General features: G+C 42.6%; 117 protein-coding genes, 1 other RNA gene, 2 pseudogenes and 2 riboswitches (1 of these 122 running past the window's edge). Of the genes and pseudogenes, 35 read left to right on the forward strand and 85 right to left on the reverse strand.

Going from position 1 to position 115,343, the window contains the following annotated elements; all coding sequences use genetic code 11:
* Nucleotides 1-93: 93 nt before the first annotated feature.
* Together AR334_RS29030 and AR334_RS17430 are read right to left on the reverse strand one after the other, a co-directional pair.
* Nucleotides 94-1,466, reverse strand: a pseudogene (locus AR334_RS29030) (IS1182 family transposase); the annotation flags it as partial.
* A 204-nt stretch (nt 1,467-1,670) separates the two neighbouring features.
* Complete coding sequence (locus AR334_RS17430; protein ID WP_066314231.1) at nt 1,671-2,888, reverse strand: NAD(P)/FAD-dependent oxidoreductase; 1,218 nt, start codon at nt 2,886-2,888, stop codon at nt 1,671-1,673.
* A 429-nt stretch (nt 2,889-3,317) separates the two neighbouring features.
* On the opposite strand from AR334_RS17430, the gene AR334_RS17435 reads away from it, so the two are divergent.
* On the forward strand, nt 3,318-4,313 hold the full coding sequence (locus AR334_RS17435; RefSeq protein ID WP_066314233.1) for an NAD(P)/FAD-dependent oxidoreductase: 996 nt from the start codon (nt 3,318-3,320) through the stop codon (nt 4,311-4,313).
* 56 nt (nt 4,314-4,369) lie between these two features.
* Here the strand turns inward: AR334_RS17435 and AR334_RS17440 are convergent, their stop codons facing one another.
* A complete protein-coding gene (locus tag AR334_RS17440; RefSeq protein ID WP_066314236.1) occupies nt 4,370-5,437 on the reverse strand; it encodes an NAD(P)/FAD-dependent oxidoreductase in 1,068 nt (355 codons plus the stop codon).
* Nucleotides 5,438-5,669: 232 nt separating this feature from the next.
* On the opposite strand from AR334_RS17440, the gene AR334_RS17445 reads away from it, so the two are divergent.
* Both AR334_RS17445 and AR334_RS17450 read left to right on the forward strand, forming a co-directional pair.
* A complete protein-coding gene (locus AR334_RS17445) occupies nt 5,670-5,909 on the forward strand; it encodes a YuzB family protein (protein WP_066314238.1) in 240 nt (79 codons plus the stop codon).
* Nucleotides 5,910-6,048: 139 nt separating this feature from the next.
* Entirely contained in the window at nt 6,049-6,414 is a 366-nt protein-coding gene (locus AR334_RS17450) for an iron-sulfur cluster assembly accessory protein (RefSeq protein ID WP_066314240.1), read from the forward strand.
* A 43-nt stretch (nt 6,415-6,457) separates the two neighbouring features.
* Here AR334_RS17450 and AR334_RS17455 read toward each other — a convergent pair whose 3' ends face one another.
* On the reverse strand, nt 6,458-6,784 hold the full coding sequence (locus AR334_RS17455) for a YuzD family protein (protein WP_066314244.1): 327 nt from the start codon (nt 6,782-6,784) through the stop codon (nt 6,458-6,460).
* Between the two features lie 123 nt (nt 6,785-6,907).
* Here AR334_RS17455 and AR334_RS17460 point away from each other — a divergent pair.
* Nucleotides 6,908-7,169: pseudogene (locus AR334_RS17460) on the forward strand (NifU family protein).
* Between the two features lie 208 nt (nt 7,170-7,377).
* On the opposite strand, the gene AR334_RS17465 reads toward AR334_RS17460, so the two are convergent.
* Both AR334_RS17465 and yutH read right to left on the reverse strand, forming a co-directional pair.
* Nucleotides 7,378-8,367, reverse strand: a complete 990-nt coding sequence (locus AR334_RS17465; RefSeq protein WP_066314249.1) for a D-glycerate dehydrogenase — start codon at nt 8,365-8,367, stop codon at nt 7,378-7,380.
* Between the two features lie 51 nt (nt 8,368-8,418).
* Nucleotides 8,419-9,426, reverse strand: coding sequence for a spore coat putative kinase YutH (gene yutH, locus AR334_RS17470; protein ID WP_066314250.1), 1,008 nt, complete (start codon nt 9,424-9,426; stop codon nt 8,419-8,421).
* Between the two features lie 181 nt (nt 9,427-9,607).
* Here yutH and AR334_RS17475 point away from each other — a divergent pair, with 181 nt between their 5' ends.
* Entirely contained in the window at nt 9,608-10,108 is a 501-nt protein-coding gene (locus tag AR334_RS17475; RefSeq protein WP_066314252.1) for a phosphatidylglycerophosphatase A, read from the forward strand.
* Nucleotides 10,109-10,141: 33 nt separating this feature from the next.
* On the opposite strand, the gene AR334_RS17480 is transcribed toward AR334_RS17475, so the two are convergent.
* The 3 genes from AR334_RS17480 to AR334_RS17490 are packed head-to-tail and all read right to left on the reverse strand — an operon-like array spanning nt 10,142 to nt 12,732.
* Nucleotides 10,142-10,906 carry a TIGR01457 family HAD-type hydrolase gene (locus AR334_RS17480; RefSeq protein ID WP_066314254.1) on the reverse strand — a complete coding sequence of 255 codons (765 nt, stop codon included), beginning with the start codon at nt 10,904-10,906 and terminating at the stop codon, nt 10,142-10,144.
* Between the two features lie 57 nt (nt 10,907-10,963).
* A complete protein-coding gene (locus AR334_RS17485; protein ID WP_066314256.1) occupies nt 10,964-11,401 on the reverse strand; it encodes a DUF86 domain-containing protein in 438 nt (145 codons plus the stop codon).
* Nucleotides 11,402-11,430: 29 nt separating this feature from the next.
* Complete coding sequence (locus tag AR334_RS17490) at nt 11,431-12,732, reverse strand: EAL domain-containing protein (protein ID WP_066314258.1); 1,302 nt, start codon at nt 12,730-12,732, stop codon at nt 11,431-11,433.
* Between the two features lie 181 nt (nt 12,733-12,913).
* On the opposite strand from AR334_RS17490, the gene AR334_RS17495 reads away from it, so the two are divergent.
* Nucleotides 12,914-13,180 carry a DUF3055 domain-containing protein gene (locus AR334_RS17495; RefSeq protein WP_066314261.1) on the forward strand — a complete coding sequence of 89 codons (267 nt, stop codon included), beginning with the start codon at nt 12,914-12,916 and terminating at the stop codon, nt 13,178-13,180.
* Nucleotides 13,181-13,237: 57 nt separating this feature from the next.
* Nucleotides 13,238-13,531, forward strand: coding sequence for a cytosolic protein (locus tag AR334_RS17500; protein WP_066314265.1), 294 nt, complete (start codon nt 13,238-13,240; stop codon nt 13,529-13,531).
* Between the two features lie 27 nt (nt 13,532-13,558).
* On the opposite strand, the gene AR334_RS17505 is transcribed toward AR334_RS17500, so the two are convergent.
* On the reverse strand, nt 13,559-13,834 hold the full coding sequence (locus AR334_RS17505; RefSeq protein WP_066314267.1) for a YutD family protein: 276 nt from the start codon (nt 13,832-13,834) through the stop codon (nt 13,559-13,561).
* A 117-nt stretch (nt 13,835-13,951) separates the two neighbouring features.
* Between AR334_RS17505 and AR334_RS17510 the strand changes: the two genes are divergently transcribed.
* Entirely contained in the window at nt 13,952-14,593 is a 642-nt protein-coding gene (locus AR334_RS17510; protein WP_066314270.1) for a YhcN/YlaJ family sporulation lipoprotein, read from the forward strand.
* 47 nt (nt 14,594-14,640) lie between these two features.
* On the opposite strand, the gene lipA is transcribed toward AR334_RS17510, so the two are convergent.
* Nucleotides 14,641-15,579: a lipoyl synthase gene (gene lipA, locus AR334_RS17515; RefSeq protein WP_301337171.1), complete on the reverse strand. Its 939-nt coding sequence runs from the start codon at nt 15,577-15,579 to the stop codon at nt 14,641-14,643.
* A gap of 309 nt (nt 15,580-15,888) precedes the next feature.
* Here lipA and AR334_RS17520 point away from each other — a divergent pair, with 309 nt between their 5' ends.
* Nucleotides 15,889-16,866: a M23 family metallopeptidase gene (locus AR334_RS17520; RefSeq protein ID WP_066315355.1), complete on the forward strand. Its 978-nt coding sequence runs from the start codon at nt 15,889-15,891 to the stop codon at nt 16,864-16,866.
* Nucleotides 16,867-16,893: 27 nt separating this feature from the next.
* Here AR334_RS17520 and yunB read toward each other — a convergent pair whose 3' ends face one another.
* The 15 genes from yunB to AR334_RS17595 all read right to left on the reverse strand — a co-directional run bounded on the left by yunB (nt 16,894) and on the right by AR334_RS17595 (nt 32,452).
* Entirely contained in the window at nt 16,894-17,685 is a 792-nt protein-coding gene (gene yunB, locus AR334_RS17525) for a sporulation protein YunB (RefSeq protein WP_066314277.1), read from the reverse strand.
* 107 nt (nt 17,686-17,792) lie between these two features.
* Nucleotides 17,793-18,095: a YunC family protein gene (locus AR334_RS17530; RefSeq protein WP_066314279.1), complete on the reverse strand. Its 303-nt coding sequence runs from the start codon at nt 18,093-18,095 to the stop codon at nt 17,793-17,795.
* Nucleotides 18,096-18,160: 65 nt separating this feature from the next.
* Nucleotides 18,161-19,513 (reverse strand): bifunctional UDP-sugar hydrolase/5'-nucleotidase, encoded by a 1,353-nt coding sequence (locus AR334_RS17535; RefSeq protein WP_066314281.1) that lies wholly within the window; start codon nt 19,511-19,513, stop codon nt 18,161-18,163.
* A 45-nt stretch (nt 19,514-19,558) separates the two neighbouring features.
* On the reverse strand, nt 19,559-20,404 hold the full coding sequence (locus tag AR334_RS17540; protein WP_066314283.1) for a DUF72 domain-containing protein: 846 nt from the start codon (nt 20,402-20,404) through the stop codon (nt 19,559-19,561).
* A 118-nt stretch (nt 20,405-20,522) separates the two neighbouring features.
* The gene (gene sufB / locus AR334_RS17545) at nt 20,523-21,920 is read right to left on the reverse strand and encodes a Fe-S cluster assembly protein SufB (RefSeq protein WP_066314287.1); all 1,398 of its coding nucleotides are present in this window, start codon (nt 21,918-21,920) and stop codon (nt 20,523-20,525) included.
* A gap of 72 nt (nt 21,921-21,992) precedes the next feature.
* Nucleotides 21,993-22,433, reverse strand: coding sequence for a Fe-S cluster assembly sulfur transfer protein SufU (gene sufU / locus AR334_RS17550; protein WP_066314289.1), 441 nt, complete (start codon nt 22,431-22,433; stop codon nt 21,993-21,995).
* Complete coding sequence (locus AR334_RS17555; protein WP_066314291.1) at nt 22,423-23,652, reverse strand: cysteine desulfurase; 1,230 nt, start codon at nt 23,650-23,652, stop codon at nt 22,423-22,425. The genes sufU and AR334_RS17555 overlap by 11 nt, the downstream gene beginning before the upstream one ends.
* Nucleotides 23,652-24,953 carry a Fe-S cluster assembly protein SufD gene (gene sufD, locus AR334_RS17560; RefSeq protein ID WP_066314293.1) on the reverse strand — a complete coding sequence of 434 codons (1,302 nt, stop codon included), beginning with the start codon at nt 24,951-24,953 and terminating at the stop codon, nt 23,652-23,654. The genes AR334_RS17555 and sufD overlap by 1 nt, the downstream gene beginning before the upstream one ends.
* Before the next feature lie 22 nt (nt 24,954-24,975).
* Entirely contained in the window at nt 24,976-25,761 is a 786-nt protein-coding gene (sufC, locus tag AR334_RS17565) for a Fe-S cluster assembly ATPase SufC (protein WP_066314295.1), read from the reverse strand.
* 369 nt (nt 25,762-26,130) lie between these two features.
* A complete protein-coding gene (locus tag AR334_RS17570; protein ID WP_066314297.1) occupies nt 26,131-26,961 on the reverse strand; it encodes a MetQ/NlpA family ABC transporter substrate-binding protein in 831 nt (276 codons plus the stop codon).
* 15 nt (nt 26,962-26,976) lie between these two features.
* On the reverse strand, nt 26,977-27,642 hold the full coding sequence (locus tag AR334_RS17575) for a methionine ABC transporter permease (RefSeq protein WP_066314299.1): 666 nt from the start codon (nt 27,640-27,642) through the stop codon (nt 26,977-26,979).
* Nucleotides 27,635-28,660 (reverse strand): methionine ABC transporter ATP-binding protein, encoded by a 1,026-nt coding sequence (locus tag AR334_RS17580; protein ID WP_066314303.1) that lies wholly within the window; start codon nt 28,658-28,660, stop codon nt 27,635-27,637. Before AR334_RS17580 ends, AR334_RS17575 begins: the two co-directional genes overlap by 8 nt.
* 120 nt (nt 28,661-28,780) lie before the next feature.
* Nucleotides 28,781-28,892: riboswitch (SAM riboswitch) on the reverse strand.
* A 142-nt stretch (nt 28,893-29,034) separates the two neighbouring features.
* Nucleotides 29,035-30,348, reverse strand: coding sequence for an O-acetylhomoserine aminocarboxypropyltransferase/cysteine synthase family protein (locus AR334_RS17585; RefSeq protein ID WP_066314309.1), 1,314 nt, complete (start codon nt 30,346-30,348; stop codon nt 29,035-29,037).
* A gap of 61 nt (nt 30,349-30,409) precedes the next feature.
* Nucleotides 30,410-30,512: riboswitch (SAM riboswitch) on the reverse strand.
* A 200-nt stretch (nt 30,513-30,712) separates the two neighbouring features.
* Nucleotides 30,713-31,063: a hypothetical protein gene (locus tag AR334_RS17590; RefSeq protein WP_172799250.1), complete on the reverse strand. Its 351-nt coding sequence runs from the start codon at nt 31,061-31,063 to the stop codon at nt 30,713-30,715.
* Between the two features lie 126 nt (nt 31,064-31,189).
* A complete protein-coding gene (locus AR334_RS17595; protein ID WP_066314311.1) occupies nt 31,190-32,452 on the reverse strand; it encodes an MFS transporter in 1,263 nt (420 codons plus the stop codon).
* 316 nt (nt 32,453-32,768) lie between these two features.
* On the opposite strand from AR334_RS17595, the gene AR334_RS17600 reads away from it, so the two are divergent.
* Complete coding sequence (locus tag AR334_RS17600; protein ID WP_066314314.1) at nt 32,769-33,674, forward strand: nuclease-related domain-containing protein; 906 nt, start codon at nt 32,769-32,771, stop codon at nt 33,672-33,674.
* Between the two features lie 683 nt (nt 33,675-34,357).
* On the opposite strand, the gene AR334_RS17605 is transcribed toward AR334_RS17600, so the two are convergent.
* From AR334_RS17605 to AR334_RS17640, 8 genes are all read right to left on the reverse strand, one after another.
* Nucleotides 34,358-34,666, reverse strand: coding sequence for a thioredoxin family protein (locus tag AR334_RS17605; RefSeq protein WP_066314316.1), 309 nt, complete (start codon nt 34,664-34,666; stop codon nt 34,358-34,360).
* 155 nt (nt 34,667-34,821) lie between these two features.
* Nucleotides 34,822-35,184, reverse strand: a complete 363-nt coding sequence (locus tag AR334_RS17610; RefSeq protein WP_066314318.1) for a toprim domain-containing protein — start codon at nt 35,182-35,184, stop codon at nt 34,822-34,824.
* A 143-nt stretch (nt 35,185-35,327) separates the two neighbouring features.
* On the reverse strand, nt 35,328-35,564 hold the full coding sequence (locus AR334_RS17615) for a YusG family protein (protein WP_066314320.1): 237 nt from the start codon (nt 35,562-35,564) through the stop codon (nt 35,328-35,330).
* Nucleotides 35,565-35,709: 145 nt separating this feature from the next.
* Nucleotides 35,710-36,093, reverse strand: a complete 384-nt coding sequence (gcvH, locus tag AR334_RS17620; protein WP_066314323.1) for a glycine cleavage system protein GcvH — start codon at nt 36,091-36,093, stop codon at nt 35,710-35,712.
* Between the two features lie 71 nt (nt 36,094-36,164).
* The gene (locus AR334_RS17625; RefSeq protein WP_066315358.1) at nt 36,165-36,524 is read right to left on the reverse strand and encodes an arsenate reductase family protein; all 360 of its coding nucleotides are present in this window, start codon (nt 36,522-36,524) and stop codon (nt 36,165-36,167) included.
* A 167-nt stretch (nt 36,525-36,691) separates the two neighbouring features.
* Nucleotides 36,692-38,473, reverse strand: coding sequence for an acyl-CoA dehydrogenase family protein (locus AR334_RS17630; RefSeq protein ID WP_066314324.1), 1,782 nt, complete (start codon nt 38,471-38,473; stop codon nt 36,692-36,694).
* A 66-nt stretch (nt 38,474-38,539) separates the two neighbouring features.
* Nucleotides 38,540-39,715: an acetyl-CoA C-acetyltransferase gene (locus tag AR334_RS17635; protein WP_066314326.1), complete on the reverse strand. Its 1,176-nt coding sequence runs from the start codon at nt 39,713-39,715 to the stop codon at nt 38,540-38,542.
* Between the two features lie 69 nt (nt 39,716-39,784).
* On the reverse strand, nt 39,785-42,172 hold the full coding sequence (locus tag AR334_RS17640; RefSeq protein WP_066315362.1) for a 3-hydroxyacyl-CoA dehydrogenase/enoyl-CoA hydratase family protein: 2,388 nt from the start codon (nt 42,170-42,172) through the stop codon (nt 39,785-39,787).
* Nucleotides 42,173-42,390: 218 nt separating this feature from the next.
* Between AR334_RS17640 and AR334_RS29035 the strand changes: the two genes are divergently transcribed.
* The gene (locus AR334_RS29035; RefSeq protein WP_082692999.1) at nt 42,391-42,522 is read left to right on the forward strand and encodes a YuzL family protein; all 132 of its coding nucleotides are present in this window, start codon (nt 42,391-42,393) and stop codon (nt 42,520-42,522) included.
* A 51-nt stretch (nt 42,523-42,573) separates the two neighbouring features.
* On the opposite strand, the gene AR334_RS17645 is transcribed toward AR334_RS29035, so the two are convergent.
* The 5 genes from AR334_RS17645 to AR334_RS17665 are packed head-to-tail and all read right to left on the reverse strand — an operon-like array spanning nt 42,574 to nt 46,509.
* Nucleotides 42,574-42,825, reverse strand: a complete 252-nt coding sequence (locus AR334_RS17645) for a DUF2573 family protein (protein WP_066314327.1) — start codon at nt 42,823-42,825, stop codon at nt 42,574-42,576.
* Complete coding sequence (gene fhuF / locus AR334_RS17650; protein WP_066314329.1) at nt 42,785-43,585, reverse strand: siderophore-iron reductase FhuF; 801 nt, start codon at nt 43,583-43,585, stop codon at nt 42,785-42,787. Before fhuF ends, AR334_RS17645 begins: the two co-directional genes overlap by 41 nt.
* A complete protein-coding gene (locus AR334_RS17655) occupies nt 43,578-44,399 on the reverse strand; it encodes an ABC transporter ATP-binding protein (RefSeq protein ID WP_066314331.1) in 822 nt (273 codons plus the stop codon). The genes fhuF and AR334_RS17655 overlap by 8 nt, the downstream gene beginning before the upstream one ends.
* A gap of 53 nt (nt 44,400-44,452) precedes the next feature.
* Nucleotides 44,453-45,508 (reverse strand): iron ABC transporter permease, encoded by a 1,056-nt coding sequence (locus tag AR334_RS17660; RefSeq protein ID WP_066314332.1) that lies wholly within the window; start codon nt 45,506-45,508, stop codon nt 44,453-44,455.
* Nucleotides 45,505-46,509, reverse strand: coding sequence for an iron ABC transporter permease (locus tag AR334_RS17665; protein WP_066314333.1), 1,005 nt, complete (start codon nt 46,507-46,509; stop codon nt 45,505-45,507). The genes AR334_RS17660 and AR334_RS17665 overlap by 4 nt, the downstream gene beginning before the upstream one ends.
* 284 nt (nt 46,510-46,793) lie before the next feature.
* Here AR334_RS17665 and AR334_RS17670 point away from each other — a divergent pair, with 284 nt between their 5' ends.
* The gene (locus AR334_RS17670; RefSeq protein WP_066314336.1) at nt 46,794-47,783 is read left to right on the forward strand and encodes an ABC transporter substrate-binding protein; all 990 of its coding nucleotides are present in this window, start codon (nt 46,794-46,796) and stop codon (nt 47,781-47,783) included.
* Nucleotides 47,784-48,017: 234 nt separating this feature from the next.
* Here the strand turns inward: AR334_RS17670 and rodA are convergent, their stop codons facing one another.
* Entirely contained in the window at nt 48,018-49,190 is a 1,173-nt protein-coding gene (gene rodA, locus AR334_RS17675) for a rod shape-determining protein RodA (RefSeq protein ID WP_066314337.1), read from the reverse strand.
* Between the two features lie 135 nt (nt 49,191-49,325).
* Nucleotides 49,326-50,084, reverse strand: coding sequence for a DUF4931 domain-containing protein (locus AR334_RS17680; RefSeq protein WP_066314338.1), 759 nt, complete (start codon nt 50,082-50,084; stop codon nt 49,326-49,328).
* 198 nt (nt 50,085-50,282) lie between these two features.
* On the opposite strand from AR334_RS17680, the gene AR334_RS17685 reads away from it, so the two are divergent.
* Nucleotides 50,283-51,065 carry an undecaprenyl-diphosphate phosphatase gene (locus AR334_RS17685; RefSeq protein WP_066314339.1) on the forward strand — a complete coding sequence of 261 codons (783 nt, stop codon included), beginning with the start codon at nt 50,283-50,285 and terminating at the stop codon, nt 51,063-51,065.
* A gap of 168 nt (nt 51,066-51,233) precedes the next feature.
* Here AR334_RS17685 and AR334_RS17690 read toward each other — a convergent pair whose 3' ends face one another.
* Nucleotides 51,234-51,896 (reverse strand): FMN-dependent NADH-azoreductase, encoded by a 663-nt coding sequence (locus AR334_RS17690; RefSeq protein WP_066314342.1) that lies wholly within the window; start codon nt 51,894-51,896, stop codon nt 51,234-51,236.
* A 266-nt stretch (nt 51,897-52,162) separates the two neighbouring features.
* Between AR334_RS17690 and AR334_RS17695 the strand changes: the two genes are divergently transcribed.
* The 5 genes from AR334_RS17695 (at nt 52,163) to AR334_RS17715 (ending at nt 56,352) form a co-directional block, all read left to right on the forward strand.
* Nucleotides 52,163-53,107: a helix-turn-helix transcriptional regulator gene (locus AR334_RS17695; protein WP_066314345.1), complete on the forward strand. Its 945-nt coding sequence runs from the start codon at nt 52,163-52,165 to the stop codon at nt 53,105-53,107.
* Nucleotides 53,104-53,973, forward strand: a complete 870-nt coding sequence (locus tag AR334_RS17700; protein WP_066314347.1) for a substrate-binding domain-containing protein — start codon at nt 53,104-53,106, stop codon at nt 53,971-53,973. The genes AR334_RS17695 and AR334_RS17700 overlap by 4 nt, the downstream gene beginning before the upstream one ends.
* 71 nt (nt 53,974-54,044) lie before the next feature.
* Nucleotides 54,045-54,743: an ABC transporter permease gene (locus AR334_RS17705; protein WP_066314349.1), complete on the forward strand. Its 699-nt coding sequence runs from the start codon at nt 54,045-54,047 to the stop codon at nt 54,741-54,743.
* A complete protein-coding gene (locus AR334_RS17710; RefSeq protein WP_066314350.1) occupies nt 54,740-55,486 on the forward strand; it encodes an ABC transporter ATP-binding protein in 747 nt (248 codons plus the stop codon). The genes AR334_RS17705 and AR334_RS17710 overlap by 4 nt, the downstream gene beginning before the upstream one ends.
* A gap of 104 nt (nt 55,487-55,590) precedes the next feature.
* The gene (locus tag AR334_RS17715) at nt 55,591-56,352 is read left to right on the forward strand and encodes a (S)-benzoin forming benzil reductase (RefSeq protein ID WP_066315366.1); all 762 of its coding nucleotides are present in this window, start codon (nt 55,591-55,593) and stop codon (nt 56,350-56,352) included.
* A 533-nt stretch (nt 56,353-56,885) separates the two neighbouring features.
* Here the strand turns inward: AR334_RS17715 and AR334_RS17720 are convergent.
* The 11 genes from AR334_RS17720 to nadE all read right to left on the reverse strand — a co-directional run bounded on the left by AR334_RS17720 (nt 56,886) and on the right by nadE (nt 69,102).
* Nucleotides 56,886-58,259, reverse strand: coding sequence for an ATP-binding protein (locus tag AR334_RS17720; RefSeq protein WP_066314351.1), 1,374 nt, complete (start codon nt 58,257-58,259; stop codon nt 56,886-56,888).
* The gene (locus AR334_RS17725; protein WP_066314353.1) at nt 58,237-58,947 is read right to left on the reverse strand and encodes a response regulator transcription factor; all 711 of its coding nucleotides are present in this window, start codon (nt 58,945-58,947) and stop codon (nt 58,237-58,239) included. Before AR334_RS17725 ends, AR334_RS17720 begins: the two co-directional genes overlap by 23 nt.
* Before the next feature lie 578 nt (nt 58,948-59,525).
* Nucleotides 59,526-61,043, reverse strand: a complete 1,518-nt coding sequence (locus AR334_RS17730; protein ID WP_066314354.1) for a flotillin family protein — start codon at nt 61,041-61,043, stop codon at nt 59,526-59,528.
* A 66-nt stretch (nt 61,044-61,109) separates the two neighbouring features.
* Complete coding sequence (locus tag AR334_RS17735) at nt 61,110-61,646, reverse strand: NfeD family protein (RefSeq protein WP_066314359.1); 537 nt, start codon at nt 61,644-61,646, stop codon at nt 61,110-61,112.
* A 334-nt stretch (nt 61,647-61,980) separates the two neighbouring features.
* The gene (locus AR334_RS17740; protein WP_066314363.1) at nt 61,981-62,715 is read right to left on the reverse strand and encodes an amino acid ABC transporter ATP-binding protein; all 735 of its coding nucleotides are present in this window, start codon (nt 62,713-62,715) and stop codon (nt 61,981-61,983) included.
* Nucleotides 62,716-62,759: 44 nt separating this feature from the next.
* Nucleotides 62,760-63,455, reverse strand: a complete 696-nt coding sequence (locus AR334_RS17745) for an amino acid ABC transporter permease (protein ID WP_066314365.1) — start codon at nt 63,453-63,455, stop codon at nt 62,760-62,762.
* The gene (locus tag AR334_RS17750; protein ID WP_066314367.1) at nt 63,442-64,275 is read right to left on the reverse strand and encodes an amino acid ABC transporter substrate-binding protein; all 834 of its coding nucleotides are present in this window, start codon (nt 64,273-64,275) and stop codon (nt 63,442-63,444) included. Before AR334_RS17750 ends, AR334_RS17745 begins: the two co-directional genes overlap by 14 nt.
* A gap of 143 nt (nt 64,276-64,418) precedes the next feature.
* Nucleotides 64,419-65,843 (reverse strand): amino acid permease, encoded by a 1,425-nt coding sequence (locus AR334_RS17755; protein ID WP_066314368.1) that lies wholly within the window; start codon nt 65,841-65,843, stop codon nt 64,419-64,421.
* 148 nt (nt 65,844-65,991) lie between these two features.
* The gene (locus tag AR334_RS17760; RefSeq protein ID WP_082693000.1) at nt 65,992-67,188 is read right to left on the reverse strand and encodes an MASE3 domain-containing protein; all 1,197 of its coding nucleotides are present in this window, start codon (nt 67,186-67,188) and stop codon (nt 65,992-65,994) included.
* 107 nt (nt 67,189-67,295) lie between these two features.
* Nucleotides 67,296-67,814 (reverse strand): hypothetical protein, encoded by a 519-nt coding sequence (locus AR334_RS17765; RefSeq protein ID WP_066314373.1) that lies wholly within the window; start codon nt 67,812-67,814, stop codon nt 67,296-67,298.
* Nucleotides 67,815-68,280: 466 nt separating this feature from the next.
* Nucleotides 68,281-69,102 (reverse strand): ammonia-dependent NAD(+) synthetase, encoded by an 822-nt coding sequence (nadE, locus tag AR334_RS17770; RefSeq protein WP_066314376.1) that lies wholly within the window; start codon nt 69,100-69,102, stop codon nt 68,281-68,283.
* Between the two features lie 106 nt (nt 69,103-69,208).
* Here nadE and AR334_RS17775 point away from each other — a divergent pair, with 106 nt between their 5' ends.
* Entirely contained in the window at nt 69,209-69,721 is a 513-nt protein-coding gene (locus AR334_RS17775; protein ID WP_066314378.1) for an acyl-CoA thioesterase, read from the forward strand.
* A gap of 51 nt (nt 69,722-69,772) precedes the next feature.
* Here the strand turns inward: AR334_RS17775 and AR334_RS17780 are convergent, their stop codons facing one another.
* The 7 genes from AR334_RS17780 to AR334_RS17810 form a co-directional block, all read right to left on the reverse strand.
* A complete protein-coding gene (locus AR334_RS17780) occupies nt 69,773-70,774 on the reverse strand; it encodes a DUF3231 family protein (RefSeq protein WP_066314384.1) in 1,002 nt (333 codons plus the stop codon).
* Between the two features lie 72 nt (nt 70,775-70,846).
* Nucleotides 70,847-71,830: a cation diffusion facilitator family transporter gene (locus AR334_RS17785; RefSeq protein WP_066314386.1), complete on the reverse strand. Its 984-nt coding sequence runs from the start codon at nt 71,828-71,830 to the stop codon at nt 70,847-70,849.
* Nucleotides 71,831-72,215: 385 nt separating this feature from the next.
* Nucleotides 72,216-72,872 (reverse strand): class D sortase, encoded by a 657-nt coding sequence (locus AR334_RS17790; RefSeq protein WP_066314391.1) that lies wholly within the window; start codon nt 72,870-72,872, stop codon nt 72,216-72,218.
* A 30-nt stretch (nt 72,873-72,902) separates the two neighbouring features.
* Complete coding sequence (locus tag AR334_RS29550; protein ID WP_066314393.1) at nt 72,903-73,649, reverse strand: hypothetical protein; 747 nt, start codon at nt 73,647-73,649, stop codon at nt 72,903-72,905.
* A gap of 333 nt (nt 73,650-73,982) precedes the next feature.
* On the reverse strand, nt 73,983-74,216 hold the full coding sequence (locus tag AR334_RS17800; RefSeq protein WP_066314395.1) for a group-specific protein: 234 nt from the start codon (nt 74,214-74,216) through the stop codon (nt 73,983-73,985).
* Between the two features lie 78 nt (nt 74,217-74,294).
* Nucleotides 74,295-75,296, reverse strand: a complete 1,002-nt coding sequence (locus tag AR334_RS17805; protein ID WP_066315368.1) for an AI-2E family transporter — start codon at nt 75,294-75,296, stop codon at nt 74,295-74,297.
* A 104-nt stretch (nt 75,297-75,400) separates the two neighbouring features.
* Nucleotides 75,401-76,366 carry a polysaccharide deacetylase family protein gene (locus AR334_RS17810; RefSeq protein ID WP_066314399.1) on the reverse strand — a complete coding sequence of 322 codons (966 nt, stop codon included), beginning with the start codon at nt 76,364-76,366 and terminating at the stop codon, nt 75,401-75,403.
* A 303-nt stretch (nt 76,367-76,669) separates the two neighbouring features.
* Between AR334_RS17810 and AR334_RS17815 the strand changes: the two genes are divergently transcribed.
* On the forward strand, nt 76,670-76,891 hold the full coding sequence (locus tag AR334_RS17815; RefSeq protein WP_066314401.1) for a hypothetical protein: 222 nt from the start codon (nt 76,670-76,672) through the stop codon (nt 76,889-76,891).
* 79 nt (nt 76,892-76,970) lie between these two features.
* Entirely contained in the window at nt 76,971-77,600 is a 630-nt protein-coding gene (locus tag AR334_RS17820; RefSeq protein ID WP_066314404.1) for a DUF2085 domain-containing protein, read from the forward strand.
* Between the two features lie 9 nt (nt 77,601-77,609).
* Here the strand turns inward: AR334_RS17820 and AR334_RS17825 are convergent, their stop codons facing one another.
* The 12 genes from AR334_RS17825 to AR334_RS29560 form a co-directional block, all read right to left on the reverse strand.
* Nucleotides 77,610-77,948 carry a helix-turn-helix domain-containing protein gene (locus AR334_RS17825; RefSeq protein ID WP_066314407.1) on the reverse strand — a complete coding sequence of 113 codons (339 nt, stop codon included), beginning with the start codon at nt 77,946-77,948 and terminating at the stop codon, nt 77,610-77,612.
* A gap of 75 nt (nt 77,949-78,023) precedes the next feature.
* Nucleotides 78,024-78,953: a type II secretion system F family protein gene (locus tag AR334_RS17830; protein ID WP_066314409.1), complete on the reverse strand. Its 930-nt coding sequence runs from the start codon at nt 78,951-78,953 to the stop codon at nt 78,024-78,026.
* 3 nt (nt 78,954-78,956) lie between these two features.
* Entirely contained in the window at nt 78,957-79,916 is a 960-nt protein-coding gene (locus AR334_RS17835) for a type II secretion system F family protein (RefSeq protein WP_066314412.1), read from the reverse strand.
* Between the two features lie 2 nt (nt 79,917-79,918).
* Nucleotides 79,919-81,262, reverse strand: coding sequence for a CpaF family protein (locus AR334_RS17840; protein WP_066314417.1), 1,344 nt, complete (start codon nt 81,260-81,262; stop codon nt 79,919-79,921).
* A gap of 13 nt (nt 81,263-81,275) precedes the next feature.
* On the reverse strand, nt 81,276-82,460 hold the full coding sequence (locus AR334_RS17845; protein WP_066314419.1) for an AAA family ATPase: 1,185 nt from the start codon (nt 82,458-82,460) through the stop codon (nt 81,276-81,278).
* Nucleotides 82,457-83,083, reverse strand: coding sequence for a Flp pilus assembly protein CpaB (gene cpaB, locus AR334_RS17850; protein ID WP_066314422.1), 627 nt, complete (start codon nt 83,081-83,083; stop codon nt 82,457-82,459). The genes AR334_RS17845 and cpaB overlap by 4 nt, the downstream gene beginning before the upstream one ends.
* A 29-nt stretch (nt 83,084-83,112) precedes the next feature.
* The gene (locus AR334_RS17855) at nt 83,113-84,057 is read right to left on the reverse strand and encodes a TadE/TadG family type IV pilus assembly protein (protein ID WP_066314425.1); all 945 of its coding nucleotides are present in this window, start codon (nt 84,055-84,057) and stop codon (nt 83,113-83,115) included.
* On the reverse strand, nt 84,058-84,432 hold the full coding sequence (locus AR334_RS17860) for a TadE/TadG family type IV pilus assembly protein (RefSeq protein ID WP_066314429.1): 375 nt from the start codon (nt 84,430-84,432) through the stop codon (nt 84,058-84,060).
* Complete coding sequence (locus AR334_RS17865) at nt 84,432-84,941, reverse strand: prepilin peptidase (protein WP_253701314.1); 510 nt, start codon at nt 84,939-84,941, stop codon at nt 84,432-84,434. Before AR334_RS17865 ends, AR334_RS17860 begins: the two co-directional genes overlap by 1 nt.
* A 108-nt stretch (nt 84,942-85,049) precedes the next feature.
* Nucleotides 85,050-85,220 (reverse strand): Flp family type IVb pilin, encoded by a 171-nt coding sequence (locus AR334_RS17870; protein ID WP_066314430.1) that lies wholly within the window; start codon nt 85,218-85,220, stop codon nt 85,050-85,052.
* A gap of 36 nt (nt 85,221-85,256) precedes the next feature.
* Nucleotides 85,257-85,427, reverse strand: coding sequence for a Flp family type IVb pilin (locus tag AR334_RS30170; protein WP_216638031.1), 171 nt, complete (start codon nt 85,425-85,427; stop codon nt 85,257-85,259).
* A gap of 36 nt (nt 85,428-85,463) precedes the next feature.
* Nucleotides 85,464-85,634, reverse strand: a complete 171-nt coding sequence (locus tag AR334_RS29560) for a Flp family type IVb pilin (RefSeq protein WP_156431307.1) — start codon at nt 85,632-85,634, stop codon at nt 85,464-85,466.
* 300 nt (nt 85,635-85,934) lie between these two features.
* On the opposite strand from AR334_RS29560, the gene AR334_RS17875 reads away from it, so the two are divergent.
* From AR334_RS17875 to arcC, 13 genes are all read left to right on the forward strand, one after another.
* Entirely contained in the window at nt 85,935-86,267 is a 333-nt protein-coding gene (locus tag AR334_RS17875) for a DUF192 domain-containing protein (RefSeq protein ID WP_066314432.1), read from the forward strand.
* A gap of 59 nt (nt 86,268-86,326) precedes the next feature.
* The gene (locus AR334_RS17880) at nt 86,327-88,924 is read left to right on the forward strand and encodes a YfhO family protein (RefSeq protein WP_066314437.1); all 2,598 of its coding nucleotides are present in this window, start codon (nt 86,327-86,329) and stop codon (nt 88,922-88,924) included.
* Entirely contained in the window at nt 88,902-89,888 is a 987-nt protein-coding gene (locus AR334_RS17885; RefSeq protein ID WP_066314438.1) for a glycosyltransferase family 2 protein, read from the forward strand. The genes AR334_RS17880 and AR334_RS17885 overlap by 23 nt, the downstream gene beginning before the upstream one ends.
* Nucleotides 89,875-90,285 carry a GtrA family protein gene (locus tag AR334_RS30780; RefSeq protein ID WP_066314439.1) on the forward strand — a complete coding sequence of 137 codons (411 nt, stop codon included), beginning with the start codon at nt 89,875-89,877 and terminating at the stop codon, nt 90,283-90,285. Before AR334_RS17885 ends, AR334_RS30780 begins: the two co-directional genes overlap by 14 nt.
* A 197-nt stretch (nt 90,286-90,482) precedes the next feature.
* A complete protein-coding gene (locus tag AR334_RS17895) occupies nt 90,483-91,796 on the forward strand; it encodes a glycosyltransferase family 87 protein (RefSeq protein WP_066314448.1) in 1,314 nt (437 codons plus the stop codon).
* Between the two features lie 854 nt (nt 91,797-92,650).
* Entirely contained in the window at nt 92,651-93,103 is a 453-nt protein-coding gene (locus AR334_RS17900) for an arginine repressor (RefSeq protein WP_066314450.1), read from the forward strand.
* 27 nt (nt 93,104-93,130) lie between these two features.
* Nucleotides 93,131-93,823, forward strand: coding sequence for a Crp/Fnr family transcriptional regulator (locus AR334_RS17905; protein ID WP_066314454.1), 693 nt, complete (start codon nt 93,131-93,133; stop codon nt 93,821-93,823).
* A 427-nt stretch (nt 93,824-94,250) separates the two neighbouring features.
* The gene (arcA, locus tag AR334_RS17910) at nt 94,251-95,489 is read left to right on the forward strand and encodes an arginine deiminase (protein ID WP_066315375.1); all 1,239 of its coding nucleotides are present in this window, start codon (nt 94,251-94,253) and stop codon (nt 95,487-95,489) included.
* A 74-nt stretch (nt 95,490-95,563) separates the two neighbouring features.
* Nucleotides 95,564-96,574 carry an ornithine carbamoyltransferase gene (gene argF / locus AR334_RS17915; RefSeq protein ID WP_066314457.1) on the forward strand — a complete coding sequence of 337 codons (1,011 nt, stop codon included), beginning with the start codon at nt 95,564-95,566 and terminating at the stop codon, nt 96,572-96,574.
* A 68-nt stretch (nt 96,575-96,642) separates the two neighbouring features.
* Nucleotides 96,643-96,825, forward strand: a complete 183-nt coding sequence (locus AR334_RS17920; protein WP_172799241.1) for a hypothetical protein — start codon at nt 96,643-96,645, stop codon at nt 96,823-96,825.
* 156 nt (nt 96,826-96,981) lie between these two features.
* A complete protein-coding gene (locus tag AR334_RS17925; RefSeq protein WP_066314465.1) occupies nt 96,982-98,346 on the forward strand; it encodes a M20 family metallopeptidase in 1,365 nt (454 codons plus the stop codon).
* A gap of 69 nt (nt 98,347-98,415) precedes the next feature.
* Nucleotides 98,416-99,906, forward strand: a complete 1,491-nt coding sequence (locus AR334_RS17930; RefSeq protein WP_066314468.1) for a YfcC family protein — start codon at nt 98,416-98,418, stop codon at nt 99,904-99,906.
* A gap of 61 nt (nt 99,907-99,967) precedes the next feature.
* On the forward strand, nt 99,968-100,930 hold the full coding sequence (arcC, locus tag AR334_RS17935; RefSeq protein ID WP_066314472.1) for a carbamate kinase: 963 nt from the start codon (nt 99,968-99,970) through the stop codon (nt 100,928-100,930).
* A gap of 268 nt (nt 100,931-101,198) precedes the next feature.
* Here the strand turns inward: arcC and AR334_RS17940 are convergent, their stop codons facing one another.
* From AR334_RS17940 to AR334_RS17960, 5 genes are all read right to left on the reverse strand, one after another.
* The gene (locus AR334_RS17940) at nt 101,199-101,801 is read right to left on the reverse strand and encodes an undecaprenyl-diphosphatase (protein WP_066315377.1); all 603 of its coding nucleotides are present in this window, start codon (nt 101,799-101,801) and stop codon (nt 101,199-101,201) included.
* A gap of 36 nt (nt 101,802-101,837) precedes the next feature.
* Nucleotides 101,838-103,286 (reverse strand): serine hydrolase, encoded by a 1,449-nt coding sequence (locus tag AR334_RS17945; RefSeq protein ID WP_066314473.1) that lies wholly within the window; start codon nt 103,284-103,286, stop codon nt 101,838-101,840.
* Nucleotides 103,287-103,419: 133 nt separating this feature from the next.
* A complete protein-coding gene (locus AR334_RS17950; protein WP_066314474.1) occupies nt 103,420-103,971 on the reverse strand; it encodes a GNAT family N-acetyltransferase in 552 nt (183 codons plus the stop codon).
* A 68-nt stretch (nt 103,972-104,039) separates the two neighbouring features.
* Entirely contained in the window at nt 104,040-104,675 is a 636-nt protein-coding gene (locus AR334_RS17955; RefSeq protein ID WP_066314476.1) for a response regulator transcription factor, read from the reverse strand.
* On the reverse strand, nt 104,644-105,864 hold the full coding sequence (locus tag AR334_RS17960; RefSeq protein WP_066314478.1) for a sensor histidine kinase: 1,221 nt from the start codon (nt 105,862-105,864) through the stop codon (nt 104,644-104,646). Before AR334_RS17960 ends, AR334_RS17955 begins: the two co-directional genes overlap by 32 nt.
* Before the next feature lie 357 nt (nt 105,865-106,221).
* On the opposite strand from AR334_RS17960, the gene AR334_RS17965 reads away from it, so the two are divergent.
* Complete coding sequence (locus AR334_RS17965) at nt 106,222-106,926, forward strand: spore coat protein (protein ID WP_082693020.1); 705 nt, start codon at nt 106,222-106,224, stop codon at nt 106,924-106,926.
* Nucleotides 106,927-107,310: 384 nt separating this feature from the next.
* Here AR334_RS17965 and ssrA read toward each other — a convergent pair.
* The 8 genes from ssrA to gpmI form a co-directional block, all read right to left on the reverse strand.
* Nucleotides 107,311-107,646, reverse strand: a transfer-messenger RNA (tmRNA) gene (gene ssrA, locus AR334_RS17970).
* A gap of 181 nt (nt 107,647-107,827) precedes the next feature.
* The gene (gene smpB / locus AR334_RS17975) at nt 107,828-108,295 is read right to left on the reverse strand and encodes an SsrA-binding protein SmpB (protein WP_066314480.1); all 468 of its coding nucleotides are present in this window, start codon (nt 108,293-108,295) and stop codon (nt 107,828-107,830) included.
* 431 nt (nt 108,296-108,726) lie between these two features.
* Nucleotides 108,727-111,111 (reverse strand): ribonuclease R, encoded by a 2,385-nt coding sequence (gene rnr, locus AR334_RS17985; protein ID WP_066314485.1) that lies wholly within the window; start codon nt 111,109-111,111, stop codon nt 108,727-108,729.
* A gap of 53 nt (nt 111,112-111,164) precedes the next feature.
* A complete protein-coding gene (locus tag AR334_RS17990; RefSeq protein ID WP_066314487.1) occupies nt 111,165-111,911 on the reverse strand; it encodes a carboxylesterase in 747 nt (248 codons plus the stop codon).
* A gap of 222 nt (nt 111,912-112,133) precedes the next feature.
* A complete protein-coding gene (secG, locus tag AR334_RS17995) occupies nt 112,134-112,367 on the reverse strand; it encodes a preprotein translocase subunit SecG (RefSeq protein ID WP_066314488.1) in 234 nt (77 codons plus the stop codon).
* A 111-nt stretch (nt 112,368-112,478) separates the two neighbouring features.
* Nucleotides 112,479-113,027 (reverse strand): DUF6241 domain-containing protein, encoded by a 549-nt coding sequence (locus tag AR334_RS18000; protein WP_066314493.1) that lies wholly within the window; start codon nt 113,025-113,027, stop codon nt 112,479-112,481.
* A gap of 131 nt (nt 113,028-113,158) precedes the next feature.
* A complete protein-coding gene (eno, locus tag AR334_RS18005) occupies nt 113,159-114,457 on the reverse strand; it encodes a phosphopyruvate hydratase (protein WP_066314495.1) in 1,299 nt (432 codons plus the stop codon).
* A gap of 30 nt (nt 114,458-114,487) precedes the next feature.
* Nucleotides 114,488-115,343, reverse strand: the 3' portion of a protein-coding gene (gene gpmI, locus AR334_RS18010; protein WP_066314497.1) for a 2,3-bisphosphoglycerate-independent phosphoglycerate mutase. 677 nt of this gene lie beyond the right edge of the window; 856 of the gene's 1,533 nt are visible here — the last part of the coding sequence; its start codon lies beyond the right edge, outside the window — the gene reads right to left on this strand; its stop codon occupies nt 114,488-114,490.

Below are 115,343 nucleotides of genomic sequence, written 5' to 3' on the forward strand. Positions count from 1 at the left end.
TCAGATTGTTGAGAAACCTAACTCTACGGCTTAGAAATGAAAACCTTTTTTCAATTCTTGAAGATTTCTTTTAATAAAATATATTATGCAGTCAAATAGCCCTCCATCTATCCCTTTTTTCTTTAGATGGAGGGCTATTTTTTTCATATTTTGACATGCTGCCGTAAGGTAAGCCTGCTCCTGGACACACTTCACCCCTCGCATTCGGGCATATCGAAAACCATGTAACTCTTTTGAATCCGCAAAGCTCCGTTCAATGGTATAGCACCTTTTTCTGTAGAGCTCTTTTCCGGTTTTTGTTCGTTTATTGGCTCTGGCGATATCCTTATATGGTTCCCAAATATGATGGGTTATTTCTCTTTGTTTTTTATTCGAAGACATACACTTTTCCCGGAGTGGGCAGACAGCACAGTCATTTTTGTCGGATTTATAATGACGGTATCCTTCTCTGTCGGTTGTTACATATGATAATTTACATCCCATTGGGCATGCGAAAGCATCCAATTCACTTACATAGTGAAATTTTCGTTTAGGAATAACCAATTTTTGATTGCCAAAACGTCGATATCCCATGACCATATAGATCTTCTCTTCATGTAATTTCTTACAAATATAGCCGGTAAAGTAGCCGGAATCCAGTGCCACCGCCTCTACCGGAAGATTAAATTTTTCCTTTTGATATTTTAGGCGTTCCCAATATACTTCACTATCTGACTGGTTCCCGGCAGTAATAAACGTGTCAGTGATGATGTTATATTTGGCATCAACTGTTCGATGATCTAAGAAGAAAAAACCTCTTGGTTTACCTTCTCGCATTAAAAAGCCACTTTCGGGATCTGTTGTGCTGACCCGTGTCAGGGAAACCTTTTCCTTCTGACTCTCCTTACGTGGCTTTAACGCTTTTTTTCATGTTCTATACGGTCCTCCTGGACCGCTTCTTCTAATTCTTCGATATACACTTTCGGTCTTTCCTCTTTAACTTTCCGTATGAATTTGTTTTTATTGGCATTGGCTTTAACATGAGTGGAATCAGTCATTAAAATACGACCGCTTACCATACGATGTCCAGTGGCTTGTTTAACGATTTCATCAAAGATTTCTTCGAAGATAGTGGAGTTTATGAATCGAGTTCTTCGGTTGAAGCTGATAGTGGAGTGGTCAGGCACTTTGTCATTCATAGACAGCCCTAAAAACCAGCGGTAGGCGGCATTAACTCTAATTTCTTGTTCAAGCTGTCGTTCCGAACGAATACCATAAAAATATCCAATGAACATCATTTTAAATAAATTTATTGGCGGAATCGAAGGTCTGCCGTTATCCGAGCAGTAATAAGGGGTAATCTTTTCCTCAATAAATGAAAAATCAATTGTTTCTTCAATAGTCCTTAAAAAGTGATCTTTAGGGACAATTTCATCCACAGAAGTAGTGACTTGATCATTACGGTGGTTAATAACTTTACCTATCATAGCCAATCCCTCCCATCTCCATCATAAATCCAAATTAAGGAAATGGCAAAAAATAACCGTTGAGAAGAGACTTTCTCAACGGCCTGNAATCCCTCCCATCTCCATCATAAATCCAAATTAAGGAAATGGCAAAAAATAACCGTTGAGAAGAGACTTTCTCAACGGCCTGTAAAAAGGACAGGCAAAAACCTGTCCTTTCTTCCATTAAAATACATTAAACTTTCCTTTTTTCAATACGAGACCGGCTCCGCCAATCATGAATAAAGAGCGGTTATCCACGACTTTTTTCATGAAGGATGCACTGGTTCCGGTTAATTTCTTGCCGAAGACAACCCCAATCGCATCATGTTCACCTAACGAACAAACAGTCCCTTTATTATCGAACTTAAATTCTTCAAGATCTTGTTTGTTACGGATCAAGGCTGCAAGATTACGGGCTGTTAGTTCTCCTTGCTGCATGGCAATTTGTGCAGTTGGCGGGTATGGACGATTGATTTCTTCATTGATTACCAAAGAGCTGTCGCCAATAATAAATACATCCTCATAGCCCGGCGCACGAAGATCTGGTTGCACTTTTACGCGTCCGCGCATCGCCTCAAAGCCTGATCTTTCAATGACGGAGTTCCCGCGGACACCCGCAGCCCAGACAACTGTACCTGCCTTGATTTCATAAGGCTCTTCCTCGCCTTTGGCAACGAAAATTCCATCTGGAGTACATTCTTTGATGGCAGTTCCAATCCTAAACTCGACGCCTTTTCTTTCTAATTGTGAAACAGCGTAATCGACCAATTCCTGATCGAACCCCGGAAGAACGGTTGGTGCTGCCTCCACACAGATAATTTTTACTTTATGGAAATCCACATCATATTCATGGCATAATTCTGGAATCCGGTTTGTCAGTTCGCCAAGAAACTCAACTCCTGTAAATCCGGCACCGCCGACAACAATCGTCAAACGGTTATCATTCTTTTCTTCTTCCGTGCTGTACGTTGCAAATTGGTATTCAATATGCTCACGCAATAACCGTGAAGAGTTGACATTGACAATTCCGAACGCATATTCCTTTAACCCTTTAATGCCGAAGGTTTCCGGCTCGCCTCCTAAAGCAATGACAAGATAATCATAATCTAGCTCACCATTATCCAAGATAACCTTTTTGTTTTCCTTGTCAATTTGTTCAACACTCGCTTGAACAAAGTCAACCTTGCTGCGGTCAATGACATCCCGTATATCATAACGGACTTTGTCATGGTGCAGCGTACCCGCTGATGCTTCGTGCAGCCAAGTAGTTTCGTAATGATAATCGTGTTTATTAACTAGAACGATATCGGCTTCGTTCACGCCAAGATGTTTTTGTAAACGAACAGTTGTCATCAATCCGCCGTATCCAGCACCGAGAATAACAATTTTTGGCTTTCTCATCTAGATCACTTCCACCCTTTTTATTTTTTCTATTTCTTTTATCTTCCTCAGCTTTGATGATTATTATTTTTTATGAAACAAAAAAGTATGTGATATAATTCACGAACGAAGATAAAAAATAGCAGCTAAATCGGAAAGTTGATTTGCCTTCCAACATCGCCGTGCATTTTGTGAAAAAATAAACATAAATTGTGCTATTTTTGTCACAAAATCTTAACAATATATCCACAATACATATTATGCTACTTCCTCCGGAATATCAAGCAATTTAACCAATATATTTACCAAAAATATCATGTTAATTATTTCAAGTTTAAAATTTATGGTTATTCATTGAAGGACTTGTTTTTTCCAGAAAAATGTGAGGATTTTCATATTTTGTGATATTATAGTGAATGGAGTTGTTACTACAAGTTGGGGGGGTACGGTGTGCAAGAGCCAAAAGTTTATGACATTACCATCATCGGCGGAGGTCCCGTCGGTTTATTTACCGCCTTTTATGGAGGAATGAGACAAGCGTCAGTGAAAATAATTGAAAGCTTGCCTCAGTTGGGCGGCCAATTATCAGCACTTTATCCGGAAAAATATATTTATGATGTAGCCGGGTTTCCAAAAGTCCGTGCACAGGAATTAATCAATAATTTAAAAGAACAAATGGCGAAATTCGAACCGATCGTTGCTTTGGAGCAATCTGTTGAAAAAGTGGAAAAGCAGGAAGATGGCACATTTAAGCTTACCACCAATAAAGAAGTTCATTTTACCAAAACTGTTATTATTACAGCCGGGAACGGTGCATTCCAGCCTCGCCGTTTAGAACTTGAAAGCGCTGTCCAATACGAAAGAAAAAATTTATACTACTTCATTGATGAACTCAATCAATTTGCCGGTCAAAAAGTAGTTGTATTCGGTGGCGGAGATTCTGCCGTTGACTGGGCATTAATGCTTGAGCCAATTGCCGAGCAGGTTACCATTGTTCACCGCCGTGACAAATTCCGTGCTCATGAACATAGTGTCGAAAATCTGTTTAATTCCAAGGTTAATGTGAAAACACCGTATGTTCCAGCTGAATTGATTGGCGATGAAAACGGAATTAAGCAAGTTGTCATTGCTTCCGTAAATGGGGAAGAAAAAGTAACAATCGACGTTGATGCCGTCATTTGTAACTATGGTTTCGTTTCATCCCTTGGACCAATTAAAGAATGGGAACTTGAAATCGAAAAGAACTCGATTAAAGTTAACTCCAAAATGGAAACGAATATACCGGGAATTTATGCTGCCGGTGACATTTGTACCTATGAAGGCAAAGTAAAACTAATCGCCTGCGGTTTCGGCGAAGCGCCAACTGCTGTTAACAATGCAAAAGCTTTCATGGATCCAAAAGCGAAAATCCAACCGTTACATAGTTCATCTATGTTTGACAAGTAATTTAGTAGGTAAGATAAAAGGCGTCCCTCAAGCGAGACGCCTCTTTATTTGTGTTATTAACCATTATGAAATTTATACATCCACAGCACACCGGATTTGATGAGACGTGCGACTCGACCCGTAACCGGCAGATCTGCCACCATGGCAAATCCATGCTTTTTCCCAAGCGAACCGAGCACACCTTTTAACTTGATCTGCGGGAAGGCTTCCGGCAGTTTTTCGCCGGCCCACCGTTTCTTCAGCACCTCGACAATTTGAACCGCTTGCCCTTCTGCCAGTTGGGCGCTTGGGGCATGCGGTAGGCTCGCGCAGTCACCGACGACAAAGATATTTTCATCATGCGGCAAGTGGTGATGCGGTGTTAGCAGCAGCCTGCCCGAATGATCCTTTTCCCCTTCCATCTCTCGGACAAGCTTATTCGCTTGAATCCCTGCAGTCCAGACAATTACATCACAATAAATCGGTTGGTCATGATTATATAGAGTATTTTCTTCCACCCTGGTGATATTAGCATTATTAATGACTTTGACATTATGACTGTTAAACCATTCTTCCACATACTTGCTTAAGCGATCCGGGAAAGCAGAAAGGATATGCTTGCCGCGGTCAAATAATTTTACCTGCAGATCCCCCCGGCTTTCGCTTAATTCACTGGCTAGTTCCACACCGCTGAGTCCAGCCCCAACAATGCCGACAACCGATCCCGGCGGAAGATTATTCAATGCGGAGTAGGTGGCTCGGGAATTTGCGATACTCTGAATGCTGTAAGTAAATTGGTCGGCACCAGGCACCCCATGGTATTTATCCTCACAGCCCAAGCCGATAACAAGGTCATCATAAACAATCGGTTCTTTGTCTTTTAGCAGTACCTTTTTTGCATTTGTGTCAACCCCGATTATTTCCCCGTACTGAAACTGAACCCGTGGATGCTCAGGGAACGCGACCCTGACTTCTATGTCAGAAATCGTTCCTGCGGCAAGTGCATAAAACTCCGTTTTCAAACAATGATAGGGAACCCGGTCCACAAGTGTAATCGTTACGTCCTCAGGCAAGTCATTGGGCAGAAGTTCGCTCATTATTTTCATCCCGCCATATCCACCGCCGAGAATCACTAGATTTTTCATGCTAATTATCCCCTTTGAAAAACAATTCTTGGTATGTATTCTTGTTTAAAATTGAAAATATTGTTGATAAATTTATAGTTGTCCAGTTTTTTCACGCAAATTAGAGTATATCGAAAATATGTCAAAATAACAACATATATACCCGTGCACTTGACAGAACTGCCAGAAACATGGTAATTGACGAAGCTATCCAAAAGGAGTAGGATAAGTAAATAGTGGAGAGGTGAGAGCAATGATTCAGCCGATCATAGAATTTTGTGTCAGCAATCTTGCCAATGGCGGACAAGCAGCACTTGAAAAATTAGAAAGAGATCCTAATTTGGATATTATTGAATATGGATGTCTCGGCTATTGCGGTAAATGCGCAACCACTCTTTATGCTCTAGTCAACGGTGAGGTTGTCACCGGAAAAACTGCAGATGAACTGGTCGAAAATATTTATCAGTATTTGGAAGAGAATCCAATGTTCTAAATTAAAAGGGAGCGTTTGCCGCTCCCTTTTCGAACTATATGGCATATCCTATTCATAAAAGTCGAATAGGTTGAGTAGTTTCAAACATGTGTTTATACTAATGATAAAAGCCTCAAATTTTTGAAGGAGGGGATTTCTCATGAGCCAGGATTTCGTAATTTTAACAGAAGCGGCCTCGTTGCAAATTAAAGATATGATGAAGCACAATGAAGAAGAAGGTGCGTTCTTGCGCGTCAGCGTAAAGGGCGGCGGCTGTAGCGGCCTGTCATATGGAATGGGCTTCGACCATGAAGTAGGCAAGGATGACCACCAGTTCGAGCAGTTTGGCATTAAAGTTCTTGTCGATAAAGAAAGTGCACCAATTTTAAATGGCACTAAAATTGATTATAAGCAATCGATGATGGGCGGCGGATTTACGATTGATAATCCGAATGCGATTGCTTCTTGCGGCTGTGGATCTTCGTTCAGAACCGCAACAGCGACAGGTACTCCTGAGGAATGTTAAGCAAAAAATAGACTGAGCCCGATTTAAAGGGTCAGTCTATTTTTTATGCTCCTGTATATCCATATTTCTCAAGCTCGCTATAAATTGTTTTTAGCCGCGGGTTTCCTTCGCCTACCACCTTATCCTTAATGACGACGACCGGATAAAACATATCTTCATCGATCACACGTTTGGCAAACTCCGATTTCTCGGTCTCTTCCGGGGGCAGGAAAATATCAACATAGGTCATTTTAAACGGCTGATCGGGAAACTTTCTGGCGATGGCCGCTTCCAGCCACTCAAAAGTTTCTTTGGATGATGGCAAATTCACGCAGCTCGGGCATAATTGCTCGGCGCCGTATAGGACAATTTCCACTTCGGTAAATTCCATAGCTACCATTCCTTACTGTTTTCTTTTATTTTATACTATCCAAATGATAAAAACGATGAAAATGCTTTTTGTGCGTTTCCCCAAATTCTGATAATGGATTTTTACTATTGACCTCAGTATAATATAAGTAGGAAAGGAGTCGATCATTATGTCAGAACAAGTAATGTTTGAACAAGTACAGGAAGTATTAGATAAATTACGTCCGTTTCTTCTTCGCGATGGCGGAGATTGCGAATTAGTCGATGTGGAGGACGGAATTGTAAAACTTCGTTTGCTGGGTGCTTGCGGTTCTTGCCCAAGCTCGACCATCACACTAAAAGCAGGTATCGAACGCGCGCTATTGGAAGAAGTTCCTGGCGTCGTTGAAGTAGAGCAGGTTTTTTAATAACATCATAGGAAAAGCGATTGCTGGATGAAGAAGCAATCGCTTTTTTGTGGGGTTGAGCATAATTGTGGTTTAAGTATAGCCAATTGTCGTTCGGCATTGCTCAATTGTTGTTAAACTGCTTCCAATTGTCGTTCAGCCTTGCTCAATTGTCGTTAAACTGCTTCCAATTGTCGTTCAGCCTTGCTCAATTGTCACACAGCTCAAATTAGGACCTCACCCTTGTCAACCATTCTCTATTGACAAGCGTTTTCGGTGCCCTTCCCTCCAAAATCGCTTCAATGTTCTCGGCACACAGCTGCATCATGTCTGTTCTGGCATCGAGGGTGGCGCTACCGATATGCGGTAAGGCAACGACATTCGGAAGCGTAAGAAGCGGATGATCCGCCCTAATCGGCTCTCTTTCAAACACATCCAGGCCGGCACCGGCGATCTCCACCGCCATTAATGCCTCATATAATGCCGTTTCGTCAACAACCGCTCCTCTTGCTGCATTAACGAAAATCGCTGACGATTTCATTTTTCGAAAAACTTCACGGGAAAACATTCCCCTGGTCTCCGGAGTCAAAGGCGTCAAGCAGACAACATAATCGGACTTAGAAAGGAGTTCATCAAATGAAACATACACCGCTCCCAACTTCTCTTCCGCCTCGGGCTTTCTCGTTCGGTTGTAGTAAAGAATGTTCATGTCAAAGCCAGTAGCCCGTTTAGCGACTGTTTCGCCAATTTTTCCCATTCCCACAATCCCAATTGTTTTATGATGGACATCTTTGCCAGCCAGGAATAATGGGCTCCAGTTTTGCCAGTTTCCCTGTTTAACCAGCTCCGCCGCCTCAACAATCCGCCGGGCCGCAGTCATAAGCAAGCCAAAAGTCAGATCCGCCGTCGCATCCGTCAAAACGTCGGGCGTATTGCAAATTGCAATCCCCTTCCTAGTAGCCGCGGCCACATCGACATTGTCATAACCAACCGCCATATTGGCGATGACCTTCAAGTTTTTCCCTGCCGTTAAAAGTTCCTCATCAATTGCCTCAGTCAACATCGTAAACAGCGCATCCGCCTTGGCCGCTTCCTCCAGCAGCACATCACGGGGAACAGAAATGGCTTCGTGTTCCCACATATGCACTTCGAATTTTTCAAGTAGTGGTTTAATCGCTTCCTCTGGTAGTTTCCTTGTTATAAAAACATATGGTTTCATTGCCGCATCCCTTTCCTCAACCTGTTTCCTCGCCTTTTAGTTTAACATAAATCATATAAACAGCCATTCAAGCTGCGGAAGGTTTACCTGATTGATCGGCGCTCCAGAAATTTGAAAGAAGCCGGCTAGAAAACGTTCATACTCCGGTGATTGGCGCAATATTTTGGCTAGTTGCTCCTCCAAAAGCTTCTTTTCTTGCTCGGAACGGGTAATGTAGTAATTTTCCACACATTCGAAATAATGGAGCGGGAAAATCAGGCGGGCATACAATAGCCGCCAGGAAAAAGGCGATAACGGAACAACGCTTTGATACTCATCGAAAAATTGCTTTACCTCAACGTCATAGGTCTGGTTATTGCGAAAATACCGTTCCCTCGTCCATTCGGCCAAATCACGGCTCGGGTGGTCGAAAACCCAATCAAATGGATTTTTGAAATAGCGGCTGCCCCAAGTCACCTTCGTAAACCTTTCGTGGCAAACGGTCCCGCTGTCGGTTTCGAGCGGCGAATCATCGATTTCCGTATCGACCAAATACTGAATCGCATTCTCTGTTAACCCCATGTAATAAGGAAATGAATCGACAAACATTTTTTCAAACTCATCCTCCGGCGTTTGAAACAGAAGACGGTTCCACTCCCGTTCCATTTGCTCCAGCCGCTTTTCCCAGATTCCCTTCCATTGGCCGATCCGGCTTGACCGCTGAATTTGAAATGGCACTCTTCTGCCGCGCTCATGAAACTTTGCCAGTTTTCTGCCGATCTTTGTTTTTCGCTGTTGCTGTTCCAGCTGCCGATTGGCAAGAACACAATATTTATTTTGATCCCAGGTGGCGATGTACGAACCATCCTTCGTCGGCAAAAACATCGGGACACTCTGGTCTCCGAATTTCCTTAAATGCTCGGCAATGCTGCCCAATTCTTGAATATCGGCTTCTTCACGATTGCGGATTGCCGCAATTAGGTAAAGCCAGCCATTGCCTCTCAGCGCATCAAACTGGTCAATTTTCAGCTGTTCCTCGGCCTTGACCCCGTAGTGAGTCTCAAGCAGTTTCTGCAGCATTTTTTCACCCCATTTCCTACCTTCTTCTAAGACATTTATATGTATCGATGCCTTAAAACTTGTTGTCTTCTGCTTTATAAAAAAGTAAGACATTTTATTTGATTGTCTTAAAGAAATTTGCATATCATAAGCTAATGGAGTATATATATAGAAAAATTTACAGAAAAAGGTGATCCGAGGAATGGCAGCTGACAAAAAGATTAATCACGTAGAGGATAAAGCACGCAAATGGTTGAAAGAAAGAGGCGTTGAAGTACAGGACATCGCCGATTTAGTTTTCTATTTGCAGGAAAAATACCACGAAAATTTAAAAATGGAAGATTGCATCGCAAACGTAGAAAAAGTACTTTCAAAACGCGAGGTGCAAAATGCGATTATCACGGGCATCCAGTTAGACATTCTTGCAGAGAAGGGTATGCTTGAGGAGCCGCTTCAATCGATCATTGCCACCGACGAAAGCCTTTATGGAGTCGATGAAATCCTCGCCTTCTCAATTGTGAATGTGTACGGTTCAATCGGTTTCACGAACTACGGCTACATCGATAAACAAAAACCAGGAATATTGGCTCATTTAAATGATAAATCTACCGGCGAGTGCCATACGTTCTTAGATGACATTGTCGGCGCGATTGCCGCTGCGGCCTCAAGCAGATTAGCGCACCGGGCAGCGAATGTTGAATAAGTTATTAAAAAGGATGGCGATATGCCATCCTTTTTATGGTTCCCAATGATCCAAAGTGTCAACTGTATGAGTTGGCTGTTGTTCGTAACCCTTCAACAGTTCTTTCGTTGTGACTCCGGTATGAACCAACAATGTATCCAAGCCGGCATTCATGCCCGCAAGTATGTCGGTATCGTAATAATCACCAACCATCAATGTATCTTCTTTGGCTGTTCCCAACACCTTTAAAGCCTGTTCCATGATGATGGATTCTGGTTTTCCAATAAAGATAGGCTTAGTTTGTGTGGAAACGGCAATGACAGATGTCAAAGATCCATTCCCCGGCAGAAGCCCGCGCTCGGTCGGAATGGCTATGTCGCCATTAGTCGAGATAAATGTTGCCCCATTGCGGACGGCAAGGCAGGCCACGGCCAATTTTTCATAACTGATTTCCCGGTCTATTCCGACAACAACAAAATCGGCATCTTCCCCGGCGAACTGGAACCCTTTTTCCTCCAGCGACGTTCTAATTCCCTCTTCCCCAATCACATAGACTGTGCCACCGGGGTTTAACTCATATATGTAATTTGCTGTTGCCTGGCTTGTCGTAAACACAAGCTCCTCGGAAGCCGGAATGTCAAAGTCGAGTAGTTTTTTGGCAACCTGGGCCGGCGTCCGGGATGAATTGTTGGTCACAAACAAGTATGGAATCCCTTTTTCTTTTAACTTTTTGACAAAATCGGAAGCAGCCTCAATCCGCTCTGTGCCTCGATACATCGTCCCATCCAAATCAATTAAATACCCATTATATTTTTTCAAAAAAAATCACCTCTAAAAATAGCTTCTCCCATAAAAGAAAAAGACCGTTCGGCGGTCTTAATTTTTAAATGCGGATACCGGTCCTAATTCGTTTGTCAAATAATCACGGACATTTGACGCGAAAAGGTCCAAGGCCGGTAAATGCTTGGATAATTGTCGGATTAGTTCCGAATGATCAATTTCTGTGTAAAATTGAACAAGCATTTTGCGAAAACCAATCAAGGTTTTCAAGCTACTGCCAGTTTCTGCACTGATGACTTTTTCGTCCATTAAAATGTCAATAATATCTTCATAGCTCCCCGGGTCACGCATAATAAATCCGTCAATCATGGAATTGCCAACATCCAATACGGACTCCAACATCATCTGCGCCACCCGCTCCAAAGCGGCCTTTTCTAGCGGTGTAGACCATTCCTTGACCTCCGAGAAAAGCTTAGTCTGCGTTTCCAAATACACTAATGTAGTTTCAATTTTTTCCCGGTCAACAAAATACATGTACTCCACTTCCTTCATCATCATCAATTCTACGTTGCCATGTCCCTCATCAATACCGTTGGCGGAGCGTAAAAATTGCCTTGGGCGAGGTCAACCTTATTGCGGGTCAGGACTGAGGCTTCCTCCTCACTTTCGATTCCTTCGGCAACAACGAGGGAACCTGCTTCCCTAGCCACCAGCAATAACCCCTTAAGCATGGATTCCTTTAAAGAATTTTTATCGATATTTGAAATAAGGGATCGGTCAATTTTGATGATATCAGGCATAATCTCACTAATCGTACTCAAATTGGAATATCCAGCACCTGTATCATCAATTGCAATTCGGAACCCCATTAATCGTAACATTTTTATATTATAAATGAAATCTTTGAGCCCTTCGATTGAATCATTTTCCGTAACTTCAATGATGATCTGTGTCGGCAAAATGGTGCGAACGCGCTGGAGCAGATTTTTTACATCCCTGGTGAAGCGAATGTTTCCAAGTGTGATCGGAGTAAAATTAATAAAGACATCATCACGGCATTTGGCTGCCTTTATTTGTTCCAACGCTTTTTCAAGGACAATCATTTCTAGTTCATAGAGTGTCCCAGTCTGTCTGGCAACGGAAAATAACGGCAAGGGACTCTCCAAAGCCGTTCCTTTTGGACCGCGGGTCAGCATTTCCCACGCCCGGATTTCATTTGTAGCAACATCAATAATCGGCTGTGCCAGCAGCTTGATATTCTTTTGGGAAATAATATTATTGATTGTATAAAACATGCTGTCATATTTGGCGGCAAGTCTTTTTTCGGCCATGGCAATCGCCTGCCGCTGCGCTTTTTCAATCGATTCCTGAATAGAGTAATGCTTTTTGTCAACAAACATATAACCTGTTTCAAACTGAAGCTGAATCGATTGGTAAAGCTTATGCAGCCTTTTTTCCACCGGGTTTGTCAGGTTCTTCATGATTCGGTCCATTTCGGATATGTAATGGCAATCATGATCCACCTGAACAACTAAGGTAAGTCCATCCCCATAATAATCATGAAGGGAGATAATATCCTGTTCATCCAGTTCTTCTAATACAACTTCCCGAAATGCCTTCTTAATCTGCCTTTGCAAATGACGATGCTGGTTCTCCCCGAGCTGTTCGGCCAACTCGGCAACATTTTGCAGATTAAACACAATAACGGCCACTTCATGCCCCGTTTGAAAAGCGGTGACGACTCCCTCTAATACTGGATTTCGCAGCACGAATTTAGGTGGATAAAATCGTAATGAAGAAAGAGGCAATAGAAGCTTTCCCCATTGCATTATTTCTTTCACTTTGTCGATGGAGCGGCGGATCATAAATTTCCCTCTTCTAGCTTCAGACATCATAGTTAGTTATATTGTAACATATTTTTACATTATTCTATTTTTTTTACAGGTTTTTTTCAGACTATGTTGGGAAAATCCTCAAAGCTTCCCATCCTCGAGATTATTTTGATATGATAGAAGGTGTTCAATAGGACTGATAAAGGAGACTGTTATGGTAGATCGTTTTTTCTTATATGATGATATGGAAAATACAAGGACAAGGTTTGTCAGCTTTGTGGGTGAAAACCAGCGCTATGATTTAGCCATCATGAAGTCCGACAGGCATTATGGCAAGTCGCTTGTTTTAAATATGCAGGGGAACCGTTTTGCGATTATTGGCCAGGATGACTTGCAGGAAGAGGGCTATTTGGAGTATGCCTTTCAACTGAATGAAGAAGAAGCAGAGGAACTGAAATCTTTTCTGATTGAAATTATTTAAAGTAAGCTCATGTTTTTCGCCCCTTTAGAAATACTATGGAACAAAGGAGTGAGCGACATGGCTGAAAAGGATGCTGAGAAATACGGTGATTTCTCGAATGTGGAAAAACAGCGGAATTATCTGACTGCCGAAGAATTCCCCGACGGGCCGTTTGGGTCGCTAATCAGGCAAAATGAACCCGTTGAATTAAAAAGCACCCCTTGGAAGGAAGGTCAGCGCCGCTACAGCAGCTTTAATTACGAATTTAAATCGCTGCACCAAGATCTGCCTCGGCAAGTGCCAGGCGCCCATCCGCCGCATGATAATAAATCAACCGATCAACAGGCACCGTATAATAATAATGAAACGTAAAAAACGAAGGAGCATTTGCCCTTCGTTTTATTTTTTTACCTTTTTCAATACAAAATAAGCACAGCCAAAATTACAGTATTCATAAAGGTATTCGCTTAATGTACTGATTTTTGTATCAAAGGTTGCTTTTTGGTTTTGGTCATCAAAGAAGCCTTTCAGGCGAAGCTGGCCGTATCCCCAATCACCGACAATGTAGTCATATCTGGACAGAATATCGCTATACCTGGCTTTCAGCGCATCCTCGTTAAAGCCGTCGCGAAATTCCTGCACCAGTTCGTAATGTAAATTATTGATCGTTACCATACCTTGTCACCTCTTTTTTGCCAGCGGTTCTAAACTCCATTATAACCGATTCACCATGAATTACTAAGAAAAAAAACATCTCGTATGGAAATTCTAATAAAAGGAGGTGTTTTCACATTGAAAAAGCTAGTTGTAATCGCGGGACTGTGTACACTGACAGCGCTCGCTGGCTGCCAAAAGGACACGGCGAACCGCGATGTCTATGAAGAAAGCGGCAATACCATTAATGTTAATAATAAACGCCACGAGCTTTATCGGGAGGGAGCAACCAAGGATGTTCGCAACGTCAGTACCTCCTATGGGTTTGTCCGTCATCAGAAAAGCCCTTTGATGAACGACAACACCGCCAATGACACTTATTCAGCACTTGACCGCGAACAGGTAGCTAACGTTATCAGCAAGTTAAGTGTCAATATTCCACATGTCAATGATGTTGCGACCCTTGTTACCGACCAGGAAGTATTGGTGGCCTATGATACCAATTCAAAGGATCGCAAAATGACAGCCGATCAGGTAAAAAGAACCGCCATGTCTGTCGTCCCAAGATTTTACCATGTGTATGTCAGCGACAATGAGGCCTTAATGCAAGATGTTGAAAATTTAGCAAGCTTTGATTCAAACAATAGAAAAGCGCGCGACTCGGTCAATCAGGTAATAAAACAAATGAAAAAATCGCCGCAGGGCAACCGGATGAACGACAGTGAGGACGAAAATGGCCTTACACCGGATGATTCGGACCGGACAATGACAAATCGATAATAAAAAGGAGTTCTGACCCGAGTTATGGGCCGAACTCCTTTATTTCTTTATGCTTCCTGGGCGTTTTGTGTTTGCTCTCCAAGCATCTGTTTATGCTTTGCTGCTGCATTGACTTGCTCATCGGCGTGGTATGAAGAACGAACCAGCGGACCTGCTTCACAGTGACTGAAGCCTTTGCTGAGGGCAATCTCCCGCAGTTCATTAAATTCAGCAGGGCTGTAATATTTTTCAACCTTTAAATGACCTTTGGTTGGCTGCAGGTACTGGCCAATCGTCATGATATCTACATTGTTCGCGCGCAAGTCGTCCATAACCTCGATAATTTCTTCCTTTGTCTCCCCAAGGCCAATCATCAGACTGGATTTCGTCGGGATGCTTGGCTGCATTTCTTTGGCGCGGCGTAGGAACTCAAGAGAACGATCATATTTAGCCCGGGCGCGGACTCTTGGAGTTAATCGTCTAACTGTTTCAATATTGTGGTTCAGAATATCCGGCTTCGCATCCATCAGCATTTTCAAATTTTCTTCTTTTCCGCCCATATCTGACGGAAGCACTTCAATGCTGGTAAATGGATTCTTGCGGCGAATGGCCCTGATAGTTTCTGCAAAAACGGCTGCACCGCCATCCTTCAGGTCATCGCGGGCCACAGCAGTCACGACCACATGCTTCAGGTTCATAAGCTGAACCGAGTCGGCAACCCGTTCCGGCTCCTGCAAATCAAGTTCGGTCGGCAGGCCAGTTTTTACGGCGCAGAAACGGCACGCGCGGGTACAGGTGTCGCCTAGAATCATAAACGTGGCTGTTCTTCTAACCGCCCAGCATTCATGGATGTTCGGGCAGCGCGCTTCCTCACATACCGTATGTAGATTTTTTTCACGCATTAATTTTTTTAAGCCAGTGTAAGACTCATTTGTATTTAGCTTTATTTTTAACCATTCCGGTTTTCGTAAAATTTCTTCTTGCTTGCTCATGATTACACCCCTTATATGATCAAAAACAACATCTTCTTTTGTCACTTTAACATACCGGGGATGGAACGACAAGCGAAGGGGTTTGTTTGCGGGGCTTCAAAAAAGGTTTGGCGAAATATGATGTGAATCCGGCGAAATACTCCATATGTTCGGCGAAAACATCTTCAAATTCGGCGAAAATTCGCCCAAGTTTGGCGAAATACACACCAGATTCGGCGAAATACCTTTTGATTACCATATATTAACCATTATGAAATTTCCTAGGTTCCATAAACTAATTTTGTACATTCAAAGGGAAGGATGATTCCTGTGAGGGCTGTTCTGATGATTGGAACGTTCCTTTTGTTCTTTATTACAATAATTGTTCCAAGAAATGCTTATGCCAGTGAAATCGACCCCTATTGGGAACGAATGAAGCTTTATAAAAAAGTTGAAACAGTTACGCAAATTCCTTGGTACTACCTGGCGGCAATTGATCAATATGAACGAAATGTGCGTAACGTTCGCCGTGACTTGCCTAAGCCGGATCGGCTTATCGCCATCTATTTTAAGCCTGAGGTGTGGGTAGGATTGACCAACCCGAACCTTGCCGAAGAAGACCCTGCAATCATCTCTTTTTTTAATGGAATGGGTGTTGATGGGGATGGTGATGGAAAGGCTAGCCTCAAAAGCGACGAGGATGTCTTATATGCATTTGCCAAGTACCTGCTTTCCTATGGTGTTGACCATGATAATATTAAAATCGGGTTATGGAATTATTACCGCCGCGACCGAACAGTAGGCAGCATTGCCAATTACGCAAAAATCTACCGACATTATGGACGGCTTAATTTGGATGCAAACGTATTTCCTGTTCCGCTCCGCAGCAATCATAGCTATCGCAGCACGTGGGGAGACGCCCGCGGCTGGGGGGGACGCAGAATTCATGAAGGTACCGACATTTTCGCCGGATACGGCGTTCCGGTCAGGGCAACCTGTTACGGTGTCATTGAAATCAAGGGCTGGAACAAGTTTGGCGGCTGGAGAATCGGAATTCGAGATATTAACAACAACTATCATTACTTTGCCCATCTCAGCGGCTTTGCGAAGGATTTGAAGGTTGGGCAAATTGTTGAACCTGGCATGCTGATTGGCGGAGTAGGAAGCTCCGGCTATGGACCACCAGGAACCTCCGGGAAATTCCCACCGCATTTGCACTATGGGATGTATAAAGACAACGGAATTACCGAGTGGTCTTTTGACCCGTATCCGCATTTGGCAAAATGGAAACGGCTTGAACGGGCCCGTGCCGTGAAGAAATAGGACTGTCCGCACAAAATGGACAGTCCTTTATTCTCCTCCTGATTTTTTTGTTGGTTTTGCTTTCTTTTCCGGAACAGGAATGGAGAGCGTTGAATCTCCGCCGCTATTATAAAATTGCGGGACTTCCCCCTGAATCAAGGTGCCGCCCACAGGTATGGTCTGCTTTAGCTTTGTAATCTCTGTTGCAAATGGGGTAATAATTTGCACAGATACTTCGATCTCTACCGAAACTTTAATCCACGTGTTGTTGATTCCAATTGGCTCCGTTTCGATATGAACATCAGGTTCAACCTCACCGATAGCATGGAATTTAACTGGGATTTTCGGACCGAGGTTCCCCAATAAAGTGATATTGGTGGCCTGCCCGAGCGGAACATACCATACAATCCCATCTTCTGACGAAGTTTCTTCTGTCTCAATTTCCACGTCGGTTAACTGCTCCAATGAGGCGATATTGCCAGCTTTGGCAGACTTTAAGTTTTTTTGAATTTGTGCTGTTGTTTCAGCTAAAACCCTATTAATCAAATCTGTATTTAATTGCGCATTTTCTTTCGAGCCATCTGCACTAGGGATAATTTGGATGACATTATTATTTTCCCCCACATTGGTTGTTCGTTTTGTAATGGCTCTATTAATAACAAGGGATGCAATATTTCGGGTTTCAGATGTTGCATATCGCATCAAAGTCGGTTCTATTCCCTTGTTGACAAGCAAGATTCCAATAGCGGTCGTAAACAGAAAAAATACGATTGTTATTAGAATGACATAGCGGAAGGGCAATGGTCCACGCTTTGATAACCTTCTGCGAAACTTTGCCAAAAAAATCACCCCTTCAAGCTATATGTATGCTTAAAGGGGGTGGTCTAGCCCATTAATGTTTGAACAAGTAGGGTAAAAATAAAAGCCTGCCTTAAAGGCAGACTTTTTTACAGCATTTTCAGCAAGGCGTCCTTGCCGATCATCCCTTTCTTGATTCCCAAATTTTCTGCCTCGAGTGTTACAGACTCCAGCGGAGCATCTAACAGCTGCTCAATCGTCCGCACGCCAACAGCCCTGCCAGCAATGACTTTGCGGTCCTTTAACTTTTCATTCAGTAACCCGACATCCAAGGCACCGCACATAATATATCCTTTTTCGCTTGTCACGGCAAGCAGGGTAGTTTTAGGAAGTAACACCGAAACGGCCAAAAACGTATGGCCTTCAATTTCAACTGGTGATAGATTGATCAAAGGATTCCACACTCCTTTCCCTACTAACACAGTATGAAAGCAGGTTAAAAAGCGTGTGTCCCAATTTAGGACATTGACTGCAGCTTCCATTTCAGCAGATCGCGCATGAATTCCGGCAGAAAATAATTTTTAGCCTTTTGCAGAATAACCCTCTTGAAAAAATGGCCGAATGTAAACATATCGGGCAAAGCTAAGGTGTATGTTTTTTCTGGAGCAAGCTCCCTTCCTCCAATTAGGACCCTTCCCTCCACAAATTCAACCCCGTCATAAACAAATATCCCCAATTTATCACCTCGGAATCCCAGGCCTTTTATATGCCGATGATGGAGGGTTTCATCCATTGATTCTTCGATAACAGCGATTAATTCCTCCCCGGTTAACTCGACAACACATGGATTGATCGGATGCGGGCAAATCGTGAGCAAATCATACTTCGTTACATCGCCTGCCAGTGGCCCCAACAACAGCCCTGCATTAATCATTGCACAATCAGCTTGGCACCATTCCTTTACCGCGCGGCATAACAACATGGCCAAGTCTGTTTCCTTAAAAGGGTCAGCTACCAACGTCCTCTGGAGCGTCGTAATGGTCTGTGATAACAGCTCTTTTCCTTTATCAAAAAATAACTGAATCTCTCGCTCCTCATTTTTGACAGGAGGGAGGTCGTTCACGTTAAAAAGTAAGGCACTTTTACTGCTGATCGTCCTTTGGTCGTTTATCTCGAGTATGACCTGGCCAACGTAATAGCCATACTTACCCGCTGCCCCAATAAGAGTGTCGCCGACCATCTCTCCGGTCTCCAGCACATGATGGGTATGGGCGCCCAAAATGACATCAATTTCAGGGAACTCTGCAGCAATCCTCTCATCGTCCCGAAGGCCCAAATGTGATAGCAGGATTACCAAATCCGACTCCTGGTTAAGCTGTTTAACCCATTGTTTTAATTCCTCTATTGGTTCGGTCAGCTTCCACCCCAGTTGATCGTATAGCTGGGCAAACATGGCCGTTAACCCGAGAACGCCGATTTTTGTTCCTGTTGGCGTCTGATAAATTTTATAAGGCTTCACCCAGTCAGGATAAGAGCCGTCTTTATTAAAGAAGTTCGCGACCAGGACATCAAAGTCGGCATGCTCATAAAGCTTGTCTAAATCGTCGTGAGGCAGATTGACTCCCTCATTATTGCCAATCGTGACGGCAGTATAGCGGCATTCATTTAATAGCGCTATATTTCCTATGCCCATGGTTGCCTCCGTATATGGGTGCCAGCGGTCGATGAAATCACCGATGTCAAACAGGAAACTGTCTTCTCCGCTTTCGTGGTGTAGCTTTTGCTGCTTTTGTAAAAATTGCTTGATTCGCGGCCAATTTTCCAAATGGCTATGTAAATCATTGGTATGGTAAAGATAAATTTTTTCCATTAGCCTTCCATTCCTTGATGAGTTTCTCGAATCCCGACTGTTTATTTAAAATAAATCCAGCTGCCGAGGAGCAAGCCCATCATATTCAATATGTAGTAACTCTATCATTTGCTTTGCATTGTCTGCCGCATCTCCGCCGGAGTTGTTATTAAACAGAAGATAGACGTCTTTGCATGCTTCTTCCAATGAACGGACATGGCCTGCCCATTCCTTTAGTTCCAGCTGATTATACTTGTAAAGGTAGCGCACCTCTCGCCAATTTTCGGCATTGCGCTTTTGCCAGCCAAAAACATTGCGGCCGTGAAACCGGACTAGGACCTTTTCAGGATGGGTCGACTCCAACACAGTCGGAACCGAACCTTCCCCAGATTGCGGCTCATCACAGATGCTGTGGATCCATTTTTCCATCTTCATAAAATCGAGCGTTTGCTGGCGGTATTGCGGGATGAACCACGATTGATGCCGAAATTCCAAGGCACATGGGAATTCCTCCATTTCCTGCTTGCACCAGCGTAAATAATCAACATTTTCTCTTTTTAGATCAAACCAGGGCGGGAATTGAAATAGAACCATCGCAAGTTTATTTTTCTCTATATAGGGCTCTAATGATTCCTTGAACGCTTGAAACATGGCTTTTTTATTTTCAAACGGGATTTCACCACGGAGATGGCCAGTCATCCCTTGATAGGCTTTGACAACGAACTGGAAGCCTTTAGGAGTTTCGTTGACCCAATTCAGGGAGTTACGTTTGGGTTGTATGGCGTAAAACGCTGTATCAACCTCGACTGTTGGAAAATGCCCGGCGTATTCCTTTAGTTTATCCCTTGAAGCAATTTGGCCCGTGTATAAGCTGTCATGGTCGCCCCAGCCTGTAACACCGATATAAATCAACAAACTCACCTCCATTTATTACTAATAATAGCATAACCCTTTTTGAAAAATTAAAAATTTTCCCGATATAGGAAAAACCCGCCTGCCATCCCAGCAAGCGGGTGATTTTTTCCAAATATTAACCGATAGAGCCTTCCATCTCGAACTTGATCAATCGATTCATCTCAACGGCGTATTCCATTGGCAGTTCTTTTGTAAACGGCTCAATGAAGCCCATTACGATCATTTCGGTTGCTTCCTGCTCGGAAATGCCGCGACTCATTAAGTAGAACAATTGCTCCTCGGAAACCTTGGAAACCTTCGCTTCGTGCTCAAGTGAAATGTTGTCGTTCAAGATCTCGTTGTAAGGAATTGTATCAGAAGTTGATTGGTTATCCATAATCAACGTATCGCACTCGATATTAGAGCGGGCACCATCAGCTTTGCGGCCGAAGTGAACGATACCGCGGTACGTTACTTTACCGCCATGCTTAGAAATCGACTTCGAAACAATCGTAGATGACGTATTCGGCGCCAGGTGAAGCATTTTCGCTCCGGCATCCTGGTGCTGACCTTTACCGGCAATCGCGATCGACAATGTCATACCGCGGGCGCCTTCGCCTTTTAAAATAACCGCAGGATACTTCATCGTCAACTTGGAACCGATATTACCGTCAATCCATTCCATTGTCGCATTTTCTTCGCAGACCGCGCGCTTGGTAACCAGGTTATAAACGTTGTTTGCCCAGTTTTGGATGGTGGTATAACGGCAGTAAGCGCCTTTTTTAATAATGATTTCAACAACTGCACTGTGAAGTGAATTCGTTGTATAAACAGGAGCGGTACAGCCCTCAACATAGTGTACATGTGCGCCTTCATCAACAATGATCAGTGTTCTTTCAAACTGACCCATGTTTTCTGAGTTGATTCGGAAATACGCCTGTAACGGAGTATCCACTTTAATGCCTGGTGGAACATAAATGAACGACCCGCCGGACCATACAGCAGAGTTAAGCGCAGCAAACTTGTTATCTGTTGGCGGAATAACCGTAGCCCAGTGCTTGCGAAAAATTTCTTCATTTTCCTTAAGCGCAGAATCGGTATCTTTAAACACGATTCCAAGTGCTTCAAGGTCTTCCTTCATGTTATGGTAAACAACTTCAGACTCATACTGGGCAGAAACCCCGGCAAGATATTTTTGCTCGGCTTCAGGAATTCCCAGCTTGTCGAAAGTCGCTTTGATTTCTTCCGGCACTTCGTCCCATGATTTCTCTGATTTCTCAGATGGTTTTACATAATAGGTAATTTCGTCGAAGTTTAAAGAGTTTAAGTCGCCGCCCCATTGTGGCATTGGCATTTTATAAAAATGCTCAAGAGATTTTAAACGGAAGTCAAGCATCCACTGTGGTTCGTCTTTCATTTTTGAAATCTCTTCTACAATCTCACGGGTCAAACCACGCTTTGAGCGGAATATGGAAACGTCTTTATCGGCAAAACCATATTTATAATCACCGATCTCCGGCATTTTCTTCGCCATCGTCGTATTCCTCCTATTTTACGAGAGGGAAGCACCAGGCCGGCAAGCCCCCCGGCCACTTCCAAATTCGTATTATTCTTGTTCCTTTTCTTTCAGGCTCTTTTCCATCGCCTTCCAAGCTAGTGTTGCGCACTTGATTCTGGCCGGGAATTTGCATACGCCCTGAAGCGCTTCGATATCGCCTAAATCTACATCTTCTTCATCATAGTCTTTGCCCTGCATCATATCGGAAAAAATCTTGGACAGCCTTAGTGCCTCTTCAATTTTTTTGCCTTTAATTGCCTGGGTCATCATTGATGCTGAAGACATAGAAATCGAACAGCCTTCGCCTTCCTGCTTGGCGTCAACCACTATGCCATCTTCGACCTTAAGGGTCAACTGAATGCGGTCGCCGCAGGTTGGGTTATTCATGTTAATCGTATGATTGCCATCCTCTAAAACCCCGCGATTACGCGGATTTTTGTAATGGTCCATAATTACTCTTCGGTATAATGCATCTAAATTAGAAGACATCGCTGAAATACTCCTTCGTTTTGACAAGCCCTTCAACAAGTTTATCAATATCTTCTTCGGTGTTGTAAAGATAAAAGCTGGCGCGTGCTGTAGCCGAAGCCTTTAGCCATCTCATCAGCGGCTGGGCGCAATGATGGCCGGCACGGACGGCAATCCCTTCCGCATCCAATACAGTGGCGACATCGTGTGGGTGAACATCCGCTAAATTGAACGTCACCAGACCGGCGCGCTTTGCTGGGTCAAGCGGACCATAAATGGTCATGCCTTCAACCGTTGCCATTTTTTCAAGCGCATAAGCTGCAAGCTTGTGCTCATGCTCAGCAATGTTGTCAAGGCCGACTTCAGTTAAAAAGTCGATCGCCGCACCGAGACCAATAGCACCTGCAATAATCGGTGTTCCACCTTCAAATTTCCACGGCAGTTCTTTCCATGTCGATTCGTACAGCTGTACAAAATCAATCATTTCGCCGCCAAATTCAATTGGCTCCATGTTTTCAAGTAAATGCTTTTTGCCGTAAAGTACGCCTATTCCAGTTGGACCGCACATTTTATGACCTGAGAAAGCAAGAAAATCGCAATCGAGATCCTGCACATCAATCTTCATATGCGGAGCACTCTGTGCACCATCGACGACCATCACAGCACCATGCTCATGGGCAATTTGGGCGATTTCTTTTACGGGATTAATGACGCCGAGTACGTTGGATACCTGCATCACCGAGACAATTTTTGTGTTAGCAGTAATGGTTGCCCGGACATCATCCAGTGTAATGGTTCCGTCCTCTTGAAGGGGGATGTACTTTAACTGGGCCCCGGTCCGTCTTGCCACCTGCTGCCACGGAATGATGTTGCTGTGGTGTTCCATGTAAGTAATGACAATTTCATCGCCTTCCTTCAGGTTGGCGGCCGCATAGCTTGCTGCCACCGTGTTGATGGAAGTCGTCGTGCCTCTAGTAAAAATAACTTCTTGAGTGGACTTGGCATTGATGAACTTACGCACCTTTTCACGGGCACCTTCGTAAGCATCAGTTGCTCTTGTTCCTAGTGTATGCACACCGCGATGGACATTTGAATTGTATTCGCGGTAATACTTTTCAATCGTTTCGATTACCTGAATCGGCTTCTGCGAAGTGGCAGAACTGTCCAGATAAACGAGCGGCTTCCCGTTAACCTCTTGATGTAGTATCGGAAATTGGCTGCGAATATCGTGGATATTCATTATCTTACTTTCCTTTCGATAACTTCCGTTAATTGTTTCTTTACGTGCTCAACTGGAAGCTGGTTAACGACCGGCGCAAGGAAGCCATGAATGACTAGGCGCTCTGCCTCTGTCTGTGGAATCCCCCGGCTCATCAGATAATAAAGCTGAACTGGATCTACACGGCCAACAGAAGCTGCGTGTCCAGCCATAACGTCGTCTTCATCAATTAACAGAATTGGGTTGGCATCCCCGCGTGCTTTTTCACTAAGCATCAGAACACGTGAAGTTTGCTCGGCATCGGATTTTGAAGCACCATGCTCAATTTTGCCGATACCGTTAAAGATAGAACTCGCACTATCTTTTACAACTCCATGGTTTAAGATGTTTCCTTGCGTGTGTTTGCCAAAATGAACAACCTTGGTTGTAAAGTTCTGTGATTGGTCACCACGGCTGACAACAACCGTCTTGGTATCGCCATAAGAACCGTCACCAAGCAGGTTGGTCGTGTTTTCAGAAATGGTATTGCCTTCATTCATCAGGCCAAGTGCCCATTCAATCCGGGAATCTCTGCCGGCAACACCGCGACGGTTCACATAGGTGGTCATTCCCTTGGCCAGGGTGTCCACAGCACCATATTGTACTCTTGCGTTTGTATTGGCAATCACTTCGGTTAAAATATTCGCCAAGGTACCTGATACTTCCATCGTCGAAATGTAGTTTTCTACGTATGTGACAGAAGAATTGTCATCAGCAACTACGAGCACATGGTTGAACAAATTTGCTTCGGCATCATCATGCACATAAACAGCCTGGATTGGTTCGGAGATTTCCACGTTCTTTGGTACGTATAAGAACACTCCGCCATTCACCAGTGCCGCATGAAGCGCAGTCAACTTATGCTCATCGGCATTAATAGCCTGTGTCATATAGTATTTTTTCAAAAGATCGCTATGATCTCTGGCTGCAGTAAATATATCGGTAAAAATCACGCCTTTATCCTTTAACTCCTGTGACAATGACAAAAATGCAGGAGTCTGGTTACGCTGGATATATAAATTCTGGTTTTGCGCTTCAAGGTCAACTAAAGCTTTTACCTCTTCTGGAAGTTCCCCAAGTGAAGCATAGGCAGCACTTGTGACAGTATGTCGATTGAATTGTGTAAAGTTCCATTTATCAATTTTCGTTTTATCCGGTTTAGGCATTGGTAATTCTTCCAATTGCGTCAATGCCTTAAGGCGAAGCTCTTCAAACCAAGCAGGTTCGCTCATCCCTTTTGAAAAAGAGCTAACAAAACCAGTATCAATAGTTTCGATTGTCATGATAATCCTCCTAACTCAAGCTTTAAGCTTCTTGCCCAACTGTTTCATCTTCAATTCCAAGCTCTTGCTTGATCCAGTCATACCCTTCCGCTTCTAGGCGTTGTGCCAGCTCAGGCCCGCCTGATTTAACGACACGGCCTTGCATCATAACATGGACATGGTCAGGAGTGATGTAGTTTAATAAACGCTGATAGTGAGTGATGATTAAGCAGCCAAAGTCTTCCCCGCGCATTTGGTTGACACCCTTAGAAACAACTTTAAGCGCGTCGATATCAAGACCAGAGTCAATTTCATCCAAAATGGCGATTTTTGGCTCAAGCATCATAAGCTGCAGAATTTCGTTACGCTTTTTCTCACCGCCGGAGAACCCTTCGTTGAGGTAACGCTGTGCCATATCAAGATCCATTTCAAGGAATTCCATTTGCTTATCCATCTTACGGATGAATTTCATTAACGAAATTTCATTTCCTTCACCAAGACGGCTGTTAATCGCCGAGCGTAGGAAGTCAGCATTGGTTACACCGTTGATTTCACTTGGATATTGCATTGCTAGGAATAGACCGGCACGAGCGCGCTCATCCACTTCCATTTCCAAAACATCTTGACCATCTAAAGTAATGCTGCCACTAGTCACTTCATATTTTGGGTGACCCATGATGGCAGCCGATAATGTAGATTTACCTGTACCGTTTGGACCCATGATTGCGTGGATTTCTCCGCCTTTTACTTCAAGGTTGACACCTTTTAAAATTTCTTTCCCATCGATCGCAACATGCAGATCCTTAATTGTTAAAGTCGATCCAGCCATTTTTATACCTCCGCAAAAGAATGTTTTGTATCGTGTCGACACCGTCGATTTGAAAGTTCATTCTCAATCTATTCTCATTACAATCTTATAACAAATGAAATCTATTAGCAACCTTTATGCAGTGATAACTAGTCTATATTTTCACTAAAGCGTTACCAATTGAGAATGGATAAGAATTGTTGAAAGAAAATTCTGATAAGAATTATGTAAAATAAACTCGATTAAAATCATACCTTATTTTACAGGGAAATGCCAATGGATTAAATTAAGCGTAATCAATTCTATTTTTAGCTTAAACAGATTGTTTAATGTATAAGGAAAAGAGGCTGTCACCTACAGCCTCTTCACCCGTTTTTCTTCCTATTTATATTACTCAGAAACCGTGATCACGGCACCTTTGTATTTGTCCTTAATAAAGTCTTGAATTTCTTTTGAGCGAAGAACCTCTACTAGAGTTTTAATTTCTTCTCGGTCTTTGTCCTCGGAACGAACGACTACAAGGTTTGCAGGTACAGCATTAGCTTCTTCAAAAGCAATACCATATTTTTCAATATCAATTTCACCTTCGAGTGCATAGTTAGTATTAATTGCCACTGCGTCGCCTTCACCGTTTTCAAAGGAAGAAGCCAATAATTTTGCTTCAATTAATTTAGGGAACTTCAGGTTCTTTGGATTTTCAACAATATCGTCGATTCGTGCGTTAGCACCAACGCCTTCTTTAAGCTTGATTAATCCTGCTTTTTCAAAAATCGGCAGGATACGGCCATGGTCGCTTAGGGAATCACTCATGATAATGGTCGCACCATTTGGAAGATCTTTTAGGCTCTTATACTTTTTAGAATAAATGCCGATTGGCTCTTTATGAATCCCGCCTACATCTACAAAATCAAAATCCTTATTTTCTTTCATTTGAAGCGCTAAATATCCTGGAGTTTGGAAATAGTTTGCATCCAAATCTTTATCTCTTAATGCAACGTTCGGTAGGACATAGTCTTGGAATACCTGGATTTTTAAGTCGATCCCTTTATCCTTTAATAAAGGTTTTGCTGCTTCAAGCACTTCTGCGTGTGGCACTGCAGATGCACCGACAACTAATTCCTTATTTCCGCCTTTATCTGCTGAATCCTCTTTCGCACCGCCGCAAGCAGCTAAAGCAAATACAGTAAATGCAATAAAAATCAAACTAAGAACTTTTTTCATGTTATTCTCCTCCTGTTATCGTTTATCTGTTTTCTTTGTAAAATAATCTCCAATAAATTGGATTATAAATACTAAAATTAAAATCGCAATCGTTGCTGTTAGCGTAACAATCGGCCGATTTCGCTGAAAGCCTTCGAGGTAGGCAAAATGACCTAGCCCTCCGGCTCCAATCACCCCTGCCATTGCCGTGAAGCCAACAAGTGATATCGCCGTAACAGTAATACCGGAAATTAACGCTGGCATTGATTCCGGAATTAATACTTTGAAAATAATTTGGCCATGTGTGGCTCCCATCGATTGTGAGGCTTCGATGACACCTTTATCGATTTCCCTAAGGGCGATTTCCACCATTCGAGCATAAAACGGAGCTGCCCCAATGATCAGCGCCGGCAATGCCGCATTGGCACCAAGCATTGTTCCAACCAGTATCTTGGTAAAAGGGATTAATAAAACAATTAAGATGATAAAAGGAATCGATCTAAAAATATTAACAAAGCCAGCGATAATCACATTTACTGCTCGATTTTCCCACATGTTTCCTTTACTTGTCAGAAATAACACCAGGCCCAGCAACAAGCCTAATATAAATGTTGCCAGCACAGAAATCGATGTCATATAGATGGTTTCACGTGTCGCGAGCATCAGGTTGTCCCACTTGACCATTTCCATAAAGTCAGCCATGACTGATCACCTCCACGCCCACTTGCTGTGAGTGAATATAATCGATGGCGTTCTGAATTTCATTCGTTTGACCATCCAAGTGAATGAATAATGTTCCATATGACCCGTTTTGCGTGTGTGATATATTCCCTTGCAGAATATTTACCACTACATCAAAATCGCGAATCACACGAGTGATAAGAGGCTGTTCAGCAGACTCTCCAAGGAAAGTAAGTTGGACTACCTTTCCATGCGGATAGCGCCCCAGCAAATGCTCGGCTGTTTCCTTTGTTTTTTCCTGCTCGGTTACTTGCTGTACGAATCGTTTCGTAATTGGCTGCTGCGGATTTTTAAATACATCGAGGACAGAGCCAAGTTCAACGACTCTCCCACTCTCCATTACCGCAACCCGGTGGCAGATTTTCCGGATAACATGCATTTCGTGTGTAATTAATACGATTGTCAGGCCTAGCTTTTTATTAATATCCACTAATAATTCCAGGATAGAATCAGTCGTTTGTGGGTCGAGTGCCGAGGTCGCTTCATCACAAAGGAGAACCTTTGGACTGTTCGCCAACGCCCTTGCAATCCCAACGCGCTGCTTTTGCCCGCCACTCAGCTGGGAAGGATAAGCATCCTCACGTCCTTCAAGATCAACCAGTTTAATCAGTTCGGCCACACGCTTTTTTCTCTGTTGTGCGCTGACACCAGCAATTTCTAATGGGAAAGCAATATTTTCACTTACCGTTCTTGACCAAAGGAGGTTAAAGTGCTGGAAGATCATGCTGATTTCCTGCCTAGCCTTCCGAAGCTCACTGCCTTTGATTTTCGAAATCTCACGGCCGGCAACCGTAACACTGCCCTCTGTTGGCAGTTCCAAACCGTTTAGCATGCGAATTAAGGTACTTTTACCTGCACCACTATACCCAATTACCCCGAAAATTTCTCCTTCTTTTATTTCTAGGTTGACATTATCAACGGCTTTTAACTGCCCTTGTTTTGACTGAAAAATTTTCCGGACATTTTTGATTGAAATCATTGAATCACCTACTTTTCATCCTTGATATAGGTTTTGATTATCCTAGCGAAAGGATTCTTTTTTTGAAAAATAAAATGCCTTCCTGCACGGGCAGAAAGGCATCATAAAATACAATCCTTTCTCCCATCTCTCAAAGCTTTTTGGCTTTGTGTGAATTGGCACCATTTCAATTTTAAAAACTGACGGTTGCCGGGCTTCATCGGGCACATCCCTCCACCTCTCTTGATAAGAGCTTAAGCAATCTTAATATTCAATTTAAAATATTTTTCAAAAAATGATTTATGTTGGCTATCTTATCACGGATAAAAAGTAGTGTCAACGAAAATGTTACTGGAAATGCTTTACGCATTTGTTTTTAGCATGACTGGAAATCTTTATGCCTTTGCCTTTTGCGAGACTAGGCCAGTTGCCGCCTCAATGGCTTGTTCCAGATCCTCAATTAAATCCTCGACATTTTCGATCCCAATGGACAGACGAATTAAATCTTCAGACACTCCTGCTGCTTTCAGCCCTTCAGCATCAAGCTGCTGGTGAGTGGTGCTGGCAGGGTGAATAATTAAGCTCTTGGCATCGCCAACATTGGCAACGTGCGCCCAAAGCTGGATGTTGTTGATTAATTTCGCACCCGCTTCCTTGCCACCCTTGATACCAAACACAACCATCGAGCCTGCACCTTTAGGCAGGTATTTTTGCGACAGTTCATAATCAGGATGTGACGGATGCCCTGGATAGGAAACCCACTCCACGGCTGGGTGGTTTAATAAGTATTCCACTACCGTCTTGGTGTTGGCAACATGCTCCTTCATCCTTACGTGGAGCGTCTCTAGACCTAGCGTAAACTGGAAGGCATTTTGCGGGCTTAACGCAGGACCAAGGTCACGCAGGAGTTGGACACGTGCTTTAATAATATAAGCAACTGCACCTAATGCCTCCGCATAAACAAGACCATGGTAGCTGTCATCCGGCGTTGTGAATCCTGGAAATTTCGGCGAATTCCAGTCGAATTTGCCACCGTCGACAATGACACCTCCAGTTGATGTCCCGTTTCCTAACAGCCATTTCGTGGCAGAATGAACCACAATATCGGCGCCATATTCAATTGGACGGCACAGGTATGGTGTTGCAAACGTATTGTCAATAATTAATGGAACCCCTGCCTCATGGGCAATTTCCGCTACTTTTTCTATATCAAGGAGGCGTAGGCTTGGGTTACCAATGGTTTCTGCAAAAACGGCCTTTGTTTTCTCGGTAATCGCTGCGCGGAAGTTTTCCGGATTATCGGCATCAACGAATTTAACCTTGATTCCGTATTTCGGTAGGGTTACCGCAAATAAATTATATGTTCCGCCATAAAGGTTTCCGGCTGCCACAATTTCATCGCCAGCTTCCGCAACGTTTAGGATGGCAAGTGTAATCGCCGCCATGCCGCTTGCTACAGCCAATGCGCCGACTCCACCTTCCAACAATGCCACCCTATCTTCAAAAACAGTTGTCGTCGGGTTATGAATCCGGGTATATATGTAGCCTGGCTCTGCGAGGGCGAAAAGGTTGGCCGCATGCTCGGTGTTTTTAAATTGGTAGGCGTTGTTTTGATAGATTGGCACCGCACGCGCGCCCGTTACCGGATCCGGCGATAATCCTCCATGAACACTCAATGTTTCGAACCGATAATTCTTCTTTTCTGTCATCTTTTTTCTCCCCTTTGTTTAAAAATAAAACCCCACTTCATAAGAAGAGGGGCTCCCGCTCTTCTTATCTTCCAGAGCCCACTTGCTCTGCTGGAATTAGCACCGTGTGTAAAACCGGTTGCCGGGCATCTTTGGGCCAGTCCCTCCGCCTCTCTTGATAAGAAACTTTATAAATTTACTTTATTAGTAGAATATTTAAAAAATATAATACTAGACTTTTAATTCCGAGTCAATACCTTTGATTAAAATATTGTTTTTAGGGTCTTCATGGAACAAGAGCACAGTAGTGCTTGGCCACATTACGAGACAAGCCTAGAGTCCGGGTTAGGTGATTCGTAAAACAAGAGTATTGTGCACTAGCCCTTCACGAGACAAGCGCACGGTCCGGCTTGGCCAGATAAAAAATAGATTCTAGCAACAGAGCCATTCTCAGCGGTGCAGATACTTTCAAGAATCCGCCTTTTTGAAGCGTCCTTAATCTTTCCGACCCTCGGAGGAGACGTGTTATATCGTCTGCATCACCGCAAATGCTGTACATTGTCGGCTCTATTTCTGTTCCATATGTGGCGGAGGCAACGCCATTTTTAAAAACTAACTGAATAGTTTGTTCTTCCGTAATCAAGGTTAGCCGTAAATCTGCAGACTCCAACAGCGGCTGCAGCTGCCCCTGCTCTTTAACCGCCATTAAAAAGGAATTAACCGCTTCGTTCATCATAACCACTCCGATCGCATGTCTATACAATACTATTCAGCAATAGCTCTCCTATTCCTTTAAGATTCGCTCGACAAAAATCTGGCAGGGGTTGAGAAATAGGGTTGATTTTTCAAGAAATATGTCGGGTTATGATATTTTGGTTGTCGTTACCGATTTTTCTGCTTTTGTGGAGATTCCTTTGAAAACGATGAAGAAATAGAGCGACCCGATTAAATATAAGGTTGCGGTGATCGTAAATACATAGGCGTAGCCCCAATATGCGCCGTACTGAACGACAATTCCGGTTGATAATGGCCCCATTAACGCCCATCCCAGGTTAAACACCATTTGGTTTACAGAATTGGCCAGGCCTTTCATCGAGTCGTTCACCTTTGACATCATCAGTGACATTTGAATCGGATTCCCGGCATTCATCAATGCTTGACGGAATAAAAATCCTAAGGCCGCAATCCATAGATGATTCGTATAAGCGGTAAGCAGGAGAAACGGCAGCGAAGCCAGCTGTAGGAACACAACCGCCCTTACTTCGCCCACCTTTTTTACGACCCATGGGCCAATAAACATCGCCAACGCCGTAGCCGCCTGTCCGAGTGAGATAATGAACCCGATTGATGTTGTGGAAGCGCTGAAACGGTCGGAAAAATACAGATTTAAATATGGAATAACCAAGCCCGAACCAAAGCCGATTAAAATTTGGGCAACCGCGAATAAGACAATTAGTTTCATGCCGTTATTTTTCCAAGAGAATGATTTGGCTGCTTTCTTGGATTCGGTAGATTTTTGGACCGGATTTTGAAATTTCATAGTCGGTATAATCGCAATTGTATAGATAATCGCGCCAATGATTAGTGTCAACCTAATGCTGTTTACATCGCTGACAAAGTATGAAAATACATCGGTTAACAGGCCACCCAGCAGGCTTCCCACCACATTGGCCGCGGTCATAAATGCAAAATGCAGGCTAAATAAATTGACCCGCTGCTCTGGAGTTGAATTTTCCGCAAGCCACGGGATTCCAGATACCTGGAGAAAGGCCATTGCCAGCCCGCTGATGAACGCCAATATAATTAACAACTGCTGGCCGGAAACCACACTTCTGGCCAGTAAAATAATCCCTGAAATAAGGACCCCGTATAAAATGACTTTTTTTCGGCTGTAGCGGTCGCTGATGATTCCCGCCGGTATCAGGATAAGCGCGGTGGCAAGCGAGGTCATCGCAATCACTTGCCCGTTAACGGCCTCCGAGTAGCCAAGCTTTCTTATATAAAAATTGTATATCACCATAAACACGCCTAAGCCGATCTGCGCAAGAATGTTGGAGATGAAGCTCAGTTTGATATTCCGGTTATATGTACTGAATTGGGCTGCCCAATTGTGGTAAAAGGCCATTTTGTGTATGCTCCTTTGATATTTCTGGATTCAAGATTTGGGTGTGCTGGTGCATATTTTGGCGTTCCGGAATCTAGGTTTGCGACTGACATTTATGGTTCCGAAATCCGATTTTGAGTTCCTGAATCTGGTTTGCAGGAGTATTATTTCGTATCCCTAAGTATCATAATCTAGTAACCAAGTTTTTGTAAATCAGGAAGGTTCGCAATTTTAGGAATCGACAAAAGTTAACAAAAGTTTCATATGTTAAGTCTGGGAGTATGGGGAAATCTTGTAAAATTAAGTTGTATTTTACATTATGAAGGATGGTGGATGTATGCTGATTAAGCCGCGGCAGGTCCCAAAAGAATTATCGATGGCGCGTTCATTGAATGCAAGGATGGATTTACTGAAGGAAGAAAAATGGAAATTAGAAAAGGGCTTTACTGGAGAGGTCAAGTTTGATTCCATGGCTGATGGCATGCTCCAAAATAAATGCTGCATCATAAACGGTTTGTGGCTGAAGTCCGGCGACAGCGCATTTCAAATTGACAAGCTGATGATTTTTCTGCGAAAAATTTACCTCATTGATGTTAAGAATTACGAAGGTGATTACCACTTCGATGCTGAAGGTCGTTTAAAAAAAGGCGAAACATTTATACGAGACCCATTGAATCAATTAGAACGAGCTGAGACTTTTTTCCGCCAATTAATACATTATTATGGATACAATTTTACTATTGAATCATTTTTGGTTTATATTAACCCCGAGTTCACCTTATACAATGCTCCTCAAAATCATTTTGTTATACTCCCGACACAAGTGAATCAGTTTTTGAAAAAGTTAAATATGGAGTACTCAAAAATTACCGAAGGTCACGAAAAGCTGACTGAGCTTTTGGTGTCACTTGATTTGGTTGATTCGCCTTATGCTAAATATCCAGCTTACGACTTTGGCCATTCAAGGAAGGGTATCCTTTGTTTTTTGTGCCATAGGCTTTCGACTTTTTTGCAGGGGGATAAGATAGTTTGTAAGGATTGTGGGGCTGTTGAACCGGTGGATACTGCCGTGGTACGGAGTGTGAGGGAAATAATGATGTTGTTCCCGGAGACGAGGATCACGACTAATTTGGTACATGAGTGGTGCGGGATTGTGGAGTCTAGAAGGACAATTAGGAGGGTCATGAATCAAAATTTTAATAGTGTCGGGGAGAAAACCTACCGCTATTACATTTGTAAATAGTTAAAATTGTTTGGAATTGGTCTGCATAGTAGCCTTTGTATGAGGATTCTCCTTATGCGCAGGACAGCAAACCTTTATTCTTTCTAAGAGAACTTATTTTCGTCAAATATACGCTATGAACTCCTTCCCATTACGTGGTTCAAGGGATTTTCCTACCCAACGGGTCATGAGAGATTTTCTCATGACGCGCTCAGACGGTTTTTCTTATCCAACGCGTCATGGAACTCTTTCTCATGACGCGCTCAGACGGTTTTTCCTCTCCTACGCGTCATGGGAGACTTTCCCATGACGCACTCAGACGTTTTTTCTTATCCAACACGTCATGGAACTCTTTCTCATGACGCGCTCAGACGTTTTTTTCTATCCTACGCGTCATGGAACTCTTTCTCATGACGTGCTCAGACGGTTTTTTCTATCCAACGCGTCATGGGGCTCTTTTCCATGACGCGCTCAGACGATTTTTCCTCTTCTAGACGTCATGGGGCTCTTTCCCATGACGCACTCAGACGGTTTTTCCTCTCTTACGCGTCATGGAACTCTTTCTCATGACGCGCCCAGCCTGTTTTTCCTCGCCAACGGGTCATGAGAGACTCCACTTTCTCCTGAATTTTTTAAAACGCTCTAAATGGCCACTTTTTTTTAAACAAAAAAACAGACGCCACTTCTAGCATCTGCTTCACACACTATCCCAAGTTGCCCTTGATCTTCTCTAGCAAATTCATCACAGAGCGAAAGGCATATAAGGTTTCCACGACTTCCCCCTCCCGGATAAACAGCAAACAAGGGACGCTCTCCACCGCATACTCCACCGCCAGTCCCGGAAAGAAGTTCAAATTCATTTTTCCAATTTCTATATCTACAATTTCCTCAACTACCCCAAGCATCTTCCCGGCCACTTGGCAAGTGCCGCACATGGGTGTATAAAAATAAACCAGCCCTGTCCCGGCAGCGCCAAGAAAGGCGGTTAAATCATTTTGATTCCATTCTTTCATGATAAGTTACCCATTTCTAAATTCTTAAATGGCTCTATATAAAAGTCCATTTTCCAAACGAAGGATTGGCTCTCTTACAACGGTCCATGTTCCAAACACCCGGATTGGCGCCCTTCAAACAGTCCATTTCTAAACACTTGGCGTTGCTTCCATACCTACAGAAGCCCATTCTCCAAATACTCACTATGGACATCAATATTTGCGCCAAGGAGCACGGTCGCCAGATGGTGCTCCGGGGCCGTGGCAACCTCGCGATACATTCGATCTATATATAAGTGCTCGGCATTGGGAAATTCTCGTTTAAACAGCTTGCGAAGCTTTTCCCCCGCCTCGTCGGCATCGACCAGGATATAGATATCCTTGTCTTCAAGGAAATCGATCCATTCGTCCAATTTCGAGTGGCTAATTGTGCCATTGGTACAAATGATTTCGACCGGTTCCTTAACGATTTCCTTTACCTTGTTTTTATCTGATTTTCCTTCGACAATCAAAACTTTGTCAACATACGAATCATTCATCATTCATCACCTGAGAGAGTCTGTTTTATGTTAACATATTCCGAATTTTGCCAATTGTGTGCGCGCTTGTTTGATATGTTAACTATAGCATCATTATTAATTTAAAAATAGGGATATGCTCATGAATGATGAATCACAAAATCCTAACACCATCCACCCTCATCACAATCGGTATACTTGGCATCCTTGCCCTCTGTCACCGTGACATGCTGAAAAATTTTTTGCTGTTCCTCTTCGAAATGGTGGTCGAGTTCAGGTCGGATGTGTTCATCCAGCTTTATTTTTCCAATCGGCTGGTTCTCCAAAAAGAGTTCGATTTCCCCATTTTTCAGCTTGCCGATGACGCGGTCTGTGACATCGATCTTTTGTTGTTTTAACAACGATTTCTCCACCTTCCAATTGTTTTACGATTAGGGTCCCCTAATTTAACCTTTGGAATAGTGGTAATAAAAAACAGAAAAGCACCTTCGAAAAGGCGCTTTTCCAAAAATTTTGGCAACCCTACTTGGTGGGCAGCCGGAATGATTAATCTTCTTTAATCATTGCCTCGTATTGTTCAGCAGTCAACAGCTTTTCAACTTCGCTGTTGTCGGAAACCTCAACCACAATCATCCATGCTTTTTCGTATGGTGATTCGTTCACAAACTCTGGGCTGTCGTTTAAGTCTTCGTTAACTTCAACCACCTTGCCGCTGATAGGCGCATAAAGCTCGGAAACAGTTTTAACAGACTCAACGCTGCCAAATGGGTCGCCGGCTGTGACGTCATCGCCGACTTCCGGAAGTTCAACGAATACGATATCTCCTAACTCAGATTGCGCAAAGTCGCTGATGCCAATGCGCACTTTGTCTCCTTCTACTTTTACCCACTCATGGTCTTCAGAATAACGCAATTCTTTTGGTGTGCTCATTGTTTAAAATCCCTCCATTATTTTTTCAAAAAAATCTATCATCGAAAAATTTCGATTTCCCTTTGTTAGCTTTACTTCATCCAAATTTTCTCGTACTCGTCCTCTTTAAAGCCGACCGTTACATGCTCGCCATCCGTTAATATCGGACGCTTTAATAACATGCCGTCGGATGCCAGCAGATCGAGTAGTTCGTCTTCTGTAGCGGTTTTCAATTTATCCTTGACGCCCAGTTCGCGGTATTTCATTCCGCTTGTGTTGAAAAATTTTTTTAATTCCAGACCGCTTTTTTGGTAAAAATTCTTGATTTCCTCGCGCGATGGAGGATTGTCTACAATATGTACCGCTTGATATGACAGCTCATGTTCATCAAGCCACTTCTTGGCGTTTCGACAGGTACCGCATTTAGGATACCAATAAAAAGTCAGAGACACCCATTTCACCGCCTTCACAAATATAGGTCCCAATAGCATCTTACCATAACTATCATTAAAGAAAAAATATTCAATCAACAATTTCGACTAATTTCGTAAATATCCTGCCTCTTTACGGAAAAATTTAAAAGGGCTCTCGGAAAAACTAATGAGAGCCCTGTTAATTATTATACTAGATAGCGCTCTGCAGCGATGATCGCATCGGCAGCTTCGCGTTTTTTCGCGATCACATTGATTGGAGTGTGGCGAGTCAGCTTGCGAAGCGTTGACAGCATCATGCGCAGCATATCGCCTTCTTCAACTGCCACAAGTGTTTCTTTGGCAATGGCTTCAATTTGATTGAAGGCTTCCTGGCAGTAGATTTCTGTGTAAAGAAGCTTTTGCTTGTTCTTTTCCGCACCGTTTTTCGCAATGGCTTTTTCTGTACGTAATACCACAGATTCCATGGCATAAACGTTTGATATAATATCAGCAATATTGGCAAGGATTTCTTGCTCCGCTTCAAGAGCTTTGCCGAATTTTTGTGCTGATAAACCAGCTGCAACCAGGGCAAGTTTCTTCGCTTGTCTTACAAGATATTTTTCCTGTGCCAATGGCTCATCACCTGGTTCTTCCGGCATAAGCATCATCAATTCCTCTTGAAGCGCCATCGCTTTTTGGAATAAAGGAAGTTCACCTTTCAACGCTTTCTTCACAAGTGTTCCAGGGACAAGCAAACGGTTGATTTCGTTTGTACCCTCGAAAATGCGCTGAATCCGGGCATCGCGGTAAGCGCGCTCGATTGGATACTCTTGCATGAAGCCGTAGCCGCCATGAATTTGCACGCCTTCATCAACCACATGGGCAAGCACTTCGCTGCCAAAGAATTTGTTCAAAGAACACTCGATGGCATATTCGGCAATCGAATCCGCCAACTTCTTGATATCCTTTGTTTCTTCGTCAGAAAGTTTGCCTTGGTTCTCTTCGTATAAGCCGATTGTGCGCCATACGGAGCTCTCAGCGGCATAGATTTCGGAAGCAAGTGTACCGAACTTCTCTTTCGTCAAATTGAATTGGGAAATTGGAGTCTTAAATTGCTGACGGCCGTTTGCATATTGAACAGTCATGTCAAATGCTTTCTTAGAACCGCCAACTGCACCAATTGCAAGCTTGTAACGCCCGATATTTAAGATGTTAAAGGCAATAACGTGGCCTTTGCCGATTTCGCCTAACAGGTTTTCAACAGGTACAGGCACATCTTCTAAAATAAGTGTACGAGTCGATGAGCTCTTGATTCCCATTTTCTTTTCTTCTGCACCAACGGAAACGCCTGTGAAGTCGCGGTCTACGATGAAGGCGGTGAACTTCTCGCCATCTATTTTTGCATAAACTACAAATACATCAGCGAAGCCGGCATTGGTGATCCATTGCTTCTCACCGTTCAGGATATAGTGAGTGCCTTCTGCGTTTAATTTGGCATTTGTTCTCGCACCAAGGGCGTCAGAACCGGAGCCTGGCTCAGTCAATGCATAAGCGGCAAGCTTTGCCCCAGATGCAAGCGCTGGCAAATAGCGTTTCTTCTGGTCTTCGTTACCGAATAATACGATTGGCAGGGAACCGATCCCAACGTGGGCACCGTGAGAAAGCGCGAAACCGCCGCCGCCAGCCATTTTTTCCGTAATTAACGAAGACGTGATTTTGTCCAAGCCTAAGCCTTCGTATTCTTCAGGAACGTCAGCAGCCAAAAGGCCAAGTTCGCCGGCTTCCTTCAACAATTTAACGGTGATATCAAATTCATGGTTTTCAAGGCGCTCAAGCACTGGATGTACTTCTTTTTCAACGAAGTCTTCCGCAGTCTTAGCAATCATTAAATGCTCTTCGGTAAAATCTTCAGGTGTAAAAATTCGCTCATATGAAACATCTTCAATTAAAAAGCTTCCGCCTTTTACAACTTTTTTTGTTTCAGTCATGTAAAATTCCTCCTATTAAAAAATTGTAGGGAAGAGAGCCAGTTAAACCAGCCCTCTATTAACGGTTTACAGTAATTCAAATACGCCGGCTGCGCCCATTCCGCCGCCGATACACATCGTAACGACACCGAATTGCTGCTGTCTGCGTTTTAATTCGTTAATTAAAGTTAAGGTTAATTTTGCACCGGTACAGCCAAGCGGGTGACCAAGCGCAATTGCCCCGCCGTTAACGTTGACCTTTTCTTCATTAAGGCCAAGTTCACGGATAACCTGGATCGATTGGGAAGCAAAGGCTTCGTTCAATTCGAATAGGTCGATATCAGATACTTGGAGTCCGGCAAGTTTCAAGGCTTTTGGAACAGCAACAACCGGACCGATGCCCATGATTTCTGGCGGCACTCCGCCAACAGCAAACGAACGGAATCTAGCTAACGGCTTTAGACCAAGCGCCTCTGCTTTTTCACGGTCCATGACCATTACAGCGGCTGCACCGTCGCTTGTCTGTGATGCGTTACCAGCAGTAACTGAACCCGTAATTGAAAATGCCGGGCGAAGCTTCGCCAATGTTTCCAGATTGGTATCAGGACGAACGCCTTCATCAACGGAAAATTGAACGGTTTTTTCAACAAGCTTGTTGTCACTGCCGACAGAACGGAACGTAACATCGACTGGCACAATTTCATCGACAAACTTGCCTTCCTGAATGGCTTTGAAGGCACGTTGATGGCTTCGTACTGCAAAGGCGTCCTGTTCTTCGCGGGTGATGCCGTATTTCTTGGCAACTTCTTCTGCCGTGTGACCCATGCCCATGTAATATTCAGGGGCGCTTTCAACCAGTTTCACGTTTGGACGAATCACGTGGCCGCCCATTGGCAGCAAGCTCATCGACTCGACGCCGCCCGCAATCGCTGTGTCAGTGTGACCCAACATAATCGATTGTGCCGCATAAGCAATCGCTTGAAGTCCCGACGAACAGAACCGATTAACTGTGATGGCAGGCACAGTGTGCGGAAGGCCTGCCAACGCTCCAATATTTCTTGCCACGTTCATTCCTTGCTCTGCTTCTGGTGTAGCACAACCTATGACCAAATCATCGATATTTCCTTCATACCCACCGGCACGCTTCAATGTTTCTTTGACAACCAAGGCGCCCAAATCATCGGGACGGACCTGGGCAAGCGTACCTTTCTTTGCCTTGCCGACCGGTGTTCTTGCTCCGGCAACGATTACCGCTTCTCTCATGCAAGTTCCCTCTCTTTCTAGCAATCTATTTTTTCGAAAAAGGGCTGGGCAATTCCAGCCCGCGTTTAATTAATTTCTTAAAGGTTTGCCTTTAACGAGCATGTGCTGCATCCGCTGCTGTGTCTTTGGTTCTTTGATCAGGCTTAGGAACGCTTCTCTTTCAAGGTCTAATAAGTATTCCTCATCAACTTCGGTTCCATATGGCACCTTGCCGCCAGCAATGACGTAGGCAATCTTCTTGGCAATTTTCATATCATGCTCTGAGATGTAACCGGACAAGCGCATTCCCTCAGCACCGAGCAACAATGTCGCATAGCCGGTTTCACCGACAACAGGAACCTTTTTCTTGACTCTCGGCTTATAGCCTTTTTCGTGAAGGGCAAGGACAGCCTGCTTCGCATCGTATAACAGATGGTCACCGTTGACGCTGATTCCGTCAGACTTGCTTAAGAAGTTGTTTTCACGCGCTTCTTCAGCGGAAGTCGAAACCTTTGCAGTGGCAATCGCTTCGAATACTTTATTGGCTACCTGCTGTAGGTCAAACGGAACGCCATTTGGCATATTTTCTAAATGTTTGATGTAAAGTTCTTTATTTCCGCCGCCGCCAGGCAATAACCCAACACCGACTTCAACAAGACCCATATAGGTTTCCGCAGATGCCTGGATGTGGGCTGTCGGCAGACAAACTTCGGCACCGCCGCCCAGTGTCATCGCGAATGGAGCGGCAACAACCGGCTTCGAACTGTATTTTACTTTTAACAATGCCTTGTGAAGCTGGCGGACAACCATGTCAAGCTCCCAATAGTTGTCGTCCTGGGCTTCCATCAGCATCATCGCTAGGTTGGCACCGACACAGAAGTTTTTGCCTTGGTTTCCGATCACGAGGCCTTTGTAGTTCTTCTCGACTTCATCAATCGCAAAGTTGATCATTTGGACCGTATCCATACCAAGCGCATTGTTTGGTGAATGGAACTCTAGCAGTGCTACACCATCGCCAATATCAATTAAGCTGGCGCCGCTGTTTTTCTTGATGACACCTTTTTGCTTCTTGATTTTCTTAAGGTTAATTGCCTTTGGATTGAACTCGACCGCTAAGTATTCGCCTTTATGGTAGTAATACAAATCTCCGTTTGCTTCTTCCTTATAGAAGGAAGTGAAGCCGTTTTCGAGCATCTCAGTAACCCACTCCGGAACCTCCAAGCCCGATTCCTTCATCTTGGCGACTGATTTCTCAACGCCGATGGCATCCCACGCCTCGAACGGACCGTGCTCCCAGCCGAAGCCCCACTTCATCGCGCGGTCAATGGAGACAATATCGTCCGCGATTTCGCCGAGAAGCTTTGCTGCATATACAAGATTTTGTGAGTTTGTGTTCCACAGGAATTGTCCGGCACGGTCATTCGCGTAGACAAGCGCTTTCAATTTGTTGCCAGTTCCTTTTTCCTGCTTGGCAAGTTCCATAGAAGGAGTGGACAGTTTTTTGCGCGGTCCATATTCTAATGTATTTGGATCAAGTTCAAGTATTTCTTTACCTTTTTTCAGGAAAAATCCTTGCCCGGATTTGCTTCCAAGCCAGCCGTTTTCGACCATCTTCTTCATAAAGGGAGGAACTTCGAATACTTCTTTCTCGTGGCCTTCCACCTTTTCATAGACATTGTTGGCCACATGATAAAACGTATCAAGTCCGACAACATCAAGGGTACGGAAGGTTGCGCTCTTGGCACGGCCGATTAATGGCCCGGTGATCGAATCGACTTCACCGACACTGTAGCCACCCTTCAGCATTTCACGCACAGTCACGAGCAGGCCGTAAGTGCCGATGCGGTTGGCGATAAAGTTCGGTGTATCTTTTGCGACAACGACTCCTTTGCCAAGGACATCTTCACCAAATGTCTTCATGAAGGAGAGGACCTCAGGATCTGTGTACTGTGTTGGAATGATTTCTAGCAACTTCAGATAGCGCGGCGGATTAAAGAAGTGTGTTCCAAGGAAATGCTTTTGGAAATTCTCTGAACGGCCTTCAACCATCGCCTCAACCGAAATACCAGAAGTGTTGGAGCTGATGATGCTACCAGGCTTGCGGAACTGGTCAACTCTTTCAAAAACCTGTTTTTTGACATTCAAGTTTTCGACTACGACCTCGATGACCCAGTCAACATCTTTTAATTTAACGAGATCGTCTTCAAGGTTTCCAGCTTCGATAAGTGCAATGTTCTTCTTGGCGGCTAGCGGAGCCGGCTTTTGCTTAAGCAGTTTTTGAATATTCGTCGCCGCGATACGGTTACGTACTTGTTTATCCTGTAATGTCAGTCCTTTTGCTTGTTCTTCCTTCGTTAATTCACGTGGCACGATGTCCAATAATAGTGTCGGAATGCCGATATTGGCCAAGTGAGCTGCAATTCCTGAACCCATGACACCGGACCCGAGGACAGCCGCTTTTTTGATTAATTGGTTCAACATTGTCTCCCCCTTCAAACGTTTGAATGAATACTCATTCATTTTTTTGTCAAAAAAAATTCACATAGAATGAGTTTTACTACTTCAACTATAAAATATTTCAAAAAATTGTGCAATCAGTAAACGCGGAAAATTGAAATTTTTTCGAATAATGACTTTCTTTCTCGATTAGATATATTTTTTGCGGGAGGGCATCCTATCACATGAGGTGATATATGATGGCGAGAATGAAGAAGAACCCGTCCAAAGCCGGGGTCAGTGCCGCAAGTGTAAAAGGCAATGCGGGACCTGGCCGTGAAGCCAGCGGGGTCGACAAGCAAAACAGCCAGAATAGCCAGTTTAAGAGATAATTTTTTTAAAAAAAGGTGCTCCGCTAATTCTTGGAGCACCTTTTTGTATTTTTATTTCTTCATCGAATTCCGATGCTGCTCGTTCAGCACCTTAATTTCATTAATAATCTCCTTCATCTCAGCCCGAGCTTCAGGGTACAAGGCGCTCCAGTGATTGATCAATGCCGGCATCGATTTGGCGATGTGGCTGTAAAGCGCCCATGCCTTTACCTTTTCCTTCGTTTCCTCATCCGTCTCCCCGACCAAAAGCTCGCTGTATTTTTCAAGCAAGGCCTCGAGCTGGTCCGCAAACGTCTTCTCCATAGTCACACCTTCCATCCTTGGCAATTTGGGCGCATGGGCAGACTTTGCAGCGCTTTGTGCCGCCGGCTAGACGGTAGGAGAAGCAGCAGGTTTTCCGCCGCCTTACCTCTGTCGCATATTCCTCCATGTACACCTTTTCGCCATAATATTTTTGTATTGGGTTTCGTCTATGACTTCCAAATACCGAACCTTCTGCTTCAAAAAGCAAAAACCTGTAGTCGTCCTGAACATACTTATTATCCGAATCCTTTAACTCTGTCTCGTACAGCCAGAATAGGTAAACGGCAATATTTTCCCACAATATCATCTTTGAAATCCGAAAAGTTTTTTCAAGCATGGTTATGATTGGGTCAATATTTTTTGTGAACAAATCGCTAAGAACGCCTTTTCGCCATTCATCGCGATTCTCGCTAGAATCCCATTCCTCCGCCGCAAGCTCACTAAACGAAAACGCCGGAAGCCAGATGGTACATTGATCTAGTTTTTCCATATAAGTCTTCCCCAGACTGACATCAACCTTTTTGTTCCAAGCGGACATCGCAAATAGCGAGATTACCGCTAAAAACGCATACCGTTTTACGAAAATGGAGGCTGCCACCTTTTCATTGGGAGCATCAATGACTTCAGCTAACTTTACTATAAATTCCTTTAAAAACTTCTCATCCAATAAATCGGCAACAGCAAAGGAATCTCTCAGGCCTTGATTTAATCTGTATTTTTTCAACGCCATTAATTCTTTTTCTGTCAGTGCCTTAACCATTGGCAGCCACCGCCTCGTTCAAGATCCGTCTGCCTTTTCCATATGGAATGCAGAGCGGGGTGCCGAACAGCGGGTCCATTGTCACTTCGCAGTCCATACCAAATACATTTTTGACCATACTGCGTGTAACCACGTGTTCAGGGTTCCCTTGGTCATATACGTTCTGATCTTTGATGGCGACAATATTATCGGCATAGCGGCAGGCAAGGTTCAAATCGTGCAACACCATGACCACTGTACGGTTTTGCTTTTCATTTAATTCAAACAGCAAATCGAGGATTTCGATTTGATGGGTCATATCCAGATAAGTCGTGGGCTCATCCAATAGAATAATCTCGGTATCCTGGGCCAGCGTCATCGCAATCCAGGCACGCTGGCGCTGTCCGCCCGAAAGCGAGTCAACCGGGCGGTCCTTTAAGTCCTCTAGTCTTGTCGCCTTTAAGGCATCATTTACCTTTTGCTCATCTTCCTCCGACCATTGCCGCAGCCAGGATTGGTGCGGATAGCGGCCTTGTTTGACAAGTTGAAGGACAGTCAATCCTTCCGGTGCGGAGGGGGACTGGGGCAGGATCGCCATTTTTTTAGCAATCTCTTTTGTGGAAAGCTTGGAAATCGCTTTTCCATCTAGCAGAACCGAACCGGACTTTGGCTTCAACAGACGGGCAATTGAACGGAGGAGCGTCGATTTTCCGCAGCCATTCGCGCCGATAAACACAGTAATCTCGCCCTTTGGAATGTTCAAGTCCAATTCATTGATAATGAGCGTCTCCCCATATGAAATCGATAAATCTCTCGTTTCAATCGCATTCGTCATCAATGCCAGCTCCTTTTTTTCAAGCTGAAGGACAAAGTTTCCCTCGCAATATATTATGCATTTCTTGTTTTAAAAAGCAGGTAAATAAAATAAGGGGCTCCTATCCCGGCTGTAAACACCCCGGCCGGGACTTCAAGCGGCGAGAACATTGTCCTGCCGATTAAATCAGCAAGCATGACGAGAATCCCGCCGAGCATTGCCGAAGTCGGGAGCAGGGCTCCGAACGAAGAGCCTACCAATCTCCGCGCCATATGTGGCGCCATTAACCCGACAAAGCCGATGCCGCCGGCAAACGCGACCGAACCGCCAATCAAGGCTGTACTGATCATTAGCAAGATAAACCGGTGCTTTTGCACTTTCTCGCCTAAGCCTGTGGCGACATCATCGCCAAGTTCCTGAATATTAAGGATTCTGGCCGCAATCAATGCCATAATTAAAAAAATAACCGCCCAAGGAACGAGGATTGCAACGTTTTGCCAGTTAGAGCCATAAACCGTTCCGGTAATCCAAATATTCGCCTGGCTTGCCTGATAGATTGGCCCCGATACCATCAGGAAGGTCGTTAGCGCCTGCATAAGCGTCGAAATTCCGATTCCGATTAGCACAAGCCTAATGGGCGACACGCCATTTTTCCAAGCCAAAAAGTAAACAAGGAAAGCGACTACCCCGGCCCCGATAAAAGCGGCCAACGGCAACCAGGCGATGCTGACCGTTAATGAATGGTTTTTATCGCTAAAAATCGCTAGGAATCCGACAACAGCGGCGGCGGCACCGCCGGTTATTCCCAAGACATCAGGAGATGCAAGCGGGTTGCGGATCATCCCCTGCAAAATGCCACCGGCTACGGCCAATGACATCCCCACGATCAACGCCACGATAATCCTTGGCAGACGGAAAGAGGTAATCACCAGCGTCTCCATTTCCGGTCCGGCACCAAACAACACTTTTACCACAGTCAGTGGATTGATCTTCATTTCTCCCGACCCGGTGCTGATAGTGAAAACTACGAACGCGATGAGGGCAAGGATAGTGAAAATGAAGCCCGCTTTTCGATCGACCAGTACGGAAAATTTCCCGGCTAGGAGGCGAAAATTTTTATATTTGCTCATCGTGCATTGAACCCCCTTCTCGCGATGTAAATGAAGAATGGAGTTCCAATGATCGCCGTCATGACCCCAACTGGGACTTCCGACGGCATCAGCAGATAGCGTGCGGCAATATCCGCTGCCAGTAACAAAATCGCCCCTAACACTCCGGCAAAGGGAATCACCCAGCGGTGGTCAATTCCGACAATCGACCTAGTCAGGTGCGGAACGACAATTCCGACAAAGCCTATCGGCCCTGCAGTGGCGACAGCTGCCCCTGCCAATAATATGACGATCACGCCAATCGCGATTTTTAGTAAGCCGGTATTTAACCCAAGTCCCTTGGCCACGTCTTCCCCCATGGCAAGGATATTCATTTTTCCAGAAATTAAAAGGGCGCCCACCCAGCCAATCCCTATATAAGGAAGAACTGAAATCAGCGTCTCTAGCTTCCGTCCAGAAACGGAGCCGGCAAGCCAAAATAAAACCTGGTCTAAGAGCGCCTCATCAAGCACAAGCAGCCCCTGGGTAAACGAGGCAAACATCGCCGAAATCGCCGCCCCTGCCAAGGTCAGCTTCATTGGGGTCATACCTTCACGGCCGAAAGACCCGATGGCATACACGCTGATAGCTGCAACCGCCGCTCCGAGAAAAGCTAGAGCATTGAATCCTTGCATATTGTTAACGTTAAATAATGTAATGGCGGCGACTACAGCAAAGCCTGCCCCGGCATTGATTCCAAATATTCCTGGCGATGCCAGCGGATTTTTCGTCAATGTCTGCATCAGCGTTCCAGCAATCGCTAGGCTTGCCCCTACCGCAGACGCAATTAACGCCCTTGGTAGCCGCACCGTTTCAATGATGATATGTTCATTGGAACCGTTATTATTGGTAAACGCATCAATTGCCATTTGCAAGGTCGTGTCCGTATAGCCAAACACAATGCTCGCGCCCATCAAGAACAGCATGACAATAATCGCGATGAGAAACCCGGCCCATTTTAATGAAGTATTTTTTAACAACATCTTCGTAAACCTTTCCAACATGTCTTACTTTTAGTCTATCGGTAATTGATAATGATTGTCAATGAGGATGTGAGAATCATTTTCAATTGAATTTTAAAAAAGCGGTCCTCATATTTGATAATCTTTTTCAATTATACTATGAATGGAGGAAAAATAATTACTGATTTTGAAAATCATTTTCATTTAAGCGTTGACATTGGGTATGGTGCCCCTTATCATATGGTTGTAGACTTTAAATGAAAATGATTATCATTAACAATTAGCTAAGGGGGCTACATAACAAAATGAAAGCAATAAAAACATTCCTTACCCTTATGTCCGTTATGGCTGTGATTCTGTTATCAGCATGCGGCGGCAACACCGAAGAAAAAAAGGATGAAAAAGCAGCACCGAATAAAACGGAAGAAACGTCCTACACTGTCGAGCATGCGATGGGTTCAACAACCATTAAAGGAACACCAAAGCGTGTCGTAATCCTGACAAATGAAGGCACGGAAGCATTATTGGCCATGGGCGTAAAACCTGTTGGTGCGGTGCAATCCTGGCTTGGCGATCCTTGGTACGAACATATTTCAAAGGATATGGAAGGCGTTGAAGTCGTCGGAACTGAAAGTGAAGTAAATGTCGAGAAAATCGTGACGCTGAAGCCTGATTTAATCATCGGCAACAAGATGCGCCAAGAAGCGGTGTACAACCAGCTTAGCGCAATTGCCCCGACTGTGTTTGCGGAAACGCTGAGAGGAGACTGGAAAGAAAACTTCAAATTATATTCAAAAGCCCTAAACCTTGAGGAAAAAGGAAATCAAGTATTAGGAGATTATGATAAGCATGTTGCCGATTTAAAAGGCAAGCTAGGCGATAAAGTGAATAAAGAGGTTTCTGTTGTCCGGTTTATGGCCGGCAAATCCCGGATTTACTATACCGACTCCTTCTCCGGCGTGATTTTTAACGAATTAGGATTTAAACGTGCGGCCAAGCAGGCTGACCTGTTCACTCCGCAAAACAAGCTCGGAAACCTGGCTGTTGAGGTTGGAAAAGAAGTCATTCCAAAAATGGATGCCGACTACCTGTTCTACTTCACATATGCTCCAAACGGGGACCAAACCGCGTTAAACACAGCCAAAGAATGGACATCTGACCCGCTTTGGAAAAACCTGAATGCAGTGAAAAGTGGTAATGCCTTTGAGGTCAGCGACGCCATTTGGAACACAGCCGGCGGTGTACTTGCAGCAAACTTGATGCTGGATGATTTAGAAAAGAAGTTGCTTAAATAAATTTTTTATATACCTTCCCAGATGAAAAAACGAGGCTTGCCATGGCCTCGTTTTTTTTCATGGATGGATGAGATTTCGCTAATTTCTTATTGTATTTCGCTAAACTCGCAAGTTATTTCGCTCAATTACCGTTTTATTTCGCCTAACTTGTCTATCATTTCGCCGAATTCCGCATCTATTTCGCCAAACGCCAAATCCGTTCACAAAAAAAAGAGCAGCCAGCAGGCCACCCTTTTACGCGGTTGTCGAAAACATATACTTTTTATAATGATACCTGATAGAAAATATGAGTCCTATCCCCATCATATTCCCCAATAGCGCACTTCCCCCGTAGCTGATAAACGGCAGAGGGATACCGGTAATTGGCAGCACGCCGATGGTCATGCCGATGTTTTGGAACACGTGGAAGGTAATCATGCTGATGACCCCGACGCAGATATAGGTGTAGAAATGATTCTTTGTTTCCATCCCCACTTTGGTAATATGGTAAATTAGCAGGAAGAACAAACTGATTAACACGCTTGCACCTACAAAACCGAATTCCTCACCGACGACACTGAAGATAAAGTCAGTGTGGCTCTCTGGTAAATATACTTCGCGATTGCCATAGCCCTTTCCGCCGGTTTGGCCAGATCCGATTGCCAGCAGCGATTTCGTCAGCTGGTACCCGGCCGAGCTTTGGAAGTTGTACGGGTCGAGCCACGAATAAATCCGCCCGAATTGGTACTGCTTTACCCCAAGGTATTTTTCCAAAATTTCCGGTTTCAACAATACAAAATAGAAAATGACCGAAATCATCGCGATTCCTGCAGTAAAAATTGGAACAAGCAGCTTCCAGGAGATGCCGGCAATGAAGATCATCCCAATTAATATCGCTAGGAAAACGAGCGACGTTCCCAAGTCCGGCTGCTTCATCACCAACAATAACGGAAGCATCGTAACCAGACCGAGCTTTACTAACAGCCACAAATCAGACTGGATTGTTTTTTCCTGATTTTTCAGATGGTGGTCGTCAATCACCCTGGCTAATGCTAAAATGATAAAGATTTTTACGAATTCGGATGGCTGCAAGGAGCCAAAACCCGGCACCTTGTACCAGCTTTTCGCCCCGTTAATCACTGGGGCAATGCTAGTCGGTGCCACGATTAAAAATCCAAGCAGAAAGATACCAAACCCGTAGGCATACCAGGTCAGCTTGCGCAACTGGTCTGAATCGAGTGTCATGATGGCTGCGATAATGCCGCCGCCCGCCACATACCAAACAATCTGCTTAATCAAAAAGTTTTCTTTATATTGTCCGCTTGCCTGGGCGCTGTATATTGACACACAGCTCGCCAAAAACAGCAGCATTACTATTAAAACCAAGCTGTAATCCAGCTTAGACGTTGTGTTTTTATTTGAGGTCATGTTAAAGTCCCCACCTTAGATGAACTTGTCCATTCCTACATTATATTTTTATTAGAGCGAAATCACAACTTCCAAACCGGGGTTGGGTTTATTTACTATAAATGGCCGGCTTCCACTTGGGAAACCAGCCATTTTTTAAAAGTAAATCTCTTTAACTCGTTCCGCCATCCAGCCAAGATTGTTTGGCACTTGCGGCAGTCCGTAACCGATGTACAGCGGTGTTGTGATAAACCGCGGGACGACTTTGGCATAAATTTTTCGATCAAGATGATAGAAAAAGATATTATAGCTTGTCGCCCTAAACGGAAAATGGTGCAGAATGTAATGGGCAGCGATTTGGATATAATCAGCAAACTGGTCGGCAAAGCTTAAATCGGCGATTTCGACATTAAACTCATAAAACCCGACACGCGGCAGCGTAGACAGCGTAAACCGGACACCTGTCTCCTCGGCCAGTAAGAGTCCCTCAAACATTTCATGATTAACTTTTTCATTATAATCAAGGTCATGCAGGCCAACAATCTGCATATGTGGATGGGCCAGCGTGCCCCCGGACAACGGACCATGATTTTTGAAAAAAATTACTGATTTGTAGCTGCCGGTTGCCTCTAAATCCAGCCAATGCCGCAAACCAAATCGAACCAACCTATGTAAATGGTCTTTCGGATAGGTTGACAGTTCGGCGTGGCAGTCATCTGTTTCAATCAGCACGGTTTGGTAAGCATTCTCTAAAACAGGATATTTATTTTTCAATAAGATAATAGGACCATCTACCTCAATCAGGTCGGTCAGTTCGTCACGTGCGCAAAAGGGACAGGCCTGCTCCTTGTTACGGTAGTTTTCCGGCTTTTTGACACCGATGGAAGTATTAAAATGAAGATGTTTATTTTCCAAACCCGCATCCCCTCTCGAGTGCTTTAGTTCTATTTTATGGGAGAAGGCGCTCGCTTTGCACATATTTTGATTTGGAATTTATTGACCCTAATAGATCATGCACTCTACAATAAAAGAGTGTTTCATGAAATTGGATAAATTGGCATATTCATGAATAGTACAGGCTTTCGTAAATTTACGAGAATGAGAGGGAACAATATGTTAACAAAACTCGAAGCATTCATCCTTGGGATTATTCAGGGTTTGACGGAATTTTTGCCGATTTCCAGCACCGGCCACCTCTATTTGGGGCGAAATTTGTTCGGCCTACAGGAAGCAGGGCTGTTGCTCGATACGATGCTCCATGTGGGGACACTGTTGGCGGTGTTTGTTTTTTATAAAGATGAATTTATTAAAATGATTAAGAATCCGTTTAGCAAATTAACGTTTTTATTAGTGATTGGGACCATTCCGGCTGTGATATTCGGGCTGGCGTTCAAGGATTATATCGATGAAATTTCCAAAACAGGCGTGACGATTGGCTGGGAGTTCCTAATTACAGGGCTGTTTCTGTGGCTGGCCGATTCCGCGAAAAATGGCCATAAGCGTATGGACGACATCAGTTACAAGGATGCTTTTATCATCGGAACGTTTCAGGCGGTGGCGATTATGCCGGCGATTTCCCGCTCCGGGATGACCATTGTTGCTGCCTTGTGGCGCAAGTTGGACCGTGAAACAGCGGCATATTTCTCCTTCCTATTATCGACACCTGCCATTGCCGGTGCGATTGTGTTACAAACAAAGGACCTGTTCAGCGATGGCGGAGAGCAAATCTCTTTATCAGCGCTGATTGTCGGAATTGTCGCTTCCGCCGTGTTCGGCTACATCGCTGTTAAATGGATGATCAGCTTTTTGAAAAAACACTCATTGAAGCCGTTCGCGATTTATGTGTGGGCGCTCGGAGTACTAGTGTTGTTCTTTCAGTTTACTGGAAAGTTCTAATTTTCAGGCGGTTGTGAGGGTGCGCAATTAAAAGTGCGTTTTCGCAAATAAAACTGCAAACTGCACAAATAAAAGTCCCAAAACCGCAAATACGCCACCAGGAATCGCAAATAAAAGTTCTATGTTTTATAAAAAACGGCCCGATTCTGTGGAATCGAGCCGTTTCTCTTATAGAGTTACAGGTGTTTTCGCCATTTCTCGTGCTGCTTCTGCTGCTTTTTCCTTTGCGGCTGCCATGATTTCTGGGATTTGTTTTGGGAAGTGGTCCAAGCCCTCCGCATAAACGGTTTCCATCACATCAAAGCCTAGGAATTTAAGCGCTGTGCCTAAGTAACGGTCGCCCATCTCATAGTCGACCATCATGCCAGTGGAATAGATGCCGCCCCGTGTTTGGATGTGAATGGCTTTGCGTCCAGTCAACAGGCCTTTTGGTCCTTCAGCCGTATTGGTAAAAGTTTTTCCGTGAAGGAACATACAATCCATAAATGATTTCAAAATGGCCGGTGCTCCAAGGTTCCAAATCGGCGTAACAAATACATAGTAATCAGCATTGATAAAGCAATCAGCCAGGGCATGCATTTTTTCAAGCTTGCTGCGCTCTCCTTCAGACAACTGGTCCTTCGTGTAGCCCATGAACGATAATTTTGCCCGGCCATATAATAAATCCATGTCAATTTCCGGGATATCCATGCTGTATAAATGCATATGCTCGATCTCTACATCCGGCTGCACCTTTTTAAATTCCTCTAAAAAGACTTCCCCAATTTGCGCACCTTTCGAGCGACTGATGTCTGTTTTTGGATTAGCGGTAATATATAAAAGCTTGGCCATTAGGATCCCTACCTTAAAAAAATTTAATAATTCCTACCATCAATACTACAACAATTTTTTAAGCTCACCGTTGAACAATAAGTGAAGTTTGTGGAGATATTGTGAACTTGGTTCTATAGATAGTATGTTAATGTAATAAACATTGAACAATTCGTGACATTTCCTAACAAAACTCAATTAAACCAGATAAAACTTAACAAAACATAACAAAAATCACATTCAATATGGTATGATTTTTTTAAAATAATGGCATAGGAGGGGTTAATATGGAGGACAAGGCCTATACTCCCGATGAAGTTGCGCAGATTTTTCAAATTTCCAAGCACACCGTATACGAGCTCATAAAAAGAGGAGAGCTCCAGGCCTTTAAAGTCGGAAACAAAATGCGTATTGAACAGGCAGAGCTGGACAGATTCAAAGAGAACATGAAAGCACCGGCGAAGAAAAGTCCTACAGAACCAACGCCAGCCGCGCACAATACCGCAGTACCGATTCGCTTGTCTGGCAGCCACGACTTTTTAGTCGAGCATTTTGCCAAGCAGGCAACCAGTGCCTTAAATGTGCAAATTCAGCCTTCTTACATCGGAAGTCTTGAAGGGCTGATGCTCTTGTACCGCGGCCAATCCGATATTGCCGCCATGCACCTCCTGGACCCGACGTCCCATGAATATAACCTGCCGTTCATCCAGCAGCTCTTTATTTATGAACAGATTTTGGTCATGAGACTGGCGGAGCGGGAGCAAGGATTTATCGTGGCTAAAGGAAATCCAAAGGACATTCAGGATTTTTCCGATTTGACGCGAAAAAACGTGCAATTTATTAACCGTCAAAAAGGCGCAGGTACCCGCTTTTTGCTAGATTCCAAGCTTTCGGCGCATGGGATTAACCCTAACAAAATCAACGGCTACGACAACGAAGAATGGAACCATCTTTCTGCAGCCTCTTACATAAGCAGAGGAATTGTCGATGTCGCATTCGGGATTCAGTCTGCCGCCAGCCAACTGGGGCTCGACTTCATTCCGGTTGCAAGGGAGAATTTTGACCTTGTATTTCGTTTCACCGATGAGAACAAACAAAGTCTCACCGAACTAATTCATTATTTACAATCTGACAGCTTTAAAAATAGCTTAACCTATTTGGAAGGCTATGATGTTTCACAGTTAGGAAAAATTATCTATCAAACTACCACGGCGGAGGAATTATCCCTATGAGAAAACATCGTTTATTGACTATTCTGTTCGCGTTCATGCTTCTGGTTTTAGCAGCATGCGGCAATTCAGACACCAAGGAAACTTCAGCAGCAAAAGAAAAGAAAGAAGCACCAAAAGCTGAACCAACCGAAATGATCCTTGCCACAACAACAAGTACACAAGACTCTGGCTTACTTGATGTGATTCTTCCGATTTTTGAAAAAGAAAATAACGTCAAAGTTAAAACAATCGCTGTCGGAACTGGACAAGCCTTGGAAATGGGTACAAAAGGTGAAGCAGATGCGCTTCTCACCCATGCTCCTGCCTCTGAAAAAGCTGTCGTTGACGCTGGCGATGCCATCAACTACAAGCGCGTTATGTACAATGACTTTGTGTTAGTGGGACCAGCTGAAAATCCTGCAGGCGTAAGCGGAAGCGATATTAAAGCAGCGTTCCAAAAAATTTCCGAATCAAAGGCTGTTTTTGTTTCTCGCGGAGATGACTCCGGTACCCACAAAAAAGAACTTGGCATCTGGACTGCTGCCAACCTTAAGCCAGAAGGTGAATGGTATGTATCAACCGGTCAAGGTATGGGACAAACCCTTCAAGTTGCTGCTGAGAAAAGAGGCTATGTGTTGACTGACCGTGCAACATGGCTTGCGCAACAGAAGAACATGTCTGATTTGAAAATCGTTGTTGAAGGCGGCAATGATCTAATGAATATCTACCATGTTATGCAGGTTAACCCTGAAAAACACAATATGGTTAATAGCAAAGACGCTGAAAAATTTGTAGAATTTATGGTAAATCCTGAAACTCAAAAAGTAATCGAAGAATTCGGCAAGAAAGAATACGGACAATCATTATTTATCAGCTATACAGAATAATTTATCAAGGCCGGTGCTAGGTGCTAGTCCCGGCCTTTTCGACAACTTAGCGATGGAATGTGGAGGGCATTATGGAACTGCTAATCGATGGACTTAAGAAAGCGATAGAGATGATTTTTACCGGCGATCCCGAAGTGTTTTCGATTGCATGGCTGACTCTAAGAGTTTGTCTGATTGCTATATTGATTAGCACCCTGATCGGCTTGCCGCTTGGCCTCCTGCTTGGTTTAACAAAATTCCGCGGGCGCCGTGTGTTGTTGCTGTTCATCAATATGGGCATGGGCCTTCCCCCTACGGTTGCAGGTCTATGGATTACGATGTTCCTCTGGCGCTCCGGTCCACTAGGCGAATGGAAATTGCTATACACACCAACGGCGATTGTCATGGCGCAAGTGCTAGTGTCTTTGCCAATCGTGACAAGTCTTACCTGCACCGCATTTCAGCAAATTAATGATAAAATGTTACTGCAAATCAAAGCACTTGGTCCGACCAAACTGCAAACATTGATGATACTGTTAAAACAAGCAAAAATCGCGATCATGGCTGCGATCATGGCTGGGTTTGGCCGTGTGATTGCCGAGGTTGGCGCCGCCATGATGGTCGGCGGTAACATTAAGGGTGACACGCGGATTTTAACGACTTCCATTGTCATGGAGGTCTCGAAAGGTAACTTCGACATCGCTTTGGCACTATCGTTCATTCTCTTATCAATTGCGCTATTGATTACCGCATTGCTGACATTTTTGCAGCAAAGGAGGCGTTTCTCATGACGACACCGATACTTGAGTTAAAAAACCTAACTTATAAGGCGCAAAGCCGAGAGATTCTAAATATCCCTAAGTTTGCGATTGGGGATGGCGAATTTCTTGGAATTATGGGGCCAAACGGTGCGGGAAAAAGCACTTTGCTGAAGCAGCTGACTTTTTTGGACAATCCGACAAGCGGGGAAATTCTGTACCGTGGCGAGGCACTGCCCTCTGGAGGCGCACCGCTTGAGTTACGACGAAAATTCTCGATTGCCTTACAGCAATCATTACTCTTAGATGGAACCGTTTTTTACAATATTGCAATTGGATTGACGTTAAGAAAGGTTCCGAAAGCCATTATTAAGGAAAAAGTGGCTCATTGGCTGGAGCTGTTTGGCATTAGCCATTTGGCGAAAAAGAACGCCCTGTATTTATCAGGCGGCGAGGCCCAGCGCGTGAATTTGGCGCGAGCGATGATTATCGAGCCGGAAATCCTGTTTCTTGATGAGCCTTTTTCCGCACTCGACTTCCCAACAAAAATTAAGCTGATGGAGGATTTCAAGGAAATCATCTCCGAAACGAAAACTACAGCTGTTTTTGTCAGTCATGACTTGATGGAAATCAACTATTTGACGAGCCGTCTGGCGATTATTGTTGGCGGCGAAATCAAGCAATCAGGGCCGACCCCTCTGGTCCTGGAGCATCCCAATTCTTCCACCCAATCCTTCCTTAACGAGTGGAAGAAGTTTTATCCGATAGCAAGATGACTTTATTTGCAGCTCCTATTATGGGGCTGCCTTTTTTATTTGCTTTAAACTGGGCTGAGGCCTAAAATATGGGTAAAGAAAAAATGTTGCTGGGGGAGTTTTTTGTGAAATATGCGATTATTACCGGAGCCTCAAAAGGTTTGGGAGCGGCGATTGCCAAACGGCTGATGAACGAAGAAATTTCAGTCATTTCCGTATCCCGAACAGAGAATAAGGAGCTTAGAAAGCTTGCATTGGAAAAAGGAACTGAATATAAACATTTCTCCTGTAATCTAGCTTTGGAAAAAGAGGTTCAGGAAGTATTTATGGAAATTTCTCATTTCATTTTTCAAAAGGACCCGAGTGAGATTCTTCTTTTTAACAACGCTGGTGTTGTAGACCCTATTCATACAGTAGGGAACTTGGATCAGACACCAGTCATTCGAAACGTCCAAATTAATTTAATTGCGCCAATCTTGATAACCAATATATTTTTTAACAAAGCACAGCATACAGAAACAAAGGTCCAGGCAGTTAATGTGACCTCGGGTGCGGCTGTTCGCTCAATCGAGGGCTGGAGCGTTTATTGCAGTTCTAAGGCCGGGCTCAATATGTTCACGCAAACAGCGGCGCTGGAGCAGGCGGAATTGAAAACGCAGAATAAAATTATTGCGTTCAGCCCGGGGATTATGGATACCGACATGCAGGCAACCATCCGCTCTTCCTCCAAGGATGCCTTCAGGGATCTCGATCAATTCAAGGGGTATAAGGAAAACAATATGCTGCTTCCAGCGGAAACGGTCGCGGATGCCCTTGTGGATTTAGTTTTGAGCGGGGATGCTGAGAGCGGGAAGGTTTATCATATCAATGATTTGTTAAACAAATAGACGGAAAAACGGCAGCCCTCGTTGGCTGCCGTTTATTATGCGGTCGCAGGTTCCAATCACATTCTATTGGCGACCCGTTTTGGAGTTTGTACTTCTTCTCGGTCGCCAATCGACCTCATTGGCTACCCTTTTCGGGGTTCACTCTGCATCTCGGTAGCCAATCCACCTTATTGGCTACCCTTTTCGCCGTTCGCTCACCATCTCGGTCGCCAATCAGCCTTATTGGCTACCCTTTTAGTGTTTCACTATCAATCTCGGTCGCCAATCCACCTTATTGACTACCCATTTCATAGTTCGCTTACCATCTCGGTCGTCAAACTACCTTATTGGCTACCCATTTCGTCTTCTGCTCTTCATCTCTGTCGCCAATCGACCTTATTGGCTACCCATTTCGTCTTCTACTCTTCATCTCGGTCGCCAATCGAACTTATTGGCTACCCATTTCGTGGTTCAATCTTCATCTCGGTCGCCAATCCACCTTATTGGCTACCCATTTCGCCGTTCGCTCTCCATCTCGGTCGCCAATCACAAACCTAGTCTTCCCTCGGAAACCACAAGGTGATACTTGTCCCTTTTCCGAGTCGGCTTTTTACCTTGATGATGCCTTTATGGGCGTCCATCAGCGCTTTTACAATCGACAAGCCAATCCCGACGCCGCCGGTTTTGCGGTCGCGCGATTTGTCGCCGCGGTAGAAGCGCTCAAAAATATGTGGAATGTCTTCCTCTTTCATGCCGGCACCTTCATCCGCAATCCTAAAACCGACAAAACCTTCCCTATCTGTTGCCACCGAGATGGTCACGCTTTTGCCTTCAGGTGTATACTTCAACGCATTGTTGAGGACATTGGACAGGACCTGCATTAACCTGTCCTTATCAGCGACAAATAATTCCTCATGTTCGGGCTCTTCAATCAAAAGCCCTACACCCTTCTCCTTAAAAATCGGCATGAACATTTCCCATAATGCCGCCAGTACGCTGCCGGCATCTAGCTCGATTTTCTCCAGCCTAATTTGCGGATTTTCTGCAGCAAGCAATTTACCAAGCTCATTAACAAGCCTAACCAAACGCATCAATTCTTCATGACTGGCCTGCAGCCTTGCCGGTGTCGGCTCCCAAATACCGTCCTGGAATGCCTCGATTTGGCTTCTTAATGTGGCCAGCGGTGTCCGCAATTCATGGGCAAGGTCGCCAGTAAATTGCTTCCGGAGCATTTCCTCTTTTGACAGCGACTCGGCCAGATTATTAAACGAAATCGCCAAATGCTTGACCTCTGTCGGCAGGCCTTTCAGAGGAATCCGGATGTCCAAGTTATGCTGCTGTAGTTCATTGGCGGCAAATTGCAGCTTTTGTAGCCCAGAGGTCAATTTTTTTGAAAAAAGCATACTGAACACAATCGCCAGCACGACTGTCAAACAGACTGCCGCAATAATGTAAAACTGAATCGTTTGAATAAACTTATACTCATCATCAATCAGTCCCACGGGGTAGATCGCCACCAGCTTTCCGATGACAGTATTATTCACCCTGAGAGTGTAAGTCTTGGAATGCCACTGTTCATCATTCAGTCCGGGCTCGGTTAACCCCAGGCTGTTCAGCATGCTGCGAATATTCGAGGAGTCCATTTGGATTTGCCCGAACCGGTCGTACAACTGAAAATAAAGCTGATCGCCCATCGCGTATTCGTGAAGCATTGCAAACACCGGATCCTGCGTAAAATGTCCGTGCCTTTGATAATCCTTCTCAATTTCAGTGATAATGCGGTCAACTTTCTTATCCCTATTTCGGTCCAGGTAACTATTAAAGCTTTCCTCAAACCCCCACTGGATAAAAAAGCTGACAAACAGGATCCCGATCATCGAAATCAGAACGAGATAAAAAAGAATCTTAGACCGGAGCGTTTGCAGCATCTAGTACCCCTCCAAATTTGTAGCCCATGCCAAAAACAGTCACAATAAACTCCGGCTGACGTGAATCGGTTTCGATTTTTTTACGAAGATTTTTGATATGGGTATCGACACTGCGTTCATAGCCCTCATAATACATGCCCTCATCCTGAATTTTTTCGAGGAGGTCCATGCGGCTGTAGACACGGCCAGGGTTGGTCGCCATATTGGTTAACAGTTTGTACTCAATTGGGGTAAGGGTTATTAACTGCCCGTTAGCGGTAACTTCTTTTTTCTCTAAGTCGATCGAGAGTTTCCTTCCGTTAAATTCCAGTCGCTCCACTTTTTCAGGTTTCTTAATACGCCTGAGGATGGCTTGGACCCGGACAACTACCTCCCTCGGGCTGAAAGGTTTTGTGATATAGTCATCGGCCCCCATGACAATTCCGTTGATGCGGTCGTCCTCGGCTGATTTGGCTGTTAGCATAATAATCGGCACGTCCGACTCCTTCCGCACAAGGCGGCAAACTTCTTCCCCGGAAATGTCCGGAAGCATTAAATCTAATATAATCAAATCAGGGCTGACGGTTTTTGCTTTTTTCAACGCATCGATTCCATTATCAGCACTGTGAATTTCATAGCCTTCTCTCTCTAAATATGCCTCGAGAACTTCTACAATTCTACGTTCGTCGTCGACTATTAAAATCTTCATCGTAATCACTCCCCATACTATAAATATACCATGCCGGGTCTGTGATTTTTCTAACTTCACAAATTCACCACAAGTTCTTCATAACATCTTCAATCTTTTTCGATAGGATGAAGGTACAGAAGGTGATCACGACGGACCCCCAAGTTTACGTTGTCACCTTCAAGATGCAGTAAGCCATCTTACTCATCCCAAAATACCTCTCTCTTGATATAACGGGTGCTCCGAAATGCGGAGCACTTTTTTCTTTTTGAAAGGTGTATTATATCTGAATGGTCGATTCACTGTGTTCGGAAAAATAAGCGGAGGAATTCCGGCTAAATTGGGAAATACCCATATTTCCTTATAAATAAGGGGAGTTTTTCCGCTTATATGATTCAAATCATTGGGATTTGGCCTATTTAGAGCCGATAGGCGGAATTTCTCCGCTTGTATCGGCTTTCTAAGCTCGTCTTTTTACAATAGCAGGAAAATCTCCGCTTATTTACCTTATAAGCAAAAAAATCAAAATGAATAATAACAGAGCCTTTGAAAAAAAATCCCTACCAAGCGTCACGCTTGGTAGGGATTTTTCCGACCTATTAATCTTTCTTCTTAATTTCATCTGTTAATTGGTCAATGCTGCTTCTAACATTCGCCTTGCCGGAGTAGTTTTCAATCAATTCCTTAACGTCGATGCCGCTGGATGCCTTCAATGACTCCTGGAGGCTCGCCATTAAATTGGTCGCATAGCTGGTAATTTTGTTGGCACCGCCGCCATTTTCACCGGAACCGCCGGTGTCAACAACAGTAATCTTATCGATATTAGAAAGCGGTGCAGCGACCTGCTTCGCGTATTCTGGAAGCATTTTGACGATCATGTCGAGAATCGCAGCCTGGCCGAATTGCTCGAACGCTTCTGCGATTTTTTCCTTCGCTTCCGCTTCAGCAAGACCCTTCATACGAATAACTTCTGCCTCTGATAGACCTTGAGCCTTTTGCGCTTCCGCTTTGGCAAGACCGTCGATACGGACGCGTTCCGCTTCCGCTTTTGCCATCGCTTCAATCCGGTATTTATTCGCTTCGGCCTCGGCGATTTGCTTCGCTTTTTCCGCTTCAGCAGCCTGGATAACCGCATAACGGTCGGCGTCGGCTTTCTTCTTCACTTCGGAATCGTACTGGCGCTCGCGGCGAAGGATTTCTTTTTCCTCGAGCTCAATTTGCTTTTGACGTTCAATAATCTTAACTTGCATTTCTTGCTCGGTAACATCTTGTTTCGCCTTGGCACTTTCAAGATCATAGGCCATATCGGCGCGCGCCTTGGCAATATCCTGCTCGCGGCGGAATTCCGCTATTTTCAATTGGTTCACTTTTTCAGCTTCGGCGATTTCAGTGGCCCGCTCTAATTCAGAACGTTTGGCATCTTTGGCTGCTTCCGCTTTTTTAATCCGGGTTTCTTTATCCGCCTCAGCTGTGGCGATATCAGCATCTCGCTTCACTTGCGCAATCCGCGGCTTACCAAGGGCATCCAGGTAGCCGTTTTTATCACGGACATCTTTGATTGTAAATGATACGATGACAAGTCCCATTTTCGCTAAGTCCTGTGAAGCGACACGTTGAACCTCTTGCGAGAATTTATCACGGTTTTTATAAATTTCTTCGACAGTCATTGAACCAAGGATAGAGCGCAGATGTCCTTCTAAAACTTCCTTCGCTTCATTTTCTCGATCATCCTTCGGCTTGCCAAGAAACTGCTCGGCTGCAGTAGCGATTTCGCTAATCGAGCCGCCTATTTTAATGATCGCGACACCGTCGGCCATTACAGGTACACCTTGCTCCGTGTAGACTTCAGGCGTAGTGACCTCCAGTTTACTCGATAATAAACTTAACGGTTGGGCCTGTTGAAATACTGGTAGGATGAACGTACCGCCACCGCGGATAATTTTGATTTTATTGCCCGCTTCGTCTACTTGCACGTTTTTATTTCCGAGAAAGCTTCCCGTTACAATCAGCGCTTCATCAGGTCCCGCGGTTTTGTACTTAGTTACAAAGACTCCAATCAGTGCAATTAAAATAAGTGCGACAATCCCAATAATGACCCATACAAAATTAAATTCCATCGAACAACCTCCTCTTTCTGTGGTGAATATTTTAGCCGGCAGATTTTTGGTCCACCGAGTACCTCACTATAAAAAGCTTTCCAACTCCTGATTAACGGTTACTTCGAGGACGCCGTTTTTCACCTGGACCACAAGCACCTTGGTGTCGTTCTGAATCGCTTCGCCGTCAAAGCTTTTCGCCGGCTTGGCAATTCTCCCGCTGGCGTTCTCAATGATCACTTCGCCGTATCCGTCGACAGGAATCGGAGTGATGACCTTGCCAATCCGTCCCCTCAGGTCAGATTCTTTGTAAACAAGCGACTCCTCCGCGGAAGACAGCGGTACGAGTATAAATACATTTAATAACGTAACTAGAATAAATGAGATAACTGCGGAGATACCCAAAATAAGCAAATAATGAAGGCTAGATAATCTTTCGAACAAATAACCGCTTGCAGACAAAAAGGTGATAAATGCCAGTATCAGTACCGGGTTTAAGAAGTGAAGGTCACCGGTATCAATATGCAATACATCTGCAAACAGGACATACAAAAACGTCAGGACCCCTGATATAATCAGGGCGTACAAATAAACCGTCACGATTGGTAAGCCGAAAAGTTCCATTCGCATCATTCCTTTTCAAAAATTGTATTTTGGGAAATACAAAGAAAGGTATTTCAGGGGGATTACGCTTTCAAATTAGCATGGTGGCATCTGTCCTTCCCTAGATGCTGTATGGTATGTAATACGAACAAAAACGGGAAAAGTTTCACTTTTTTGTGGGAAAATTATGTTATTTTCCAGGCTATTAGTTTGAAAGCTTCCTATATATCATTATACCTAATCCTTCCAATCTTCGACAGTATCTATTGTATTTTTCACAAAATAATACAAGAGCAATGCCATGCATGAAAAGTTTTTTCACAAAAAAAATGCCCCAGCCTGAAACTAGAGCACCTTACTGTATCATATTCAAAAACTTCCTTGTTCGTTCCTCTTTTGGGTTGGTGAAAATTTCTTCCGGCTTGTTGCGTTCGACAACGACGCCGCCGTCCATGAAAATGACCTCATCAGCGACATCACGGGCAAAGCGCATTTCGTGAGTGACGACAATCATCGTCATGCCCTCTTGCGCCAAGTCTTTCATTACCTTTAAAACCTCGCCGACAAGCTCGGGGTCAAGCGCCGAGGTCGGTTCGTCGAACAGCATGACTTCCGGCTCCATCGCCAACGCACGGGCGATGCCGACACGCTGCTGCTGGCCGCCTGACAATTGCGCAGGATAATAATCCATCTTATCGCCGAGGCCCACCTTTTCAAGCAGTCCTGATGCCTTCTTTCGGGCGGCTTCTTTCGACTCACCCTTAACGATTATTGGGCCCTCCATAACATTTTCGAGCGCCGTCTTATGCGGGAACAGGTTATAGTTTTGAAACACCATTCCGGTTAGACGCCGGAACGAAGCAATATTTTTTTTCGAAACAGCTTTGGAAAAATCAAGGCTCTGACCCTCGATGGAAATGACACCGCTAGTCGGCGTTTCCAGGACATTGAGGCAGCGGAGCATGGTCGTCTTGCCGGAACCGGATGGGCCGATGACAACGACAACCTTTCCTTTATCTACCTGTAGGTCAATACCTTTCAATACCTCAAGCTGACCAAATTGCTTGTGTAATCCTTTAATAGAAATCATTGTAAAAACTCCCTTTTATCGATTGGATTAGAATCGATAAATTATTACACGTAGCGATCCAAGCGACGCTCCATGTATTGCTGCAAAATCGACAGGAAAAAGCAAATGACCCAGTAAATTATCGCAGCCTCTGTATAAACTAGCAAAAATTCATAGTTCCGTGCGGCAATTTCTTGGGCGCGGCGGAACAATTCCGTCACTAGTACAAGTGAGGCAAGTGATGTATCTTTTACTAAGCTAATAAATGAATTCGATAATGGCGGTACAGATACTCTTGCCGCCTGAGGCAGGATAATTCTCCGCAATGCCTGAGTGTATGTCATACCAATAGAATAACCTGCTTCCCATTGCCCTTTCGGAATCGACAGGATGGCGGCGCGGATAATTTCTGACGCATATGCCCCAACGCTCAGCGAAAAACCGATTACCGCTGAAATAAATGGATCAAGTGTAATTCCCACATTCGGCAGCCCGTAGAAAATAATGAATAATTGCACTAACAACGGCGTGCCGCGAATGATGGAAACGTACACGCGGGCAATGCCCTGTAACAGCTTCATATGTGAAATTCGGGCAAGCGCAGTCAACACCGCCAAGATCAATCCAAAAACAAACGAAAGAAGTGTTAACGGGATCGTATTCATAATAGCTCCCTCCAGCATCGGCCAGAGGGAGGTTTTTGCAATATCAATGAGTTTTTCGGCCCGTTCCGGGTCAGTAAAAATACTACTTAAGTACATCTACACCAAACCATTTCTCGGAAATTTTTGTATAGGTACCGTCGTCGACCATTTCCTTTAATGCCTTATTGACAGCATCAACGAGTGTGTCACTGTTCTTTCTGAACAAGAACCCGCTGGCAGAAGCATCGGGACTTGTTGCAGCAATCTTAATCGGCGCATCCGGCTTTTGCTTCATATAATCGAGATAAGCAATTTTATCGTTTATGTGAGTATCAACTCGCTTTTGGCCGAGCAGTTCGACTGCCTGCTGGAAGCCCTCGACTCCGACAAGATTGGCACCGTATTTTTTCGCTATATCTGCGTAGTTACTTGTCAACGATTGAGCAGAATTTAATCCCTTAATGTCTTCAAATGCTTTTACTTTATCGTTATCCTTAGAAACAATCAAAACCGCCGCAGATTTAATATACGGATCTGAAAAATCGTATTTTTTCTGGCGGTCAGGACGGATTCCTACCTGGTTGGCAACCATGTCAAAGCGCTTGGCATCAAGTCCGGCAAACATACCATCCCACTGGGTTTCTTTAAACTCTACCTTTACGCCGATCCGCTTAGCCACTTCTTCAGCTAGCTCAACGTCAAAACCGGTTAATTTACCGCTTGGATCATGGAACGTAAATGGAGCATATGTACCTTCCGTTCCGACAAGAATCTTTCCGTCATCCTTAACCTTGGCCAGTAAATTCTTATTATCAGCCTTTTCAGCTGTCTTGTTATCTTCTTTCTTTTCATCCTTTTTCGCATCATCCTTGCCGCATGCCGCCAATACGAGCATGAAGCTAAGCAATAACGCAAATAATAGTGAAAGTTTTTTCATCGTTGAACCTCCTATATCCAATTCTCAGTTGTCTTATCGGTTTTTAATATTATTACAATAGTTCTTCTCTGTCAAAAGAAATATTTCTTAGTTATTTTTCCCTTTTTTAAAAAATAAAAACCTATCGAAAAAAAATCGATAGGCTAAGCAGATAATGCCTTCTTTTGTTTGACGATTGTACGCTTTTTCAAAATCGGGCGGCAGAACAAGATGCCGCTCGCAATTAGCAGGACGCCTAAGCCAAACGTTTTGAGATCTGCCGTTCCGGCAATGATGACCCATGTCGAATAGAGGGTGGCGATCAGAGCGATGATCCCGTCGGTGATTCTGGCTTTGTTGCCTGTATATGTTTCGCCGGTTACGACAAGCTTTAATTGGTAAACCGATGAAATGAAGTATGGGACCAGATACGCCAATGTTGCAATGACAATGATAAAGTCAAAGGCGCCGGAAATCGATTTCGATATTGTTGAAAAAACAAAGATTTGCGCCAATCCGTTCGTTAACAGCAGCGAAAAGGACGGCATGCCCTTTTTATTTTCTTTTAAAAATGCTGGCAGGAACAGTCCTTGCTTCGCCGCTTGGTATGGGACCTCCGCACTTAGCATGACCCAGCCGATGGTTGAACCGAATAAGCTGATCAATCCAACAGCCGCCAATACCTTACCGCCAAGCGGGCCCAATACGGTTTGAATCGCATCGATTAACGGTTTATCCGACTGAATTAAGGTGTTTTGGTCAAGCATCCCCATTGCGAGGGTGCTGATGCCGATATAGATGGCCAACACGATAAATAAGCCAAGTATCGTGGCGCGCTTTACATCGATTTGTTTTTTGGCACGGCCGGCAAACACCATCGCCGACTCGATCCCGATAAACGCCCATAATGTATTAACTGCTGCATTGTTAACCTGTGACATCATGCCAATCGCCTGCCCCGCTTCATCAAATCTGGCAGCGGTAAACGGCATGATATTACTTTTTTGGAAGGCAAACAAACCGACAATAATAAACAGGAAGAAGCCGACCACTTTTGCCGCTGTGGCCACAAAGTTTAGTCTTCCGGCACTTTCCATGCCGCGCAAAATGATAAAGTGAATCCCCCATAAAAGTGCAGTGCAAATGATAAAGGTTAAACCGTTTCCTACTTTAACCGTGAAACTACCGATGGTAAACCATGGCGTTGCGCTCGTTAAGATTGGAAAGAACGTCGATAAATAGCTGGCGAAAGTGGTAATGACCGCGACAATCCCTGCCAAGTTCCCGACCCAATAACCCCAAGAGGACATAAAACCTGATAATTTCGAAGCCGTAGAACCTTGTTTAAAAAGTGCACTGGCATAAATTTGCGGGCCGCCCGTCAAGTTCGGCTTGCGAATCGCCAAATTGCCGAACACCAACGCAATTGTCAACACGCCAAAACCGGTAAACAGCCACGCCGAGATGACACCAGCAGGACTCGCTGCCTCCGATAACGACCTTGGCAGCATGAAAATGCCTGATCCAACCATATTTCCTACGACTAATGCCGTTAATACCCAAAAACCCAATTTATTTGATTTCCCCATGATGTAAGCCCCTCTCGATGAGCACCATTTACTTTAGTATGCTAATATAATAAAGCCTCCTACAAGTACCTGTCAATTGAAAATTTTACCTTGCTAAAGTATTAGAGAATTAAAATAATTGTGCAAAAAAATGCGACCCAATGACGGGTCACATGACAGCAAACTTTGATCTTTTCTTGTTTCTACCCTTCATGGCAGGCTCCTGATAGAATCCAGTCATTTCAATAACAGATCCGATCACCACTTCTTGCTCAAATTCTTCAAAAACTGGCTTAATCGAAATCAGCAGTGTTTTATCAAGATGTTCCATTTCAAAAACCGTTTTATCTTGAAGGTTTAGCGCCAATTGGCAATATTCATGGATAATGGTAGGGTTCGCGGCGAAAACTTCCTTGAGCGGCCTCCCGATTAATTCATCTTTTTCAATATGCAGCTGCTGGAGCAATTCGCCCGCCCCATAAGTAAAGACAAACTGATTGCCCTTCTTGGCCGCTTTGAAAATAAACCCGGGCAGGTCGTTAATCAGCTTTTGATGTTCCATTTCGGCGCGCTCGAACTCGCCTTTTTTAAAATAAAAACCCTTCAGTATATAATAGAAGCCAATCGCCTTGAAAATATGGCCTGTAAAATTATCGAGGTCAAATACACTACGGTAAATGGTAAAAATCAAGCTGGTTAAAAGCAGGAAAAACAGTGCGAGCGCAATCGCCAGCTTTGTTTCACTTCTCTCCATGTGGTATTTGTAGAGCGTGAAAATGAGCGCGAGAAACTGCACGAAGCAGACGAAATATTCAATTCCGTTTTTTAATAGAGTCGTCCCCTTCCCCTCAATCACCAGAAGAGGGAGGCTTTTTTCAAAAGTAAAGACGACTGTTCCAATGGCACCGATCATTAGGAAAGCCAATAGATACATCGGAAAGCGGTAATCCTTTTTTAATTTCCAATTTGGAAGCACCAGAATGGCTAAAATCAACACGGCTTGAATGGCTCGTGCGGATACCCAGAACCAGGTTGCTTTGGCCACCGAGCTTTCAGTGAGGAAAAACGGCATTCCTTTGAATGTTAAGGTATGGAGCATATCCAATGTTCCAACAACCAAAAAGGTAAACGACAGCAGCAGCATTTGACTTGACCCGGATTTTCCGTAGTTTTTCAATCCATATAGCATGATGGCGGATGATGTCGAGATGCTGAAGCTTTCAAGCAGGGTATGGAAGCCAACATAATTATTAGGGTTATAAAAGGTATTGATTTGCTCTTGGAACAAATGGATGCCAAGTAGCAAAACGATGGCCATCGTTGAATAAACAAGAAATTTCCCTTCCGTTAATTGCGACTTCATCATCAACACCACCTCTATTTACCAGAGTTTTTCCTGATTTTATTATAGACCCGAAAAAGCCTGTATCACGGCTATATTTATAGAATTTTTGTGAATATTTTAAATACGTTTCACTCTTTGGCCATGGCTTGTTTGATTATGGCGATTTGCTCGTATTTTTCCTCTTCGTTTTTTAAAGGGGTAGCCCCGTACACTGGCACGACTTGAAAAAAGCCTTTGTCCGTTCTAGTCACAGCCAATAAATACATTTGCTTTTCTTTTAAGATAAGGGTATTTTCATAGGTTTCCAAGTACAGTTTCCCGTGCTTTTTGTAATACCCGCCCTCTTGGTTGACGGTGATGTCGCCCATTAAGGCCCCCTTAATATTTTGAGTGATCATGACTTTAAATTGGGTATTATGGCGACCGTTGTAGGGTTCACGTCCTGTTTCCGTTACCACTTCACCAATGAAAATATGGTCGACGGCGTTGACCATATTTTCCGTATTTTTGTAGTTTTCTTTAAAAGGGTAAGGTTTATTTATTACGATTGCAGATTCCTTTGAATCCAGCAGTATCGTGAAATATTTAATACTAAATAATCCTGCAGCTAGCAGAAACACACCGGTGATGATTACGAGCTTTTTCATGAGTAAAGCCGCCTTCTATCGAAAATTTTACTTTTGATTTTCATTATAAACCCGCTTTGATCGTGAGTGTTTTAATGGTTGTGAACGTTTATGGAAGAATTTTTGGAAAAATAACGACGGGCTGGGAATATGGGATAATTGAAAAATGGTAATTGCTGCTTTAAAGGTTTATTGGAGCAGTACTCGGGAAAATACCGGTGGTCGACTGCTCCAATAACGTCCATTGGCGTAGTGGACGGGGAAAATTTAGCCTCCTACTCCTCCAATGGGACTGCCTGTTTTTGTTGAGGACACTTTGCTTTAACTTTCACACTCTTCTGTCCTCTATCACCCTTATTGAGGACACTTCACTTCAATTTCTCCTATGTTCTGTCCTCTAACCACCTTATCCAAATCCGCACTCTCAATTTGAGGATCTTTAACATTTAAAAGGGCCGCCCCGAGCAAGGCAGCCCCCCAAAAATACTCACTTCCACCACTCGTCAAACATTGAGGCAGGAAGTCTTCGTTTGTGTTCGCTCATCATATAGCGTTTTTCGACCTTCTCGGCAACCTCTGGCGAGACGGTTTTTCCCTCTAGGTAATCGTCAAGTTCATCATAGGTGATTCCAAGTTCGGTTTCATCGGCTTGGCCCGGTTTTTGATCGAGCAAATCGGCGGTCGGCACCTTTAAATACAAACGCTCTTCGGCACCGAGCTCTTTCAGCAGCGCCTTTCCCTGCCGTTTCGTCAACCCCGTCAATGGCAAAACGTCGGCCCCGCCGTCGCCATATTTCGTATAAAACCCAGTCACCGCTTCGGCCGCATGGTCCGTCCCAATCACAAGAAGACCCTCCATGCCACCGACTGCGTACTGGGCAATCATCCGCATCCGTGCCTTTACGTTCCCTTTTTGATAATCGCTTAATGGCTGGCCCGGAGCAGTTGCATCATACTCCTTTTGCACCTCATCGACAGCCGCTTTGATATTAAACACCATTTCCTTGTCAGCCTGAATAAACGCAATCGCCTTCTTGGCATCGTCCTCATCCTTCTGGACACCGTATGGAAGCCTCACAGCTATAAATGTCGCGTCAGTTCCCTCACGACGCAGTTCCTCCACGGCCATCTGCGCCAGTCGTCCTGCCAGTGTAGAATCCTGTCCGCCGCTGATGCCTAATACATAGCCTTTGGCCTTCGTTTTTAACAAATAATTTTTTAAAAAATCTACTCGCTTGCGAATCTCATCCTTCGGTTCAATCGAAGGGGAAACGTTTAACTCCTTGATAATCCTCTCCTGAAAACTCATCGACCTGAGGCCCCCCTTATTTAACAACTTCTTTATTGTTAATGTACCACAATCACTTTATTTTCACTAAAGATAGGGTTAAATTATAACGAGGAGGTTTTGAAAAATGGACGCAAAAACATGCAATGAATCACGGGTGGTCCGAACGAGCCGGGTGTTCCCGAACGACGTCAATAACCATAACACGCTGTTTGGCGGCAAGCTGATGAGCGATATAGACATGGTGGCATCAATTTCAGCAACAAGGCATTCGAGAAAAGGGATTGTCACAGCCTCAACTGATTCCGTTGATTTTCTTCACCCGATCACTCAACAGGATTCGGTATGTATCGAATCGTTTATCACTTGGACCGGCACTTCATCGATGGAGGTGTTTGTCAAAGTCATTGCCGAAAACCTATTAACTGGTAACCGAAAAATTGCCGCAACGGCATTTTTAACCTTCGTTGCCCTTGATGAACACGGCAAACCAACCCAAGTACCGAAAATCATCCCGGAAACAGAAGAGGAAAAAAAGCTGTTCGAAACGGGACAAGAACGTGCAGAGAAGCGTAAGTTACACCGCAAAAGCAGCAAGGAACTAGCGGCTTATTTTACCACAATTAAGCCTTGGGAATAGGAAAAATTTCAGCAAAACAAGAAGGTGGTTCGCGGCCATCAAACCGCGAACCTAGTCTATTTTTTGAAGGTCCCTCCTGCTTGGCGCCTGGGGCGGTTCTTGGAACCAGCCGCGGTCCATCATGATATCTACCCCTTTGGCGGAATACAGCAGAATCTCTGCAATGTATTTTTGGTAATGCATCACCAAATCAGACCTCATTGACAGCGACAGAGCGTGGCCGAGCAGGGTAATGTCAATACCATTCAGAGAATGGAAAAGGGTGACGACCAGACGGTGAGAAAATGGACAGACAGTTGAGTCCGTCACCTCTATGTTGGTCGAAATGTTGCCCAACAGTTCCTCTTTCATCAAAATATTAGTAAAGGTTCTAATTTGATACTCGGATATTTTTTTCCCTTGCTTTATGAAGGCATGGATTTCCTTGTCCTTAATAACTTGGAGCAAGCCCATACAAAGCAAAGTAGAAAAGTAGTTTCGTTCGATATTGAAAAAAATCTCGGTGATTTCGGCGACGTTTACCGGCCGCTTTTTTCCTAAGCCGCTAAGGTAGGAGAGCTTTTCCGCATATTCCACTTTGGTCGGATAAGGAATCATTGGAGGTCGGTCATATAAGCCTTTCTTTAGTAATAACTCCGTGGATTCCTGGTATAAAACCGTGGATTCCTGAACCATTATCACGAAAAAATCAAGCACATCTTTACGGGCAACATTTGCGGTAATAAAGCCCGTGTTAATCATTGATAGCCTGCTCATCATGTACACTAAGGTTAGCCCGAACATATCATAAAATAATGGCGGGGCTGATAAATCAAGGTCATCCTCAGAAAAACCTACCGGCACAGCAATGCCCTCCGCATTACAAATGCCGGTTATTTTTTCAAGATGGCCATTTGAAATCTGATAGGCCTGCTGGTAAATAGTCTTTAAGTCATCATCCTGATTATGATGTTGGAAATAGGTGAGCAAGCAAACGGTCATGCTCTCTTGTAGATAGGCCGCCCAAAGACCGGCGATTTCTGAACTCGATAACCTAATGTTGCGCTCAACCATCACATATGCCCCCTAAAACATTCTCTATGTGTAGATTTCCAAACATTTACCTGAGATATTCTCAGGTATCATTTATTGGGTTTTGGTTTCAGCAGGTTCCTTTTCTCCCTGCCAAGTCATTACTCCGTCTTCTTCGTCAATCTCAATTTTGACATCGGCCACGCCGTTTTCTGCAAATATTTTTTCATGTAGGCGGTCTTTAATGTCATCTGCCTCCGCAACTGTCAGACTCGGGTCGATTTCAATTTCCAGCTCGACATGCAAATCCTCGCCTTCCTTTATGACGGTAATTTCCTGGATATCCTTGACATCCGGATCCGCCATCACCATGGCACCGATTTTGCTTTCCATTTCTTCGTCCGCCTGACCGATCACTCCTGCGGCATTGTCCAAAAACACTCTACCCACTACAAAAAACATCATAAGCCCAATCAATATAGAGGCAATCCCCTCGAGCCGATGGTAGTCAGTAAAATGGGCGATTACTACAGCAAGAATGGCTAATACACCGCCCGAGGTAGCAACCAGATCCTCCATGAACACTAACTTGGTTGCCGGTTTTGCCCTGCCTAAATGGGCAAAACTTTTTACAAAAACAGTCGGTCCGCTTACTTCTTTGCCAACTTCATGGAGCACCTCCTTCATCGCTTTGTAAAGGACAAAGGTTTCCAACAGGGTCGCAATTCCCAGCACAATAAGGTTGATGATGAAACCGCCCGACTTGGTAGGATGAAGGACATGATGGTACCCTTCTCGGATGGTTTCAAACGCCATGATTCCGACGATTAATACTGCGCCTAGCAGAACCAGATTAACCAGCCTACCAAATCCGTTTGGGAATTTTTCCGTCGGGGCCTTTTTGCTTAATGCTGATCCAAAGAACACAAAAAATTGGTTTGCCGCATCCCCCAAGCTGTGCATCGTCTCAGCAAACATCGCAACATTCCCAGTAAACATATAGGCGACCCCTTTTATGATAGCAATAACCGTATTGACAATCGCCGCAAGCATCGCCGATCGATTTCCACGTTTCAATAATTCAAAAATTTCTCCCATTGTATCCCCGTTCCTTTAATTGAATTTGCTAACCTTAATATTTTCTTTATTGGAACGATGAATACAGGTAAGGGAATATTTCCATTATCATGAAAATATGAGAAGGGGTCGACTGCGATATTAGGAGGAAAGATGGATACGTATGAGAATTCATAGGAGTAATAGGCGGAGAATTTCCGGCTATTGTATATTGGCGAGGCTTAAGAAGCAGATATAAACGGAGAATTTCCGATTAACTACTCTAAATTAGACAAAATTCATTCATTTTGATGATATAAGCGGAAAAACTCCCCTTATTTTCAGGGAAATATGGGTATTTCCCAATTTAACCGGAATTTCTCCGTTTATTTTTCACACACATGGAAGGCTTTGTTGGGGGTAAATCTTAGTTTTCCACTAACTTCCCTACTAGAATATACCTGTCGGGTGCCGGTCCGACAAAATCGAATGGATAGCAAGTAATTAGGGTCATGGCTGCATAGTCATATGGGACAATTACGGTACGGTCATTTTTGTCAACAATTCTCTGTTCCGAAATTTGATAAGTAAAGGTTCCAGCCTTCGTCTCGATTGTGACCAAATCTCCGACACCAACTTTAGCAAGCTCTTTGAACACCGTATCCCGGTGTCCGGCGAGTACGGTATTATCTGGTTCTCCCGGCAGCACACTTCCAAAATAATGGCCAACACCTTTTGCCAGCTCTTCTTGGTCCGAGCCTTGAATAAGAGGAAATTCCTTTTTTATTTTTGGAATAATAATCTTCCCAAAAACCTCCCCTTTTTCAGGCGGTGTCGAGTAAAGTGGTTGTGCAACTTCATTATTGAATTCAGTACTTGCCACGGCTGCTGTAATAGGTTCCTCATTGCCTATGCTCGGTGTCGATGCCACCTGATGCGATAAGTCCTTTTGCTCCTCCCACTCATTCAGCGATGCTTCAACTTGATTTTGTGATAAGTAAATTTGATATACACAGTAGGAAGCAAAAAAAAGTGAGGAAAGGAAAATGGCCAGCAGAGCCCAGAAATAAAATCTGCGTTTCATTATCGTTCCCTCACCTTCAAATTTACTTTGTTATTGCTTTCTGAATTTAAATAAGGTTGCAGCCGATCCGACCGCTAAAAATCCACTTAATAGTAACCAGTTCATCCAAGGCCCTGCGGTATCTGGCAGTTTTCCGCCGGAAACTGTTTTTGTTACGTTATGGACTGTTCCTTCGTTATTTGTTGCTGGTTGCTGCGCATTGTTGGAGCCTGGTTGTTGTGCGTTGTTACCTGTTCCCGGATCTTTAGTGTCCGGATTTTGGGCACCTGGTTCTTGGGTTCCTGGATTTTCAGTTCCTGGGTCCCCAGTTCCCGGATTTTCAGTTCCTGGATCCCCTGTTCCTGGATCCCCATTCCCCGGATCTTCAGTTCCTGGATCCCCATTCCCCGGATCCCCATTCTGAGTAAATTCAACCTTATAAACCAATGTGCCATTCCCCTCATTATTTTGGGCTGGCGGGTCGTTAACAAACTCCTTTTCCGATTTATCGGTTATGATCACTACAGTTAAAGAAACTGGTTTATTTGGGACCTGTTTATCCAAATTAAATTGTTTGTTTTCTGCATTTTGTGGAGTGAGCTCATCTTCTAGCTCATCTGAGGTTTCTGTTAACTTGTATTTAATGAAAACTTTAGATATTTTACCTTCAAAACCAGAAATCATGACCTTAATAGAATGTCCCTGCGTTGCATAAGAAGAATTATAAGCTGTAAAAACACTCCCTATGACGATTACTGTCATCAGAAAAAACCTTAGTAACTGAGCAATTTTTTTCATTTCATTCTCCTCCTAATAGATATATATTTTTCTTAATAAAGCACATTCACTATATCGAACGACGAAGTAAAAAAAATTACACACAAATTAAAATCACAATGAAACCAGCATAACCTCCTAATATTTTGTTCTGTATAAAGAACTATATTTTTAGTATATCCTAATTTCCCATGTAAATAAAGAATATTTAACTATTTTTTCACTATTTAGAACAAAATGTGAGCTATTGGAATACAGCTGTGAGATGTCTTGAAAGCGAAGAAGGGAACGTGGAAGTGATAAAATAAAAAGACCCCCAACCAAAATGCGGGGGCCCCTAATTAAATAATTCGGTTATAGATTTCTCAACACCATATACAACCGGCTGGTCCGTTCACCCTTTTCTTCCTCGGATGCCAAGTCATATTTTTTCAATAAGTGAAACACTTCATTAAGGATATCCTGGGTGTGTTCCTTGGCGAAAAACGCTTCAAATAACGGCACCATATCCTCCGGCAAAAATGGCTTTTGCGACTCGTATTTCTTTTGAACATCCTCATGGGTATGATCCAGCTTGCATTCACTCATGAAAAAATCCTCCTAATACTCTTGATAACCATAGCATACCATTTTTCCGTCCAAACAAAAAAGCCCCGAATAAGGGCTTTACGTTTTCTTCGTCTCCGTAACTTCCAGAACATCCAGCATAAACACGAACACCGGAATCCCGATGATCAATCCCCAGACGCCGAAGAAGTGCTCGGAGAAAATCAACACTATGAATGTATAGAATACAGGAAGATTGGTTTTCGAACTCATTAAGTTTGGATTCAAAATGTACGCCTCAATTGCATGAATGATGGCAATCGCGATTCCCACGTACAGAACCTTGATAAAACCGCCAATACTATAAGCAATAATCGTCAGTGGGATCAACGAAATGATAACTCCAGCAACCGGGATCAAGCCTAATATGAAAATCATGATGGATAAACCGCCAAGCTGTGGAAAATCCATCAACCATAAGGCCAATGTGGTCAGCACACAGTTGACAACCGCTATGATAATCTGAGCCTCAATGACTTTACCGAACGTTCTAACGAATTTTTGTGCAAAGAATTCAATTTCTACATAAATTGAAGCGACCTTGCTTGTTCTGAACTTCCTGGTAAATTCAATCAAACGCGGTTTTTCCAATAAGAAGAATAAACTTAGCAATAGTCCCAGCAGGACCTGCAAGCTAATCTTGCTGATATCGGTCGCATATCTGAATAAAACAGTTACCCCCTGTTCGAGGTAGCTTGAGATTTTTTCCTCATTAATTTGGCCGATTATATAATTCAACACCACATTATCATGCTTCGATGTATAAAAAGCTGTCAGCTGCCTAATTAACTGGGTAATCTCACTTACAATCATCGGCAGGTACATGACCAAAGCATAGGAAAGCAATCCGACAATTACGGCATACGATATCAGGACCAGCAGCCTGCGATTTAGCGGGATTTTCCGTTCAATAAATTGGACAAGCCGGTCCATTAGGAAGGTAAAAATGAACGTAAGCAATATTAAATTGATCATCGACCGCATCGCATATAATGCAATCCCGACGAACACAAAGATTAAAATCCTTTTGAAACTGCTGCTTTGAAAGAGTTTATTTATCATCGGCAATTATCAAACCCCATTATTCTGACTATAATCCACCCATTCAGTGAAATTACATGTTTATTATAACAAATTAAAAAGGAAATTTCCCATATAGAGTATGATTAAAATTGGACAGGAACCATCGAGCTGTCAATCGCTTTGAGTTCAAATCCCTGCTGCTTTAAATAATCGAGCAGCTTCGGCAAATGGGCAAGTGTTTCCTTTCTCTCATGAAGCAAAATGACAAATGGGCCGGAATGATTGGCCTTAGCATTCATTTGTTCTATGACTGCATTGACATAGCGTTCATCTTTATAATACCAATCCTTGCTATCGATATTCCAATCCCACATTTGATATCCGTTAGCGGTGACTGCAGCTTTGTATTCATCCTTCATATAAGGCGCGCTGCCATATGGGGTTCGCATCAAATGCGATTCGATACCTGAGATTTCAAGAAGCGTATTACGGTTTTGGTCTAATTCTCCCAAAACAGAATTGGTTGAAGCATAAAATGTATTCTTCTGGTGAGACACACTATGCAGCCCAACTGATTGCCCCGAGTCAACCATTAATTTAACCGCATCAGGATACCTTCTTATATTCCCGTCAATCATAAAAAACGTTGCTTTGGCATTGTATTGTTCCAACAGTGCGATAATATCCCCGCTAAATGGCGCCGGGCCATCATCGAAGGTCAGATAAACAGTTTTATTGCTTTCAGCTGGTTGTGTCCCAGCAGGTTGAGATTGATTACCATTGGTTTCAGACGGCGTTGTTTGAGGAGCAGTGGCATTAGAATCAGGCGGTGCTGCGGCTGTTTCAGATGTTGTGGTATCCGTGCTTTCACGAGATGAAGCCATCGCCTTTTCCTGATGTTTGCGATGCAGTTCCTTCTCAGGCTTTTCATTAAGATAGTTGGCCGCTACAGCCTTTTTGATATTTTCATTGTTTTTATGATTAGTAGTTTCTTCGGCGGCATTGGCCTTGAAGTAGTTTGTCACAAGTACGGCAGTAAACAAGACGACAATCGTGACAGCAAGTGCGATCGCACCTTTGACCTGTCTTCTCTGCTTAAGTTTCCCCATTATTCCATCCCTCTTTGTTGATTTTATTTCCTTCCTCATTATAGACGAAAATTCGACCGTTGTGTTTCATATCTATTAAAAATATTACAATTCTATTAAAAAATAAGTCAGAATAGTAGAATATCAGACAAGTTCCAACAAATTCCTTCTTTACCATTGTAACTTATATATGTTGAAAATGGGTAAAAAATTATTAAATTTTTCCAAAAGGCAGACAGGCAAAATCCGGGCGATTTTCACATACATATCAAGGAGTGAAATGAATTTCATGTTGGCCGAAGCAAATCATGTGGAGGTGTTGAAGTGTCTGGCGGACTCAAAGCCCTGCTTTACATCTTATCGTTTTTCATACCTGTAGTTGGACTTATTGTAGGGATTATTTGGATGAATGGTGAGGATCTTGAAAAGAAGGCAATAGGCAAGACCTGTTTGATTATTGGAATTGTCTCGATCGTGTTGAGCTGTATCTGTTGGTTTGCCGCTACGGCATTTTCGCTTGTTCCGGCGTTTATGACGGGGTATTAATTTTTGTAAAAATAAAGACGAAGACCCAATTCATCTCGGACGGTGAATTGGGTTCTTTTTGGCGGAGGAGTGATTGGGCATGCTGGAAGAAATACTGCATTTCTTTGGTAGGGCGATATGTCACCAACTCGAGGACCGTTCACTCCATATAGATGGTAAACCACTTTCTGTCTGTGCGCGCTGCACAGGGATTTATATAGGAATATTTTCAGCCTTGGTTTATTTACATTTGTTTAAACGGAAAGCAAACATAACCATTCCATCGGTGAATATGAGTTTTTTTCTTCTATTATTTATGGTGCCGCTTATTATTGATGGGACAGGATCATATATCAACCTTTTTGAAAGTAATAATCTTAGGAGATTATTAACTGGGATCAGTTTTGGATTTGCGCTGCCGTACTTTATTTATCCATTGCTCTTACTGAAAACATTCGAACGAACAAGTCAGCCGGTCATAAAAAATAATAAGGATATGTTTATTCCAATACTGCTTAGTGTAACCATTGCTGGAATGGTATATTGGAGTAAACTTCCTTATTATATTTTCGATAGCTTTATAGTTTTTACTATTATAACCTGGTTCAGCTTGTGTGTTTCATTTATGTTTTCACGTCTTCAGATCCCTGTTTTAAGGTGGGTCGTTTCCATATTTATAAGCCTGGGGTTTTTATCTATTCTTTCCCTACTCCATCAAATGGCTTTTTAATAAAAATTGTTATTTTTCTTTGTTAATCGCATCCAATAAATCTTTAATTTGTTTTATTTTTTGAGGACTCAACTGTTCCTCATTTAGTTCAATTTCAACTTTTAGTTTATTCATTCCAGGTTCCCTGTTATTATTGGAAGGACCAGTTCCAATTTGATGTTTTACTAAGTATTCGACATCAACTTGTAAGGCTTCCGCTATTTTTTCCAAAATGTCCAAACTCGGATTTGTTTGGATATCCCGTTCCAATAAACTTAGATAGGACTTTGAAATACCTGTTAGTAAACTAAGTTTGGTTATTGAATATCCTTTTTCACTACGCAACCTCTGAAGCTTTTTTCCATCCATCGTATCTCTCCTCTATTCAGTTCAAACTATCGCCACCATTCACTTTGTTTTGCATATAAAATTAGTATTAATTTTTTATCCACCCAGCCCCTTAGTAACCAAATGAACTGCAAAAGGACCTAAAATGATAATAAACAAGGACGGAAGAATGAATATAACCATTGGAAATAGCATCTTAACTGGCGCTTTCATCGCCTGCTCACGTGCTGCTTCCCTTCGCTGTTCACGAATTCGTATAGTAAGATTTCCTAGTACTTTCGCCATTCCGATACCTAGTTGATCAGCTTGAATTATAGATGTAATAATGCTTTGCAATGATTCTGATGGAACTCTTTTTCGTAATTCATAAAATGCATCCCTTCTAGACTTTCCCAGTTTCATATCTTCCAAAACTTGTTTAAACTCATCCGAAAGTGGGCCCTTTATATTTTTTGATACTTCTGCTATAGCCAGATCGAGCCCCATTCCAGCCTCTAGCAAAAGATTTACTGTATCAAAAAAATCCGGCATTGATTTATTAATTTCTTTAATTCTTGCTGTCTTTTTCTTCCCAAGGTAAAATACCGGGAATCGTAAACCCAAAATTGCTAAAACAATTGCGTACATCCAAACCATCATTTTGTTATCAGACGAAGGTAAAATTATAAGAATAAGTGGCAAACTAAAAGCCGCACTGAGGACAAGTTGAAATAATCTGAAATCGATTGCTGATTTGAATGGATTACCAGCATCTCTAAGCTGAGTATCTATTTTTTTCATCTCACCTCTTGAAATTTTTTTATTCAACCATAGTGCCCCTTTATTCCAATAACTTTGGAATAGGATTCCTAATCGGCTCTCTTTTCTTGGCAATTCATGCTCTTTTTGACTGTTTACTGGTTCTTCAAAATAAATGCTTATTCGATTTTCAAAAGCAATCTTTCTTTTAAATAATGAAGACAAAATTGCCGCAAGAAAGAAAGTCATAAATGCAGCTGTTAGAAAAAAGAGGAAGAGTTCCTTCATTACCTACACCTCAATTTTGATAATCTTTTGAATAAACAGCCATCCAATAATGTTTGAAACAATACTTACGAAAAGTAATGTCCATCCCAAAGGATGGTCTAGCATTGGTTGAAAGTAGTCTCCGGTCACTAATGCAAGGTATAAACCAAGACCGACAGGAAGCATAGTAATAATCCAGGCCGACAATCTTCCTTGAGAAGTTAATGTATTTAACTCTTCCAAAATCCTGACCCTTCCTCTAATGGTTTCTTCCATAGTTTCAAGAAGTTCTGCTAGGTTTCCTCCACTTTTTCTTTGTGCCAAAATTGCCCTTACTACTACTTCAAGTTCCTTGTTAGGCAATCTTTCCACTAACTCTTCAAAAATCTCTTCCAAGGGAATTCCTAATCCAGTTTGTCTTACAATCCGTTCAAATTCAGGACCGATTGGGTCGGTTACTTCTTTTCCGACAAGTTGTATTGCCTGCATAAAACTAAAACCTGCCCTTAGTGAATTCGCCATCATGCCTAATACCTCAATTAACTGATAAGAAAGTAAAGCCAACCTTTTTTTTCTTTTTTGCTTTAAGTAAAATTTTGGCACGAAAAAACCTATCAATAAGGCTATTATAGAAAAATACCACGACAGATCTAATAAATATAAAAAAAATGCTAACCCACCGGAAAAAAGTATTCTTAAAGCGAAGAATTCCTCCGGTTTCAATTTACTTCCTGCTTCTAATATTAATTTCTCAGTGGAATCACTAAATTGCAGATCTTTAAATAACTGAGCAACTGAAAGAAAAGTTCGTTTAAGCAATGCTGGACTCTTCGACTTATCTTCAATTACCTCTGTCTGAGATATGGGCAAAAACTCACTGATTCGTTTACTCATTCTTTTCTTATATAAATACCCATTTAAAAAAAGGAAAATTAAAGTACTAATGATTAAGAACAGTATTACTAATTCAATGGCATTTTTCATTTCTACCACTCTCCTACAAACCATGAAGCAGGCAAGGTAAAGCCACTCACTTCAAGCTTTTCGGCAAACTTCGGACGTATTCCTGTACTAATAAACCTTCCGTCGAGTCTTCCATCTTTTGTATACCCTGTTTCTTTATATAGAAAGATGTCCTGTAGAACTATAGTCTCTCCTTCCATTCCCAATACTTCTGTAATATGTGTAATTTTCCTCGTACCATCTTTCATCCTCGCCTGGTGGACAATTAAATCAATAGCGCTTGCAATTTGCTCTCGTATTGCCTTTACGGGAAGATCAAATCCTGCCATTAACACCATCGTTTCTAACCTAGAAAGAATATCTCTTGGTGAATTAGCGTGCCCTGTACTTAAACTACCATCATGTCCGGTATTCATTGCCTGAAGCATATCCAGTGCCTCTGCTCCACGAACCTCACCAACAACAATCCTATCTGGTCGCATCCGTAGAGAGTTTCGTACTAAATCTCTAATAGTTATTTGCCCTTTTCCCTCAATATTAGGTGGACGTGATTCAAGAGAAACAATATGTTCCTGATGTAGCTTTAGTTCCGCTGCATCCTCAATCGTAACTATTCGTTCTACATTCGGAATAAAAGAAGATAAAACATTTAAAGAAGAGGTTTTTCCTGAACCCGTACCTCCACTTATAAAGATATTGAGTCTGGATTTCACGCAAATATCAAGAAATTTTGCCATACTATCAGTTAAAGTTCCAAATTGCACTAAATCGTTAATAGTAAATGGGGTATCAGAGAACTTTCGAATGGTTAAACTTGGCCCTTTTAGTGCAAGTGGAGGAATAATGGCATTTACACGTGAACCATCCGGAAGGCGGGCATCGACCATCGGAGAACTTTCATCAATCCTCCGTCCAATGGGTGATACAATTCGCTCAATTACTCGTAGAACATGTTCATTATCAGAAAAATGCACATTGCTCCTAAAAATTTTACCTTTTTTCTCATAATAAACTTCATCGTAACTATTAACCATAATCTCAGATATGTCTGGGTTCTCCAGCAAAGGGGTAATCGGGCCATAGGCCAATAATTCATCTTTTACGTAGCTAAATATATCTTGCTTTTCTTCAAAAGTTAACCTGCTGATATGTTGATCAAAAAATGTTTGACCCCATATCTCAATTTTTTGCTTCTCATCATCCCTATTTTGTCCTGGTGATTTTTTCAATTCCTCCAATAGATAGTCGTGAAGAGCTTTTTCAATTTGCCAAAATTCATCTGTTCTTTTAAAAACATTAAGCTCAGTAGGTTCTCCTGTTGAGGGACCGATACTTATACCTTCTTTATACCTTTGAAATAATGACATCTATCTCTACACCTCACTTTCCAACATGATACCACTTCTTCTCCTTTTTTGTAGAAGGTTGAATATCGTTTTTTTGTTCAAAAATCTTTTCAGATAAACTTAGCACTGCCTTGCTAATGGCATTTCTTGGATTTGACAATAAATAGGGTTGCCCAGATCTAATCGACGTTGAAACTATATTTAATTGCTCAGGGAGGGTTTGAAAAACATCTAACATCAAGATTTTTTCAATCCTTTTCAATTCGAGCCCCTGTCCCTTTACATATCGATTTAACACCAGTTTTACTTTTTCTTTTAAGTTAACCGTTTCCAACGCATCTAAATACAGCTGGCATAACCTTAGACCTGATATCTCATTAAGGGTCAAGAGTATGATATCGTCTGCCAAATCCAGACAGCGTAAGTGAATTTCAGATAAATAAACAGGCATATCAATTAAGACAACATCAAACTGATTCTTTGCTTCCTCGATGGCCCCTTTTATGTGTTTTTCCGATATTCCTTCAAAGAATTCCGGGCGAGGTGGGGCTGCAAGAATAGAAACATCCCCGTCAACAAGGGTCATATACTGATTAACGGAATAATTTTCGCGCCCATATGCTTCTTTAACCCATTCATAAATCGTTCTTTTCGGCTTCACATTATAAAAAATGCCAACCTCACCAAATTGAAGATTCCCATCAAACACAGCAACTTTTTTCCCCATTTTGGCCAACGCTACAGCAAGATTAACAGTCAAAACCGTCCTGCCAACACCGCCTTTTGGGCTAGAAATAGCAATTACCCTACATTTATCTTTTATTAAATTAATATTCTTAGGCTCTACTTTTTCTCGATGGTCCATAAATTTCTTTGCATGAGCAATTGCCTCAGAAAGTTCACCGAGATCATACGTAGCACGAAGAGTATCAGATGCTCCCATCAACATTGCCCTTTTCAGGTTTTCGATTTCCTCTGGAACAATTAAAATAATATAAACATGTGGGTAGAGTGCGGAGATTTCCTGACATAAATCATAAATATTAAACTGCGTATATGTCTCCAAAAATAAAACTGACTGACTATTTCCTAATAATAGAGAATTCAACTTATCTAATTGATTTCCTGATACAACTTGAAATTGCTGCTTTTCTAATAGTTTATTAAGTTCTCTGGAAGGGGAATTTGTATCTGAAAAGTAAACCCAATTTATGCTCATTTCTTCTCCTCCTTCGTATCTTCCTTAATTACTTCTCTTGTATGTTTAATCCCGGCCTTACCAGTTTCCTTATCATCTTTATTTCTAAGCATTAAATAAAATCCATCCTTATCTTTGGCAGCTAAGCTAAGCATAACTCCCTCTTCGGTGGTAACTTCCAATGTTACAGTTTCATATTTTAGTGCAGCTTCCTTAGTGTCCGAAGATTGACCAGAAGAAAGCACCTTCACATTTTCAAGAACTAAAACTGCTGATTTAAATTCTTTATTTGCTGCATCGTCTTTGGTTGTTTCATAGGCAATGACATCAACCATTGAATTGGGAGCAATATACCCTGAAACTCCACCCTCTAAATTAACCCTAATTGAAATTGCACGTCTTCCGGTGCTAACATCGACAATAGGATTTGCGAACTCCCGAACAAGAGCTTTCTCCTTTTCAGCTTGCTTTTCTTTTTCCTTTTCTTCTGCGGATTTTTGACTTTTATCCTTATTTGTTTCTTGACTTACAGATGTACTGGCTGGAGTAGAACCACTTTCCTTAGAAAATATGGATACATAAAGAAAACCAGCAACAATCAACCCCAATATTAAAGATATCAACCATATTTTTTTTGTATTCATAGCGTCCCCCTACTTCAAGTCACAATGTGTCACTCATCAAGCTTTACTCCAACTAGATTGTATTCTCCAATTCCTGTTCCGGTCCCAATTTCCCCCTGTTCTACCATTTTAATAAATTCACCATAAAGTTTTTTATCATCATATTTTTCAATGTAAAATGAAGCAAATCCAGCAATTTTCAACTCACTAGTACCGGTTACTGGATTTCCCTTTACATCTTTCCATTCATCAATAACTACGAAAGTTAGGACTCTTTCACATGAATTATCTGCAGTACTTGCAGATTGACAATGAGGTTTAATAAAATTTCCGGCAGCATCCTTTAATTTATCCCTGGCAATTAATTCGTCAATTGCTTGACCCACTTGACCAACGGCTGCCCCCGGGTCTGTCCAAACTGTTTTACTTGAATCAAAAGTGGATCCCTTTAAAATTGCATCTCGAAGATTACTTTCCGATGTTTTTAGATATCCGCAATTACCACTAAGGTCGCCAGGATTTGTGGATCCACAATTTAGTATTGTTCTATTAGGAATATCACTTTTCATAATTACAAAAGGTGAAATCCCACTTGCTTTAGTTAATGGACCAACCGTCGCCTTTGCAGATGCACTAACTGTTGCAGTATTTATACCAATTACCTTAGCGAAGGTCATAGGAACGTTAATTTGTTTAGTTGCTTTAATTGAGTTATCTGGAAACGATAGATCACTCGCAGATACTTTATAGCCATTTTTTTCCGAGACATCCTCTGAAATTTCAATAGCCCTGGTCTGGCTAGTTCGAAGTCCTTGTGCTCCCGCTAGAACTGTAGCATCCAAAGCATTTTGTAGTTTGCTTTTTTCGATATAGAGCCTTCCTCCATCTATTGCTAATGCAGTAAAGCCTAATAAGGCAACCATTGCTAAAGCAACTATTACCAGAGAGGCACCGTTTTCATTATCAAATTTTAATAACTTTAATATTTCTTTCATCTATTCCACCCTCATCACCGTAGTATCTTTTAAAGTAATAGGTCCGACAACATTACCAATTACCGGAGTAAGGAAATTTATAGGATAAGTAATTGTAATTGTTACATTATCCCCTGATTTTTTTGTACCCGTTGGGGAAATAGCTACATTGGTACCTTTTAAACTAATACTAACCCCGTTATCAACAGCCTTTTGTTTAATAAAAGTGTCATCCTTGCCAATACTTGCAGCACGAGCAGCTTCTCTTCCTGCATGATCAATAGTTAGGTATGCATGAAAGATCCTTCCGAAGTCTATAATTCCAAATAACATTAGTATTAGTAATGGTAAGATTAATGCAAACTCAACCATCGATTGACCTTTTTCTGACTTCATTAAAATCCACCCCATAAAAGTGAACAAAACGTTCCTAATACAATTGCAACCCCATATGGGAAAGAAATGCTAGAATGTTTATTCTTCGCAAGGAAAATGGAACCAACGTTGCTTCTGAAAAACACTACTGCATATAGAAAAGATTTAAGTGAATTCAAAAAGCCTTTTTGTTTGATGATAAGTACCAAAGATATTAATCCACCGATTAAAGCGGTATAGATAAAAGAATAAAAGACAAAACTAGTACCCGCTAATGCCCCGATGGCAGCCATCAGTTTGACATCACCAGCACCCATCCCTCCAAGCAAATAGGGGATTATCAGTAACCCTAATCCTGTAAGGAAACCCTTTCCACTAAAGAGGAACCCATCTAAACCATTTGAGATTATATGAATCACGAATCCTAGTAGAATGCTGGGGAGGGTTACAATGTTTAGAATTTTCCTCTTTTTCACATCCGTATAAAGTGAGATTAATAAAATTGTGACTAAGATTATTTTTATTATCATAGTGATTTACCCCAATTTAAGGATTAAGCCCTACTTAACTAAGCAGGGCTTCTTCTGGTTTACGTTCATTTTTTAAAAAGCAGAACTTTTTAATTTGTTTTAATTTGATTAGCTACTCTTTAATGCAGTAATAATGTTATTAAACACTGCCACTAATTCATTCTTAAAAGCAATAAGTGATACAGCTAGAAGCACTGAAACCAATGCAATAATTAAACCATACTCTGTTAATGCTTGCCCTTCTTCTTGTACTACTAGATTCTTCATTTTTTGTACCAATTCTTTTTCCTCCAAATCCTAATTATTAAATTCTTATTAAGTACTTTTTAAGGCTGCAATGATTTTGGTAAATACTCCAGCTATTTCAGTTTTAAATAAAATTAGTGAGCCGGCTAACAGTACTGAAACTAAGGCAATGATCAAGCCATACTCCGTCAAGGCTTGCCCTTCTTCTTGTACTACTAGATTCTTTATTTTTTGTACCATGTTCTTTTCCTCCAAAAAATAATTATTAAATCCTTATTAAGTACTTTTTAAGGCTGCAATGATTTTGGTAAATACTCCAGCTATTTCAGTTTTAAATAAAATTAGTGAGCCAGCTAACAGTACTGAAACTAAAGCAATGATCAAGCCATACTCCGTCAAGGCTTGCCCTTCTTCTTTAATTGCTAGGTTTTTCATTCCTTCTAACATACCCCTTTTTCCTCCTCTCCTCTTTTAAAAAATGAATTATCCAACGGAGATGTTCATTTTATGAAACAACATATAAAGAATTAAGCTTCGTAATTTTTTCTCACTTCTTTTATCTTGTTCTTTATAATGAACAATTCCTAAAATCATATTAGTACTTTTCAATTAAAAAGTAAACACTTTTATCATTTTTTGTTCTTAATAAAAACCGACATTTTTTTACAAAACCAAACATTGAGAACTTTTTCGTTTTATATTATATTCAATATATAGAACAAATTTAGTTAAGGGGGAATAAAAGAAATGGATCAAATAATCAAAACAATACCATATAATATTAAACTTGCAGATTCCTTTTTCAAAAGATTTAAAGGTCTTATGTTTCGGAATACCCAGTTGGAAAATGAGGGGCTATGGATTATTCCATGCAACTCCATCCATATGTGCTTTATGAATTTTGAGATTGATGCCGTCTTTCTAAATAATGAAAACAGAATAGTTAAAATGATTGAAGGGATGAAGCCATGGCAGTTTGTCAAGCCTGTAAAGGGTGCATACTCCGTGATCGAATTGCCATCGGGTACCGTTGCACGGTTTGAACTAAAGCAAGGAGAAGTTATTAACCTTTTAACTTAATTTTTTTGACCAACTTTAGGAGCATGGTCAATATTTAATAAAGAACTGTGGTGGGATAATTGAAAGATATTCAAAAGAATAATTTCCTAGTTTTCTTATTATCATTTTGTTTACCAATTGTCATTATTGGTACAGTTTTTATAATGTCTGGTATATATCCTTTCGGAAAAGGAACTGTCTTTTCATCTGATTTATTTCATCAGTATATTCATTTTTATTATTATTTTCTTGAAGCAATTAAGGGAAATGAAAGCTTATTATATAGTTGGAATGCTGGTTTAGGATCAAATTTCTTTGGAATAATTGCTTATTATACTTCCAGCCCAGTTCTGTTAATTCTCCAATTTTTTCCGAAAGATTTTTTTTCTGAAGCAATTGCAGCAATGATATTAATTAAAATTGGTTTTTGTGGAATATCCATAAGTTATTTCATAAAAAAGAAGTTTATTACATTTAAATCATATGAAATTGTATTTTTTTCAGCTTTTTATTCTCTTATGTCCTATAACATCAACTATTATTTTAATGTTATGTGGTTGGATGGAGTCATTTTACTCCCTTTGATAATCCTTTCAGTAGATTCCGTATTACGTAATAAAACAATAATTCCATATACAATCTTATTATCGCTCATGTTTATTCTGAATTTTTACATCTCATACATGATTGGCCTGTTTATCTTTTTATATTTAGTAATTAATCTTTATCAATTTAAAAAGATGAAAACTATCATTGATATAAAAGCAATTATATATAAGTTTTTGAAAGGGACAGTAATATCTATTGGAATCTCAGCATTTTTAACAGTTCCAACATTTTTTCAACTCTTAGAAACCTTGGGTAACAATAACAGTTCTTTAAATAAACCAGATCTTAACTTTTTCTTGATGCTCTATAGCGGTATTTATGATTCTGCAATCGAAGGGGCACCCATTATTTATATTGGTACATTTATTCTTTTATTAGTGCCAATCTTTTTTATTAGTAGAATAAATAGGTTAGAAAAAGTAAAATGGGGGACTCTGCTTTTTATTTTAGGTTTATCATTTATAGTTCCTCCCTTGAATTTAATATGGCATGCAGGGGACATTCCAAATTGGTTCCCGTATCGGTACTCTTTTATTTTCTCATTCATTCTATTAAATATTAGTTTATTGGCATACGAGAAAATACAAACCATCAGATTAAAACAATTACTAATTATTTTTTTGCTAAACCTTATAGTACTCATTTTTTTTAGCCCTCTATATAGTGGAGAACATAACCTTTTTATAAATCTATCGTTTCTTTCTATTTTTACTTTGATTTTATATGTAAAAAAAAGGAATCTAAAAAGAATAGGGTTTGTAATATTTTTTTTATTAATGATTACGGAATTATTATTTAATAGTACTATTTTAATTTCCGACCTTTATGCAGAAATTGGACGTGCGAATAGAATTGAATATACGAAATACAGTGATTATAGGGCAGGTCTAAATCAAATAAATAAAATCGATAAAACTCATTTCTATCGTGTTGAAACTGATATAAATAACACAAACAATGATTCCCTAACAGTGGGTCATAGCAGCTTCGGTCACTCAAGTTCAATGTTAAGCAATCATTTAATTAAAACAATGAATTCTTTGGGTTTCTATGCCGAAAAGGCAAATTATAACAGAAAGGGAAGTACAATATTTTCTGATGCCATTCTTGGACAAAAATATTTTATTAGTTCTAAGAAATTTGAAAAGGAAGGCTTTAAGGAGATATCTAGAATTAATAAATTATCCATTTTAAAAAATGATAACTACTTACGTATTGGATATCCAATTACAAAGGATATAGGAAATATTAATGTTGCTGATTTCAATAATCCTTTTGATCTTCAAAATCAAATTTATAAAACCATGTTTAAAACCAATGAAACTTTATTTGTTCCAATCCCCCCCCAAAAAATTGAATATGAAAATGCCGTCTTTAAGAAGCTGGATAATGGAAAACAATTATCCAGACTAAAGAAAAATGAAGTAATAAAAGTAAAATATTTATTTAACATTAATGAGGAAACTAACTTTTATGCTAAATTTGATTTGTTAAATTCCAGGAATATTCGCCCTAATAATAAGAACATTAAAATGTTTATAAATAATAAAGAAATAGGAGATTATCTAAGAAGTCATTTTAAGGGAATCTTTGATGTAGGAAAATTTAAAAATGAACAAGTAGCAATCGAACTTCACTTCGACCAAGACGAAGTAAAATACATCAGAGACGAATTATTTTATTTTACAAACCTAAAGAACCTACATAACAATTTAAATACTATTGATAAAGATTCTTTTATTATTACTGGAAAAAATAATAATAAATTGGGGGCAAAAGTAAGAATTAAACAAACTGATCAACTTTTATTTTTATCCATTCCTTGGGACGAAGGCTGGAGAATAACAGTCGATGGGGAAAAGGTAAAACCATTAAAAGTGTTGGGTTCATTCATGGGAATTCCATTAAAAAAAGGTGAGTATGACTTACAAATGGAATTTATCCCAAAAGGTTTAACTTTTGGAGGTATTATTTCTTTAATCAGCGTAATGGTTTTTATTAAAGTTTTCTTAAAAGAGAATAAAAGGAGAAAGTGGGTGTTAATAAATGATAAGGAATTACAATCCTAAAATATCTCTTGTTATACCTGTGTATAATGAAGGAAGTCATATTGTTCATTCCATAAAAAAGATTGCAGAGGAGGTTAAAAAGGTCACCTTAAACTTCGAAATTATTGTTATTGATGATGGTTCAACAGATAAAACGTGGAAAGAATTATCGGATAACCTATTTTTTTTACCGAATTTGTTCGTTATAAAGTTAAGCAGGAACTTTGGTAAAGAATCCGCTCTTGTTGCTGGCTTAGAACATGCAACTGGAGATGCCGTAATTGTCATGGATGCGGATTTACAGCATCCTCCTTCACTCATACAAGAAATGGTCAATTTATGGTGTCATGGGGGTTTTTTGATTATTGAATGTGTAAAGAGAGATAGAGGAAAGGAAAAATTTCAATACCGCCTAAGTTCAACCTTTTTCTACTGGATTCTAGAGGTATTTACTGGATACAATCTAAAGGGTGCTTCGGACTATAAACTACTAGACCAAAAAGTGTTAGAAGCTTGGAAGAAGATGCCTGAAAAAGATACCTTCTTTCGGGGCATGACTGCTTGGTTAGGCTTTAAAAAAATTAAAATTGAGTTTGAAGTAGCTCAAAGAACAGGCGGAGAAACAAAATGGAGCTTTACTAAATTAGTAAAGCTTGCATTAAACGCAGTTGTATCATTTACCTCCCTACCATTAAGATTTGTAAGTGTTATGGGATTTGTATTTTTTATTGCTGCCATAATACTAGGATCCCACACACTTTACCAAAAATTTATTGGGAATGCCCTTACCGGCTTTACAACAGTAATTCTTTTACAACTAATTATTGGAAGTATCTTCATGATAAGCCTTGGGGTATTTGGGGAATATATTTCCGCCATATATAAAGAGGTTAAGGATAGACCTAGATATTTAATTGAAGATGTAATGGTTTCAGGAGAAATTACTAACAGAAAAGAAATGAAAAAAGATTATGTTGAATTCTAAAAGAATTGGTTTTTATAAAAAAGTAGGTTGCTATGGTGTCATAGGTGTTATAGGAACAGCCGTTCACCTTTCTACTCTTGTTTTTCTTGTAGAGGTGTTCCGGCTATCTCCTATTTTCAGTTCTGCTATTGGATTTATTTTAACCGTGCTAATTTCTTTTGGTTTAAACAGAAAATACACTTTCCAGGAAAATACTAACAACAGCACCAATTTATTCATTAAGTACTTTTTAGTATCAATACTAGGGCTATTAACAAATAGTTTTATTATGTATTTTACCATTGAAATCCATAATCTCCATTATATTTTTGGTCAAATTATCACTATTATATGTATACCAACTATGAATTTTCTCCTAAATAATTATTGGACTTTTCGTATTTCCGATGAAATATAAAAGAGTATATAACTCCAACACGAAAAGCATTTTGAACAATTATTCTTCACACGACATAACATTTATTATTGTAGGATTAAAACACTTCTACATAGATAATACAACTGATAATAAAACTACGGACATAAAAATATTTTCTCAAATAAAGTTACTGAAAATAAACAGGTTTATAAATAACAGAAAGGAGATAGAGATAAATGGGTACTAAGTACAAAAATATTACAAAAGTATTAGTTATATACCTTATTATAATAATTGTTATACTTCGATGGTTACCAGTTATAACAGCATTACTAAATAACGGCTTTTTGCAGGAAAAAACTTCAATTTCAGATTATTATTATTTTCATTATAGTTTTGAAAACGTTTGGGAAAATAAACAACCGGAGTGGTTATACAATTGTAGTAAACTTCAAGCAGAGGTAAAAGAAAATTACAATACGGATTTACCGCCAAACGCATGTTATTTATACCCACCACATTTTGCTGTATTTTTTTCTTGGTTAGGGTTATTTTCTTTTAATGACGCAGAGTATATTTGGAATTTATTATTAAGCCTTTTATATATTATAGGATTACTATTATTTATAAAATTAATTTTCAAGGAAAAAAATTATAAATTTATTATCTCTTTAGTTGTATTGCTATCACTTTTACACTATCCATTTGTTTTTGATACACTATTGTCGAACAGTAACCGCTTAATCTTTTTTTTAGTTGCAGTTATGATTTATTTACTATATGAAAGAGAAAAAGACTTTTTTGCTGGAATTCCTTTAGGTCTAGCTATTGTCTTCAAAGTAACCCCGGCAATAATATTAGTTTTCTACCTTATAAAAGGAAAAGTCAAATTAGCTATTGGTACTTTTATTTCAATTCTTATCTGTACCTTAATTGTAATCTCGACCATAGGGTGGAGAACTTTATGGAACTTCTCTACAAAAGATTTTTGGAATTTTAACAAGAAACTTGGTCATTTTGGAGTACCATATGATAATTCTATTCAAGGAATAATTTCAACTTATGTTCCAGATGCACCAAGTAATATTCTTTTCTTTATATATTTCTTTATATTCTTTTTATTATATATATATTTATTACAACGAAGCAATCACCAAAAATTTGAAATTGGGATAATTGTTATAAGTCCACTGATTTTTTCTCCTCATTTAGAGGTTCATCATCTTATACTATCTATGTTCCCGCTAATAATTATTGTCCATTATTTATGGCGGAATTATAAATTTAAGGGTGTATTTAAATTTTTAATAGTAATACTTTGTACACTCTCGTTTTTGATTTTTACATTTTTGGATTTCGGAAACTCCAAAGGAGAATATTTTGTTGGACTAATGCTTATTTTCCTTTCATTAATATTAATTAATAAAAAACAAAATCTTAATTCTGCCAAAAGAATTGAATATTACTATGATTTAAAGACACTTAAGCCTAAGTTAAGATCAACTGTTCTGGCTGACAAAACCATCAATTATAATGGCTATAAATCGTGAGTAGAGACTAAATTTTCATTATACATAGAGTCTTTGAGAGGCATGTCCAAGACAGCATGCTCTAACTTGTATAATGTTAGTTTTCAATTGTTTGAAAAGATACTTCCCTGAATTGAGAAGTGTTTTAATATTAAATACTTTGTTTCATTATTTATATTGTTGTTTTAGAGGTGAATAATTGAACTAGGAACAGTCGCTATGTTGAATTAGACTCTTTAAGGGGATTGGCGGCACTTTCTGTACTATTTAGTCACTTTATGCTTTCTTTTAATTATTATTTTAGCAATACTAAAAGTATTTTTTGGTTAAGTCTTTATAAATACTTTTTCGTGGAATAAGGACCTTTAAGTTGAAAATCATCCAAATGGCCAAAGGACTCCCTTCTCATGGACACTTTTAAGTACATCTGCCATGATTCCTAGAATAGGTACAGCTTCAGGCAATGCTTCGTCGACTGAGATTCTGAGCTTGGTACCTTAGAATCTCTCGCTAATTAATCTTATATAATAAAGGAGGTGGTTCTTTGAATGTCCGAGTGGCGCTAATATATTACAGAGATGTCACATTTTTATGTCTATATTCATCCAGGAAAAGATTATACAGATAAAAAGGTAATAAATTTACATACAAAATTGCTATAGCTAATACTTTTCAAAAAATAATAAATATCCTACAGGGCTGAAAATCAAGTGTACCTAAGTTTTAGCCCTTCTTTTTTTAAAATTTATCGTTAATCATCCCAAAAACCCCGCCAGTCCGCAAATCCTTCAAGATTGTTCACCATTTATCCATTTCAATTGGAGGAATTTACCCATATCCTATAAATGAGACCACTATGAAAGCGGGTTCCTTCGATGAATAGAGAGATACGTTTACAGTTAATATCCGAACTGATCACTGAACAAGAGGTGAAAACCCAGGAGGAGTTGCAGCAATTACTTTTTGAAAGCGGTTTAAGTGTGACACAGGCGACGATATCAAGGGATATCCGAACCTTGCAGTTGATCAAGGTGCCTTCCAAGGATGGTACGCCTAAATATAGCTTTAAAGTAGATCAGGACCACTTAAATTCCGAAAAGCTGCGCCACAAGTTCAGAGATGCGCTGGTTAGCATGGAAGTCATTAATTATTTCATTATCATCAAAACATTGCCGGGCCATGCCCATTCTTTCGGTGTGCTCCTAGATTCAATGGAGCTTGCCGGCAAGGCTGGGACTGTCTGCGGAAATGATACCTGCCTGATTATCTGCCGCTCTCCCCGCGACTCGGTAAAGCTTAAGCAGCAGCTTGAGTTATTGCAAAAATAATGATTCACACCGAAAGGAGGTGCCAACATGCTCAACTCCAACGTGATTCATATGGATGCGCTTTATGATTTAAACCAGTTTGATATCTTAAAAGGCTTGCAAACTAAAACACTGCAAAAATATTTGAAGCACTTTTATTTTCGCAGCTACAAGAAAAATCAGCGTTTATTTACCCAGGGCGATCCCCGAGATAAAATCTACTTTTTGATGGACGGGTACGTGATGTATGAGCGGAGCAGCGAAGATGGCAGCATGCTTTATCTTGATTTTATTAAGAAAAATCAGATGTTTCCGTATGGCGGCTTGTTTCAGGATAAAGCCTACCAGGACACTGCGATTGTCGTGACCGATGTGTATCTTTACTTTATGGAGACGCATGTGCTGGAGAATTTGATTAAAACACACCCGAAACTTTTATTCCACGTTATTGCCAAGCTGTCTGATATTTTAATTCTTCATCAAAAGCGGGTGCAAAAAATCCTTGTTCCAAACGCTCAAGACCGTGTTATGCATACGCTACAATTTTTAATGGAGGATCTTGGGGTTCAGAACGGCAACGAAATCGTTATTCCCTGCCCGCTTACTGCCGCCAATATCGCCAAAATATCGGGGACAACCAGAGAAACTGTCAGTCTATTAATGAACCAATTAAAACGAGAGCAAGTCATCTCCGTTGATTGCAAGAAAATCCTCTTTCATCAACCTGAATACTTCAAGTAATGGTCGGCATTCAGTGCTGGTCTTTTTTTATGTCCATTTTTCAGAAAATTAGAACTTCAGTTGTGAACTATATTTGTCATTCAGTCGATATGCATGAAATCCCCCTTGACAATATCGAAATGTATAAGATTTTGCATAAACATGCATGGGATTTTAAGGGGCACGACAAAAAAACGTAAGGATTTTAACAGTTGGGGTGTTAGAACGGTTACAAAGGCATGTGGCTGTTATCGCTTACAATGAAGGTGTAGAAAGGATAGTTTAAATGAAAACTCGCCGATTGGCGAGTCCGTTAGGACGAAGACAGAGGCGTAGTTGAATTTATGCGTTCAGAATTTATGGAATAAATTCTGATTAGCTAAATAAAGGAGGAAGAAAAATGAGCAGTATCCTGGAACTGACTACTCAGAGGAATACGCAGAATCAATTGAAGCATCCGATCCATGTGACATCAGAAATTGGTACCCTTCGAACAGTTTTACTAAAACGCCCTGGCAAAGAAGTCGAGAATCTCACACCTGAATATCTACAGCAGTTATTGTTCGACGATATTCCCTATTTGCCAATCATACAGAGAGAGCATGATTATTTTGCCGAGACATTAAAAAATAGAGGCATAGAAGTCCTATACCTCGAAAAATTGGTTGTTGAAACCCTGAGTAATCCAGAGATAAAAAAACAATTCATAGATGATATTTTACGAGAAAGCAAGGCGAATGTCAACGGGGCTTCAAGCGTATTGAGAGATTATTTGCATTCGTTCACGACTGCTGACATGGTGGACAAAGTGATGTCAGGAATTTTGAAAAAAGAAATCGAGCCGAGCAAGAAATCGCACTTATACGAGTTAATGGAGGATCACTATCCATTCTATCTCGACCCAATGCCAAACCTATATTTCACCCGCGACCCAGCAGCAAGCATCGGCAACGGATTGTCAATAAACAAAATGCGCGAACCGGCACGACGCCGCGAATCATTGTTCATGCAATACATTATTAAATACCATCCACGCTTCGCGGGCCATGACATTCCAGTCTGGCTGGACCGTGACTTCGGCTTCTCGATTGAGGGCGGCGACGAATTGGTACTAAGTGATGAAGTCATTGCCATCGGGGTTTCAGCCCGGACTTCCGCGAGAGCGATTGAAAAATTGGCGTTGAATTTGTTCAAAAAGCAGTCGAACTTTAAAAAGGTTGTCGCTGTGGAAATTCCAAAATGCCGAGCGTTTATGCATCTTGACACTGTGTTTACCATGGTGGATTACGACAAGTTTACGATTCACCCGGAAATTCAAGGTCCGACCGGTAATATGAATGTCTACATTCTTGAAAAAGGTCCGGATGAGGAACATGTCAACATTACCCATCGCACCAACCTCCAGGAAGCGTTAAAAGAAGTGTTAAATCTTGACGAGCTTGTGCTCATCCCTTGCGGCGGCGGCGATGAAATTGCGGCATCCCGCGAGCAATGGAATGATGGCTCCAATACGTTGGCCATTGCACCAGGCGTAGTCGTCACTTACGACCGAAACTACATTTCCAATGAGTTATTGCGCTCATACGGCATTGAAGTGCTTGAAATTGCCAGCTCGGAATTGTCCCGCGGTCGTGGGGGCCCACGCTGCATGAGCATGCCGATTGTGCGTGAGGATCTTCGCAAGTAATGGAAGCGGCCGGTTCGATGCCGGCCGGGAATAAAATTTCCAATAAAAAAACCAACCTAAAGGAGTAGATTCAAATGTTAGCAGTTGCACCTAATTTATATGGAAAAAGCTTTCTTCGCGAAATGGATTTTTCTAAAGAAGAGTTCTTATATTTCATCGATTTGGCCATGAAACTGAAGGATGAGAAGAAGCACGGCATTCCACACCGCTATTTGGCCGGCAAGAACATCGCTTTGCTTTTTGAAAAACCATCTACCCGCACTCGCTGCGCCTTCACTGTAGCTTGCATCGACCTTGGCGCTCATCCTGAATATTTAGGAAAAGATGACATCCAGTTGGGCAAAAAGGAATCTATTGAAGACACCGCCAAGGTTCTAGGCCGCATGTTTGACGGCATCGAGTTCCGTGGCTTTGAGCACAAAAAAGTGGATATGCTAGCTGAGCATTCCGGCGTACCAGTATGGAACGGGTTGACTGACCAATGGCATCCAACCCAAACACTTGCTGACTTTTTAACAGTAAAAGAAAACTTCGGCCGCTTAGAAGGAATCAAGTTCGTCTATGCAGGCGACGGCCGCAACAACGTGGCCAACAGCTTGCTTGTCGGCGGCGCACTTATTGGTATGGATGTTCGGATCGTCACTCCTGAGTCGCTGTTCCCGGATGCTGAAATCGTCGCGATTGCTGAAAAATTTGCTGCTGAATCCGGCGGCCGCGTTACCATCACCAGCAATGTCGACGAAGGTGTTGCCGATGCAGACGTGATCTACACAGACGTATGGGTATCCATGGGTGAAGAAGACAAGTTCGCCGAAAGAATCGCGCTTCTTTCTCCATACCAAGTCAACATGGAAATGGTTAGGAAGACCGGCAACGAAAAAATGATATTCTTGCACTGCCTGCCAGCCTTCCATGACCTTGAAACAAGCTACGGCCGCGCTATCCATGAAAAGCATGGCCTGCCTGAAATGGAAGTAACCGACGAAGTTTTCCGCAGCCAGCACTCCAAAGTGTTTGACCAGGCTGAAAACAGAATGCACACCATCAAGGCAGTAATGGCTGCTACTTTGGGTAAACTAGAATAGTGGAGTTTTTTAGAGGAGATGGAGATTTGCTCCTCTCCTCTTTCTTGGGTGGTTGGCGAGGACGGTTAATGTCGGATGGGGTTCTGTTACTGTCGGATGGGGTTCCGTTACTGTCGGATGAGCTTGCTTTACTGTCAGATAGAATCCCGTTAATGTCGTATAAGCTTGTCTTACTATCAGATATGGTAATTTTACTCTTGGATGAGAGTGCGTTTCTCTCGAATAACCCGAATTTACTCTCGAATGAGTAAACTTTACTCTCTATATTAGAGGTTTACTTGCGGATATGCGATTCCAACTTGCAGATAAGCCACCCTAATTTGCGGATACGCACGCCCAACTTGCGGATAAGCTATTACTACTTGCGTTTTAAGAAAAAACCTTCAAAAAGGAGGGATCCTTGGAGCATGCCAACAAATAATATCTCCGAATCTTTCATTCCGGAGCTTCGAAAAATTGAAAGTGACTTCCATCAGGCGTTGATGGAGCTGGTGGAAATTCCAAGTGTAATCAACGAGGGCGAGGACGGATTCCCATTTGGCCGTGATATCGACCGTGCGCTAAGAAAGACTCTTGAAATCTGCGAGGAGCTTGGATTTAGAACCTACTGCGATCCGAAAGGCTATTACGGCTATGCCGAGATTGGTGCTGGCGAAGAGATGATTGGCGTTCTCGGTCATCTGGACGTTGTACCTGCCGGAAAACTAGATGAATGGGTTGAGTCTTCTCCCTTTCAGCCAGCTATCAAAGACGGAAAAATGTACGGGCGCGGCACCCAGGATGACAAAGGTCCGACACTAGCCGCTTTATTTGCGGTAAAAGCGTTAATGAATCTTGGGGTTATTTTTAAAAAGAGGGTTCGGTTTATCTTCGGCACTGACGAAGAAACACTGTGGCGCTGCATGAATAGCTATTGTGAAATCGAGGAAATTCCTTCAATGGGCTTTACCCCGGATTCTGTTTTCCCGCTCGTGTACGCTGAAAAAGGTTTACTGCAGATCACACTTGAAGGCCGCAGCGAAACCGATTTAAGGATCACTGGTGGTCATGCATTTAACGCGGTGCCTGACACAGCCCGATACGGTGGACCAAGGTTTGCGGAATTACAAAATGCATTAGATGAACTAGGGTTTGGCTATGAAACAAATGATCTTCAAATTGCTGTTCTAGGGAAATCTGTTCACGCCCAAGTGACGGAAAAAGGCATTAATGCGATAAACCGCCTGCTCATTGCCCTAAAACAAATCGGCTACACCTCGAAAACGATTGAGTTTATCAATGATTTGGTCAAGGAAGATCCGTTTGCAACGGCGATTTTTGGAGAATGTGAAGATGAGGCTTCCGGAAAGTTGAAGTTCAATGTTGGAAAAATGGAGTTAAACGAGGAAGTTGAAAGATTGTCGATTGACATTCGCATCCCGGTGACAGCGGATAAAGAAGATATCGTCACGAAGCTTTCGGCAGTGGCAGCAGGCTACGGCCTGGAATATAAGGAATTCGATTACCTGAAATCCATCTACATTCCAAAGGATCATTTTTTAATCAAGACGTTAATGGGTGTTTACCAAGAGGTTACCGGTGACATGGAATCACAACCGATTTCCTCAGGCGGGGCCACATATGCCCGGGCGATGGATAATTTTGTCGCATTCGGCGCAGTGTTCCCGAACCAAACGAAAACAGAGCATCAGCCAGATGAGCACATTGAACTGGAAGAAATGTTTAAAGCGATGTTGATTTATGCAAAAGCAATTTATCAATTAACACGATAGGCTTGCATTCTGGCGGAGTGACGACCGCGCTCCGCGAGATACAATTCCATCTAAATGGAGGAATTCCAAATGAAAAAGTTTAAAATGCCTACCGCTTATACGTTATTATTCCTGATTATTGTTGTGATTGCTGCGTTAACCTGGGTAATCCCGGGAGGAAAATATGATACAAAGGTCGATAAAGCGACGGAAACGGAAATTCCAGTTTCCGGGACATACCAGCAACTGCCAAGTGCTGACCAAACACCTCAAGGTTTGTGGGAAGTCCTGAATGCTCCAATTAACGGATTTTTCGATGCAAAAGATATCGCCTTGTTCGTTCTGGTCATTGGCGGATTCCTTGGCGTTGTCATGAAAACCGGGGCGATTGATGCCGGAGTCACGAGGGTTATTCGAAAATTGAAGGGCCGAGAGCAATGGCTAATTCCGATTTTGATGACCCTGTTCGCAATTGGCGGTTCCACCTACGGGATGGCCGAAGAAACGATTGCTTTTTATCCGATCCTGATTCCTGTCCTGATTGCAGCAGGTTATGACGCCATGACCGCCGTAACGATTATTGCGATTGGTGCAGGTGTGGGATGTTTGGGGTCGACAGTTAACCCGTTTGCGACCGGGATTGCTTCTGGATTTGCCGGTGTTTCCATCGGTGATGGCATGCTGCTTCGCCTCATAATCTTGGTTGTTACCTTAATTATCTCCATCCTGTTCGTCATGCGTTATGCGAAAAAGGTAAAAGATGACCCGTCCAAATCGATTATTGCCAATATGAAAGAGGATAACGAAAAGCATTTCTTAAATCAAAAAAATGAAGACATTGAATTCACAGGCAAACGCAAAGCAGTTCTCACCGTATTCGGTCTAACCTTTGTCATCATGATCCTCGGTGTTATTCCATGGGCCTACAAATTTAATATTACTATTTTTGAAGATTTGGTAACTGCTTTAGGCAAAATCCCGTTCATCGGAAAATTGCTTGGCGGCATGATTCCGCTTGGCGACTGGTGGTTTGGCGAGTTAACAATGCTGTTTTTGACCGCCTCCATCATCATCGCCTTCATTTACAAAATGGGGGAAGAGGATTTTACGGGTACTTTCATCAATGGCGCGCGCGACTTGCTTGGTGTAGCCATTATCATCGGAATTTCCCGCGGCATCACGGTTGTCATGGATGCTGGCGGTATGACCGCAACTGTACTGCATTGGGGCGAAGGCATGCTGGATAATATAGGTTCCGTAATGTTTACGAACCTGTCGTACTTATTCTACTTGCCGCTTTCCTTCCTGGTTCCATCTACTTCAGGACTTGCAACGTTGTCAATGCCGATTATGGCTCCATTGGCCGACTTCGCTGGTGTTGGCCGTGACATCATGATTACCGCTTACCAAAGCGCATCGGGGATCGTCAACTTGATTACACCAACAAGTGCAGTTATCATGGGCGCGTTGGCAATTGCCCGCATCCCATATAGCACCTATCTGAAGCATGTTTGGAAATTAGTATTGGTGCTATCCATTGTGGTTATGGTGCTGATGAGTGTTGCTACGATTATGGCTTAAGAGATTACTAGAGCGGTGCGGGTTCGTTATCCCGCACCCTTGACAGAGAGGCGGATAAATTATGAAAAAACAAAAAGTGGTTGTTGCCTTAGGCGGCAACGCGATTCAATCAGGTGATGCTTCCGCGGCGGCACAGCAGCAGGCGCTTGAAACTACAGCCCGTCAATTGGCTGATTTTATTGAACAAGGAATCGATATCATTATTTCGCACGGCAATGGGCCTCAGGTGGGTAATATTTTGTTGCAGCAGGCAGCCGCCGATTCCGTGAAAAATCCAGCAATGCCGCTTGATACGTGCGGCGCGATGAGCCAGGGAATGATCGGCTACTGGATGCAGAACGCGATGGATAAAGTGCTGCGGGAACGGGGAATTGTAAAAAATATAGTAACGGTTGTGACTCGTGTAGTGGTTGATGCTGTTGACCCAGCGTTTGAAAATCCAACCAAGCCGATTGGACCTTTTTACAGTGAAGAGGAAGCTGGGAGGATCATGGAGGAAACCGGGTTCAAGTTCAAAGAAGATGCCTGCCGTGGCTGGAGACGGGTGGTCGCATCACCAAAACCGGTTAGCATTTTGGAACACGAGGTAATCAACTCGCTTGTCGAGGCTGGAAATATCGTGATTTCCGTTGGCGGCGGCGGAATCCCTGTCGTTGAAACGGAAGCAGGTATCGTCGGTGTCGAAGCAGTCATCGACAAAGATTTTGCTTCGGAGAAATTGGCTGAGTTGGTGAACGCTGATGCATTGGTGATTCTAACCGGTGTTGAGAATGTTTGCATTGATTTTAACAAACCAACCATGAAAAAATTAACGGATGTCAGCATTCCAGAATTGAATGGTTATATTGCAGAAGGCCACTTTGCACCTGGCAGCATGCTTCCTAAGGTTGAGGCAGCCATACAATTCGCTCAAACCAGCCCGGCGCGCAGGACGATTATCACCTCATTGGATCACGCAGTAGCGGCAGTTGAAGGCAAAGCGGGTACAGTGGTTTCCTTACTGGGTGCACCGGTTCTGGCTTAGATTGTTAAAAGCAAAATTACTTTTTTTAGAAAAAACCCCTCTTCGGATGATGGTTCATTCGGAGTGGGGGTTTTCGTTTTTGGGTTTATTGACGACACTTTTCTTCATTTCCTTGCCAAAACTGTTGTCAATTATCTCTATTGACGACACTTTCCTTCGTTTTTTCCCCAGAACTGTTGCCAATGAGCACTATTGACGACACTTTCCTTCGTTTTTTCCCCAGAACTGTTGCCAATAAGCCCTATTGACAACACTTTCCTTTGTTTTTTCACCAGAACTGTTGCCAATAGCCATTCATTTTTACTAAAAATCCTTGTAACCTGTCTTTGGCCCTCGGTAAGAGCGCACTTTCCTGCTTTTCATAGAAAAAAAGCATCTTTCCAACGAAGGCAAGCCGTGGAGAAACCCAATGTACAATCAGTGCCGCACCCATTCCATAAACAGCTGCAACCAGGATATCTACCGGATAATGAACCCCCACCCAAATTCGCGACAGACCAACCGCTATGGCCAGCAGCAGCCACAACCAGCCTTCTCTTTTCCTCACCAACCAAATCGAAAAACTAATCGAAAAAAACAAAATGGTATGATCGCTTGGAAAGGAATTGTCAATTTCATGGGCCACAAGCTGTTTTACATCCGCCAGAACCGCAAAAGGCTGATTATGGGAGTATATCAGACCGGAGACCTTTCCAAGCACCTCCGCAACCACAAAAGCAAGCATTCCATTCAATACCATCAGCCGATTTTCCCGCAGCCTCGTAAACCAATAAAACGCCAGCCCCAAACATAAAACATACAGCGTATATTCTGCCAACAAGATGACAGCTGGATTTAAAAACCCATACTCTTTCCCTAAATTATTTATCATCCGGAAAATATCTATATTTAACTGCGACACGAAACATTACCTCCCTGGAGCCGCCTGATTCCACGGAATAGCAGCCTTTTCTTTTTTAATAAAAGGCTGTATCGCACCAATTATTGCTAATGTTGAAATAACAACCACCAAGTTCACGGCTGTTTTCCAAATTGGCACAGCCACAAACATTAGCCGTTGCGAGCTGAACAGTTCATGGGCAAAGTTCGGCGCGAATGGGATGACCAGCAATACTAATGAAATGAACCCCAAAAGAACGGTCTGGAATGCTACCTGGTACCATCGTGCAGGCTTTAATGTCCGTTTGCCTTGATCAAGGCAAACAATCCATCTCACAAGTACAAAAACATTGACGGCCAACAACAAATATAGAAGGATCTTTGCCGAATAACCATTCCAAGATTGTTCAAGGTTCTCACTAAAATCGTAAAGAATCGCTGGTAGCATTGAATGCATACTGTCCCCTTTATTGCTCAACCCAATAATCACAAGGTCATTTTCCGTATTCCGAAAAATATTGGAGCTAAAGCCATCGATAAATCCCGGATGATACATCGACTTTCCCTCTTCGACGATATACATGCCATAGCCGTAAGCCTGGTTCGGCATGAGCGTCTCATTTGTGTGCGACTGGAACATATCTTGTTTACTTTTTTCAGACAAAATCTTATCCCCCGCCAAAGCCCGGTCCCACAAAAACAAATCCCCTAAAGTCGAGGAGATTGCTCCGCCGGCATAGGCGAATGACGGGTGAATAAACGGCGCCTTCTCAAAATCTTCATTTAGATACCCAACTGCCCTTTCAGGCTGCTTGTCAGCATCAAAGCCAAATGCAGATTGCTTCATTCCTGCCGGTTTGAAAATATGCTCATTCAGGTAATTCTCATAGCTCTGGCCGCTTACTTTTTCAATAATCCCGCCCAGCAGGTTGTAGCCTGTATTGTTGTATTGGAACTTCTTACCCGGCTGACTTTTCACAGATGCGACCCTAATCTTTTCTAAAAGCTGGTCTACTGTAAACTCTTTCCCGTAATCAGCTTCTTCATATAAACCCAAATACTCCGGCAGCCCCGCTTGGTGGGTCAATAATTGCTGGATTGTAATATTTTCACTGTTTGGATAGTCAGGAAAGTAGTGATCCAGTGTATCACTCACCCGCAGCTTCCCTTGTTCCTGCAGCTGCAGGATGGCGGCAGCAGTAAATTGTTTAGTAATCGAGCCAACCAGAAATGCGGTGTCCTCGGTATTTTTTACTCCGTTTTCCTTGTCCTGATAGCCGTAGCCTTTTTCAAAAATAATTTCTCCTTGATAACCGACCAACACCGATCCGTTGAACTTCTGCTCGGTCAGGTACTGATCGAGTTCCTTTACGTTTGCCTTGATATTCGGTTGTAACGGCCATTGGAAAAATCCCGTGACACCGATATTGACGATTAACAGCAGTGCCAGGATTGTGATCGTTAGAGTTTTTTTCATTGGTATTCCTCCATCCATTTTCATCTGCCCTAACTATATCGAGTAAAAGTCACACATTGTTAGTTACTCGAATAATCAAAACGGTCATCAAAAAAAATAAAAGCCGGCTGGTTAGGCCGACTTTTGTTTACATTTATTTACTTGGTTCTAATTCATAGTACGCATAGCCATTGTGTTCGACTAGGTCGCCTTCAAATCCGGAAAGTGTATATTGATATTTCATCCCAAGCCCTTCGATTATTTTTACGGAAGGGACATTTTCGGGATGGACGGTTGCGACAATCTTGGGAAGTTCTATCGTGTTGAAGCCATAGGCAACTACTGCCTGGGCAGCCTCTTTCGCATACCCTTTTCCTTGGTATTTCTTCTTTAGGCTATAATAAACCTCAATCCGATCGAGATAGACATCGTGAGGGCCGAGGCCGCATATTCCAATGAACTCCCCTGTTTCCTTAAGAAACATGCCTAAATTGAACTTATAAATCTTCTCTTTTGTATTCTTGGCGTTACAGTTCTTTGACCAGCGAATCAAGCTTTCAATCTCTTCGATTTTGTTGTAGGGCCCATCCGGCATATACTTAAAATGGTTTTCCTCGTTGACCATCTCAAAGATCGCCTGCGCATCTTCCTCATGATAAGGGCGAATCACAAGGCGTTCCGTTTCAATTTTCGAGTTTACAAACATGCTTCATCACAACCTTCTTTTTTAAAAAATAGCAAGAATTAGTCACACCTGTATAGTGACTGTGGTCATTACTTTGATTTAAATTTATTTACTGCATCCACCCTGTCGCGGACATCTAGTTTGGCGTAAATTCTCGAGACATAATTTTTAACCGTGCCTTCGGTCAAGAATAATTTTTCCGAGATTTCCCGGTTGTTCAGGCCGTTGGCGATGCATTGAAGAATCTGCGATTCACGGTCAGACAGTCCGAATTTATTCCCAACGGGTTCGTCCTTCCGTTCGCTTGGTAGGTTCATCAATAATTGTTTTGCCAGGCTTTGGTTGATCAGGGTCTCACCCCGGGATACGAGGCGGATGCTTGACGCTAAGTCTTTCGGGTGGATGGCCTTAAGTAAATAACCTTCCGCACCGTGACTCAATGCCGTTTTCACAAACTCAACCTCTTGGAATGTTGTCAGGATGATAATTTGTATGTGCGGCCAGCGCTGCTTGATTGCTTTAGTGGCGTCAATTCCATCCATCACCGGCATGTTGATGTCCATTAAAATCACGTCTGGCTGCTGCCTTTCGCAAATTCCCACTGCTTCCTGCCCGTTCCCTGCCATGCCGATCAAATTAAAATCCTCTTCCATTGCCAACACAATATTTAGGCTCTCGCGAATTAACTCCTGGTCATCCACGAGCAACAGTTTTATTTTTTTCAATTTCCCCAACCCCTTTTAGTGGAATCATGCAAATTACCGTTGTTCCCAGATTTTCTTCCGATTGTATTATCAAGCTTCCGTTGACCTGCGACAATCGGTCCTTCATGGTTTGCAGTCCAAACCCTTGCTTCAAATTGCTGCTGCCTTTCCCGTTATCCTGAATCGTTAATTTTAGCTCACCGTCTTTAAAAACAAGCTGGATATCAATTTTCGAGGCTTCGCCGTGCCGTTTAGCATTCGTCAGCGACTCCTGCAAGCAACGGTTCAGAATTAAGCTTACTGATTTAGATAATTCCTGCTCGTGGCCGAAAGTCTGTATAGTGACTTCCGTATTAGTATAATCCGAAAATTCGAGAGCAATTTTTTCAAGTTTACTAGAAAGCGAGAGCTGTTCATCATCGATGGCGATGTTATGGATTTGCTCTCGCAGCTGGTTGAGTCCCCCAGTGGTGACTTCGCGCAAAACGGCCAGCCTCTCCTTCGCTTTTTCCGGAGCAAGGTCAATTAAGTAGGAGACTGCATCCATCCCAACAATGACTGAGGTAAACGTGTGGCCAATGGTGTCGTGCAATTCTCCGGCCATCCGGTTGCGCTCGGCCTCAAGCGTCAGTTCCTCCACTTTACGGGTGTATTGCTCCAATGCTTTGTTCTGTGCCTCGATTAAAGCGGTTTTTTGCAGGTTTTCTTCCAATAACAGCTTCATTTTCCGCTGAGTGTTTAACATATTGTTGAAGATATAGCCAAATGCGAATAACACCGCAAGGGCAAAGAAATAAGTCGCAATACTCATGAACCTTGGCTCAATATTGTAAATAGAAATAGTTAAAAACGATAATACGATGAAACTAAAGATATGGGTATTTTTTCGGCCTAAATAACCAAGGATGAGTGCCGGCATAAATAGCAGGGAAACCCCTACTGCCGTTCCGACATAAAAAATAAAATAGATGTGAAACAAGCCGACCAAGGTTAATTCTGTAATTGCATATATAACATCATTTATGTAGCCCGGACGCCAAAACAGGTGTGGTGCGAGAATGCATATAGTAAACCAGAGGAAAAACAGTCCATACGACATTCCCATTTCCTCAGGATGTTGGATGAAATAAGCAACGCCGGTAAGGTAATAAATAAACCTTACGACTGCAAGCAACGTATCAACCCAGATCCAGCTTCGGTTTGTGGCCATAGGTCTTCATTCCTATCATTCGTTCTTTAACTTCATGATAGCAACAACCATGATGTTTTGTCTAAAATTTTCCAAAAGTCATTTAGAAACAAGTTCCTGCAGTTCGCGCCAAGGCCGAATTTTTCGAGATTCAGTTCCTGTAGCAGCCCCTTAAATTTTCTGATTGCATCATCAGTGGTCGTGAAAATTCGGTAAAAAAGTGGTTAATTTCTCTTTCAAATTCTGCACTCCTTACTTTTCATCCAAAAAGCCATTATTGACGTGGCATTGTTTTTAACTGATTTAGCATAACAAATCCTTTTTGAAACAAAATAAGGTTGGCTGTGTCCAATTTTACGAAGGAGGAGATTTGGAATGATGCAAAATCAGCAGGGGCAAATGCACCAAAATATGCATACTGGGGCTGTGCCACCGCAAATGAATCATGGCGGGCATGAAATGTTTGATGTGCATGAAGTTTTGTCAAGCTCAATTGAGACCATGAATCACTATACGATGTACCAACAGCATGTCAAGGATCCGGAGCTGCGGGATATCTTAAATCGCCAATACCAATTTATGCAGCAAGAATACAATATCACGCTGGAGTGCTTTAAATCCGGTCAGGACCCATCCATGCCGACTCAAAGCTACAAAATGAATCAGGATAATGATTTCATATATGGCATGAAGCCATCCCAGCCGAAGAAGCCAATGCAGAATATGATGGAGATTTCCGATGAATTCATTGCCAGCGCAATGCTCGGGGCTTGTAAAGCAGGTGCGTCTCAAAAAACTATGGCCGCCTTGGAAACGACCAATCCGGTTGTCCGCCGTGTCTTGGCCGATTCCGTGCCAAACTGCATCGAAATGGGTTATGAGCTATCCCTTTACATGAATAAGCACCATTATTACCAGGTGCCACAGCTGGCCCAACAAGATGCGATGTCGATGTTGAATGCCTATGCGCCGGCTACAGGCTTGCCGGATGCCACGAATATGAATGCTGGAATGGGCAACATGAATATGAATGCGGGCATGGGGAATATGAACATGAACAATATGAATAACATGAAACATTAAGAGGGAAATTTAAAAGCTATCCGACGTGGATGGCTTTTTTTAAAAATAAAAAAGACCAGCCACTAGGACTGATCTTGTATCCACCTATGTATGGTGGAGACGGTGGGACGTGCACTTCCATGCTTTCGTCATGGCACTGACTATATCTTAGACCTGCATTGTAACAGGCCTTCCGGCGTCTTATGCGAAACGTAAATTTGCCTTATAGGCGAAATTTCGCATCCTAGTACTACCACATTTGGTGGCAGCCTATAAGTCGATACACGGCTGTTGGATTGCTCCACATACCGCTCGGCATTGCCGTATCGCTTTTACAAGCGACTTAGGTTTCACCGATAAAGCCGGATTTTCACTTATGTGTTACCACATAAGGCGACTAATTACTAATCGAACCCACGTCCAAAGATATCGGCACTTAAGCATCTACGAGTGTAGTCGATATATTGGCGATTCGCCGAGCCTTATGCCTATCGACAGGCGTCCGGTCAGCTAGCCTGGTTGTTCTCTTCCTTCGTCCTCAGGCGGTGGACTCCGGCGTAGCCTACTAAGAGTGAGTCCGCTACCCTACCACATAGGCGATGGAGGGGCGAACAGCTATGCAGTTATTAAGCTGCGAAAGCTAAGTTGTTGTTAGTTTTGCCAGTTATGGCTTTGACGTTTTAACGAGGCCGATCCCCTCGACTCGCAACCTAAGCTCGAACTACCCCTGTCGAATCCGTAGCGTCCCCATTATAAAAATGTGCTGTTATTTACAGCAACGACGTTAGGATACTGGCAAGTTTGTTTGAGCCAAAGATTGTGTCGCATTTTAGCGACAAACTTATTATAACATACTGAGCGCATTTTTCAATTGTAATTATTTGTAAGGCGTGCGAGCTGGAGCTTTTTTGGCGGCTCCAACCTATAGCTTTTGTCGCTCGCGGAAGGCACGTTCGATATCACGCTTCGCTTCTTTTTCTTTCAAGGTATGGCGCTTGTCATAATTCTTTTTACCTTTCGCCAAGCCGATTAACACCTTGCAAAAACCATTTTTCAAATAAAGCTTTAACGGAATGAGCGCGTACCCTGCCTCTTTCACTTCACCATATAGTTTATTAATTTCTTTTTTATGAAGCAAAAGCTTGCGTGTTCTTAGCGGATCGTGGTTGTAGCGGTTTCCTTGTTCGTATGGGCTAATGTGCATCCCGAACAGAACAGCTTCGCCATCTTGGATTCTGACATATGAATCCTTCAGGTTGACCTTGCCAGCACGGATTGATTTGATTTCTGTTCCTTGGAGGACGATTCCGGCCTCGTACGTTTCCTCAATAAAATAATCATGGGTTGCCTTTTTGTTTTGGGCGACAACTTTCCCTTCACCTTTTGGCATATTTTTCACCTCGTTTACCAGTTAATTTTAACAGAATGGGTATGGGGTGTACAATTAGGAAAGTAGAATATGTGTCTTTAAAGGTCTATTAGACAGTTTCACTATAACAAGGATAATTTTGTCTTTTGGAAGCCTCCTATTAGACACTTTCACACCTACCAAGGCCTATTTTGTCTTTTAGAAGCCTTCTATTAGACACTTTCACATTCATCAAGCACATTTTGTCTTTTAGAAGCCTCCTATTAGACACTTTCACATTCATCAAGCACATTTTGTCTTTTAGAAGCCTCCTATTAGACACTTTCACACTCATCAAGCACATTTTGTCTTTTAGAAGCCTACTATTAGACACTTTCGCACTGTTCAAGCCCATTTTGTCTTTTACAAACAACAAGGGAAGGCCTGACAACCAGGCCCTCCTCTAAAAAACCCTATTTGTTTCTCCGTTTCCGGCTTTTTGACTTTGGAACATTATCGTAAAATTTGCGTTTCTTTTTCGACTTGCCAGCGCCGCCTTGGCCGCCACCGCTGCCGCCAGACTCTGACTTGCGGCCGCCTTGACCGCCAGCACCAGCACCACCGCCGCGGGCACCTTCTTTGCCCCGACGCGGCTTGTTCGTGTCGCTGCTTGTCCTAAATATCTTCGGTCGATCTGGAACCTCCCGGCGCCGGGTGCCCTTCATGCCGACGATTTCAAAATCAATTGAGCGCTCGTCTTTGTTAACTTTGACGACACGAACCGTAATTTCATCGCCAATTCGAAATACATTGCCGGTGCGTTCGCCAATCATTGCATAATGTCTGTCGTCGAAACGGTAATAATCATCGGTCATGTAGCTGACATGAACAAGGCCTTCAATCGTATTCGGCAGCTCGACAAACATCCCGAAATTGGTAACGGAGCTGATAATGCCGTCATACTCCTCGCCAATCTTGTCCTCCATATATTCCGCTTTTTTCAGTTCATCGGTTTCGCGCTCGGCATCAACCGCCCGGCGCTCCATTTTTGAAGCATGTTGGGCAATCTCCGGCAACTGTGCATCCCATTTGGCCCGTGTCGCCTCATCTAGCTTGCCCTCAACGATATAGGTACGAATCAAGCGGTGTACAATCGTATCGGGATAGCGGCGAATCGGTGATGTGAAATGCGTGTAAAACTGCGTCGATAACCCGAAGTGGCCGAGGCTTTCCGGGTAGTACTTCGCCTGCTGCATCGAGCGGAGCATGACCGTGGAAACAACCATCTCCTCCGGCTTCCCCTGAACCTCTTCAATGATCGCCTGCAGCGCACGGGGGTGGACATCGTTAGCCGTCCCGCGCACTAGGTAGCCAAAGTTCGTAATAAACTCGAAAAACTTCCGCAGCTTGTCTTCTTTCGGATCCTCATGAATCCGGTAAATAAACGGAACATCCAACCAGTGGAAATGTTCGGCTACTGTTTCGTTAGCCGCCAGCATGAACTCTTCAATCAGCCGCTCGGCTACCGAACGATCGCGCAACACAACATCGGTCGGGTGCCCTTCTTCGTCAACCAATACCTTTGATTCTTTGAAATCAAAGTCGATAGCACCGCGTGTCATCCGCTTTTTCCGAAGAATCGCGGCCAGTTCCTCCATCGCCTCGAACATTGGAACCAGCGGCTCATAACGGGCCCTGACAGCCTCGTCTTTTTCAACAAGAATCAGATTAACATCGTGGTACGTCATTCGTTCCGTTGTTTTGATGACACTTTGAAAAATTTCATGCGAAACGACATGGCCTTCCGAATCGATTTCCATCTCACACGACAAGGTCAATCGGTCGACCTTCGGGTTCAATGAACAGATGCCGTTCGACAATCGGTGGGGGATCATTGGAATCACCCGGTCCACTAAATAGACACTCGTAGCCCGGTCCGCTGCTTCCACGTCGATTGGCGTGCCTTCTTTTACATAATAGCTGACGTCGGCGATATGGACACCAAGCTTATAATTGCCGTTTTCCAAGCGAGTTACGGTTACGGCATCATCAAGGTCTTTGGCGTCGGCTCCGTCAATCGTAACGATCGTTTCACCACGAAGGTCGCGGCGGTTGGTCAGCTCGCTTTCATCAATGGTGTCAGGCACCTCATTTGCCTGTTGCAGCACCTCTTCCGGGAACTCCATCGGCAACCCGTGCTTATGTATGACAGAAAGGATATCGACACCCGGGTCATTTTTATGCCCGAGAATCGTGACGACTTCGCCCTCGGCACTTTTGCGGCCCTCTGGATAGGAGGTTAACTTAACGACAACTTTATGTCCCTCAACTGCTCCCTTGGCTGCGGCCTTTGGAATAAAGATGTCGCTGGTAAATTTTTTATCATCGGGAAGGACAAAGCCAAAGCTCTTGCTTTCGACATAAGTTCCGACAATTTGCTGGATGCCCCGTTCGAGTATCCTGACAATGCTGCCTTCACGGCGCTGTCCAGAAGTTTCAGACGAGATTCGCACTAAAACAGTATCACCATGCATCGCTGTGTTTGTTTCGGTTGGCGGGATAAAAATATCATCCATACCAGGCTCATCCGGGATGACAAACGCAAATCCCTTGGCATGGCCAGTCAGTTTGCCGCGAATCAAGTTCATTTTTTGCGGCAGACCGTAGCGGTTGGCACGGGTTCGGACAACCAGCCCTTTTTCTTCCATCTGCACGAGCGCTTTGACAAACTCTTTAAAATCGGCAGAATCCTGGATCCCAAACGCCTCTTCAAGTTCCTGAACCGTCAGTGGTTTATAAGCCTCGTCTTTCATATATTGTAAAAGCTTATCAATATGCTTTTGAATGTTTTCTTCCATTTATATATCCCTCCTCTTGGTCCTTCCACCGGTTTCATGGAAGGACTCTGTGTTTAAACGCGCCAGTCTAAGCTTTCAAGAAAAGCATAGACGTCCTCATGGAGCTGCTCCTTTTCTTTGTCCAGCGTAATGACATGGCCTGACTCTTCATACCATTTAATTTGCTTTTTTGGCGATTCAATATTCTCATAGATGATATTGGCGCTCTCCGTGTTGATCATGTTGTCGTGCCGGGCCTGGACGACAAAGGTCGGCGCATAAATCAGATCGACATGATCCCGGACGTCAGCGATTAACGCCTGGAGTGCTTTTAGCGTATTCATCGTTGTTTTTTTAAACTCTTCCATTTCTGATTCTACTTGCTCGTCACTTTTCCCTTCCCGCTTTTTGAATTCACGGGCATACTCGAGAACTCCCTCGTACATCACTTCTTCGCTTTTAATATGCATCGGGGCGCACATCGGCACAATGCCCTTTATAGGTACATTGTATCCCAATTTCAGGGAAAATACGCCGCCAAGTGAAAGTCCAGCAACGGCAATTTCCTCATGGCCGCGTTTTTTCAAAAATTCATAGCCGTTCATCACATCCTGCCACCAATCTTCAGGGCCGGTATGGACCAGTTCTTCCGGGGGCACGCCATGGCCCTTATAATGCGGCGCATGGCACGTATAGCCCTTCTTCTCTAAAAATCGTCCCAGCATCCGGACATCGGAAGAATTCCCAGTGAAGCCATGAAGCAGCAGAACCGCCCGTGGGCCCCCTTCGAACGTAAATGGTTTTGGCAATGCAATTTTCATACAAAAATCTCCTTCTAGTACCAGTTTGTCACTATTATTTAGTTTAAGCAAACAGGGTATGAACATTCCATTAAAAAGACTCGCGGGCATGGTTGGTTGCAAATAAAAGTCGAAATATCGCAAATAAAAGTAGGAAATTCGTAAATAGAAACTCAAAATGCCAAAAAAAAATTTTCCGATGCAAAAAACCCGGCTTTTGCGGCCGGGTTTTTATTTTTAATATTAAATTTTAAAGTAAGTAACTGCAAGGGTAAGTAGGAAGAATAGTACTGATAATACCACGGTGATGCGGTGCAGAATCAAATCAATTCCTCTTGCTTTTTGCTTGCCGAATAGGGTTTCTGCCCCACCGGAAATGGCACCGGATAGACCAGCGCTTTTACCTGATTGAAGTAAGACAACAACAATAAGTCCGATACTTACGATGACTAATAGTGTAACTAAAAATGCATGCATGAATGGCCACCTCCTGAAAACGTACTGCACAGTATTTTAAATTTACCATATTCTTTGCCTTTTCACAACAAAAGTTCTGTGACAGCTTTTGGGAATATGGCTGTAGACTGTCTATTTTTCAAGCTTAATATTAAAATTTTGTTCGATGAATTCCTTTTCTTCATTAATTGACGCGAGTCCCGTGGCTTTGCCAATCGTGCCGCCCTGAAGATTCCAGATCGCGTTATGGTCATCGTCAGCATGGGAAAAATCCCCGTCAGCCCAGCGGTTCAAAATGTTGATGTAAAGCTGGGAATTTTTATATTTGGACTTATTTTGTGTGACTACGCTTAATAACCTGTCCACACGCTGAGGGGTTAAGGGTATCGCGCCCCACTTCTTTTTGGCGGTTACTTTCTGGTGGGACATTTTATGAAGCGCCGCCATGACCTCCGTCTCTTGCATATCAGCTGGGAACTCTTCCTCCGCCTGTTCGCTGGTTGCGTCCTGCACTTGAAGGACCGGTTCGCCTTCTTTCGTTTTTTCTTCCTTCACTACAACAGAAGTCTTTTGAAATGGCAAAGACTCAGTGGAGTAAAAATAATAAAATCCAATCGCCAGCACCGCAAAAAGGATGATCAACATTTGGGTTTTTGATAAACGTTTCAAATATTTCCTCATTCCTCTTCTCCAGTCATTCTTTGTTTGTCATAGGTTGTTACTTATACTTAATTAAACAAAGACGGGCTGATTCCCTGCTTTTAATGGAAAAAATAAAACCCCCTGCTCGCAGGAGGTTTATTTTTCAAACATTACTTCTTTAAGTTGTAGAAAGATTTAATGCCATTGTATTGTGCAGTTTCACCTAATTGGTCTTCAATACGAAGCAATTGGTTGTACTTTGCAACACGGTCTGTACGAGATGGAGCACCAGTCTTGATTTGGCCAGCGTTTGTCGCAACAGCGATGTCAGCGATGGTTGCATCTTCTGTTTCACCGGAACGGTGGGAAATTACCGCAGTGTAGCCAGCGCGCTTCGCCATTTCGATTGCATCAAAAGTTTCAGTCAGGGTACCGATTTGGTTTACCTTGATCAGGATCGAGTTGCCAATGCCTTTTTCGATTCCTTCAGCAAGCTTTTTCGTGTTTGTAACAAATAAATCGTCACCCACTAATTGAACTTTCTTGCCAAGACGCTCTGTTAATAGCTTGTGGCCTTCCCAGTCGTTTTCATCCAAACCATCTTCAATTGAGATGATAGGGTATTTGTTAGCAAGCTCTTCGTACCAATCAACCATTTCTGCAGATGTTTTAACCACACCTTCACCAGCAAGATGGTATTTGCCATCTTCTTTGTTGTAGAACTCGGAAGATGCTGCGTCCATTGCCAGCATAACTTCTTCACCTGGCTTGTAGCCAGCTTTTTCGATTGCTTCCACAATCGTTTGTAGTGCTTCTTCGTTAGATCCAAGGTTTGGAGCAAAACCGCCTTCATCGCCGACAGCTGTATTAAGACCTTTACCTTTAAGAACTGATTTTAAAGTATGGAAAATTTCTGCACCCATACGAAGCGCTTCTTTAAAGTTTGGAGCGCCTACTGGCATGATCATGAATTCTTGAATGTCGACGTTGTTATCAGCATGCTCGCCGCCGTTGACGATGTTCATCATTGGCACTGGAAGTTGCTTGGAATTGAAGCCGCCAAGGTATTGATATAATGGAATGTCAAGGTAGTTCGCCGCAGCATGAGCAACCGCCATGGAAACACCAAGAATCGCGTTTGCGCCTAATTTACCTTTGTTATCTGTACCGTCAAGCTCAATAAGGGCTTTATCGACAGACACTTGGTCAAGTACGCTATACTCTTCGCCAACAAGCATTGGTGCGATAATTTCGTTAACATTGTCAACCGCTTTTTGCACACCTTTGCCAAGGTAACGGCCTTTGTCGCCGTCGCGAAGCTCAACTGCTTCGTATTCACCAGTGGAAGCACCGCTTGGGACAAGCGCGCGTCCGAAGGCACCGGATTCAGTAAAAACTTCAACTTCAACAGTAGGATTTCCGCGGGAATCTAATACTTCACGAGCATAAACATCAGCAATATATGGCATTTTAATATTCTCTCCTTTTATTTTAAAAAATTATTTAATTAACGATTTTCCGGTCATTTCAGACGGCTGGTCTACCTTCAATAAATCCAGCATGGTTGGCGCCAAATCGCCAAGAATGCCGCCGTCACGGAGGTCAACACCTTGTTTGGTTACAATAACCGGCACAGGATTGGTAGTGTGCGCCGTCATCGGATTGCCTTCAAGGGTCACAACTTCATCGGCGTTGCCATGGTCAGCGGTGATAATCGCTGTCCCGCCTTTTTGCAGGATGAGGTCGACAATTTTTCCTAAACATTCATCAACTGTCTCGATGGCTTTAACTGTCGGTTCAAGCATGCCTGAGTGACCAACCATATCCGGGTTGGCAAAGTTTAAGAGTATCGCATCAAATTTGTCCGCTTCGATTTCCTTTAACAAGGCATCGGTCACTTCATAAGCGCTCATTTCCGGCTTAAGGTCGTAAGTCGGCACTTTTGGCGAGTTGATTAGGATTCGCTCCTCGCCAGGGAATTTATCCTCACGACCGCCGCTCATAAAGAAGGTGACGTGCGGATATTTTTCCGTTTCGGCAATCCGCAGCTGTTTTAAATTGTTTTGCGACAGCACTTCACCAAGCGTGTTGTCCAAGTTGGTCGGCTTGAAAGCAACATAACCGTCAACAGATTCACTGAAGTGGGTTAAGCAAACAAAATGTAAATGCTTTGGATGCTTCGGTCCACGGTCAAACGAGCGGAAATCCTCGTTCGTAAACGTGTTAGAAATTTGAATCGCCCGGTCAGGACGGAAGTTATAGAAAATTACCGCATCATTATCCTGAATCGTTGCAACCGGCTTTCCGTCTTCCCTAGTAATGACAGACGGAATCACGAATTCATCAAAGATTCCG

Origin of the sequence: Bacillus sp. FJAT-29814, assembly GCF_001510715.1 — a bacterium.
GTDB lineage: Bacteria > Bacillota > Bacilli > Bacillales > Cytobacillaceae > Neobacillus.

Bases quoted from the DNA above. Each gene is read 5' to 3' on its own strand.
- AR334_RS17925 (WP_066314465.1), top strand. From the start codon at position 96,982: ATGCCAACAAATAATATCTCCGAATCTTTCATTCCGGAGCTTCGAAAA.
- AR334_RS17710 (WP_066314350.1), top strand. From the start codon at position 54,740: ATGACGACACCGATACTTGAGTTAAAAAACCTAACTTATAAGGCGCAA.
- AR334_RS17670 (WP_066314336.1), top strand. From the start codon at position 46,794: ATGAAAGCAATAAAAACATTCCTTACCCTTATGTCCGTTATGGCTGTG.
- AR334_RS17845 (WP_066314419.1), bottom strand. From the start codon at position 82,460: ATGAGCATAAATTGGGTTTACTTTTCAGATACAAATTCCCCTTCCAGA.
- AR334_RS17865 (WP_253701314.1), bottom strand. From the start codon at position 84,941: ATGATAATAAAAATAATCTTAGTCACAATTTTATTAATCTCACTTTAT.
- arcC (WP_066314472.1), top strand. From the start codon at position 99,968: ATGAAAAAACAAAAAGTGGTTGTTGCCTTAGGCGGCAACGCGATTCAA.
- AR334_RS17830 (WP_066314409.1), bottom strand. From the start codon at position 78,953: ATGAAGGAACTCTTCCTCTTTTTTCTAACAGCTGCATTTATGACTTTC.
- secG (WP_066314488.1), bottom strand. From the start codon at position 112,367: ATGCATGCATTTTTAGTTACACTATTAGTCATCGTAAGTATCGGACTT.
- AR334_RS17635 (WP_066314326.1), bottom strand. From the start codon at position 39,715: ATGAGAGAAGCGGTAATCGTTGCCGGAGCAAGAACACCGGTCGGCAAG.
- nadE (WP_066314376.1), bottom strand. From the start codon at position 69,102: ATGAGTTTTCAGGAGAGGATTATCAAGGAGTTAAACGTTTCCCCTTCG.
- AR334_RS17835 (WP_066314412.1), bottom strand. From the start codon at position 79,916: ATGAAAAATGCCATTGAATTAGTAATACTGTTCTTAATCATTAGTACT.
- AR334_RS17885 (WP_066314438.1), top strand. From the start codon at position 88,902: ATGATAAGGAATTACAATCCTAAAATATCTCTTGTTATACCTGTGTAT.
- AR334_RS17505 (WP_066314267.1), bottom strand. From the start codon at position 13,834: ATGGTAACGATCAATAATTTACATTACGAACTGGTGCAGGAATTTCGC.
- AR334_RS17785 (WP_066314386.1), bottom strand. From the start codon at position 71,830: ATGGGAGAAATTTTTGAATTATTGAAACGTGGAAATCGATCGGCGATG.
- AR334_RS17580 (WP_066314303.1), bottom strand. From the start codon at position 28,660: ATGATTTCAATCAAAAATGTCCGGAAAATTTTTCAGTCAAAACAAGGG.
- AR334_RS17820 (WP_066314404.1), top strand. From the start codon at position 76,971: ATGCTGGAAGAAATACTGCATTTCTTTGGTAGGGCGATATGTCACCAA.
- AR334_RS17690 (WP_066314342.1), bottom strand. From the start codon at position 51,896: ATGGCCAAGCTTTTATATATTACCGCTAATCCAAAAACAGACATCAGT.
- AR334_RS17940 (WP_066315377.1), bottom strand. From the start codon at position 101,801: ATGATAAATAATTTAGGGAAAGAGTATGGGTTTTTAAATCCAGCTGTC.
- AR334_RS17960 (WP_066314478.1), bottom strand. From the start codon at position 105,864: ATGGCCACAAACCGAAGCTGGATCTGGGTTGATACGTTGCTTGCAGTC.
- AR334_RS17695 (WP_066314345.1), top strand. From the start codon at position 52,163: ATGGAGGACAAGGCCTATACTCCCGATGAAGTTGCGCAGATTTTTCAA.
- AR334_RS17440 (WP_066314236.1), bottom strand. From the start codon at position 5,437: ATGAAAAATCTAGTGATTCTCGGCGGTGGATATGGCGGGATGAAAATA.
- AR334_RS17575 (WP_066314299.1), bottom strand. From the start codon at position 27,642: ATGGCTGACTTTATGGAAATGGTCAAGTGGGACAACCTGATGCTCGCG.
- AR334_RS17430 (WP_066314231.1), bottom strand. From the start codon at position 2,888: ATGAGAAAGCCAAAAATTGTTATTCTCGGTGCTGGATACGGCGGATTG.
- AR334_RS17790 (WP_066314391.1), bottom strand. From the start codon at position 72,872: ATGAAACGCAGATTTTATTTCTGGGCTCTGCTGGCCATTTTCCTTTCC.
- AR334_RS17520 (WP_066315355.1), top strand. From the start codon at position 15,889: ATGATTGGAACGTTCCTTTTGTTCTTTATTACAATAATTGTTCCAAGA.
- AR334_RS29560 (WP_156431307.1), bottom strand. From the start codon at position 85,634: ATGTTAGAAGGAATGAAAAACCTAGCAATTAAAGAAGAAGGGCAAGCC.
- AR334_RS17905 (WP_066314454.1), top strand. From the start codon at position 93,131: ATGCTCAACTCCAACGTGATTCATATGGATGCGCTTTATGATTTAAAC.
- AR334_RS17660 (WP_066314332.1), bottom strand. From the start codon at position 45,508: ATGAGCAAATATAAAAATTTTCGCCTCCTAGCCGGGAAATTTTCCGTA.
- AR334_RS17800 (WP_066314395.1), bottom strand. From the start codon at position 74,216: ATGAGTGAATGCAAGCTGGATCATACCCATGAGGATGTTCAAAAGAAA.
- AR334_RS17895 (WP_066314448.1), top strand. From the start codon at position 90,483: ATGGGTACTAAGTACAAAAATATTACAAAAGTATTAGTTATATACCTT.
- gcvH (WP_066314323.1), bottom strand. From the start codon at position 36,093: ATGAGCACACCAAAAGAATTGCGTTATTCTGAAGACCATGAGTGGGTA.
- AR334_RS17725 (WP_066314353.1), bottom strand. From the start codon at position 58,947: ATGAAGATTTTAATAGTCGACGACGAACGTAGAATTGTAGAAGTTCTC.
- AR334_RS17570 (WP_066314297.1), bottom strand. From the start codon at position 26,961: ATGAAAAAAGTTCTTAGTTTGATTTTTATTGCATTTACTGTATTTGCT.
- AR334_RS17740 (WP_066314363.1), bottom strand. From the start codon at position 62,715: ATGATTTCTATTAAAGGATTACACAAGCAATTTGGTCAGCTTGAGGTA.
- AR334_RS17750 (WP_066314367.1), bottom strand. From the start codon at position 64,275: ATGAAAAAACTTTCACTATTATTTGCGTTATTGCTTAGCTTCATGCTC.
- sufD (WP_066314293.1), bottom strand. From the start codon at position 24,953: ATGACAATCGAAACTATTGATACTGGTTTTGTTAGCTCTTTTTCAAAA.
- AR334_RS17445 (WP_066314238.1), top strand. From the start codon at position 5,670: ATGATTCAGCCGATCATAGAATTTTGTGTCAGCAATCTTGCCAATGGC.
- AR334_RS17450 (WP_066314240.1), top strand. From the start codon at position 6,049: ATGAGCCAGGATTTCGTAATTTTAACAGAAGCGGCCTCGTTGCAAATT.
- AR334_RS17950 (WP_066314474.1), bottom strand. From the start codon at position 103,971: ATGTTTGTAAACTCGAAAATTGAAACGGAACGCCTTGTGATTCGCCCT.
- AR334_RS17590 (WP_172799250.1), bottom strand. From the start codon at position 31,063: ATGATGAACGAAGCGGTTAATTCCTTTTTAATGGCGGTTAAAGAGCAG.
- AR334_RS17485 (WP_066314256.1), bottom strand. From the start codon at position 11,401: ATGTATTTTGTTGACCGGGAAAAAATTGAAACTACATTAGTGTATTTG.
- AR334_RS17705 (WP_066314349.1), top strand. From the start codon at position 54,045: ATGGAACTGCTAATCGATGGACTTAAGAAAGCGATAGAGATGATTTTT.
- AR334_RS17465 (WP_066314249.1), bottom strand. From the start codon at position 8,367: ATGAAACCATATGTTTTTATAACAAGGAAACTACCAGAGGAAGCGATT.
- sufU (WP_066314289.1), bottom strand. From the start codon at position 22,433: ATGTCTTCTAATTTAGATGCATTATACCGAAGAGTAATTATGGACCAT.
- sufB (WP_066314287.1), bottom strand. From the start codon at position 21,920: ATGGCGAAGAAAATGCCGGAGATCGGTGATTATAAATATGGTTTTGCC.
- eno (WP_066314495.1), bottom strand. From the start codon at position 114,457: ATGCCATATATTGCTGATGTTTATGCTCGTGAAGTATTAGATTCCCGC.
- AR334_RS17990 (WP_066314487.1), bottom strand. From the start codon at position 111,911: ATGAAAATTGCATTGCCAAAACCATTTACGTTCGAAGGGGGCCCACGG.
- AR334_RS17535 (WP_066314281.1), bottom strand. From the start codon at position 19,513: ATGGAAAAAATTTATCTTTACCATACCAATGATTTACATAGCCATTTG.
- fhuF (WP_066314329.1), bottom strand. From the start codon at position 43,585: ATGGTTAAGGCACTGACAGAAAAAGAATTAATGGCGTTGAAAAAATAC.
- AR334_RS17585 (WP_066314309.1), bottom strand. From the start codon at position 30,348: ATGACAGAAAAGAAGAATTATCGGTTCGAAACATTGAGTGTTCATGGA.
- AR334_RS17810 (WP_066314399.1), bottom strand. From the start codon at position 76,366: ATGGGGAAACTTAAGCAGAGAAGACAGGTCAAAGGTGCGATCGCACTT.
- AR334_RS17780 (WP_066314384.1), bottom strand. From the start codon at position 70,774: ATGGTTGAGCGCAACATTAGGTTATCGAGTTCAGAAATCGCCGGTCTT.
- AR334_RS17875 (WP_066314432.1), top strand. From the start codon at position 85,935: ATGGATCAAATAATCAAAACAATACCATATAATATTAAACTTGCAGAT.
- AR334_RS17455 (WP_066314244.1), bottom strand. From the start codon at position 6,784: ATGGAATTTACCGAAGTGGAAATTGTCCTATACGGCGCCGAGCAATTA.
- AR334_RS17490 (WP_066314258.1), bottom strand. From the start codon at position 12,732: ATGATCCGCCGCTCCATCGACAAAGTGAAAGAAATAATGCAATGGGGA.
- AR334_RS17655 (WP_066314331.1), bottom strand. From the start codon at position 44,399: ATGACGAATGCGATTGAAACGAGAGATTTATCGATTTCATATGGGGAG.
- AR334_RS17600 (WP_066314314.1), top strand. From the start codon at position 32,769: ATGCTGATTAAGCCGCGGCAGGTCCCAAAAGAATTATCGATGGCGCGT.
- AR334_RS17920 (WP_172799241.1), top strand. From the start codon at position 96,643: ATGTCGGATGGGGTTCTGTTACTGTCGGATGGGGTTCCGTTACTGTCG.
- AR334_RS17555 (WP_066314291.1), bottom strand. From the start codon at position 23,652: ATGAATATCCACGATATTCGCAGCCAATTTCCGATACTACATCAAGAG.
- AR334_RS17765 (WP_066314373.1), bottom strand. From the start codon at position 67,814: ATGAAAAAGCTCGTAATCATCACCGGTGTGTTTCTGCTAGCTGCAGGA.
- AR334_RS17700 (WP_066314347.1), top strand. From the start codon at position 53,104: ATGAGAAAACATCGTTTATTGACTATTCTGTTCGCGTTCATGCTTCTG.
- rnr (WP_066314485.1), bottom strand. From the start codon at position 111,111: ATGGAAGAAAACATTCAAAAGCATATTGATAAGCTTTTACAATATATG.
- AR334_RS18000 (WP_066314493.1), bottom strand. From the start codon at position 113,027: ATGAGGAAATATTTGAAACGTTTATCAAAAACCCAAATGTTGATCATC.
- smpB (WP_066314480.1), bottom strand. From the start codon at position 108,295: ATGCCAAAAGGTGAAGGGAAAGTTGTCGCCCAAAACAAAAAGGCAACC.
- AR334_RS17930 (WP_066314468.1), top strand. From the start codon at position 98,416: ATGAAAAAGTTTAAAATGCCTACCGCTTATACGTTATTATTCCTGATT.
- AR334_RS17760 (WP_082693000.1), bottom strand. From the start codon at position 67,188: ATGATGAAGTCGCAATTAACGGAAGGGAAATTTCTTGTTTATTCAACG.
- AR334_RS17475 (WP_066314252.1), top strand. From the start codon at position 9,608: ATGGCAGCTGACAAAAAGATTAATCACGTAGAGGATAAAGCACGCAAA.
- AR334_RS17495 (WP_066314261.1), top strand. From the start codon at position 12,914: ATGGTAGATCGTTTTTTCTTATATGATGATATGGAAAATACAAGGACA.
- AR334_RS17605 (WP_066314316.1), bottom strand. From the start codon at position 34,666: ATGAAAGAATGGAATCAAAATGATTTAACCGCCTTTCTTGGCGCTGCC.
- AR334_RS17945 (WP_066314473.1), bottom strand. From the start codon at position 103,286: ATGAAAAAAACTCTAACGATCACAATCCTGGCACTGCTGTTAATCGTC.
- AR334_RS17965 (WP_082693020.1), top strand. From the start codon at position 106,222: ATGCAAAATCAGCAGGGGCAAATGCACCAAAATATGCATACTGGGGCT.
- AR334_RS17775 (WP_066314378.1), top strand. From the start codon at position 69,209: ATGGACGCAAAAACATGCAATGAATCACGGGTGGTCCGAACGAGCCGG.
- AR334_RS17840 (WP_066314417.1), bottom strand. From the start codon at position 81,262: ATGTCATTATTTCAAAGGTATAAAGAAGGTATAAGTATCGGTCCCTCA.
- AR334_RS17720 (WP_066314351.1), bottom strand. From the start codon at position 58,259: ATGCTGCAAACGCTCCGGTCTAAGATTCTTTTTTATCTCGTTCTGATT.
- AR334_RS17755 (WP_066314368.1), bottom strand. From the start codon at position 65,843: ATGGGGAAATCAAATAAATTGGGTTTTTGGGTATTAACGGCATTAGTC.
- AR334_RS17860 (WP_066314429.1), bottom strand. From the start codon at position 84,432: ATGAAGTCAGAAAAAGGTCAATCGATGGTTGAGTTTGCATTAATCTTA.
- AR334_RS17745 (WP_066314365.1), bottom strand. From the start codon at position 63,455: ATGTACTTAAGTAGTATTTTTACTGACCCGGAACGGGCCGAAAAACTC.
- AR334_RS17735 (WP_066314359.1), bottom strand. From the start codon at position 61,646: ATGGAACTTTTCGGCTTACCAATCGTGACGGTTTATTTGTACGCCCTG.
- AR334_RS17595 (WP_066314311.1), bottom strand. From the start codon at position 32,452: ATGGCCTTTTACCACAATTGGGCAGCCCAATTCAGTACATATAACCGG.
- AR334_RS29550 (WP_066314393.1), bottom strand. From the start codon at position 73,649: ATGAAAAAAATTGCTCAGTTACTAAGGTTTTTTCTGATGACAGTAATC.
- AR334_RS17610 (WP_066314318.1), bottom strand. From the start codon at position 35,184: ATGAATGATTCGTATGTTGACAAAGTTTTGATTGTCGAAGGAAAATCA.
- AR334_RS17685 (WP_066314339.1), top strand. From the start codon at position 50,283: ATGTTAACAAAACTCGAAGCATTCATCCTTGGGATTATTCAGGGTTTG.
- cpaB (WP_066314422.1), bottom strand. From the start codon at position 83,083: ATGAATACAAAAAAAATATGGTTGATATCTTTAATATTGGGGTTGATT.
- AR334_RS30170 (WP_216638031.1), bottom strand. From the start codon at position 85,427: ATGGTACAAAAAATAAAGAATCTAGTAGTACAAGAAGAAGGGCAAGCC.
- AR334_RS17645 (WP_066314327.1), bottom strand. From the start codon at position 42,825: ATGGAGAAGACGTTTGCGGACCAGCTCGAGGCCTTGCTTGAAAAATAC.
- AR334_RS17730 (WP_066314354.1), bottom strand. From the start codon at position 61,043: ATGGAATTTAATTTTGTATGGGTCATTATTGGGATTGTCGCACTTATT.
- AR334_RS17500 (WP_066314265.1), top strand. From the start codon at position 13,238: ATGGCTGAAAAGGATGCTGAGAAATACGGTGATTTCTCGAATGTGGAA.
- AR334_RS17855 (WP_066314425.1), bottom strand. From the start codon at position 84,057: ATGAAAGAAATATTAAAGTTATTAAAATTTGATAATGAAAACGGTGCC.
- AR334_RS17665 (WP_066314333.1), bottom strand. From the start codon at position 46,509: ATGTTGTTAAAAAATACTTCATTAAAATGGGCCGGGTTTCTCATCGCG.
- sufC (WP_066314295.1), bottom strand. From the start codon at position 25,761: ATGGCTGGATCGACTTTAACAATTAAGGATCTGCATGTTGCGATCGAT.
- AR334_RS17825 (WP_066314407.1), bottom strand. From the start codon at position 77,948: ATGGATGGAAAAAAGCTTCAGAGGTTGCGTAGTGAAAAAGGATATTCA.
- rodA (WP_066314337.1), bottom strand. From the start codon at position 49,190: ATGACCTCAAATAAAAACACAACGTCTAAGCTGGATTACAGCTTGGTT.
- AR334_RS17900 (WP_066314450.1), top strand. From the start codon at position 92,651: ATGAATAGAGAGATACGTTTACAGTTAATATCCGAACTGATCACTGAA.
- AR334_RS30780 (WP_066314439.1), top strand. From the start codon at position 89,875: ATGTTGAATTCTAAAAGAATTGGTTTTTATAAAAAAGTAGGTTGCTAT.
- AR334_RS17805 (WP_066315368.1), bottom strand. From the start codon at position 75,296: ATGATAAATAAACTCTTTCAAAGCAGCAGTTTCAAAAGGATTTTAATC.
- AR334_RS17630 (WP_066314324.1), bottom strand. From the start codon at position 38,473: ATGACTGAAACAAAAAAAGTTGTAAAAGGCGGAAGCTTTTTAATTGAA.
- AR334_RS29035 (WP_082692999.1), top strand. From the start codon at position 42,391: ATGGCGAGAATGAAGAAGAACCCGTCCAAAGCCGGGGTCAGTGCCGCA.
- argF (WP_066314457.1), top strand. From the start codon at position 95,564: ATGTTAGCAGTTGCACCTAATTTATATGGAAAAAGCTTTCTTCGCGAA.
- yutH (WP_066314250.1), bottom strand. From the start codon at position 9,426: ATGCTGCAGAAACTGCTTGAGACTCACTACGGGGTCAAGGCCGAGGAA.